This is a genomic window from Hyphomonas sp. L-53-1-40, from assembly GCF_000682775.1.
Taxonomy (GTDB): Bacteria; Pseudomonadota; Alphaproteobacteria; order Caulobacterales; family Hyphomonadaceae; genus Hyphomonas.
Genome location: NZ_AWFI01000021.1, coordinates 1 through 105363 on the forward strand (window position 1 = coordinate 1; position 105363 = coordinate 105363).

A 105363-nucleotide genomic window follows, 5' to 3' on the forward strand; every position below is an offset into this window, starting at 1 on the left:
CTCCCGCCCAGCCCATCCTGACCCTGCAACCCACAACCAGAACGGTACCTGATCCGGCTCTTGTGAGAGCAGAGGCTTAGTATGGGGCAGGGAGTTCTTAGACGGATAGGGAGCGCAAATTCCCAGCTCCGAAGATACCTGCGAAGGCAGGTATCCATCTCCTGCTGCTCCCTCATGCACATGGGGAGGCGTTCCGAGATGGACCCCTGCCTGGGGAAATCGTGTCAATGACACGATTTCTTGTCCTCGGCAGCTGCGCAGGGGTCATCTCAGGGAGGAGAGGGGCGTGTCTCAGACCGGCCTTGCATAATAGGCGACGGCATAATCCGGCGTGTAGCGTTTCTCGCCGACGCGGACGAAGCCGAGCCGAGTGTGGAATCTGTGCGAGCCCGGATTGTCCGGGTCTGTGTTCACTTCCGCGCCGAGCCATTGACGGCCGCTGGCGATATCGAAGGCGGCTTCATACAGGCGCTGGCCAAGGCCCTGTCCGCGCGCGACCCCTGATATCGCGATGCGGTCGACATAGAGCAGGTCGCATGCTTGCTCCGCCTGCCACGCCTCGAACCAGCGGAGATTGGCGCTCTCATAGGCCAGCGTGCCAGGCTCGATCAGCGTGATGAAGCCCAGCGGCGCGCCGCCCTCATCTGTCGCGACAAGACAGGTGGACAGATCAATCCAGCGCTTCAGGCCCTCAGCCGAGTTCTCATGCCCCACACCGGGCGTCGAGGCTTGGTTGATGGCGTAGAGGGCAGGGAGGTCAGTGGGGGTGTAGGGACGGATGGGCATGGTGGGGATGTGGGGCATTGGCCGAGGATTGGCAACAGGCTGTGCCGCAAACACGGAACTCATGCTGAGCGGGGCCTGCCCCGGTGAAGGCCGGGGTCGAAGGATGGCGTGGCTAGGAACCGCAACCTCCGCAAGCCCACGCCCAATCCTTCGACTTCGCTCAGGATGAGCGCTAAGGTGAAGCGATGCAGTTCTGGGTCTATCTTCTGCAATGTGCTGATGGGAAATACTATGTCGGCTCCCATCGCGGCGACGATGTTGAGGCGCGCGTGTGGGAACACAATGAAGGTGTTAATCCCAAAGCATTCACGTTCTCGCGTCGTCCGGTGAAACTGCTCTGGTGCGGGGCGTTTGCCGATCCCGCAGAGATGGTGAGTTTCGAACGGCAGATGAAAGGCTGGACGCGCGCCAAGAAGGAGGCCTTTGTGCGCGGGGATTGGGAGAAGCTGAAGGAATTGTCGAAATCGCGGACCGCTCCGCCTGTTCGGGAAAGGGGCCGGTTCTACAAACTGACGCATCCGGGCGGGCCGAAGAACGAAGGCTCATCCTGAGCTAATCGCTGAACTCAATCCGCCCCCTGACCAGACTCATCCTGAGCGAAGTCGAAGGATGATTTGGCTTGGGTTGCGACTTCATCAAGCCCGCGCTCGTGCTTCGACTTCGCTCAGCATGAGCGCTTTAACGGTGACGGTTAGTTTACGCGGTTCGGGGACGGATGAGCATGGGTCTGGTGCGGGGAATAGGCCGAGGATAGGTAACAGGTTGCGCTGCAAACACCGGATTAATCCTGCGCAAAGTCGAAGGATGACCTGCAGAGTTCTTGAAATGTCTGGATCTCAACGTAAAGTAGGCATGTTGTGCAGGCTGGATATAATAAATGATACGATCAACACTGACTCTGATGTTATGCGCTGCATCAATGTTGGCAGCCCTCCCTGAGAAGGCTGTGGCCGAGAATTGGATACCACTCGGTTCGGATTCTAATGGGTCCAAATATTCGATAGATGTAGATTCGATTTCTAGTAAAAGTGACAGGATTGAATTTTGGAGCATGGTTGATGCTTCATCGGACGCAACAGTAAAATATCGCGAACGTAAAACATTACTTAGAATAGACTGTAAGGCTAAACGCCTCGGAACGATTTATAGCGTGACGTACTATCCGAACGGTACGAACGATTCGTATGGCCCTTTCGACTACGCTTCTCTTAGCCCAATCGTTCCTGGAACAATTGGGCAATGGATGCACGAGTTTATTTGCAGCTAGCTCAGCTGCGCGCCACAATAAATGGCCTAATCAATTCTTCCCGAACTTCCGGTCCCGCCCGGCCAGAAGTCTCAGCCGCAGCGCGTTCAGCTTGATGAAGCCTTCGGCGTCTTTCTGGTCGTAGGCGCCGTGGTCGTCTTCGAAGGTGACGATGTCTTCCCGGTACAGAGAATAGGGGCTGGAGCGGCCGGTGAGGTAGGCCTGGCCCTTGTAGAGTTTTAGCGTGACTTCGCCGGTCACCCAGCGCTGGGAATGGTCGATGGCGGCTTGCAGCATTTCGCGCTCCGGGCTCCACCAGAAGCCATTATAGATCAGCTCCGCATAGCGCGGCATCAGCTCGTCTTTCAGATGGGCGGCGCCCTTGTCGAGCGTGGCCTGTTCGATGCCGCGATGCGCGGTCAGCAGGATGGTGCCGCCGGGCGTCTCATAGATGCCGCGGGACTTCATGCCGACGAAACGGTTTTCGAGCAGGTCGAGCCGGCCAATGCCGTGCTTCTTGCCATAGGCGTTCAGCGCGGTGAGCAGCGTGGCGGGCGACATTTCCTCGCCATTGATGGCGATGGCGTCGCCGCGCTCAAAGCCGATCGTGATGGTCTCTGGCTCGTCCGGGGCGTCTTCCGGGCTGATCGTCCGCATATGGACGAATTCCGGAGCGGGCTCGGCCGGGTCTTCGAGGACTTTGCCTTCAGAGGAGGAGTGCAGCAGGTTCGCATCGACGGAGAAGGGGGCCTCGCCGCGCTTGTCCTTGGTGATCTCGATGCCGTGCTGTTCGGCAAAGGCGAGCAGGTCTGTGCGGGACTTGAAATCCCAGTCGCGCCACGGGGCGATGACCTTGATGTCCGGGTTCAGGCCGTAATAGCCAAGCTCGAAGCGGACCTGGTCATTGCCCTTGCCGGTCGCGCCATGACAGACGGCGTCGGCGCCGACCATGTCGGCAATCTCGATCTGGCGCTTGGAGATCAGCGGTCGGGCAATCGAGGTGCCGAGCAAATAGACGCCTTCATAGACGGCATTGGCGCGGAACATGGGGAAGACGAAGTCGCGGACGAATTCCTCGCGCACGTCTTCAATGAAGATGTTCTCCGGCTTCACCCCGGCGGCGAGCGCCTTGGCACGGGCCGGCTCCAGCTCCTCGCCCTGTCCGAGGTCTGCGGTGAATGTGACGACTTCGGCGCCGAATTCCGTCTGCAGCCATTTCAGGATGATGGACGTGTCGAGGCCGCCGGAATAGGCGAGCACGACTTTTTTCGGAGCGGAAACGGACATGAATTTGTACCTTTTTCGGGGACCTGCTGATTGCGGGGATGCAATAGGAGGGAAAGCCCGTGCTGACAAGCGTTGCGCGGGGACCGGGCGTTCACGAGAGTCTCACAAGACTCTTTGGCGGAAGGGATAGTTTGATCCCGGTTAACGCGATATAGTCGGGCCGTTAAGGTTAAGGTAGGCAGCGGGGGGTTAGATAGGGTCATGCTTGAGACGCACATGACAGATCGGCGCGAGCCCGTTTCCGTACTTCCCGAAGCCCTTCGCCGTGCCGTCCTGGACTGCACGGATACGCGCGCCGATGCGCCGCGCCAGAGTGTGGCGGAGGCCTCGTTCCGCGACCGGCTGGAAGCGCGCCGCGCGGTGCGGACCCAGTCCACGCTGGCCATCACATCCGGCATTCATTATCCGACACTGGACGCAGGCCGTACTCGCCCCGCGCCGATGCGGGCGGCCAAGCCGAAGCGGCCTGTGAATGCGGTCACCGAACCGCAGGTGCGTGTCACGCCGATATTGATGCGGGCCGTGTCGTCCATGGGCGGCGCATTGCCTGCGATCACGCTGTCGAATGGTCTGACCCTTGGCGGCGGAGACGGCGATGATGCGTCCGGCATGGGCGCGCGCATGGCCAAGCTGTCGCAGATCATGTTTGCGGGTCTTGCCGTGCTCGGCTTTGCGGGCCTGTCTTTCATGGCGGCTGACAATGCGCTGAATGGCGCTGACGGGGCCGATGGCGACGAGGATGCTGCCGCCGCCGCTGAAACACATGCCGCCCTGAAAGCGGCAACAAGCCAGCGGATCACGTCCAGCCAGGCGTCTGCACTCGCAATGGCGAGCGCCTCCGCGCCCGCCGATGGCACGGCCCAGCCCTGGTTCGACTACAAAGCCATCGCCTCTGACATTGCCGCACGCAATGAAGTGCATAGTGAAGCCCAGCGCGTTGCCGCCGTGGCCGCCTCTGCTGAAGCAGAACGCCGCGCGGCTGCGGCCATTGCCGAGGCAGAAGCGCAGCAACTTGCCGAACAGCAGCGCCTTGCGCGTCTTGCCGAAGCGACACGGCTTGCAGATGCCACTGCCGAGAAGCGCCGCCTTGCCGAGGAAGAAGCCGCACGGGTGGCGCGCATGGAAGCGATCCGTCAAGCCAAACTGGACGCAGAGCAAGCTGCAGCTGCGCGCGCCGAGGCGACGCGCCTTGCCGAACTGGAAGCGCGCCGCATCGCGCATGCGGAGACCGAAGCCTTGAGGCTCGCCAATATCGAAGCTGACCGTCTTGCCGAGGCGCGCCGGGTGGCCGCTGCGGAAGTGCAGGCGCTGCGCGCCCCGGTCCAGTATGTGTCGATGGCGAATGCGGTCAGCTTGCCGGTGGCGCCAACGCCGCAGGTCAAGCCGCTGGTCCGCACACCCAAGGCCCAGCCCGTAACGACCTGGGCAGCGTATAACGGCCCGATGCCAACCACGGCTTCACTGAAGCCGTCAAAGCCACTTGTCCTGGTTGCGCAGACACCCGTCGAACGTGCTGCGCCGCCCGCCCTCAAGCCCAATGGCGCGCATGTTCGCGCGTTTGACCGCCCGCAGCCGGTTCAACAAGCCTCTCAAAAAGTCGAAGCCTTCATGGCCGAACGGGTGCAGCGCACCGCTGATGCGCCCGTATCCGCCGCGGCCCTCGAAACCTTGCAGGCTGAATTCCTGTCTATCGTGAACTCGGCGCAGGATGGCGCGGTTTCCATGATTGCATTGCCACAAGGCGGCCAGATCGAGATCACGGTCGAGCAGACGACCATGCGCGAAGCGAGCCGGCCTGTCCTGAAGACAGTGAATTATTCGGTCAGCGAATACAATGCTGTGCAGCGTTCGGTGACGGCGCAGGTGGATCGCAGTGTTGCCCTGACGTGCCGGGATATTTCCTATGTCATTCCGGGCAAGGAGCGCGGGCGGTTCGCGGCATGTGAGTCGGGCAAGGGCGAGTGGCTGATCTCGCGGGCGAGTGAAGAGTCCAAATCAAGCATCTAGGCGTTTGGCCATGTCCTTGTGATGGCGCTTGGCGCGCTTGATCAGGTGTTTCTCGACCACGCGGAAATTCTTGCGGTGTGACCGGAAGAAGAAGTCGAATACGTCGCCCGCCAGTGGGACAGAGCCGAGGACCACGTCGACGACCAGATTCCAGATAATGTGTATGTGCGCCGTGATGGGCAGTTTCAGCCGGGCCGCGGTGCCAAGGGCATAAAGGCCAGCGGCGCCAGTGACGGCATCGCCTGCGACGGGGATAATGCCGAGCAGGGAATCGAGACCAAACGGCACGCCGGCAATCCTGAAGCGCGTATCCATTAAGTCCGAGAACCGGTCGAAGCCGGCGATCTCGTCGGCGACAGTGCGCCCATTGGGCAGGTGCAGCGATTCTGCTTCTTCCTGGCTGATCCGTGATGGCATGTCATTTGTCCCCTTATTCCAGTGTCACAGTGACCCAATATTGCGCCGCGCGTCAAAGCCTGTTGAATGGCGCGTATGGATGATACGCATGTCTACAAATTGCTGACCGACGACCAATGGCGTGCTGCCGAGGCCTCCGGGGTGACCAATGTGCCGCTGGACCGTGACGATGGTTATGTGCATCTGTCCACGGCGGCGCAGGTCGGCGAAACGGCGGACAAGTATTTCAAGGGTCTCAAGGACGTGCGGCTGGTCCGCTTTCCCGTGGACCGTTTGCCGCCACTCAAATGGGAAACGAGCCGGGGTGGGCAATTGTTCCCGCACCTCTATGGGCGGTTGCAGATTGCCAAGGCCGATGCGGTTTGGCGGCTTGCGCGTGCAGAGAATGGCGCCCCGCTCATGCCAGAGGATTTGAATGATGAGCCTGACTGATCTTGGCGTTGCCGTAATCAAGCTGTTGCCGCCGGAAGCGGCGCACACAACAACGATCCGTCTTCTGAAGGAGCGCCTGGGCGTGCCGGTCAATCCGCCGGCAACCCATCCGACGCTCGCAGTTAAGCTGCCGAAATCAGGACTCGTCCTGTCCGGGCCGGTGGGTCTTGCCGCGGGATTCGACAAGAATTGCGACGTGCCAACCGCCATGTCGAAATTTGGCTTCGGCTTTGTAGAGTGCGGGACCGTCACGCCGAAGCCCCAAGCGGGAAATCCGAAGCCGCGCCTGTTTCGCCTCAGCGCTGACAAGGCCGTCATCAACCGGATGGGGTTCAACAATGAAGGTCTCGACAATTTCGTCGCGAACCTCAAAGTATATTCCGGTGCCGTGCCACTCGGCGCGAATGTCGGGGCGAACAAGGTGAGTGATGACCGCATCGCGGATTATGTGCACGGCATCGAGTCCGTTGCGCCCCATGCGGACTATATCACGGTCAATATTTCCTCGCCCAACACACCGGGCCTGCGCGGCTTGCAGGACAAGGCATCGCTCGAAGCTTTGCTGATGGCGTGCGGCGCGGCTGAGCGCGCCGGCAAGCCGGTCTTCCTGAAAGTGGCGCCGGATCTCGACCCGGAAGCCATTACAGATATCTGCGGCGTTGTGCGCGGACCGGGCGCATGGCTGTCCGGCCTGATCATTTCCAACACGACGATTGCGCGACCGGACAGCCTGAAGAGTGCTGACAAGGGTGAGGCGGGGGGGCTATCTGGCGCGCCCCTCATGAATCCCTCCACGGACGTGCTGGCAAGTTTCGCGCGTGAACTGAAGGGTGAGTTTGATCTGATCGGGGCAGGCGGCATTGCCAGCGGGGCCGATGCCTATCGCAAGATTCGGGCAGGGGCCCATGCGGTCCAGCTTTATTCTGCGATGATTTATGAAGGGCCCGGTCTGGCCGAACAGATCAATCGCGAACTTGTCCGCCTGTTGCAGGCGGACGGTTTCACGACGTTGGCTGATGCGGTCGGGAAAGATCTCTGAACAGGCGCGGCACATAGGCGCCGAGGGCGGCCGCACGAAACACATACATTGTCAGAAAAGCTGCCCAGACACCGGTATTGCCCCAGGCCGGACGCAGCAGCATGTCGGCGCCGAGATAGAGCACAGCTGAGATGACTCCCGCATTCCGCAGGGCGCGGCCTTGGGTCGTGCCAAGGAAGAGCCCGTCCAGCTGCCACGCAGCGATGCCGAGCAGGGGGACAGCGGCGCACCACGGAAGATAGGCCAGCGTTGCGGCGCGCGCCTCCGGATCACGAATGAAGGTTTCGATCACCCAGCCGCCGCCGAAAAGATAAAGCAGCGAGATCGCTGCGCCGGAGACAAGGGCGAACTCTGTTGTCAGGCGCATGGCCCGGGCAAGCCGTTTGCCGTCGCGCGCCCCATAGGCTTCACCAGCTTCTTTCTCCGCCACGAAGGCAAATCCGTCCAATACAAAGGCGGCGACGGTAATGAACTGGAGCAGGACTTCATTGCCGGCCGTCACCGCAGTGGAGATCAGCGTGCCGGAGCGGACAAACCAGGCAAAGCAGAAGACCAGCGCCAATGTGCGGATCATGATATCGCGATTGGCCGCAAACAGCGCGGTGAGCTTGTCCCGGTCCAGCAGGCGGGCATGGCCGCGGAAGGCAGGCGCGACAAGGATAAGGCCGAAGATCAGCGCGACCCATTCCGCGATGGCTGTGCCCGCACCAATCCCTGTCGGGCCCCAGTCGAGGCCCGCGACGAACCATGCATCGAGCCCGGCATTGGTGCCGTTCATCACGATCTGGAAGGCGAGCATCTGGCCGGTCTTGCCCGTACCAAGCATCCAGCCAGTGACGGCGAGGCCCATCAGATAAGCGGGCGCGCCCCAGATGCGTGCATTGAAATAGCCCTTGGCAAGGGACTCGACGGTCTGAGTCCCTTCGAAGGCCGCGAACGTGCCTATCTTCAGAAGAGGAGAGAGCAGGAAAAGCGCCACTCCGATCGCGCCACCCAGCATGAGTGCGCGCAGGAGGATGGCGCGGGATTCTGCCGTGTCGTGTTGACCATTGGCCTGCGCGGTCAGGCCTGTGGTCGACATACGCAGGAAGCCGAAGCCCCAATAGATGAAACTGTAGGCCACAGCCGCGATGGCGACAGCCGCAAGATCTGCCTTGTCCCCGAACCGGCCCATGATGGCCGTATCAACAACGCCCGTCGTGGCGGTCGCGGCTTGCGCCAGAATGATCGGCACGGCGAGGGAAATGACTTTTCCGCGGGTCAGCATGCCCGCCCGCTTAGCGTGATTGCCGGGTCGGGGCGAGGCCTATTCCGGGTGCAGCGCTGTATAGAGTTCACGCGTCTCAGGCAGCGCTATCAGGAGATAGAGCGGGAACGCGGCAGTGATTAGGATCAATACAACAGGCACGAAGCGTGCGGCTTCGGGCAGGCGCAGCTCGTCCTGAATGGCCGACACGCATGTCAGCATCAGGCTTGCGAGGGCCAGCCCGGCAAGCGTGTCGCTCGGCCAGTGCGCACCAAGATAGATTCGAGAGACGGCGATCATGATGGCGAGCACACCAAAGGCCAAAGCGAGGAGCCGGCCGGGAAGCTTGCGGAATACAGCAAGTGCGAGCAGGGCCAATGCGCCATAGATAAGTGCTGAATTGGTGGCATGCCCGCTCGGGAAGCTGAAGGATTCAACGCCGCCATAGAGATCGACTGTGGGTCGGGGACGGGCGATCGTCATCTTCAGAAATTTCACGATGAGCGGCATCAGTGTGAAGGCCGTGCCAAAGAGCAGGGCCTCACGCCACGCCTTTGCAGCCAGCAGGGCCACGACAGTCGTGAAAGCCACGAAGACAAGAAAGCGGGTGTTCCCGAGCGCCGTGACGGCGAGCATCAGCAGGTTCAGTGTTTCGGTGCGAAGGGCGGGCACTGCGTCCGTGATGGCACGATCAAACGCATCAAGCGGCCAGAGGCCGGCCTCGCCCAAAGCGAGACCGGCGAATACAAGCAGGCTGAGACTGGCGCACAGCCATTGCGTTCGGGATAATTGCATGAGGTCTGAATGCCTCACACATCATTCGGTTCCAAGCCCTAGCGGCGGTTCATCACCATCTGGAATATATCGTCCACGGCATTGCCGTCGCCATCTGCATCGAGAAGGCCGCCGAGCATACCCATCGCGCCGGTCTGGGCCTGAGCCGTGGATTGTCCTCCCAGAAGGCCGCCCAGCAATCCGCCGATACCGCCTTGCGCAGGTTGAGGCTGCTGGCCGTTCAACATGCCGGCAAATGCGCCCGCCATGTCAGGCTTCTTGGTCTGCTTGGAAAGCGAGGCCATTGCCATGGACGCAACCATGGGCAGGACGGATTTCAGGACCTGTTCGCTGAGGCCGGTTTTCTGGGCAGCCTGCGCGGCGACCGCTCGGCTGGTGTCCTTAGACCCGAGCAAATGGCCGAGAATAGCATTGCCATCGGCGATGGCGTTCGGTTGAGCCAGAGATTCCGGCTGGTCGAGATATTGCTCATGCTGGCCATTCTGCAGCGCGCCGAGCAGGGATTGGAGCCCGCCGGGCTGTTGGACATTACGCTGAAGACCACCTGCGATGGCTGGTAACAGGGCCCTGATGGCCGCTTGCGCCATGTCCGGCTGCAGGCCAGTCTGCTGCCCTACCTGTTGTACGGCAGCGCCATTATTCGTTTGTGTCAGCATGTCAAAAAGGTTGATCCCAGCCATTCCCGTCTCCGTTCAGATTAACTTGGATCATGCGTAACAATCGATTGTTGAACGCAAGATGACTGGACCGGTGGGAATGTCAGCTGGGTTGAAAAGCGCAGTCTATACCGGGTCGCGGGCGCGGAAGATTTCTTCGTCCAGTTCGCCCTCCCATTTCGCCACCGCCGTCGCAACGGTGAGATCGCCCGTCACATTGGTGACGGTGCGCATCATGTCGAGGATGCGGTCGAACGGGAACAGGACGGCGATGACGACCACAATCTGTTCCGGCGTGGCCCCGATCACGCTGAGCGTAGTGGCGGCAAGGAACAGGCTGACTGAGGGAATGCCGGCTGTGCCGATCGAGACGAGCGTCGCCATCAGGATGATGGTGAGATACATGCCCGCCGTCATTGGGGTGCCCATGGCCTGGGCCGCGAACAGGGCAATCACGCCCTGATAGAGTGCGGTGCCGTCCATGTTGATCGTCGCGCCGAGCGGCAGGACGGAAGAGGCGACCGGCTTGCCAATGCCCAGGTTTTCCCGCGCACAGGAAATCGTCATGGGCAGTGTGGCATTCGAGGAAGATGTCGAGAAGGCGACGGCCTGCGCGTCGACCGCGCCGCGGAAGAAGGGGATCAGGGGCAGGCGCAAGCCGCCCCGAATGATCAGGCCGTAGGTGATGGCGATATGCAGGATGCAGGCGAGATAATGGGTGAGCGTCAGCTTGCCGAGGAAGACGAGGATATCGAGCCCGCGTTCTCCTAGTACCCAGGCCATCAATGCGAAGACGCCAATCGGTGCCGTCTCCATGACGATCAGGGTCAGCTTCATGACCGCCTCGGCAGCGCTGTTGATGACATTTGCGAGCGGCTTGCCGGCCTCGCCGGTCATCAGGATACCAATGCCGAGCATAATCGCGAAGAAGATGATCTGGAGCACGTCGCCATTGGCCAGCGATTCAACCGGATTGGTCGGGATAATGGACAGTAGTGTGTTCATGAGCTGCTCACCGACACTGCCCGGCTGCGGGTTCGCATCGAGCCGGGCTTTTGCCTCGGCGATGTCCGCGGCTGAGGCAATCGACAGATCGAAACCGGCACCGGGCTGGATCAGCGTGCCCATGAGCAGGCCGAAGCTGACGGCGATGACCGTGGTGCCCATATACATGAGCAGGGCGCGGCCGCCGAGGCTGCCGAGCTTTTTGGGATCGCCCATGGCCAGCACGCCGGACAGCAGCGTGGTGAAGATCAGCGGCACAACCAGCATTTTGATGAGGTTGATGAAGGCATCGCCGATGGGCTTGGCCCAGGCGGAGACATTGGCACTGGCCGCTTCCGGGCCGAGGCCATAGCGAAGGCCAAGGCCGACGATTGCGCCCAGAACCAGTCCTGCGATCACCCGTTTCCAGAGATCAATGCCAAACCACCATTTCATAAGCTGCTCCTGCCCCGTCTGTAGCGCCCGACGGTAGGGCGCGCTGCAGGGGAAGGCAATCGCACGGTGCGCATTCCTGCAGCTTGCCAGCCGGATGATGAAAAGCCTATCAGGCAGGATGCAGCCTTCCCTGCTCTCCTTGCCGATTGATGATGTGCTGGCCGAAATATGCGCGGGCCTGCGCGACCATGCGCGGCTTGTGCTCGCGGCGCCGCCCGGCGCAGGCAAGACGACGCGCGTACCCTTGGCGCTGGCGGGCCTGCTCGGCGAAGCTCCCATCATTGACCGCAAGATCATTATGCTGGAGCCACGGCGCATTGCGGCGCGCATGGCGGCGCAGCAAATGGCGAATTCTCTTGGAGAGAAGCTCGGCCAGTCGGTCGGCCTGACGACAAGGGTGGACCGGAAAGTGTCTGCGGCGACGCGGGTGGAGGTGATTACGGATGGCCTGTTCACGCGGCGCATCCTTTCCGACCCGGAATTGGCAGGCGTCGGCGCGGTGATCTTTGACGAATTCCACGAGCGTAGGCTGAATTCGGATTTGGGACTGACGCTGGCGATGGAAGCCCAGGGCGCTTTGCGCGACGATCTGAGAATCCTGATCATGTCGGCCACGCTCGATACGGAAAAGGTATCCAGCGTGCTCGGGGCTCCAGTCGTGGAGAGTCAGGGGCGGCAATATCCCGTGGAGTCGAAATATCTCGGCCGGTCGCAGGATCGGATCGAAGAACGTATGGCAGCTGCTGTGCGCAAGGCGCTGCGCGAAGAGGAGGGCTCGATCCTCGCCTTCCTGCCCGGCGCGCGGGAAATCCAGCGAACGGCCGAACAGCTAGAGACCGTGCCTGACAATGTGCGCGTGGCCCCTCTGTTCGGCGCATTGAGCCCGGCAGAGCAGGATGCGGCCGTGTCATCGGCGCCGGAAGGAATGCGCAAGATTGTGCTGGCGACGGATATTGCGGAGAGCGCGCTGACGATTGAGGGCGTGCGGATCGTGATCGATTCCGGCCTTTCGCGGGTGGCGGAAGATGCGGTTGGCGGTCTCGGGACGCGCCTGTCGACGGTAAAGGCCTCGCGCGCCTCCGTTGACCAGCGGCGCGGCCGGGCGGGCCGCCTGTCACCGGGCGTCTGTTATCGGTTATGGGATGAGGCGGCGACACGGGGCCTGATGGCCGCGCCGGTGCCGGAAATTCTGAAAAGTGATCTCTCCGGGCTCGTTCTTACGCTCGCAGAATGGGGCGAGCGCGATGCCGCGCGCCTGACCTGGATGGATGCACCGCCGGCTGGACGATTGAGGGCTGCGCAGGATCTGCTCTCGACGCTGGGCGCCATTGATGAAACGGGCGCGTTGACGGCGCTTGGCTCTGAAATGGCCCGTCTGCCCTTACCGCCCCGGCTGGGCGCCCTGGTGGCGAGCGCGCCGAACGCCGAAGCGCGCGCGCTGGCCGCGGAGATTGCAGCCCTTGCCGGGGAACGGGGCATGGGCGGGAACTCGCCGGATCTGCGCGACCGGCTGGCCGGGTTCCGCCGCGATGGCTCGCCACGCGCCCGCAGCCTGAAGGCGCAGGCGAAAAGCTGGGGGAAGGGGGCTGCGCCGGGCGGGGATATGGCGAAACTGCTGGCGCGCGCCTGGCCGGACCAGATTGCCCGCAAGCGCCCCGGCAGTGCGGGCAGCTACCTCATGGCGTCTGGACGCGCAGCCATGCTGCCGGAGACCGACGCGCTGGCGAAGCAGGACTGGCTGGTGATTGCAGACCTTGGCGGCGCGGCCAAAGAGGCGCGGATTTCGCTGGCCGTGCCGATTTCCGAGGCGGAAGCGCTGGAAATTGGCGGCATCGTCTCCGAAGACCGGGCCAGTTTCGACTCGAAGACCGGAAAATTTGCCGCGCGGCGGGTGAAGGCGCTCGGCGCGATCGTCCTGTCGGAAAGTCCGCTGCCAAAGCCGAGCCCGACTGTCGCCGCGCGCGCGATGCTGGAAGCGATCGCGGAAGAGGGCTTCGAAGCCATCGGCGCAGGCGATGTGGTGCACGAGACTCTGGCCCGGATTGCGATGCTTGAAATGGCCGGGTGCCTGGATGAAACGGGTTGGAATATAGAAAAACTGGTTGAAACGGCGAAAGACTGGTTGTTCCCCCTGTTGAAACGAAAAGGTGCGCACGTGCCTGCGCGGCCTGCGGTGCGGGAGGCCCTGATCGCCACGCTCGACTGGCAGGTGCAGGAGGCGCTGCGCAAGGAGGCACCGCTCAGCCTGTCGTTGCCCTCCGGCCAAACGGCGCGGGTCGATTATCTCGATGATCGCGCGCCGCTCATATCTGCGCGGGCGCAGGCTTTTTATGGGTTGGGTGACCACCCGAAACTGGCTTCGGGGCGGGTGCCGGTAACCGTGGAAATGCTATCGCCGGGCATGAAGCCTGTCGCCACGACACAGGATCTCGGCCGGTTCTGGGGGGCGGGCTATCTGGACATGGCCAAGGACATGCGTGGACGCTATCCGAAGCATGACTGGCCGGCCGATCCCGCCTCCGCAAAGGCCCATGAAGGGCGCACAAAGAAAAGATTGTAAGGAACCGGGCGGGGGAGGTGGCGTTTCTGTTTGCATAGTCACTTATGGAGACGACGATGAAAATCGCCAGCCTGACAATGATTTCTGCCGCAATGGCAGCCCTGGCGGCCCAAGCAGAATTGCCCGCTCCGCCGCAGGAGCCGGTCACGTATGAAACGGCCCCCGCTGCCTGCGCTGTCGAGGAATTCACGATCTATTTCGAGCGGGGTGTTACCCAGCTTGGCGATCAGGCTGAAGCGGTTCTGGATGCTGTGGCTGCGGATTCAGCTCAGTGTGAATACTTCCGGATTGAAGTCGCCGGCCATGCAGATGCGACCGGTCCGGAAGACGTCAATCAGCGTGTTTCCGAGGACCGTGCCAAAGCTGTCATGGCTGCTCTGGAAGCCCGCCGGATTTCTGCTGAGCAGATTGGTGTCATGCCGAAAGGCGAGGCCAGCGCCTATGCGGCCAATGGCCTGGTCGAGCCGTTGAACCGGAAAGCGACGGTGCGCCTCGTTCCGGTCTCGGCAAGCTCGCGGGATTCCTAGAAGTTCCTAATGAGGGCGGCTCTCGGATGAGTCGCCCCATTCCATGCCCATATTCTTCTTCATCCAGTCTGCAAATGTTGCAGGCTTTTCGAGTGTCTTGGGGTCGAGTGTTCCGTAAGCGACGAGCGGACCATCGCGACCCTCAAGCCGGACGCCTTTGACGCGCTGTGTGCCTTCGGTCCAGTCGGCATGAGTGGAGGGATCGAGCAACAGCATGACCTGCTGGCCGCCTTTGCCCTCTTCATCCCGGCCAAAGACCAGGCCGTATACTTTCTCCCGACCGAACAGCCCATGGCTGGATGCCTGGCGTTTGCCGTCCAGCAGGACTTCATCCCAGAGCAGGTTCCGTCGCCATTGAAGGACGTGCATCTGCTCATCTTTCACGATCTTGATATCAACATGGTGCAGGGACAGGCGAACGATCTCGGCGTGCATGGCTAATCTCCAAATTATCGAAAAACGATAATGTCAATTGTGCGCAGCGTCAAGGCGTCTCGAATGGGCAGGGGGATTGGTAGGTTACTGCCGCGTCGGTGCCCGGATGGCGGAAGATCAACTCGGTCGCGTGCAAGTGCAGCCGGGAGGTCATGTACAAGGCATCATCATGGGCATAGAGGTCATCACCCAGGATTGGATGCCCCAGCGCGGCAAGATGGACGCGGAGCTGGTGAGTTCGACCGGTGAGGGGTGTCAGCTGAACCCGTGCAGCTTGTGCGTGGCGCGTCAGGACCTGAAATCTGGTCTGGCTCGGCTTTCCTGTTTCATGGTCCACTTTCTGGCGAGGCCGGTTGGGCCAGTCATTCATAAGCGGCAAGTCAATCAGGCCGGCATCCTCGACGGGCGGCTGCCAAACATCGGCGAGGTAGGTCTTGTGCACACGACCTTGTTCAAATTCAGCGGACAATGCGCGCTGCACATGCTTGGATCTGGCAAACAGCAACAAGCCACTCGTCGACATGTCCAGGCGGTGGACGGTCAGCGCGTCGGGATAGGTTTGCTGGATACGTGTGCGCGCGCAGTCGGCCTTGTCCGGACCACGCCCTGGAACAGAGAGCAGTTCGGCCGGTTTGTCCGCGACGATCAGCCAGTCATCGACATGAAGGATCGTCGGCATTTCGGCCGGGGGTGTGTAGGGGGATGTCAAACCAATCCTGCTCCGTTGGAACCAGACCCCCACACATACGTTTGCAGGGGGACGCCTTCGCTCTGGGGGCTGACTGATAAAGGAGTTATGGAAATGAAAAAGCCACTTATTGCAATTCTGTTCGGTCTTGGCGCATTCGGTCTCGCAGCCTGCGACACCAATGAAGGCCCTGCTGAAGAACTCGGTGAAGAAATTGACGACGCTGCAGACGAACTCGAAGACGAAACCAACTAATCCGGTTTCTCTCGATAAAGAAAAGCCAGCCTTTCGGGGCTGGCTTTTTTTTGGCTGTTTCGGGTGGGCGTTTCTAGCTGGAGCGCGCCGATGCGGCTGTTAACTCGGCTTTCTGGCGATTGATGTTCTTGGCTTCCGCAAAACTCTTCGCATCCAGATCCATCACGTCGACGATTTCGCGCGTGGTCGGGTTGAAGAGCGCGATACGGTGGCCGAACCGTACGGTCTGGAGGTTCGGCTTTTTCAGGGAACTCTCGAGAATAATTGGAAACTCAGCACTCGTCGCAGGGACTTTTACAGGCAGTATCATACCGGGCACGATGGAATCTTCCAGCGGCGACGCGCTGAGACAGATGCCACGTTTCTCAATGCCAATCTCGCAGTCGCGCCCCTGAAGGGAGAAGTCGCGATCATAGATGGCAAAGTCGGCTTTCTGAAAATGATCCACCGGCGTCACGTCAGGCCGGGGCAGGCTCGGCTGCAGTACTACAGCCATAAAGTAGAAACAATGGTTTCGGGGGTCATGGTGTCCATCCAGCTATCTGGTGGACCAATGCATTCAACCCGGCTTGGTTCCCGCAAATGTGTCGGGACGTGTCATTCCTGCGGCGGAAGTGTGAGGCGGAAGACTGAGCCTGTGGGGCCGGTTTCAGCCAAGATCAACTCGCCGCCCATGGCTCGGGCCAGCTCTCTCGCGATGACAAGCCCAAGTCCGCTGCCCGTTTGCCGGGTCGTGCCGGCAAAGGGGGTGAACAGGTTCGCCGCGGCCTTCTCCGGCATGCCGGGACCCGTGTCGGAAAAGACTATTTCATTCGTCTCTAGGCTGACGAAGATGCGGGAAGGGTTAGACCCGGCCGCTGACATGGCTTCGGCGGCATTGCGGATCAGGTTCGCGGCAATGCGGTGCAGGTGGTCAGGATCGGCCATCACATGTTCCAGCATATGAACATTGTTGACGAACTCGACCGATGGCCAGGCGGCGAGCGCTTCGTCAGCGGCCTCATCAAGCGCCTGTTGCAGTTCAACCCGTTCCAGTTCGGCCGGTTGGGGCGTTGCCTTGCCATAGTCCAGTGTTTCGGTTGCCAGCGTGATTGCACGGGTGAGCGCGCGCTCAAGGCGGGGCGCAGCCTTCTGTACACGTACGTCTTCTGATCGGGCCAGGGAGTCAGAGACCAGCTGAGCAGACGCAAGTGAGTTGCGGAGATCATGGTTGATCTTGGCGACTGCGGTACCAAGTTCGGCCAAGTGAGAGCGTTGCCGGAAGCTTTCAGCCACGGCGCTCTCCATGTCGGCCAGCGCATTCTGGGCCCTGCCGATTTCGTCGCGCCGTTTGGTGTGAGGCAAGCGACGGGTCCATGAGCCGGGATCCATCCTGAATTGTTCGACGCTCAGCGTAACCCGCTGCATGGGACGCACGACCAGGAGGTGGAGCAAGACATAGATGATCGTGGCGGCGGCAAGTGCGATCAGCAGGGAAAGAGCGGCAATGCGGCGTGCATAGGCCAACAGCGCGGATTTCATCGGCGCGTGCGGCATCAGAACTTCGATGACCCGGTCTTCGTTCACGCCCTGCGCGGTGACGACCAGCACACGGTCATCCGGTGCGAAGAACGCGCCAAACGTATTGGCGACACGGTTCGTGGATGTTGCCTCTCGCAGGTCGAGCATATGCATGTCGCCATCCAGAGGCATTTGGGCAGGCAATAGCTGGAAACGCATGTCGTCTTCCATTTCGGTGACGGCCCAGACTTCGGCATATTTGAGGAGCTCTGCCGACAATTCTTCGGAAACTGATCGGTCCGGCGCGGCTTCGAGCGCGAGGGATGCGATCCGGGCGGCTTCAACGCGTTCGGTCAGCCAGCTCGTGCGGAACCCAGATGCGCTTGGCACAAAGATGAAGGCTTCGACCACCAGAATGGCGAGTATGGTCAGGCCAAACAATCGAAATGAGAGGCTGTCGAACCAGCGCGCCCCGGCGCGGGTTTTCGTCAGAGCCGGCAGGGGCAGGTCGGCGGTGTCGTTCACACCGCCTGAACTAGCCTAGGGGATACGTTGGAGCAAGCCGACGAGTCGCTTTGCGCTCTTTCCGAACACAACATCGGCATAGTGCGCATTGGCGGCGCGTTTCACCCCTTCTGCCCGAGTGGGGTAAGGAGAGATGAAATTGGTCAGTTCCTTCACGCCAAGTCCATTGGACATGGCCACAGAAGCCAATTGCAGCAGGTCTCCGGCATCCTTGCCGACGATTGACGCGCCGAGCAGTTTGCCCTTGCGCACAATCAGCTTCACTTCGCCTTCGGTGTCAGCTTCCGCAATGGCGCGGTCGCTCTCCTCGAATTTGAAGCTTGGCGTCGTGATGTCGTCTCCATGCCTTTCGCGCGCTTCGGATTCTGTCAGACCCAGTTGTGCGACCTCGGGCGAAGTATAGGTGACGGCGGGCACTGGCAGGCTGTCTGCTTTTGTCCGCTGCTTGAAGAAGGCGCGGCGAGCAAAAACCGAAGCGTGCCAGCCAGCAATATGCGTGAATTGTTCGCGGCCGGCGGCATCGCCCAGCGCCCATACCCGGCTGTTTGAGGCTGATCGCAAATTGTCGCCGACAATAACGCCCTTTCGGTCGTAATCGACGTCGCCCTTTTCGAGATCCATGCCGTCGAACACAGTCTGGCGACCGACGGCGACGAGGAGGTGCGACCCTTCTACAGTCCAGGCCTCGCCGTTCTTTGGCTCTGTGTGGACGCGGATTGTCTGTCCGTCCTGTTCAACTCTCGTGGCCTTGTAGCCTTCCAGAAGGGTGACGCCTTCGGCGCGTAGCGCTTCGATAGCGATCTCGGCGTGGGCGCGGTCGGACCGACCGAGTGCCTTGCCCATCTCTATCACCGTGACCTTGGCACCAAGCCGGACAAAGGCCTGCGCCATTTCCATCCCGATTGGACCGCCGCCGAGGATGACAAGGTGTTCGGGAAAGTCCGGCAGGTCGAAAATGGTTTCATTGGTCAGGTAGGGTGTGTTGGCGAGTCCTTCGATTGGCGGAATGAAGGCACGAGACCCGGTGGCGATGATGATGCGCCGGGCCTTTACCCGAGTGGTCGGGGAGATGATGGTGTCTGGGCTGGCGAATTTTGCATGTTCGCGGATTACCGTGCAGCCAAGGCCTTCAAACCGCTCCTGACTATCGACCGGCGCAATGGTTGCGATGGACGTGCGCACGTGCAGCTTCACCTTCTCCCAATCGATTCTTGGCGGTGTGGTCTCGATACCGAACTTGCCAGCCTCGCGCACATGCGCGGCGGCTTTGGCTGCGCTGAGCAGGGCTTTCGAGGGGACACAGCCAGAATTCAGGCAATCACCCCCCATCTCACCTTTTTCATACAGAACAACCGACAGCCCGAACTGGGCTGCACCAGCCGCGGCCGACAGGCCAGCTGACCCAGCGCCGATGACGACGAGATCGGCTTTCATCTCGCGCATCGGGGCAGCGCCCGGCGAATGCGGCGCAGGGGAGGTTGCGATCTTGTTTGGATCCGCCGATCCGGGGAGCGGTGCACGGGCATTTTGGTCGGCATTGTCGGGCATCAGGCAGCCTCTTCAATCTGGTTGGCCTTCTTGGGAAAGAACTTCTTCCACGCGACAGGCAATAGGGACACAACGCCGAGGGCGATCGCAGCGGGAAGCAGGTTCTGGAATACGGAGGCAAGATCCGGGTCTTCGCCTTTGGCGAAGGTCGCGCCGAGCCCTGCGCCGACCCATGTATAGGCGATCACACCCGGTATGATGCCGAGCGCCGTCGTGATGGCATAATCACGATACTTGGCGCCGAGGATGGCAGGCAGGATATTGGCGACAGGGAACGGCATGGCCGGAATGAAGCGCATGGCAAACATATAGGCCATGGGGCTGTTCTGGAATTCGGTCCGGACCTTGTCGGCATAGCCGCTCGCAATCTTGCGCATGAAGCCGCCCAGCGAAGTCTTTGCTGCCAGGAAGAGCAGGCTGGCGCCGAGGGTCGCGCCGACCACGGTGGCAAGCGTGCCGCCGGCAAGGCCGAACAGGAAGCCGCCACTGATCGTGATCCAAAGTGCGCCGGGCAGCATGAAGACCGTGCTGGCTGCGTAGACACCCACATAGGCGGCAACGGCCAGGATCAGGTTGTCTTCAACGAACGCGCGTAGCGAGGCCTGCTGCTGGCGCAGTGTCTCAAGCGAAAGATAGTCGAACAGCCCAAAGAACCACGCGGCGATCAGACCACCCGCAATCAGATAGAGGGGCCACAGGCGCAACCAGAGCGGGCGCGAAGCGTGTTGGGTTTCTTCGGTCATTTGGCAGGATCCGTCCGGGTATCATTGAGCGACCAGTCATAGGTGTAGCCGCGGATTTTGGGCGTAGCGCGGATATTCTCGGCGAGCGCAGGTTCGGCATATTGAAGCAGGTGTTTGATAACGCCATCTTTCGATCCGCCGAAATCAGGCTCAAACCATTTGTAGATAGAAGACACGGTGAGACCACGGGTTCCGACCGTCACGCCACGGGGATGATTGATGTAAGCACGTGCAGCGGCGTCGAGGTCTGCATCGAGTGTATTTGCCGTCCAGGCGTGAGTGAGCAGGTTCGGGCAGCCATAAGAGGCGCAATTGATGGCGTAGTGAACGCGCGGGTCCCCGAAGCGGGCGCGCAAGATATCGTGCTCGATGGCGTCTAGCGAGACTTCCCGGCCGCCCGCCATTACGGTCACTTCCTTCCATGGCCCCCCGAACAGGAAACCGTCGCGGATCGAATCCAGCGGGTACTTCTCCGCGATGTAGCGAACCGTCACAGCATTGTAGAGATTGGCCCATGCAGCGAAAGTGACATCGTCCGTGCCTGTCAGGTCACGCGCCTCAAAGCTGGCAATATAAGTGTCGAGCGTCGCGCGGTCGGCGGGACTGGCAGAAAGCGCGGCATAGTCCACGCGGTTCGCGCCGTCCGTGCTTTCATGGACATAGGTTTCAAGAAGCTGGGTCCACGCATTATTTCCCTGCGCCGCACCGGGCAGGGCGAGGCAGCTGGCCAGAACCAGGCTGACTAGCGGGCGAACAGGAAAAGAGAGATCAGGCATAAGCATCGGGTCTGAAGTATGGGGCGAAAGATGCCCCCGCATAGCCTGATGCCTGGAAAAGATCGCGTCACGACTGCGTGCGCCGGGCTAACGCCCTCGTGAGGGAGATGTCAGCGACTGCCTGCGCTGGCGTGCGCGTCCAGCTCCATCCAGTCCCGGAAGGGTAGGTTGTAGACCATATCCATGACCTCGAACCCTATCCCATTGGGGCGGCGAGAGCTCGAGTTCCAGAGGATAACGACTCCGGTGTCGCGGTCCGGATCGAACAGGATGTAAGATCGGTAGCCTTCTACCGCGCCGCGATGGCCAACCACCCGGTCGCCCGCCTCTCCGTATTTGTAGACGCGCCAGCCAAGCGCGTAGCGGGCATCCCGGACTGTGCCCCGATAGCGTCGGGACATGCCCGATTGTTCGCGCCGCGTGTAAATGCGCGGGGTCTGGAGCAGTTCGAGGGCGGAATCACTGAGGATATCCGGCAGCAATCCCATATGCGCCCGGGCATAGAGCGCAAGATCGCGGATTGAACCGTTCACGCCGCCGGCCGCAGGGACGTTGTAATAATCGTCATTCACGATCTTCTTGCGCGGTGGGCCGGCCGCGCGGCTGTTCTTTGAATGCGGACGGGCCCAGGACCGGGAGTTTTCAAGCCCGGCGCGACCGATGCTGGCCGTTACCATGCCGATGGGTTTGAATATTGAGGTCTCTACGGCATCAGCATAGCGCGACTGGGTCACGTCCTCGATCACTTCGGCAATGCTGTCATAGGCAACATTCTGATAGGTGTGACAGTCGCCAATCGGACAGATGGGCTTCAGCGATTTCAGGCTGTTGCGAATCTCGGCTGGGTCCCAACCATCTTCCAGCCGCGTATCATAAGCATTTGGCAGGATACCCAGTCGGTGCGAAAGGACATCTTCGAGCGTCGCCCTGGTTTCACCGCCATTGGGAAGGCGCAGTGTGGTTGCGTATTTCGACACCGGGTCGGTGATGTTGAGGCGTGCTTCGGTCGCAAGGATCGCGATTTCGGTCGCGGCCACGCCTTTGGACAAGGATGCCCAACGAAACACCGTCTCGTCTGTAACGGGCTCTCCGCCCGACTGGGTGATGCCATACCCTTTGGCAAAGGCGACCTCGCCCCGGTCGATCACGGCAACGGAGAGGCCGACAATGTCTTCATCTGCGGCGAGCCGCGTCAGCCGGGCATCCAGACGGTCATAGTCTATGAACTGTGCGTGCGCTGTCATGGGAAGCGCGATCATGGCCAACAGGCACGGGATGGCAAAGCGTGGAAACCGCATTGGACCTCTTCGAACTCTTTTGCCCAGCCTCAGCGTGCAGAGTTCACAAGACTCTCTGGCCATGTAAAGAGTCTTGGGCGCGGAGAGACAGATTTATTCGGTTCTGGCTGTCGGTTCGGCTTGACTTCGAACCTCTGCTGCCTGTATTGGCCCCTCTTTCCGAGATTCTTAGCTTTCAGAGCAGACCCATGAAACGCACTTTCCAGCCAAGCAACCTTCGCCGCAGCCGCACCCATGGTTTCCGCGAGCGCATGTCGACTAAAAACGGCCGCAAGGTGCTGGCACGTCGCCGCGCCAAGGGCCGCAAGTCACTGTCCGCTTAAGGCGGCAGGCCACGGACCGTCTCACGCAGGCGGCAACAGGCCATGACCAGCAAAACAGATAAAACCGAATTTGAGGTCGCCCGTCTTCGCGTGCGACCTCAATTTCTTTATGTGCGTCACGGAAAAACCGAGCGGCGCAAAGCGCTTTTGGTGCAGGCGCGACGCCGTAAGGGGGCCAGTCCGGGCGCGCATGCCGGCGCTGGATTTACCGCCACCAAGAAGATCGGGAATGCGGTCATTCGCAACCGGGCGAAACGGCGCATGCGCGAAGCGGCGCGTGTTCTCTTGCCGCAGCATGGAAAACCGGGGTGGGATTATGTCTTCATTGCACGTATGGACACCGCTGACATTGCGTGGCCGCGTTTGCTTGACGATATGGAAAGCGCGCTGTTAAGCCTCGCCGCTGATTAACCCCTGCCGCCGATTCCGGCGTGCTCAAAAGATTTGCCGGGATCCCGCCAGATGGAAAAACCTGACCAGCGCAATTTTCTGATCGCCATGGTCGCGATGATCGCGTTCGTTTTTGCCTACCAGGCCTTCATCATGAAGCCCGCCCAGGAAGAATTCGAAGCCAATCAGGCCGTGCGCGAGGCCGAGCAGCAAACCGGCCCGACAGTGGCCTCTGATGCGCCGGCGATTGCTGAAATCAAGCCGGTCGAGGAAGCGCTGCAGGATGATGCCCGCGTGCCGTTTGATGCCGCCTCTGTGGATGGGTCGATCCGCCTTGCCGGCTCACGCATCGACGATCTTAGCCTGAAAAAGCACTACCTCACTGTCTACAAGGAACAGGAAGTTCGCCTGTTTCGTCCGGAAAACACCGAGTTTGGATATTTCGCCACCTGGTATTGGGCGGATGGATCGAAATTGGTCGCGGGACGCAATTCGCCCTGGAGCCAAGTCGGGGAAGGGCAGCTGACGCCCGGCAATCCGTTGATGCTGCGGCTCGAGACAGAAGGCCTTGTCATCGACCGTGTGATCTCTGTTGATGAGGACTATCTCTTCACCTTCACGGATACGGTCACCAATAATTCCGGCGAAGCGCGCCAGCTTCGCGCGATTGGCTCGATCGAGCGGCATGGGGATTACAAGGAATTCCTTGAGACAACCGATCCGGGCTCCTCGGCCAAGAACGGCCTTGCACATATGGGTCTGATGGGCGTCGTGAACGGCGAACTGCGCCTGAAGAAATACAAGCCCTTGTTCCAGTTGAAGGACATCAAGGGCGAGACCAGTGAAGGCACGTTCCCATCTGACCAGGGCGGTTGGTGGGGCCTGTCGGACATGTATTGGCTGGGCGCGCTCGTGCCCCAACAGGACCAGTTCTTTGCGGGCCTTGTTGACAAGCGCAAGCTGTCACGTGGCCAGCCGCTGGAAGTGCGCACGGAATCCGCGCCACTGACGATTGCGCCCGGCGAAAGCCAGACCATGGCCAACAGCCTTTATGCCGGTGCGAAACGGTTTGAAGTGCTGCAACAGTATCAGAACGAACTGGGTATTCCCCGCATGGTGGATGCCATCGACTGGGGCTGGGCTTTCTTCCTGACCAAACCCTTCTTCTATGCGCTGGAATGGCTGTCCGGCATTGTGGGCTCGTTTGGCTGGGCGATTCTGGCCTTCACGGTTCTGATCAAGCTCCCGCTCGTGCCGCTCTACAATCAGAGCTACAAATCCATGGCGAAGATGAAGAAGCTGCAGGAACCGATGCAGGAGATCCGCGAGCGCTTCAAAGCCGATCCGCAGCGCCAGCAGCAGGAAGTCATGAAGCTGTACAAACAGGAAGGCGCGAACCCAGTCGGCGGCTGTTTGCCGATCCTGTTCACGATCCCGATCTTCTATGCGCTCTACAAGACGCTCTATGTCACGATTGAGATGCGCCATGCCTCGTTCGGCTTCCTGAAGGATTTGTCGGCACCCGATCCAACGGCCATCGGCAACCTGTTTGGTCTTATCCCGTGGTGGTCAGCCGCAGACATCAAGGCGATTCCGATCATCGGCATCATCATCGGTATTGGTATCCTGCCAATTCTCTATGGCGTTACCATGGCGGCCATCCAGACGCTCAGCCCGCCACCCCCAGACCCGACACAGCGCCGGATCATTCAGGCCATGCCACTGGTCTTCATGTTCGTGTTCGGCGGATTTGCAGCAGGTCTTGTGATGTACTGGGTATGGTCAAACCTGCTCTCCTTCGCGCAGCAATATTTCATCATGCGGCGGAACGGTGTCGACACCGAGATTGGCAAATTTGTCAGCCGACTTGTGCGCGGCAAGAAGAAAGCGGCGGACTAGTCTGATGGAAACCGGAGACGCCTTCAGTGAAGACGCGCTCGAAGCGGGCCGCGTCCTGTTCGCCGGGTCGGTCGTGTTTGTCAAAGGCGTGGTGGACCTGAAAGGCCTGCCCACAGCGGATCGTCCGGAGGTCTGCTTTGCGGGCCGGTCCAATGTCGGCAAGTCATCCCTCATCAATGCGCTGACCAATCGCGCGAAACTGGCGCGGTCTTCGGCTGAGCCGGGCCGCACGCGCGAGATCAATTATTTTGACCTCGGCGAAGGCCGCATGTTCCTCGTCGATCTGCCGGGCTTTGGCTATGCCAAGGTCAGCCGGACACAGGCCGAGGGCTGGATGCGGCTGACACGCTCCTATCTTCGGGGCCGTCCATCATTGCGCCGGGTGTTCCTGTTGGTCGATTCTCGCCGGGGCCTGATGGACACTGACGAGGAGGTAATGACCATGCTCGACAAGTCGGCGGTCACCTATCAGATCGTCCTGACCAAGGTCGACAAGATGCAGAAGTCCGAAGTCGAAAAGCTCGTTGAAGAGATCGCCGGCAAGCTGAAGAAACGCGGCGCGGCGCATCCAATTGTTCGCCAGACTTCGTCTGAGAAGGGGTGGGGCATCCCCGAACTTCGCGCCGAAATCGCCGGACTGGAATAGTGCCACGAATTGAGATTACATGTGCGCCGGAGAATAATCTGGAGCCGTGCATTCATGCCAATCGAGATCAAAGTTGATGACGTGACCAGCCCTGCAATGCTGGCCCTTCTCCAGACGCACGCGAATTTGATGTTGGCATTATCCCCTCCGGGCAGTTGCCACTTCCTGCCTGCGGAAGGATTGCGGGCACCGGACGTGACAGTCTGGTCAATGTGGGACGAGGAAGTTCTCGTTGGGTGCGGGGCACTGAAGGAGTTGCCAGGCGGTGTGGGCGAAGTGAAATCCATGCATACGCGTTCGGACCTGCGCGGGCAGGGGCATGGCCGCCGCATGCTGGAACACATCATGGCCGAAGCAGAGCAGCGCAACTATTCGGCGCTGTATCTGGAAACCGGGTCCATGGTCGGATTCCTGCCAGCACGGCGCATCTATGAGGCGTATGGCTTTGTCTATTGTTCGCCATTTGGTGACTACACGTTGGATCCGAACAGCGTGTACATGCATCGGGCCCTATAGAATTCGAGTTTGTCACGGCGGCGATCCGCGCTAAAGGGGCCCGCATGACAGACCAGATCTCCGCTGCGCAATTCACCGCCCAGACGCTCTCAGAAGCGCTGCCCTATATCCAGCGCTATGCTGGCAAGACAATTGTCGTGAAATATGGTGGCCACGCCATGGTGGACGAGCGCCTGTCGGCAATCTTTGCGCGCGACGTGGTTTTGCTGAAAACACTGGGAATTCATCCCGTCATCGTGCATGGCGGCGGGCCTCAGATTGGCAAATTGCTGGACCGGCTGGGCATCGTGTCCGAATTCAAGGGCGGCCTGCGGGTAACCGACGAAGCGACGATGGAAGTGGTCGAGATGGTCCTGTCGGGGCCTATCAACAAATCCATTGTGCGGGCGATCAATCAGGCGGGCGGCAAGGCCGTTGGCCTGTCCGGGTCGGACGGCAATCTGATCCAGGCCGAGAAAGCCAAGAAAACCGAACGCGATCCGGACAGCCATATCGAACAGGTTCTGGACCTAGGATTTGTGGGTGAGCCGACTGCAGTGGATACAAGCGTGATTGATGCGCTCCTGAAATCCGACTCCCAGTTGATCCCGGTGGTTGCTCCGGTCGGAGTTGGCAAGGATGGCCATCGTTACAATGTGAATGCAGACACATCTGCCGGCGCGCTGGCCTCGGCACTGGGCGCCAGCCGCCTGTTCCTGCTGACAGATGTCGCTGGCGTGCTCGACAAGCAGAAGAATCTGATGCGCGAGCTTGCCGTGGATGCCATTCCTGACCTGATCTCGGACGGCACAGCTGCAGGTGGCATGATACCGAAGCTTGAAACTGCCGCCCAATCCGTAAAACATGGGGTCGGGGCGGCAGTGATCCTCGATGGGCGTGCCCCGCACGCCCTGCTCATGGAGCTATTTACCGAACATGGCGCAGGTACGCTCATTTCTTAAAGGTCTTGCTTTTGTTGCAGCAGCGGCGGGTTTGCCCGCACTCGCGCAGGCACAGGGGACAGGCGATGGCTGGAAGCTGTGTAATGAGACCAGCTTTATCATCGAAACGGCGGTCGGCCGCCCTGTAGGCGGCTCCGTCAATGTGGATGGCTGGACCAAATTGCAGCCAGGCTCCTGTCAGGTCGCCGTGCGTGCGCCGCTCGATCCGAAAATCCACTATGTCTATGGGCGCACATCGACTGCCCATCGGGGTGGCCTGAGAGAGTGGGGCGGCGAGCGCGAACTGTGCGTGGACCCGACCGGTGGTTTCTCGTTGGAAAGCCCGCCCAATTGCAATGCAATGGGTCTGGAAGCGCGAGGTTTCCGGGCGGTCGACATTTCCAGCCGCTCCCGCTGGACGACAACTTTCACCGAAATCGAAAATTATGACCGCGCGACCGCGCAGGCAGCCGGGATTCAGCGCCTACTGGAAGAGGCGGGCGTATTGTCAGGCGCGATTGATGGCCGGATCGGATACAAGACCCGCACCGCGATCGGAAAATTTCTGGAAGAGAACAATCTGCCTGACTCGACGTCGGATTCAGACCTCATCGACTTCCTGGAGCAGGTGGCGAAGGAGAATGGCCGCAATGTCGGGTTTACCCTGTGCAACCGCACCGACAAACGGATCTGGAGCGCCATCGGACGCCGCGGCACCGAGGGCTGGGAGAGCCGAGGCTGGTGGATGCTGGAGGCGGGAGGTTGCGCGCGGGTAATCGACAAGGCCCTGCGCGGCACCGAGCACTATGTCTTTGGTGAGATGGAAGATGGTACCCGCATCCGAACGCTGGCAAAGGCCTCGGACCCGTTCTGTGTGGGCCGGGCAAAGTTTGCGATCGTTGGCCGGGACGACTGCGAGGCGTCCGCCTACCGCACCGCGCTGTTCGCCGCCGCGCCGGAGCCAGTTGACCAGCGTCTCGTGTTTGAGTTCTTCGAGCGGGACTTCGCCAAGGCCGGTAGTCAATGACCTCTCCCAAGGCGGGTGTGCACCTGGCACCGTTCGGCAATTTCGGCCATGTTACGGATTGGGTGTTCGACCTCGACAATACGCTCTATCCAGCGGAGTGCGACCTGTTCGCCGAGATCGACACGCGCATGACGGATTTCGTCTCGCGCCTGTTGGAATTGCCGCCGCTGGAGGCGCGCAAGGTGCAGAAGCATTATTATACGACCTATGGTACGACGCTGTCCGGCCTGATGAAGGTGCACAAGATCGATCCTGCCGATTTTCTGCATCATGTGCATGACATAGACTTGTCGCCACTGCCGGACTTGCCGGTATTGCGCCAGGCAATCAGCGCGCTGCCGGGCCGGAAATTCGTTTACACGAATGGCTCGCGTCGCCATGCCGAGCGGGTTGTTGGCAAGATGGGCCTGGAAGACCTGTTCCATGGGAGCTTCGGTATCGAGGATGCTGAATACACTCCCAAGCCGAACCAGAGCTCCTATGACCGGTTCTGTGCCCTTCATGATGTGGCCCCGCGCAAGGCAATCTTTTTCGAGGATCTCGCGCGCAATCTCCTTCCCGCCAAGGATATGGGCTTCACGACGGTTCTGGTACACTCCGAAAAGGATTGGAGCCACGAGCCGATTGAGGCGCGACCCGCCAATCTGGACGATCTGTTGGGGGATGACGGGCCCGACCACATAGACTATGTGACGGGCGACCTTGCTGCCTTCCTTGAGGCGGCGATTGAAACACTAGAATAAGACCTGCCCCCGGAGAGACAGATGACACAAGCCCTGGCCAATGCGATTGAACAGGCGTGGGAAAGCCGCGACACCCTGAACACAGAGACACGGGGTGAGGTGCGCGAAGCCGTCGAGGCGGCCATTGACCTGCTCGACTCCGGTGAGGCCCGCGTGGCCAGCCCGAATGGCGACGGCAACTGGACTGTCCATCAATGGCTGAAGAAGGCTGTCCTGCTGTCCTTCCGCTTGAATGCCAATGGCATGATTTCTGGCGTGCCCGGCGGTGGCAATTGGTGGGACAAGGTCCCATCGAAGTTCCAGGGCTGGGGCTCATCCGAATTCGAGGCGGCCGGATTCCGTGCAGTTCCGCCCGCCGCTGTACGGCGTGGCGCCTATATCGCGAAGAATGCAGTCCTGATGCCGTCCTATGTGAACATCGGCGCCTATGTTGGCGAAGGCACAATGATCGACACGTGGGCGTCCGTCGGCTCGTGCGCGCAGGTCGGCAAAAATTGCCATATCTCGGCCGGCACCGGCATTGGCGGCGTCCTTGAACCGCTGCAGGCGAACCCGACCATCATTGAAGACAATTGTTTCATTGGCGCGCGGTCCGAAGTGGTCGAAGGGGTGGTCGTCGGAGAAGGGTCCGTCATCGCCATGGGTGTCTTCATCACCCAGTCCACCAAGATCGTGGATCGCCACAGCGGCGAGATCACCTATGGCAGGGTGCCGCCTTATTCCGTCGTCGTGCCGGGCACGCTGCCCGACAAGAATGGCGGCCCGCATCGTCAAGACCGTCGATGCGCAGACCCGCTCAAAGACCGGTGTCAACGAGCTGCTGCGGGACTGATCCAATGCAAAGGGCCTGTCCCGTGCTGCCGTGGCGGCACGGTTTGACAGGACGTTCAATGCGCTCCCATCCTGCCTGAAATCAGGAAAAGGGGAGGGCTGAATGGCCAAGTCACTGAAACAGCACAAGCCGGTCGGTGAGGACTATCTGGCGACTGTTAGTCCGAAGCTGCGGGTCACGCATGCATTCCCGTTTCCGGCGTCCGCCGTCTGGGCCGCCTTGCTGGACGCAGAGGCATGGACGGAATGGCTGCCGATCACGAAGGTGGTTTGGACGAGCCCGGAACCTTTTGGGGCCGGGACAACTCGCACCGTCGAAATCGGCGACCAGATAGTCGAGGAAACCTTCTTCGCTTGGGAAGAGGGCAAGCGAATGGCTTTCCGGTTTGAAAGGTCGACGCTGCCGGTCTCGGCCGCGGTTGAGGACTATGTCGTGGTTGAAACGCCGGAAGGCTGCGAGCTGCGCTGGGCGGGCAAGGCCAGCGCGCCGCTAATCCTGGGTGGCATTGTCTCCAAACAGCTCGCGAAGGGGCTGCGAGACGGTATGCCGAAGCTCGAAGCCCTGATCCGGGACAATCCGGCGCGGTTCGGCCTCTAGCCTGTTTCCTTCTTGAGAATCAGCCAGCGATAGATGCCGATGAAGTTGATCACGGTGAGGACAATATTCTGATAGAGCAATGGCGGCTCGTTCTCAGCCATGCCAATAGCAACCCATGCCGTCGACGAAATAGAGAAGATCACAAAAGCCGTGCCAGTTATCTTCCGACCAAGGTCGGCCGATATCATCACGGCGGCGCAGATGCCTGTGCCCATGGCAATCCATTCGAGTGCTTCCAGCATGCTCATGTCTCCGGTCGGTTCAATCCGTCTGGAGAATGAATGGTGAAAACCGCTTGAGGTTCCTTGACCGGGCTCTATTGGTCGAAAACGACCACTTGTCGGGCAACGGTGCCTTTATTGTCTTTCAGGTTCTGCAGCGCACCCGTGATACCGTCGAGTCCGATCCGATCGGAGACAAGATCATCCAGGTGCAACTTGCCTTGCCGGTAGAGTTCGATCAGGCGCGGGAAGTCCACCCTGAACCGGTTCGACCCCATGATAGCACCTTGGAGGCGTTTCTCTGTGGCCAGCAATTCAATGCCGGGGATCTCGATATTCACGCCGGGTGAAATCATGCCGATCACGGTTGCCACGCCGCGTGGCCGCAGCATGTGGTAGGCCTGTTCAGCCGTCTGTTTCAGGCCGACGCATTCGAAGGAGTAGTGGACGCCGCCCTTGGTGAGCTCCTTGACGGCCTCGATCGCATTGACCTTGCCCGGATTAACTGTGTCGGTCGCGCCGAAACGAACAGCCATCTGGAGTTTCTCGTCTGACAAGTCGACCGCGATGATGCGGCTTGCGCCCGCAATCGCGGCACCATTGATCGCGGCCAGTCCGACGCCGCCACAGCCGAGGACGGCAACAGTCGAGCCTGGCTCAACCTTTGCCGAATGGAAGACCGAACCAACACCGGTGATGACGCCGCACCCGATCAGGCAGGCCTTGTCCATTGGCATATCCTTGTCGACTGCGCACAGCGCGTTCTCATGGACGAGAATCTGTTCGGCGAATGAGGAAAGGTTCAGGAACTGGCCCACTTTCTCGCCTTTGATGGCCAGGCGAGGCGCTTCGGTGGGCTGGCGCTGGAACTGGTCCTTGTTCACTGTGTGGCAGACGGACATGTGGCCCGTGAGGCAGTACTCACAGGTGCCGCAGAAGGGCGACAGGATCGAGATCACATGATCACCCGGCTTGACCGCCGAGACCATGGAGCCGACCTCTTCGACAATGCCAGCGCTTTCATGCCCAAGGATGACCGGCAGTTCGGCGGGGAAGTTCCCGTCCCAGAAATGCACGTCCGAATGGCAGACGCCGACCGCCTTCAGCCGGACCAGCACTTCGCGCGGTCCGGGCTTGGAAATCGTGACATCTTCGATGGATAGCGGCGCATTGGGCGCGCGCATGACAGCAGCCTTCATGGGTCTTCCTCCTGTGGCCGGTCTCCGCGCTCTTGGTGGCGCAGATGACCGAGTATGGGAGGAAGTGTCCCTCAGAATGCGCCGCCTGAACAGGCCCTACGCTGGGGCAGGGGGCTATTCGGCGGGCGCAGCCACAAGACCGGAAGCGCGACCCATGACGTGGAAGATCTCATTCTGCTCCATCACGCCGGAGACGAGTTCCGATCCGGGTCCGGTCGCGAAGATGGCCACATCATCGCCCCCATGCGTTTCCGACGGCATGAAGACAAGCGAGGGTTGCTGGAAGTTCTTTTCGGTCGTGTCGATTTCGGAAAGGTCTTCGCGGGTGCAATCGGGTTCGCCGTCGACCAAATGACACGCGGTCATGCCGCTGGCATATGAAAGCGTCGTATAGGGTTTGCCGTCCTGTGCCTTCATCGGGGCGTTATCCAGCCCGCTGACGACCTTGCCGAGGATCGGGTTTCCGCGCTTGGGATAGCCGGAAATCGTCATCGTGTGTGAATGGTCCGCGGTCACGATGATCAGCGTCTCGTCCGCATCGGTCATTTCCAGCGCTGCGGCGAGGGCCTGGTCCAATTCATCGGTTTCCGACAGGGCCCGGGCGGCACTGACGCCATGATGGCCATGGTCAATTCGGCCGCCTTCGACCAGTAGTACAAAACCGTCCTCATCCTGGGACAGGCGCGTGATAGCCGCCCTGGTCAGATCGACCAGGGACGGCTCGCCAGCTGGGTCTTCGTCCCGGTCTAGCGCGAATTTCATGTGCGAGCCTTCAAACAGGCCGAGTACTTTTGCATTCGAGGCGAAGTCGATGGCCTCGAAACCAGCCTTGTCGGTGACATAGACATGGTCGGCGGACTTTGCGGTCCATTCGGCGGTCAGGTCGCGACCATCCGTGCGGCTTCCGGTGCGATTGGCGTCCTCGGCATCTGACTGTTCGGTCGTTGTGAAGGGCGCGCGGCCTCCGGCCATTGCCACTTCAAATCCGTCGCCTTCCGACCACTCGATGAATTGGCGGGCAATATCCTTGCAGTCGCCTGCGTCTCCGCCTTTCAGATCGCTGTCAGCTTCCCAGTCGCGGCTGGGGGTCTTGGCGAAGGTGGACGCCGGGGTTGCATGGGTCAGGCGGGCGGTGGAAACGAGACCCGTGGCAAGGCCTGACCGCTCGGCCAGTTCGAAAATTGACTCTGTCGTGCGCCCTTCGACGCTGGCGCAATTGCCGAAGCCGGCTTCCTTGAGGATGCCGAGCGTCCTTGAATTGACCTTGGCACCGGTCACCATCGCAGTTGCGGTCGAGGCGGAGTCGGAAACCTGGTAGTCGTGACTGTAAGTCTTGGACAGGGCCATGTTCGGCAGCGTGTCCATGGCCAGCGTGTAGGACTCACCGTCGAGTCCACGCTGTTGGCCAGCATAGATGCGGGCGGCGGTGATGGTCGGAATGCTCATGCCATCGCCAACGAAGAGGATGATGTTCTTCGTCGATTTTACGCCGCGCTCCTGAATGCGTGTTTCTACGGCTTCAGCGGCAGATTGATAATAGGAATCACTTGCCTGGATGGGTGTCGTGCCTTCGCGTAGCGGCGCCGATGAAGCTTCGCTTTGTGCCACGGCGGTATCAGACGGCGCTGAACAGCCAGCAACAGCAAGGGCGGTGAGTGAAGCAAGGGATAGAGCGGTACGGCGCATGAATAGTCTCCGGAATATCAGGGTCTGGGGCGGGCATAGACTGAGTTCGTGACACTATTGCTGCACTCAGTCGATTGGATCCACCTTGTGGCCGCGCTGGGCCAGCCAGACCGCGACAAGAATGAGCATACCACCGCCTGCCTGCAGGGTTGTTAGGGGTTCCTGAAAGAGATGCCACGAAATGGCAGCAGCCATGACAGGCTGGATCAGGATGATGACGCCAGCGATGGAGGTTGGCGTGCTGCCAAGCCCGGTGATGATCAGACCCTGACCCACGACGTGGATCACGATCCCGAGGAACAGGGGCACGGCGAAACCCGACAATTTCTCCGGCAGGAAGTTTTCACCAAAAGCCATGACCATGATGGCTCCGACAATCACTTCCACAAGTGTCAGCCAGAACAGGGTCTCCAGACCATTCAGTGTTCGTCGGGCGAGCTTCGAGCAAAGGAAATATCCCGAGACGCTGATCGCCGCGATAATCGCAATCCGATCCCCGACAAAACTGGCCCCCCCTTCGGCCGTACCGCCGAGTGACAGGGCCGATGCGCCGCCAATCGCCAGGATTACGGCGAAGAACCACATCGGCGCGGGGCGCTCCTTCAGAAACAGCCACGCCAGAAAGCCAACGCAGACGTTTCCGAGATTCACGATGAAGGTGGCATTGGACACGCTGGTCAGGGTGAGGGACCAGTGCCAGAAGCCAATGTCCACAGCAAAACAGATCCCGGCCAGAATGACATATATGTTCGGCTTGCGCGGGGCACGCCGCTCGACCAGCAGGACGAGCGCGGTCAGCACGGGTAGGGCAAATGTGTAGCGCCAGAACGCAATGGCCTGCGGGCCGAGGTCGTCGAGACCCAAGCGCAAGCCAATCGGCGCAAATCCGATGGCAACCGCGCCGCCAACCAGCATAAGCACGCCGAGCCATTCCCGGCGTGCCGGCGCTGTCATTTCTGTTGATGTCATTAAAAGAGGCCCGTCATGGCGCGAATGTCTTCAGGCGTCTTGCCGTCTTCACGCCATGCGCGCAATCCCCGGTCCCCTGCGCGCTTGGACAATTTCTTGCCATCTGCCCCCAAAACGAGCGGATGAAACGTATAAAGAGGCTGTGGCCAGTCCATCAGCGCCTGCAGCAGCACATGTACCGATGTCATCTCCCGGATGTCCTCGCCGCGTATGACATGCGTGATCCCCTGCAAGGCATCGTCGTGGCAGCAGGCGAGGTGATAGCTTGTTGGCGTATCCTTGCGCGCCAGCACCACGTCGCCAAAGGGTGCGGGGTCAGCTTTCACCCTGTGCTGGCCGCACTTTGAGAAGACTGTATAGCTCAACGCATCATATTCAGGACCGAGTTGGGCGCGGGCAGCCGAGAGGGATAGCCGCCACGCATAGGCGTGTCCCCGGTCCAGCAGTTCCCGCTCCTTGTCCGCAGGGAGCGACTTGCCAGTGAAGCCGGCCGTATCGGGACTGGCCCCGGCAGGCAGCGCGGCGGCGATCTCTCGACGGGTCTTGAAGCATCGATAAACCAGCCCGCGCGCCTTCAGGGAGTTGAGCGCGGACTCATATTCAGCGAAGTGGTCGGACTGGCGTCGCACGGGGCCATCCCAGTCCAGTCCGAGCCATTCAAGATCGGCGAGAATGGAGGTTTCGTACTCTGGACGGCATCGAGTCTGGTCAATGTCTTCAATCCGCAACAGCACCTTTCCATTATGGGCGCGGGCAGTGTCCCAGACATGGAAAGCTGAGAGCGCGTGCCCGAGATGCAAATGCCCGGTGGGGGACGGTGCGAACCGCGTGACAAATTCCCCGGCACCCATGCGACCCCCTGAATCAGCTTGTCTCTCAGGCAATCTAACCATCCCCCGCACAGGCTGAACAGCGTTTAGCTGTTGCAAGCACAGGGCAGGAACCGTATCGCACAGACATACAGGAGGTCATCTCGAATGCCTGTGGATACTTGGTTCACAACAGCCGAGCGCTGGTTCGAAACGAATGTGGTGGATGCGACAGAGCTCGCCACGTTTGGATTCGTGATGCTGTGTGTCCTGCTCGTTGCACTGGTCGTCCTGATGTTCAGCCTGCTGGGTTCGCTGTTGAAGACTTTGCGCAATGCGTCCGGGGCCCGGGCTGCGCGCAATGACAAGTCGCCCGGATACCGCGTGCTTGTCGCCCGCCCGGCTGGCAAAGGCGCGGGTCGCGCATGGAAATGGCTGCTCTCGGCGCTCAATTCCCACCTCTCCGAATTTAATTTCGGTGCGCCCCTGAAAGTGTTCCGCACGGGCACTATTCACGGCGGCATCGAAACGCGCACGGTCCAGCGTGCCCGTCGGCGACTGGAAGTGGCAGATGCGGACATGCTGGTCTGGGCAGACAGGACCGGTCGGCGCGAAGATGGCTTTGTCATTCACGGCCTAAGCCGCGGTGGTGGCCTGACAGCCACGGAAGCGAAGCTGTTCACGCTGCCAATGCCCGGAAAGATGATCGACCTTGAGGGGCAGATGCCACGCGTGGCCGCTTACTTCCTTGCGCGGGAATTGCAGCCTGCGCTGGCCAATCCGCAATCCTTCCGGCCCGAAAAGATAAAGATCCTGTCTAATGCGCTGGCTGAAATCCTTGAGGACTCGCCTACGCTTCCGGTCGCTCTGCGCAGCCGTATCGAAGCCGATTTTTGCGCGTCTCTGGTGCACGTTGCCGAACAGTCTGGAGATATGGATGCGCTCGACCACGTGATCACGCTTCGGAGAATCCATCTCCAGGATATCAAGAGTGATGGCGACACATCGCAGGCCGTTCAGGCGCACATGGATCTCGGCCGGGCCCTGCTGGCGCGCGCGACAAACCAGTTCGATCGCAAGACCGTCGAGGAGGCGATCAGTCATCTCACCAAAGTGATTGAGGCCTTGCAGGCGGACCCGACCATAAAGCGCGCCCAAGCCGCTTCTGACGCCATGTACAAGGCGCAGAACCTGCTTGAGACACGCAAGAGGTTTGCCGTGAATTTCGGCGGCTAGCGCTAAGTTTCGCGGTCAGGTCGACGCACCCAAGCCGATTGGGCAGGACACGCCCGTGCCTCCAATCCCGCAATACCCGTTCGGGTTTTTCGCAAGGTATTGCTGATGGTATTCCTCGGCGAGATAAACCTTGTCCAATGGCGCAAGCTCCGTTGTGATCTGGCTGGCATGGCCGCTCTGGGCAAGCGACTTCTCATATACTGCGATCATCTCACGCGCCGTTTCGGCTTGTGCCTCGGATGTCGTATAAATTGCCGAGCGGTATTGCGTGCCGATGTCATTTCCCTGACGCATGCCCTGGGTCGGGTCATGACTTTCGAGGAACAGTTTCACGAGTGCGGCGAAGGTCACTTCGGCAGGGTTGAAAACCACTTCAACGATTTCCGTGTGCCCGGTCCCGCCTGAGCAGACTTCTTCATAGGTCGGGTTCGGGGTCGATCCGCCAGCATAACCAACACGGGTCAGCCACACGCCAGCCTGTTGCCAGAATATGCGCTCAGCGCCCCAGAAGCAGCCGAGGGCGAACACGGCCGTTTCATATCCCGCCGGAACAGGGGCCTGCAGGTCGCGGTCGAATACATAATGCGTGGTGGCGGTCGGGATCGGATTGGGGCGGCCGGGCAGGGCGCTCTCGGCATCCGGGATGGTCAGTTTTTTCTTCGAGAACAACATGAGGGGTCTCCCTTTATGTGTCTCATATGGGTTTGTCTGCCGGGAACGGCAATCACAGTCTTGCGATCTTGCAGGCCTTCGGTTATTGGCTCCCCTCTGCTGAGTACGGTGAGGTGGCCGAGTGGTCGAAGGCGCACGCCTGGAAAGTGTGTAGGCTAGCAATAGTCTCCAGGGTTCGAATCCCTGTCTCACCGCCAGCAAACTTCTGCATCACAAGACTTTTTTCACGGCAAGGCGTTGCCGTGAAGCTGTGAATGGTGCTGCAGCCCGCGCACGTGGCGCGAGCCGCAAAACAGGATATATTTCTTGGATTAGTTCGGCTTTGCGGGCGCAGGATCTTTCCGGGTGTCCGGTTGAGTGTGAGGTGCGTCGCCCTGTTTTTTCGATTGCGGTTGTTGTTTTTGAGTTGGCGGCGCAGCAGCGTTCTTTGACGCAACAGGCTGGGCCTTCGGCGTGGCTGGCGCGGCGACCTTGGCCGCGTGTTTCGGGCTTGGGGAAGTTGGCTTGGAGTCCTGAAGCAATGGCGTATAGATCCATTGTTCAGGCTTGTTCGGTGCAGAAATGCGTGCCCAGTCGCCCTGTACCAGATAAATGCTCACTTCGGCGCCAAGGTTCAGGACCGTCAGGACTGAGTTGTGCGTGCCCGGCCCACCGCGCACATTCACAGCGCTAGCCTTTACATAGCGGATGCCATGATGGTCGGCAGCGCTTTGCGGATTTTCGCGCGGGGCCTGGGCAGAAGCGATCGGCCCGAATGCGGCTGCGCTGGATACGAGGCCGATAGCGAGGAGGGTTTTCAACTTTCTATTCAGCATGGGATGAGTCCTGATCCTGAGAATGCGTGGTTCACCATGACTAGGCGATCCCTATGCCGAGGGTTTGTCAGCTCCCCGGGAAATGGTGTCGGTGTGCAACATCGGTGTCCGCGAATTGGCGCCTCTGTGGCGACACCAAGGCGCGTGTTGACGATCTGGCAATGTCTGACTGGAAACTCTGCAAATGCTTTATGGATTTTGAGCGAATGTTAACTAATTGTCGCAATTCTTGACGCTGAACCTCTAACCGTCCCTGCCAAGGATTAACGCCATGCTGATACGCGCAGCTGCCACTCTTGCCGGAACCCTCCTCATCGGACTTCCGGCGCTCGCCCAGGAACTCATCGTCGAGCAACAGGTCGAACGTGTGATCGTCATCGAAGACGAAGAAGGCGGATTGGAAATGGAGCTGCTGCCTGCTGAGGAAGTGAAGCCGGGCGAGCAGTTGTTTTATTCCGTGACATATTCAAATCCAGGCGAAGCCCCGGCAAGGGACGCTGTTCTGACCTTGCCTGTGCCCGCAGATGTGAGCCTGCTCGAAGATTCAGCCATGGCCGAATATGATCAGGCCTCTGTTGATTTCTCCATGGACGGCGGGGCGACATACGTGCCGCGTGAAAAACTGATCGCGGAATCCAGTCTCGATGAGATCCAGCCGGTGAGTGTGTCCATGCCGGAAGAGATCACGCATATGCGCTGGACCTTCAATCGAGAGATTGGTCCGAAAGATTCAGGCAAGATTTTCTTTGCGGCGGTCCTCAAGGAAAATACGCGTCCCGTCAGCCCTTGAATTGACGGACACAAGGCCGTTAGCGTAACGCGTGCGGCATGACACTCTTAAAAATCTGCGGCCTGACCGATCCCGACCTCGTGCGCTATACCGCGCAAGCGGGGGCAGACTGGATTGGGTTCGTGTTTGCCGAGGCCAGCCCGCGGCACGTAACGGAAGCAGCGGCGGCCAACCTTTTGATGCAGGTAGGGTCCGCCACGCCGGTGGCCTTGCTGGTTGACCCGGACGACGCGCAGATCGACCGGATCGTGGCGCTGGGGTTTCCGATATTGCAATTGCACGGTTCGGAATCCCCTGAGCGCGTCGCCGAAATCAAGGCACGGACGCGTCTGGAGATCTGGAAAGCCGTGGGAATTGCCGATTCAGACGATCTGAAGCGGGCTGAGGCCTACACGGCAGCCGATCGGCTTCTGGTGGACGCGAAACCGCCTAAGGGCGCTGACCGGACAGGCGGGCACGGATTGGCATTTGACTGGAATTTACTGAAAGGCTGGCAGAGACCGGCACCCTGGATTCTTGCTGGGGGTCTGACACCGGACAATGTCTCCGATGCCGTGCGTCTGACCGGTGCGTCAGCAGTGGATGTCTCTTCAGGCGTAGAGCGTGTTCGCGGCCTGAAGGACCGGGCACTGGTAAAGACATTTATCGACGCCTCAAAAAATTCATAACAAACTGATTGTTCCGTTTTTGTTCTGTGCTAATATGGCTCCTATTGGCAATGGGAGGACGTGTCATGTTTCCAGAAGAACTGACGAGTGTCGCTGGCAAGTTGGCGGAATGCTGCAATTCTGGCCGCGAGGCCGAAGCGCTGGACACACTGTACGCACAAGATTGTGTGTCGGTCGAAGCGCTTGCAATGGGCGATGCGGGCCGCGAAGCTCAGGGGCTCGACGCCATCAAGGGCAAGCACGACTGGTGGTATGGCGCGCACGATGTGCACAAGGTTAGTGCCGAGGGGCCGTTCCTGTTTGGGGATGACCAATTTTCTCTCGTCTTCGACATGGATGTCACCAACAAGGAGTCCGGCGAGCGGATGCAAGCCAGGGAAGTTGGCGTGTACACGGTCAAGGACGGGAAGATCGTTCGAGAGGAATTTTTCTATTCCCCCATGGGCTGACGCGTCACGGGGCCGGGCGCATCGTCGCGCTTTCCTTGGCACGTCCTTCGGTCTAGATACGGGCCGGTAGTGCAAGGAAAGCAGAACGATGGATTTGCGGAACACATGGGACCAATGGCCAGATGCGAATGGCCGCTTTGGCGACTTTGGTGGGCGCTATGTCGCCGAGACATTGATGCCATTGATCCTCGAACTTGAGGCCGAATACCGCAAGGCCAAGGAAGATCCAGCTTTCAAGGCGGAAATGGACGATTTGTGGGCCCATTATGTCGGGCGTCCATCGCCGCTTTATTTTGCGGAACGGCTGACCGAGCATTTCGATGGCGCGAAAATCTATTTCAAGCGCGATGAGCTAAACCATACCGGCGCGCACAAGATCAATAATTGCCTCGGCCAGGTCCTGCTCGCCAGGCGTATGGGCAAGACCCGTATCATTGCTGAAACGGGCGCCGGCCAGCATGGCGTTGCCACCGCGACAATCTGCGCGCGCTTCGGACTGGATTGCGTTGTCTTCATGGGCGAGACGGATGTCGAGCGCCAGAAGCCGAACGTTTTCCGCATGAAACTGCTCGGCGCAGAGATCGTGCCGGTCTCTTCCGGCACAGGAACCCTGAAAGACGCAATGAATGAAGCGCTGCGTGACTGGGTCACCAATGTTGACGATACGTTTTATTGCATTGGTACGGCAGCCGGGCCTCATCCGTATCCAGAGCTTGTTCGAGATTTCCAGAGCATTATCGGCAAAGAGGCACGCGCCCAGATTCTTGAGCGGGAAGGGCGTCTGCCCGACGCGGTCATGGCTTGTATCGGCGGTGGTTCGAACGCGATTGGCCTGTTTCACCCTTTCCTTGAAGATGAGGGCGTTCGCCTGATCGGTGTCGAGGCTGCGGGGCACGGTATCGAGACGGGCGAGCACGCTGCCGCGCTGAATGGCGGCAAGCCAGGCATCTTGCATGGGAACAAGACCTATCTCCTTCAAACCGATGACGGCCAGATCATCGATGCGCATTCGATCTCGGCGGGACTGGACTATCCGGGCATCGGGCCAGAACACGCTTTCCTGAGAGATTCCGGTCGCGCTGAATACTTGTCGTGCACGGACAAGGAGGCGCTTGCAGCTTTCCAACTCTGCACGCGGCTTGAAGGCATTATTCCGGCGCTCGAGCCCTCCCACGCCATTGCGCGCGTAGGGGAGGTCGCTCAGGCACTCGGCAAGGATGGGCTGATGATCCTGAACATGTGTGGTCGCGGCGACAAGGACGTTTTCTCGGTCGCCAAGGCCCTCGGCGTCGATATGTAGGGAAGAGGCCGATGATCTCGCATGTGACCTTGGGCACGAATGATCTGGAAAATGCAGCTGCCTTTTACGAGCCGATCATGCAGGCGCTTGGGAATCCGCGTGTACCATTCGAGCGGTCTGATCCGTTTATCATGTGGCGGCGTCCGGGCGATGACCGCCCGCTGGTCGCTTTGGTACGGCCGTTCAATGACCAGCGACACGAGCCGGGCAATGGCCAGATGCTCGCCCTGCTCGCACCCGACCGGCCCAGCGTAGATGAGGCGCACGCAATTGCCATCTCTCGCGGCGCTCAGGATGAGGGTACCCCGTGCCTGCGCCCGCAATATCACGCGAATTATTACGGGGCATATTTCCGAGATCTCGATGGAAACAAGATTTGCATCGTTTGCCACGATCCCGATGGACGAGGCGGCTAGAAAATGTTCCCCTGCGTCTTCACTTTTCTTTTGTCGAGAGAGCAAATTGACTGATCTCCTTCTCATTCGCATTACCTGTCCGTCTCGCCGTGTGGCCGAGGAAATTGGCGACGCGGCCATCGAGCACCGTCTCGCTGCCTGCGCCAATCTCGAAGGGCCGGTCTCGTCCACCTATCGCTGGAAGAGTGTGGTGGAGCAGGCCTTCGAATTCGTATTATGGCTGAAAGCGCCAAAAGCGAATTGGGATCGGATCGAAGCCCTCGTCCTGACGCACCATCCCTATGACGTACCCGCTATGGTCGCATTGCCTTGCATTCAGGCGAATGCGCCTTATGAGGCATGGGTTCACGAGAATACGGACACCTGATGCCAACTTCCCGCATTACAGACACCTTCGCCCGCGCAAGCGGCGAATCCCGCGCCGTTCTGGTTTCCTACCTTATGGCCGGCGACCCCGACCTTGAGACGAGCTATGCCGCCATGTGCGCGCTGCGCGACAATGGCGCCGATATCATTGAGCTTGGCGCGCCCTTTACCGACCCGATGGCCGATGGGGCATCCATTCAGAAGGCGGGCTTGCGCGCGCTCGCCAATAAAACAACGCTCGCTGACACGCTGGCGCTGGCGGCACGGTTTCGCGCCGAGGACCAGACAACGCCTGTCATTATCATGGGATATGCCAATCCTGTGTTCTGCATGAGATATGCTGAGTTCGCCAAGGCGGCTCATGCAGCCGGTGTCGACGGAACGATCCTGGTAGATTTGCCGCCGGAAGAAGATGGCGAACTGCGCGAGGCCTATGCGCAATACGATCTTTCCGTCATTCGGCTTGCGACCCCCACCACTCATGAAAACCGGATGAAAAAGGTTGCCGAAGGCGCCAGCGGATTCCTCTATTTTGTCGCTGTGACAGGCGTTACAGGCGCTGGCAGCGCGGATCCGCAGGCGATTGCCGGGAACATTGAAATGGCCAAACGTGTTTCAGGATTGCCGGTCTGTGTGGGTTTTGGCGTCAAAACTGGCGCTCAAGCTGCAGAAATGGCTAAAATTGCCGATGGGGTTGTCGTAGGCTCCGCTTTCGTGGAGCATGCAGAAAAGGCCCACGAATCGGGGGATTTTGCCAGTGCACCGCGGGGAATGGGCGCGTTGGCGAAGGAGTTGAGCTCGGCGATCAGAACGATCACCAAGCCTTAAGTGTTGATTGCCGCCGAGGAGGTTCTGGCATGAACTGGATTACCAAGGTCACCCCGCCGGGCCTGAAGACCATGCTCGCGAAGAAGGACACGCCCGACGATTTGTGGGTGAAATGTCCTCTGTCCGGCGAACTGGTCTACAAGACCGATCTGGAAGAAAACTGGCATGTCACACCAGCTGGCGCGCATCTGCGGATCAGCCCGCGCACCCGCCTGCGCCTCCTGTTCGATGATGAGCGCTGGGAGCCTTTAGCCCTGCCATCGGTTCCGCATGACCCCCTGAAATTCAAGGATGACAAGCCTTATCCGTCGCGCCTGAAGGCTGCGAAGGCCAAGATTGCGGCCCGCGACAAGAAAGAGTCCGAAAATGGCGGCGCGCCGATCATCCAGGAAGACTGTATGGTGGCGGCCTATGGAAAGATCGGCGGTGTCCCCACAGTTGTGCTGGTTCAGGATTTCGCCTTCATGGGTGGGTCGCTGGGCATGGCGGCAGGAGAAGGCTTTGTAGCGGCTGCGCAAATGGCGCTGGCCCGCAAGGCGGGCTTTGTTGTCTGCACAGCATCCGGTGGTGCCCGCATGCAGGAAGGCACGCTGAGCCTGATGCAGATGCCGCGCACGACGCTCGCGATCAATGAACTGGCTGAAGCCAAACTACCTTATATCGTGCTACTGACTGATCCGACGTCGGGCGGTGTGTCGGCGTCTTATGCGATGCTTGGCGACATCCATATTGCCGAACCTGGCGCAATGATCGCTTTTTCCGGCCCGCGTGTGATTGAACAGACTATTCGCGAAAGCCTGCCGAAAGGGTTCCAGCGATCCGAATTCCTGCGCGAAAAGGGCCAGGTGGACATTGTCTGTGACCGGCGCAAACTGAAGGACACGATCTCCAATGTCCTGTCGATGCTAATGCCAAATGTGCGGCGCGCTGAAGATCGCCTGCCGGTTTCTCTGACACCACCCAAAACGCATGCCGCCAAGACCCCAAACAAGAGTAAGGGCAGCTCTGCTTGATCGGTGACAGTTCGGCCCTGGCCGAGGCGCTGGGGCGGTTCGAAGGGCTATATCCAGACACGATTGAACTATCGCTCGGGCGCGTCTTGAATGCGCTTGAGATGCTTGGACGGCCGCAAGACGGGCTTCCGCCCGTGATTCATGTGGCCGGAACCAACGGCAAAGGGTCCACCTGCGCCTTCATGCGGGCCATGATGGAAGCAGCGGGCCTTAGCGTTCATGTCTTTACCAGTCCGCACCTCGTGCGTTTCAACGAGCGTATCCGGCTCGCCGGTGAGATCGTGGATGATGCGCGCCTGATCGACTGGCTGGAGCGAACCCATGACGCGATCAAGGGGCAGGAGATCACACAATTCGAGGCGACCACGGCCACGGCCCTGCTCGCCTTCTCGGAAGTGCCCGCCGATGTACTGATCCTCGAAGTCGGACTTGGTGGCAGCTATGATGCGACCAATGTGATCGAGCAGCCCGCGCTGAGCGTCATTACGCCGATCGATTTTGATCACAAGGCCTTTCTCGGCTCGGATATTCGCAAGATTGCGGGTGAGAAAGCGGGGATCATCAAGTCCGGCCGCCCGGCGCTGACCGCGATCCAGCGCAAGATCTGTGACGATGTCATCGCAAAACGGGCCGAAGATGTTGGCGCGCCGCTCTATCGCCTGAAAGCGCACTTCATTGATGCAATGCCGGAAGACCTTGGCCTGTTGGGCGAACACCAGCGGGCCAATGCGGCTCTGGCCGCCATGGCCGTGCAGCTGTTCGGGAATTCCACAATCATCGACCAGAATGCGATCTTCGAAGGCGCCCGCAACGTGGTGTGGCCTGCGCGTATGCAGCGCCTGAAAGACGGGCCGCTTACGGCGCTCGCTCCCGATCAGGAAATCTGGCTGGATGGCGGACACAATCCGCATGCGGCCCGCGCCATTGCGAGACAGCTGAACAACATGCCCGGGCGTACCGCACTGGTCGCAGCCATGCTCGCCTCCAAGGATGCGACCGGCTATTTCATGCCGTTCCGGCAGGTGCGACCTGAGGTCTTCACCTTGCCGAACGCGCCGGGTCATCAGGGCGCCGAACCTCAAGCCTTGGCGGAAGCGGCCACCAATGCGGGGCTGAAAGCCGCCGCGTGCGACAGCCTCGAAGCTGCGCTCAAGGCTGCGGCGGCAACCGGCGTTGAGCGTATCCTGATTTGCGGATCTCTGTATCTGGCAGGGGAGGTGCTCGCGCGGAATGGCGAGCCGCCAGTGTAGCGCTATTCAGCGGCGAGTTTCATCCCGTCGCCTTCATCATTCAGCGTTTCAGCGACCTTGTGCGCCAGTCGGCGCGCCACTTCGGTCTTGCCCATGCGTGGCCAGCGTTCGGATCCGTCCCGGGTGATCAAGGCAATCTCGTTTTCCGAGCCGCCCATCACATCCCCGGAGACATCATTGGCGACGATCCAGTCACAATTCTTGCGGGCGAGCTTCGCTTCAGCGTGCTCCTCGACATCATGGGTCTCTGCGGCGAAGCCGATCACCAGGGCGGGTCGGTGCTTGCGCTTGTTGGCCAGCGTCTTGAGGATGTCCGGGTTTTCGGTCAGTTCCATGGAGGGATGTTCGCTGCCCGCGCCCTTGATCTTCAGCTTCTTGGTTGCGGCCCGTGCCGGGCGCCAGTCAGCAACTGCGGCCACAGAAACGAACACGTCAGCAGGCAGAGCGTCCTCGCAGGCCTTCAACATCTGGCGGGCTGTCTCGACCGGTACGAAATTCACTCCCCGTGGTGCGGGCAGGGCGACCGGACCGGAGACTAAAGTGACCTGCGCACCAAGACACGCGAGCGCTTCGGCAATCGCATAGCCTTGCTTGCCGGAAGAGTGGTTGGACAAGAACCGAACAGGATCCAGCGGTTCGCGTGTCGGGCCTGCTGTGACAAGCGCGTGGGTTCCCGCGAGTGCGCCGGTGGCGTCTCCTGCCAGCATGCGTTCGATTTCTTCGGCGATGACCGGAAGTTCCGGAAGGCGGCCAGGACCGAATTCACCGCAGGCCATCGCGCCTTCGTCCGGCTCCATCACCGTCACGCCATCCGCGCGGAGCGTTTCGACATTCCGCATGGTTGCCGGATGCTGCCACATGCGCACATTCATGGCGGGTACCATCAGGACAGGCTTGTTGGTCGCGAGCAGCGTTGTGGAGGCGAGGTCATTGGCAAGACCGCCCGCAGCCTTGGCCATCAGATCTGCTGTGGCCGGGCACACGACCACGAGATCAGCCGAGCGGGACAGCTCAATATGGCCCATTTCCGCTTCGTCACTGAGGTTGAACAGCTCGGTATAGACCTTGTCGCCGGACAGTGCGGAGACCGAGAGAGGGGTGACGAATTCCTGGCCGCCTTTCGTCACGATGCAACGGCAGGCAATGTCGCGGCGCCGCAACTCCCGGATCAGTTCCAGGCTTTTATAGGCGGCAATGCCACCGGAAATGATCAAAAGGATGCGTTTCTGCGTCATGGGGAAGCTCTATTCGTTAAGCCTGTCTTATCGCAAATTTCTTGCCGTTACCCCATGAAATCCCTGTGAACTTGGCGGCTCGGTTAAGGTTTTGGCGGGTTTCAGCAGGGAAATGACCGAAACGCGCTATTTCGCTGCCCAGATGCCCAGCGCAACCAGGGCCGCGATGAAGCCAAACCAGCCCCACCAGGGCGCAAACCGGCGTGGAAGCGGCGGGGGCGAAACCGGTTCGAGTAGTGAGGCCTCAAATTTGTCCATGACTTCTGGCAGACGCTTCAACCGGTTGGTGATCTCTTTCACATTGCCGGCGACAAGCTTTGCGGCGCCCTCTGGGCCGAAGCTGCGCCGGATCCACGTGCCGACCACGGGTTCGGACGCAAACCATATATTGTGCGACGGGTCGATCGCGCGGGCGACGCCTTCCACTTGGACCATGGTCTTCTGGAGCAGGACAAGTTCCGGACGCAGGGACATTCCGAATGTGTGCGTATAGTCGAACAATTGAAGCAGGACGCGACCCATCGAGACTTCTTCGGCCGGTTTGCCATGTACGGGTTCGCCGATGGAACGGAGAGCTTGTGCGAACTCCCCGATGGACTGGTTGGCCGGTACATAACCGGCCTCGAAATGGACTTCGGCAACACGGCGGTAATCGCGCTTCAGGAAGCCCCAAAGGATTTCGGCGAGGAAGCGGCGCTCGACCAGGCCGATCCGGCCAATGATTCCGAAATCCACCAGGGCCACCTTGCCTTCCGGCGTGATGATGAGATTGCCTTCATGCATGTCCGCATGGAACACGCCGTATTCGATCGCATGGGTCAGGAAGCCCTGCGTGATGTCGTTCGCCAATTTCTTGCGGTCGATGCCGGGACGGTCCAGCGCTTTTGGATCGGTGAGAGAAACTCCGTCGATCCAGTCGATGGTAAGAACCCGGCGACCGGTGCGGTCCCAATCGACGGAGGGAATGACGAAATGGCCGGATTTCTGGCTGATTTCGTGCATTTCGTCTGCGCCGCCTGCTTCGAGGCGCAGGTCGGTTTCCCGCATCATGGCATTCGCAATGGTTTCAGTGAAAGCCACAGGTTTCAGACGCTGGCTCTCGGCTGAGATGCCTTCGATGGTGCGCGCAGCGCGTTTCATGGCAGAAAGCTCCACCATCAATTTGTGCTCAATGCCCGGCCGCAGGATTTTCACGGCGCGTTCGCCTTCTGGCAGGGACATCTTGTGGACCTGCGCGATGGACGCGGCCGCAACCGGGTCTGACAATTCGGCAAACAGGCGTGCGGCGTCAGCCTCACCAAACTCTTCCGCGAGGGCGGCGCGCGCCGCTTTCATCGAAAAGGGCGGCAGCTTGTCCTTCAGACGGCCCAGATCCTGGGTGACTTCAGCGCCGAACACATCCGGGCGCGTGGCCAGGAACTGCCCCAGCTTGATATAAGCCGGTCCCAGCTTTTCCAATGCGCGGGCAAGCCGCTGGCCAGGCCGTCCGCGCGCCCCACCACCAAGGACGCGTAGCACCCGCCCGGCGATGCGGGCAGGCAGAGGCAGGCGTGTCTGGTAAGCGCCCGGCAGGATCACATCATGACGTGCCAACGCAATGCCAGCGCGCATCAAGCGGCGATAATCTCCAATCAGTCCCATGCCATGCTCCGCGTGCCAACGGGAACCGGCGGGGTCCGAGGGCGTTTGATGTGGGAAGATATAATTGTTGAGGAGGCTGTCATGGCCACTAAAAAAGCATCAAAAAACAAAGGAACTCTATACTTTGTGACGAGTGGACTGCTTGTGGCTGCAATGATTGCGGCAGCGATCTACTATGCGGAGCCAAGTCAAACACCTGACCAGCTGTTGCTGGACCCGGCATTGAGATCTGGTTTGGCAGCGGATTCAAGCCCGGGCTAACTTGCATCAGACCGCCCAACCGAAGTGCAGGGCGGCGATGCCCCCTGAATAATTTGTGACGCTGACACGAGAAAAGCCTGAAGCTTCAATTTCTTTGCGAAAGGCGTCCTGTGTCGGGAATTTCCTTATTGATTCAACAAGATACTGATAACTGTCGGCATCTCCCGCGACCAGGCTGCCGAGGCGCGGGATCACATTGAAACTGTATGTGTCGTATGCGGCCTGCAGGGCAGGGACCGTCATATGGCTGAACTCCAGAACGGCCAATCTGCCGCCCGGTTTCAACACGCGGCGGAACTCCCGTAATCCTTCCAGACGATCCGCAAAATTGCGAATTCCGAACGACACGGTGACGGCGTCAAATGCTCGGTCGGGATAGGGCAAATTCTGGCCGTCGGCACAAACCCAGTCTAGCCGACCTTCCCATTTCGCATTGTCCGCGCGGGCTTTGCCTGCGTCCAGCATGGCATCATTGATGTCGGACACGATTGCGGTGGCGGGCGTGTCGATACCCCTGCGCTTGCCCGCCTTGTCAGCCAAGGTGAGGAAGGCGCGTGCCAATTCGCCGGTGCCGCCAGCAACATCCAGATGGCGCTCGCCGGGCTGCGGGTTCACCTGATTCATCGCATCATGCTTCCAGAGGCGGTGGACGCCTGCGGACATGAGATCGTTCATCAGGTCGTAGCGGGACGCGACAGAGCGGAAGACGCCTTTCACGCGGGCGACCTTCTCCGTCTCGGTGACCTCTTCGAAGCCGAACGACACCTTGCGTTCCGTATCTCTATCTGCAGACATGCGCGCCACCATAGTTGCCTCGATCACCCTAGGCTATATGCCATAGCCATGCCTGAATTACCCGAAGTCGAGACAGTTCGCCGCGGACTTGCGCCGGTCATGGAGGGCCAGCGCATTGAGCGTTTGGTTCACAACCGGGCTGATCTACGGTTTCCCTTTCCTGACAAGTTCGCCGAGCGCCTTACCGGAGCGCGGATCACCCATCTTGGACGGAAAGCCAAATTCCTGACGCTTGCCTTGTCGACCGATGAAGTCCTGGTGATGCATCTTGGCATGACCGGCCGCTTTACCGTTGCCGGCGAGAAGCTCGGTGAATTTCATCATGAGACGGGGACTAACCCGCGCCACGATCATGTCGTCTTCAATCTCGGGAATGGAGCGTCGGTCACGTATAATGACCCGCGTCGATTTGGTTTCATGGAACTCTGGCCCGCGCAGCAGTTTCAGGCGTATCCAAGGTTAATGGCGATGGGGCCTGAACCGCTGTCCAATGGGTTTTCCGAAGCGTATCTGAATACAGTTCTGCGGGGGCGCAAGACGCCGATCAAATCGGCGCTGCTCGACCAGTCGGTGATTGCCGGGCTCGGTAATATCTATGTGTGCGAAGCGTTGTGGCGTGCGGGTGTATCCCCGCGCCGGCGTGCAGCAACCGTGCCCGGGCAGCGAGCCGCACGCCTCGTACCGGCAATCAATGACGTTATAGCCGAAGCTATAGCAGCAGGCGGTTCATCCATCTCAGACTTTGCTAGCGCGAGTGGCGAGCTTGGCTATTTCCAGCACACTTTCGCCGTCTATGACCGGGAAGGCGGACCTTGTCAGAACTGCACCAAGTCGATCCAGCGCATCGTCCAATCAGGCCGGTCGAGTTTCTTCTGTAGTGCTTGCCAGCGCTAGCGGTGAGATGGCCCCAGTGCGGTTAGAACCTGAATAGCTGCTTCCAGATCATCTGCCCGTTCAAGGGAGTCGACGAGTTTTTTCGCCTCCCGCTTCAGCAAACCTATTCTGGCGCGCTCCAGGTCTCGAACCTGGGGTGCTGCAGGAAATGGCTCGTAGAAATAATTGATCGGCTTGCTGAGGGCGATGGCTACGTCCCTCAACCTGCCAGCCGACAGGCGACTGCGGCCGGCCTCATACTTCTGAACCTGCTGAAAAGTCAGGCCAAGCTTTTCGGACAACGCCTCTTGCGTCATTCCCACTTCACGACGCGCCTGTCGGACTTGCCGACCGATAAAGCGGTCTGCATCTGTGGGTTTTCTTACGTCCTGGGGAGATGGGGCATGCGGCATCCTGGGTCCCTGAGGCCGGGTGTCTGACGCAATGCGCCGCGCACCCATTGAAATCAGGGGCTGACAATATTCAATCCTGAGTGGTTTTCAAGCCCAAAGAATGCCCGCACGCAACTTGCGATTGTGTGTCGAGTTTTGCTTTATCTGTCGAGGCGGCCAGAGCCAACATCCTCATGCAGGATGATCAATTGGTCCGACGACTATTTCGGATCAAGCCGAATGACGTCGTCTTCTGACGATGCCGGCTCTGCAGTATCGTCAGGAAGGGACAGGCCAAGCGACGGAGCATCCTCGAACTGGCCTCCGCCAAAACCGCCGGACCCGATCAGCAGACCATCATCTTCGTCCGACTGTCCAATCCGCAAATTCAGCGTACCGCTGCCAGTGTCCTGAGCCGCGGATGAACTTGGCAGGTTCAAATTGAGGGAGCCTGTATATTCGTCCTCGACCTGAGCGGTCTCGGTAGCGACGACAGCTGCGTCTTCACTGCTGGAATTTTCAGAACAGGCCGTCCCTGCCAGACAGAAAGACACGATGGCGATAGACGTTGTCAGTTTCATGATCATGTCCCCATTCTTGCCGGGAGCTTCAGCGGCTCGCAAGCTTGTCTTGCACAACGTCCCAGAAATCGGCTGCGATATCAATGCCGCTGAGTTTCTTGATGGCCTGAACACCGGTAGGAGAGGTGACATTCACCTCGGTAAGACGCCCGCCAATCACGTCGATGCCGGTCAGAACGAGTCCGCGACGTTTCAATTCCGGCCCGATGGCTTCGCAAATCCGCATATCCGCGTCGCTCATATCTGTCTCCTCGGCCGTACCGCCGACAACGAGGTTCGATCGGACCTGACCTTCCTTGGGGCGTCGGTTGAGCGCGCCGGCGGCTTTGCCATCGATCAAGATGATGCGCTTGTCGCCTTCACTGACGGCCGGCAGAAATGCCTGAACCATGACCGGTTCACGCGAGCGACTGAAGAAGAGCTCAGTCAACGAGTCGAAATTGGAATCGTCCTGCTTGAGGCGAAACACGCCTGCGCCGCCATGCCCATAGAGCGGCTTGATGATGATGTCCTTGTGCTCTGCGCGAAAGGCTTCGATGACCGACAAGTCGCGCGACACAAGGGTTGGCGGCATCAGGTCTGGATACATTAGTGGGAAAATCTTTTCCGGACTGGATCGAACGCCAGCCGGGTCGTTCACGACGAGGGTTTCATCTGCGATTTCCTCAAGCAGGTGGCAGGCCGTGATATAGCTCATGTCAAAGGGTGGGTCCTGACGCATCAGGATGACATCAACGTCTTTTGCAAGATCCAGCCGGACGGGCGCTTCAAATACGCCAGGCGCGTCTTTCACACGCTGGACGCGCGCGGGTCGAACCATGGCCGTTACGCGGCCTTGCTCGATGCTCATGTCATCGGGACCGTAAACGAAAAGCTCCATGCCGCGCGCTTGTGCGACTTCGGCCAGGGCAAAAGTGGTGTCTCCGTCGATATTGACGGATTCGAGCGGATCCATCTGGATCGCAACGCGAAGGCTCATGAGGCGGCTCCCTTCATGGGCCGCCGCCCGCGCGACCTGACCCGGCTAGTAATTGGCGCCGATCAGTTCCCCGTCGGCCTGATAGTCATATGAGGCATCGGGTGCTGTTTGATAAGGGGGCGTGCCCTGCGTCGTCGGCGCGGCTTGTTGGGTGCGGGTATTGTCACGAATGCGGACATAGGAAACCACCTGTTTCACGCCGCCCACCACACTGGCCTCCTCGGCTGCGCGCTTCAACTCCTCGGCCGACCGCGCGATGCCCATAAGGTAGACAACGCCATTGTAGGTTTCGATGTTGAAGTTGAGGCTCTTGACCGTGCTGGACCCAACCAGGCGTGCGCGGACCCGACCCGTGATGACTTCATCCGAGACATTTGCGAGGAAACCGCCCGGAGGCTGGATACGAATTTCGTTGGCGACATCGCGCGTGAGGTGAGAGGTCCAGGCGATACCTTCGGCTTTCACACGCTCTTCGGGAGTGTTTACGCGGCCGGAGAGCAGAACGAGTCCCCCGGTGACCTCCACATCGACCTCCCCAAACTTGTTTGCGCTTTCAGACAGTAGCTTACTCTTGATCTCATTCGAGGCGGTGGCATCGTCCACAGCTTCCCCGAGCGATTTCTCTTGGGCGGCAGCAACGCCAACGGCCCCGGCGGTGCCAAGTGCTGCGACAGCGCAGCCCCCGAGCGGCAAAGCAAACAAAACGGCGGCAGCAGCAAATTGCATGCGCATGAAACTCTACTCCATCAGCAACAAGAATGACGTCGGAATATGCCCTGAACATGCGGCGAAAATCTGGCAAACTGCGCATAAGGTGCAATTTGGTGCGAATTCAGACTCGATATGACGGCGACAGACCTTTAATGGCTGGTTGTTCGGCCCCGTAGATGCTATTATGTGAAGAGGACGTAACAAGAAGGAACCGGACCCCTGACCCCCAGCGCCCCGCGGCTCCAGCCCGCCCAGCAGGCCACGCTCGAAGAAATCCGTAATGTGGCCGAAGCCCTCGCCAAGGCCCTTGAGGATGACAAGGCTGAAGACATTCTCTTCATTGACCTTGATGGAAGATCTTCGCTCGCAGATTTCATGATCATCGCATCCGGTCGTTCAGGCCGGCATGTTGCGGCTCTCGCAGACCATCTTGCACAAGACGTAAAGAAACTGACCGGTCGCCCGGCCAGTGTCGAAGGTATGCCGAATGCAGATTGGGTGCTGATCGATACCGGGGATGTCATCGTCCACCTGTTCCGCCCGGAAGTCCGGGAATTCTATAATCTCGAAAAGATCTGGGCATCTGACAATGCCCATCGTGCGCCAGCCAATTAGCGGGCGACCATGCGGATCATTTTTCTGGTCGTCGGGCGGCTAAAGGCCGGGCCGGAACGCGAACTTGTCGACGAATACATCAAACGTGCAGGGCCGATCGCACGATCCCTCGGCTTTCGCGGCATTGAAGAGATCGAAGTGCCCAGCGGCGGCGGACTGGACGCTGAAGCGGACCGGATTCTCGCCAAACTACCGTCGGGTGCCAAATGTATCCGACTGGACGAGTTCGGACGGGCACAAAGATCTCGCGAAATTTCTGAAAATCTCGCCAAATGGCGCGATCGGGGCGTGCCTGACCTGGTTTTCCTGATTGGGGGAGCCGAGGGCTATGGCGACGCGGTGAAGTCAGCTGTTCCGGATACTCTGGCTTTTGGACCACAGACCTGGCCACATCGTTTCGTCAGGGTGATGGTGACAGAGCAGGTGTACCGCGCTGTATCGATCCTCGCCGGGACGCCCTATCACAAGGACTAAGGCTCAACCTGCGTAGAGTGACGGCTGTGGCATCAGGACCATCGCAAATGTTACGGCCGCGATTATCCCCAAAACGGCAACAGACAATAGTCGTGTGATGGATATGGGATGGCTCACGGGATCGTCCTTTCTGGTCTCTTGGGCTCCAGATGGTGCCCCGATACATTGATGAACACTCTTGTAACGGAATAGGTTCCATGCGCGGCACGCATGAGGCGATTTCGGGGCAGAGCCTTACACTTTGTTGATCCTTGCAATTTCCCGGCCTAGAGCAGTAGTCGACCGAACTAGCGCGGTGGGAGGCGGTTATCATGTCGGGATTGAGAGACTTCTTGAAAGTCTATTGGCCTCTGGTCGTCGTCGCGTTTGCGGGGGTGCTCCTGGCTCTGGTGCTGATGGACCCAGCGCCACCGAAAACGATCCGGTTTGCTGCTGGCAGCCCGGGCGGCGCCTATCATGCCTTCGCAGAACGCTATCAGCGTCTTCTCGCGGAAGAGGGGGTGGAGGTCGTGCTGGTGGAAACACAGGGCTCAATCGACAATCTCCGCCTGCTGGATGATTCCGAGGTGGATGTCGGCCTTGTGCAGGGCGGACTTTCGACTGTGTCCGATGAGGAAGAGTTACGCTCAATTGGAGGCCTGTTTCCGGAGCCTTTCTGGGTGTTTGTCCGGAATGATGTTCCCGCTGACACGTTGGGCGATCTTCACAGTGTTCGAATGGCTGTTGGCGGTGACGGGTCGGGCACGCGCATGCTCGCCTTGGAGCTTGAGGCCGATTATGGCGGCGAATGGGATGAAATGTCTCGGTTGCCGCTTTCGGGTAATGCAGCAGCGGACGCCCTCCTGGCCGGAAATGTGGACGCGGTCGCTTTCTCTGCCTCGGTGGAGGCATCCTATGTCGACCGATTGCTGAACAGCCCGGATGTTGTCCGCCTGCTTCCGTTTGACCGCGCTCCGGCACTGGCGCGCCGGCATGAGGCGCTGTCAGATATTGTCCTTCTCAGAGGCGTTGTGGATATCGGCAAGAATCTGCCGGCAACAGACATCCCCCTGGTTGCACCTGTCGCACAACTGGTCGTCCGCAAAGATTTGCACCCGGCTATCGAAGCGCTTCTCATAGATGCTGCAACGGCGATTCATTCCCAAGGTACGCTGCTGGCCCCGGCGGGGGAGTATCCTGATCCGGATCTGATCGATCTGCCCATCAGCGAACAGGCACGTCGATACTACAAGGACGGCCCGTCATTCCTGCGCCGTTACTTTTCGTTCGACGTCGCGAATTTTCTGGACAGGGCCTGGGTGCTTGCAATCCCGTTGCTGACCTTGCTCTTCCCGTTGGTCCGGGTCGCACCTCCCATCTATCGCTGGCGTGTGCGCCGGAAAATCTATGTCTGGTATGAAGACTTGCGTGCGCTCGAAGAGCGTGGACGTTCGACCGACAACAAGACGGAACGTGACAAGGTGCAGGAGGAACTCGAAACCCTACAGGCAGAAATCGGTGCCGTTGAAGTGCCGCTTTCCTATACGGACGATCTTTACCGGCTTCGCAGTCATGTCGAGTTCGTCAAGCAACTGGTGCGTGAGCGAAATCCGGTGAAGGTTGCCGGCTGACATGACTTCATTGCGAAAGATAGCCATTGCCGGTGCCGGCATTGGGGGACTGGCCGCGGCAGCTCTGCTTGCCCGAGCGGGCCACGACGTCACCGTCTATGACCAGTTCGATGCGCCAGGGCCTGTTGGGTCAGGCCTGATCCTGCAAGAAACGGGTCTGGCGATTTTGGGCGAGCTGGGCATGCGTGAGCGGGCCGAAACACTGGGCGCGCCCATCCAGCGGCTGTACGGTCAGGCGGTCGATTCCGGACGCACCGTTCTGGATGTCCGATATGATGCCATTCGGCCCAGCCTTCGGGGTATATCCATCCAACGTCCCGTCCTGTTTGACCTAGTGTATCAAGCAGCCAGAGAAGCGGGTGTGGATATTGTCCCGTCCACTCGGATCATCTCGGCTCAGGCCGTCGGAGGGTACCTGACCACAGGGGATGGAACGACGTTGGGACCGTTTGATCTTGTGGTTGATGCACTTGGTGTGCGTTCCCCGCTCTCATCTCGTCCGCGCAGTCAGCTCGAATATGGCGCGCTCTGGGCAACCCTTACGTGGCAGGAGGGATATGGGTTTGAGCGGAACACCTTGGCACAACGCTACCGGCAGGCCCGTCAGATGGCGGGGGTTATGCCATCAGGCCGCTCAGAAGAAGAGGGCGTGGACACGCTCACCTATTTCTGGTCCATCCGAACGGATCAGTATCAGGCTTGGAAGCAGGCTCCCCTGTCAGATTGGAAAGCAGAGGCGGTCGCGCTCTGGCCGGAAACGGCTTCCTTGGTGGACCAGTTGCAGAGCCATGCTCAGCTGACCTATGCGGAATATGACCATCGCACGCACGCGCCTGCCGTAAACCAGCGGCTGGTGCATATCGGCGACAGTTGGCATGCGGCCAGCCCCCAACTGGGCCAAGGGGCCAACATGGCCTTGCTTGATGCCTATGCGCTGTCGCGGGCATTGTGCGTCCATGACGATCTGGACAGGCAATTGCGCCACTACACCTCAATGCGTTCAGGGCACGTCAGAATGTTTCAGACAATGAGCTGGCTTTTCACGCCGGTCTACCAGTCCGATTCCACGATGCTTGCATGGTTGCGCGATTGGCTGGCGGCCCCGATCAGCAAGATACCGCCCGCACCGAAAGTGCTTGCCGCCATGGTGTCGGGCGGAATGGGCAAGCCGCTCAACAGGCTTGGGCTCAAGGCTGGCGATGTATCAGTCACTGCCGAGTGATTTGAGGCGGTACAGCACGTCAAGCGCCTCACGCGGAGTCAGGGAATCCGGGTCAATCTGTTGCAGTAACAGGTCGGATTCTGACGGCGCAATTACCTGATCCGCGGTGTCCTCGTCTGTGATTGGCGCAAGAGATGCCGCAGCAAAGAGGGGCAGGTTTTCGGGCGCGTCAGGTTGAGCCTCAAGCTGCTTCAGGATTTGCGCCGCCCGTTTGACCGCCTTCTTTGGAAGGCCTGCAAGCTTGGCCACTTGTACGCCGTAAGACTTGTCAGCCGGCCCGGCCTGAACTTCATGCAGGAAGACAAGGTCATCCTTCCACTCCTTGGCGCGGAGCGAAGCATTGGCGGCGCCGGGTAAGTCCTCAACCAGTTTGGTCAGCTCATGATAGTGAGTGGCAAACAAGGCCCGGGCCTTGTTGACCGAATGAAGGTGTTCAACCGCCGCCCAAGCGATGGCAAGACCGTCCCATGTTGATGTGCCCCGGCCGACTTCGTCCATGATGACGAAACTGCGCTCCGTAGCCTGATTGAGAATGGCGGCGGTCTCAACCATTTCCACCATGAAAGTGGATCGTCCGCGCGCCAGATCGTCTGACGCGCCGACGCGCGAAAAGATCCGATCGACCAAGCCCAATGTCAGGGATCGTGCAGGCACGAAGAGCCCTGCTTGCGCCAAAATAACGGCCAGGGCGCCTTGTCTTAGATAGGTGGACTTCCCGGCCATGTTCGGACCAGTCACCAGCAGGAGGCGCGTTCCGAAATCGCCCTCGGCACTTAGTCCCAGGTCGTTGGCAGTAAATCCCTTGCCATCTTTCTTGAGGGCGGCTTCGACCACAGGGTGGCGCAGCCCCGTGGCGTGAAACGTGGTATCGTCTGTCAGTACGGGTCTGATCGCGTCGACTTCGAACGCCCATTCTGCTGAGGCTGCCCCGACATCGAGGTCCGCAATGGCGCCGGCAGTGCGGGAAAGAGGCGTGTTCAGCGCATCAATTCGCTCGCAAAATCCTTCGAAGACGGACATTTCACGCGCTTTTGCTTCGTCCTCTGCGCGGGAAATCCTGCCCGCGAGCTCAGAAAGTTCCTGCGTAGAGAAGCGCACATTGCTGGCCAGAGTCTGGCGATGGATGAAGGTTTCGGACAGAGGCGGTTTCATCAACGGGTCGCCATAGCGGGCCGGGACATCGACGAAATAACCAAGCACATTGTTGAACTTGATCTTCAACGCAGCAATGCCGGTTTCGTCAGCGTAGCGAGCCTGCAGCGCTGCGATGATCTGGCGGCTATCATCGCGCAGGCCACGGGCTTCATCGAGCGCCTTGTCCCAGCCGGGTGCAACGAACCCGCCATCGCGGGCGAGCGTGGGAGGGTTTTCCGAAAGGGCTGTCTCCAAATCCCGCGCGAGTGTGGCGAGGTCTTCGTCCTTGCCCAGGTCGAGTGCGGCAACAGCCTCATCGATTTTGTGCGGCAGGCCCGCAGAGCTGGCTGTCAGTTGGCTTGCCGCTTCATGTGCGGCAGTCAGTGCGCGCCCGATCGCGGCCAGGTCGCGCGGCCCACCCCGACCGAGGCGCAATCGTGTCCGCGCACGTTCCAGATCCGGCGCAGCCTTCAAGCTGGCGCGCACAGACTCCACTGCGTCGCGATCATCCGCAAACCAGGCCACGGCGTCATACCGCGCTTCAATCTCCACCCGGTCGACACAGGGACGCGAAAGACGCGAGGCCAGAAGCCGCGCGCCCGGTGCGGTGACGGTCCGGTCGATTGTGCCCAGCAGGGATCCGTCGCGGTCGCCGCGCATGGATCGGTCGATCTCCAGGCTCGTGCGGGTTGCTGGATCAATCGCTAGATGGCCCTCTGCGCGTGCTCGAATGGGTGGGTCCAATCGGATGTCGCTGCCTGCTTGGGTGAGCTTCACGTAATCCAGCAATAGGCCGATTGCTGCGAGTTCTGCACGGCCGAAGTCGCCGAGCGCTTCAAGCGCAGCGATTCCGAATGTTTCTTTGAGAAGGGCTTCGCCTGATTTGTGCGTCGCGCTGCGGGCGGGCCGGAAGGTCACTGGTGCGGTGGAGAGCGCAGTCGCATTTGCGATGGCAGGTTTGTCGATATCGCCCTCGGACACCAACAGTTCAGACAATGGATAAGCCATCAGGCTGTCAGCAAGCGTGTTCGCTGCGAGCGCGGAGACATCAAATCGTCCGGTGGAGACGTCGCAGACGGCGATGGCCGCTTCGGTTCCGCCGCCTCCTATGGCTATCGCGGCCAGTGCCTGATCCTGATTTGCGGGCAGCAGGGCGTCTTCGGTCAGCGTTCCGGGCGTAACAATGCGGACAATGTCCCGGTTTACTATGGATTTCGATCCGCGTTTCTTGGCCTCTGCGGGGCTCTCTGTCTGCTCGCAAACGGCAATCCGGCATCCGGCCTTGATCAGGCGCGCCAGATAACCCTCGGCGGCATGATAGGGCACGCCTGCCATGGGGATGGGTTTGCCTTCGTACTCGCCTCGTGACGTCAGCGTTATGCCGAGCACTTTCGAGGCCTGAACCGCGTCGTCGAAGAACAGCTCGTAAAAGTCGCCCATCCGGAAGAAGAGCATGGCATCTTCGTGCTGTGCCTTGATGGACAGGTATTGCGCCATGAACGGGCTGGGCGCAGGGGTGGGCTTCGAGGGAGCAGAAGTGTCGGCCATGGGCCGGGACGCTATCGTCAGTGCCGGAGATTCGCAAAGCCTCACACCAGCTTGCGCGCGACAAAGTGATCATATCGCACTGAATGGCCCGTTTTACGGTTGGCATGGCTTTCGCACCGGCCTAGTTTGCCGCCTCAATTGAAACTTTTTGCAAAAACGGATTTGCCGCGCGATGACAACTAAACGGCCGAGCTTCACAGACCAGGAAGCCCTCGATTTTCACTCGCAGCCACACGCCGGCAAAATCTCCATGGCGCCGACCAAGCCTATGGGTACGCAGCGTGACCTGTCATTGGCCTATAGTCCGGGCGTTGCGGTACCCGTGCTTGCCATCGCGGAAGACGAGGACCGGGCTTACGATTATACCGCCAAGGGCAATCTGGTCGCGGTCATTTCCAACGGTACTGCCATCCTCGGCCTCGGCAATCTTGGGCCAATGGCGTCCAAGCCGGTGATGGAAGGCAAGTCCGTCCTGTTCAAGCGGTTTGCCGATATCGACAGTTTCGACGTCGAGGTCAGCACGACAGATGTCGAAGAATTCATCATGACGGTCCGGAACATCGGTTCCACGTGGGGCGGCATCAATTTGGAAGACATCTCTTCTCCGGATTGTTTCATCATCGAGAGCCGTCTGCGCGAAGACCTCGATATTCCGGTGTTTCATGACGACCAGCACGGCACGGCGATCATCGCGGCGGCTGGTCTTATCAATGCCTGCCACATTACTGGTCGGGAACTGAAAGATCTGAAAGTCGCCGTTTCCGGGGCAGGGGCCGCCGGTCTCTCTTGTGCAGGACTGATTCGTCATCTCGGCGTGAAGCCTGAGAATATCCTGATGTGTGACTCCAGCGGTGTGGTTTATGAGGGCCGCACCGAGAAGATGGACCAGTTCAAGTCCGCCTTTGCCGTCAAAACCACCAAGCGTACGCTTGCAGAAGCAATTGAAGGCGCTGACGTGCTGTTGGGCCTGTCCGCGAAAGGCGCTGTTTCGAAAGAGATGGTCAAGTCGATGGCCAAGGATCCGATCATCTTCGCTATGGCCAATCCCGATCCTGAAATCACGCCGGAAGACATCAAGTCGGTTCGTGATGACGCGATCATTGCCACCGGCCGGTCGGATTATCCCAATCAGGTCAATAATGTTCTAGGTTTCCCGTACATCTTCCGCGGCGCGCTGGACGTGCGTGCGCGGGGCATCAATGAAGAGATGAAGGTTGCAGCTGCTCGGGCAATCGCTGAGCTGGCGCGCGAAGACGTGCCGGATGAAGTGGCGGCTGCATATCATGGCGCACGCCCAAGCTTCGGGCGTGAATACATTATTCCAACCCCGTTTGATCCGCGCCTGATCAGCTTCATTCCACCTTTCGTGGCGCAGGCGGCCATGGATACCGGCGTGGCTCGCAAACCGATTGATGACATGGAAGCCTACCGGCATTCGCTGGCCCGCCGCGCGGATCCGTCTGCCTCCTTTATTCAGGGGGTTCAGGCCCGCTGTAAGGAGTTGCAGCGCCGCATCGTGTTTGCTGAGGGCGAAGAGCCCGCCGTTGTTCGCGCCGCGTTCAGCTTCAAGAACCAGGGGCTTGGTCATCCGATCCTGATTGGTCGCGAGGCTCAGGTCGAGCGCGCCATGGAACAAATGGGCATCCAGCCCGGTACGCTTGAGATTCTCAATGCGCGTCTATCTGACAACAATCCGGTCTACACGGACATGCTGTATGCTCGCCTTCAGCGCGACGGTTATTTGAAACGAGATGCCCAGCGTCTCGTGAACCAGGACCGCAATGTCTTCGGCTGTTGCATGCTGAAGAATGGCGATGCTGATGGCATGGTCACGGGTGTGACCCGTAACTATGACGTTGCCTTGAACGACTCGCTACTCGTGCTCGATCCGATACCGGGGCAGGCCATAATTGGCATGTCGATGGTGATTAACCGGGGGCGGACGGTCTTCATCGCAGACACTAGCGTCACCGAGCTGCCGCAGGGCGAGGACCTTGCCAATATCGCCATAGAGGCCGCCCGAGGCGTCCGCTCACTTGGCTTCTCGCCGCGCGTGGCATTCCTGTCCTATTCGACCTTCGGCAACCCGATGGGCGAGCGCGGCGAAAAGGTGCGCGATGCCGTCGCCATCCTGGATGGCATGAAGGATATCGACTTCGAATATGAAGGTGACATGAGCGCGGATGTTGCGTTGAACACCAGCCACAAGCTGCTCTACCCATTCTCGCGCCTGACTGGACCGGCAAATGTGTTGGTCATGCCAGCCATTCACGCCGCATCTATCTCGACCAAGCTTCTGGAATCGATGAGCCGCGCCACGGTGATTGGGCCAATGCTGCTGGGTCTAGAAAAGCCGGTACAGATTGCCTCGCTCGGCGCAACGGTCGGTGACATTGTGAACCTCGCAACGATTGCGGCCTTTGATGTGGATCACGTGCACGGCGGCTAACGTCATCGTCACGAAATTCCCCAGCGTCAGGACTCGCAGGCGGCGAGTGGCTCACCTATAGTCATATCAAGCATATGGACCACAGGGAGGCCCGAACGGCATGAAGGAATACAAGCAGTTCTATATCGACGGTGCATGGGTTGATCCCGTTGAGCCGCGCACGTTGGAAATCGAGAACCCGGCCACTGAAGAAAACTTCGCGGTCATTTCGATTGGTTCCAAGGCCGATGTCGATAAGGCCGTTGCCGCAGCTCGGAAGGCCTTCCCGGCATTTTCGCAGACCAGCGTGGAATACCGCGCCGAGCTGCTCGAAAAGATCGCTGCAGGCATTCAGGCGCGTATGCCGGAAATGGCAGAAGCGATCTCTAACGAGATGGGCGCGCCGATGTGGCTTGCCAATGCGGCGCAAGTGCCTGCCGGTATGGGGCATTTTGCGACCACCGCAGCCATTCTGCGTGACTATCAGTTCGAGGAGCTGAAGGGTACGACGCTGCTTCGCAAGGAGCCAATCGGCGTTTGCGGATTCATCACGCCTTGGAACTGGCCGCTGAACCAGATCGCCTGCAAGGTTGCTCCGGCAATTGCTGCAGGGTGCACCATGGTGCTCAAGCCGTCCGAAATCGCGCCGCTCGACGCGATGATCCTGACGGAGATCATGCACGAGGCCGGTGTGCCGAAGGGCGTATTCAACCTCGTCAATGGAGATGGTCCGGGTGTCGGTTCGGCGCTGTCCTCACACCCTGACGTCGACATGATGAGCTTCACCGGCTCCACACGCGCAGGTGTGCTTGTGGCTCAGGCGGCTGCGCCGACCGTAAAGCGCGTCGCACAGGAACTCGGCGGCAAGAGCCCGAATATTATCCTGCCATCCGCAGACCTCGAGAAGGCTGTCGGTGGCGGCGTTATGCAGATGATGACGAATACGGGTCAGTCCTGTAACGCGCCATCGCGCATGTTTGTCCAGAAGGACCAGCAGGACCAGGCGATTGCCATCGCGAAGGCAGCGGCTGAATCGGTGAAAGTGATGATGCCAGGTGAAGCCTCACCGGGCGCTATCGGTCCGATTTCAAATGGCAACCAGTACCAGAAGGTTCAGGATCTGATCGAGACTGGCATCAAGGAAGGCGCGACTTTGGTTGCAGGTGGTCCGGGGCGTCCGGAAGGCTTCAACAAGGGCTATTTCGCGCGTCCAACCGTGTTTGCGAATGTCACCAATGACATGACCATTGCGCGTGAGGAAATCTTCGGGCCAGTGCTCGTCATGATCCCATATGAGGATGTGGATGATGCTGTCGAAATGGCCAATGACACAGTCTATGGCCTGGCAGGCTATGTGCAGGGCGCTGAAGATGAAGCCCGCAAAGTGGCCAACCGCATCCGTGCCGGTCAGATTCAGGTCAATGGTGCGCGGCCAGACTTCACTGCACCATTCGGTGGCTACGGCCAATCCGGCAACGGCCGGGAATGGGGCGAGCATGGCTTTGAGGAGTTTCTCGAAGTCAAGGCAGTCATGGGCTACAAGGCCGCCTAGTCTGTTTCACGGCTGAAAATATTATGGGGCGGCCTTCGGGTCGCCCTTTTTGTTTGCCTGATTGACATCGATCAGGCGGCTCTCTGAATTGTGAAGCCAATTCAACTAGTGTTCAGCTAACTTCCCCCATACATTACAGGAAACATCGCTTTGGAGGGTGATATTCCATGCCCAAATTCAAGCTTACAGGTGCAATCGCTGCCTTGGCCGTGCTCGGCGCCTGCGCGACCGCAACGCCATATCAGGCCGCTCTGGATGGCGATCGCGGCTATTCGGAAATGAAGATCGAGGACAATCGGTTCCAGGTCGAGTTTTCCGGAAACTCCCTGACAGATCGAAAGACCGTAGAGACCTATTTGCTCTACCGGGCTGCGGAGCTGACCCGACTGAACGGGTATGACCACTTCCGGGTCGTACGCCGCGACACAGATTCTGAAAGCCGGCTTGTGCCGGTTGGCGGAGGCTCGCCTTATTACGACCATTTCCACCTGAATTACAGATACTTCGGCCCTTATGCGGCCTATTATCATGACCCATTCCGTCGGTCTCGCTATTCTGCGTTTGGACCTTATGACGCTTATTGGGGCGGCCCACGGGAATACCGTGAGCGGACGAGCTATGTCGCGTCTGCAGAAATCCTGATGGGTAAGGGCGAAAAGCCCGCCGATGCCGCCTATTTTGATGCAGAGCAAGTTGTCTTCAACCTCAGCCCAAACATCATGAGACCGGAGCTGAAATAGTCCTCGACCCGCGAATTCGCATTGCAGCCCCGCCATTTGGCGGGGCTTTTTTCTGGTCTGGACACTGGCCATTCCTTTGAAGGAGGCCCAGATAGGGCCCTTGAGAATCTCAAGAAAGCCTGTCGAACCCATGCCGGACTCCGAAATGCCCGCTCCTGAGCCGCGCACCTTGCAAGGTGCCCATGGTCGACCTGTGCCGGGGCGCACGGAGATGGTCGTCATGGTTGCGGCGCTGATGGCGCTTAACGCGCTCGCTATCGACATCATGCTGCCTGCACTGGGTGAGATCGCGGATTCGATCGGTCTGACAGGCGCCTCCCCGGAGGACGCCAATCGTCAGCAGATGATCGTGTTTTCCTATGTATTGGGCTTCGGCGCACCCCAACTCGTTTGGGGGCCGATTTCCGACCGGTTCGGTCGGCGCGTCCCCCTGTTCGTCGGATTGGTTGGTTATTCGCTAACCGCGCTACTCTGTATCGCGCTAAAGGATTTTCATGCGCTGCTAGCTGCGCGCTTCCTGCAGGGCGTGTTCGCGTCAGGTGCCCGGCTTGTGGCTGTTTCGGTTGTCCGTGATCTCTATGCAGGCCGGCGTATGGCGGGTTTCATGTCATTGGTCATGACAATTTTCATGGTTGTACCCATGATCGCGCCTGCCCTAGGGCAGCTGATCCTATTCGTTGCCCCCTGGCAGTGGATATTCGGCGTCCTTGCCTTGTTCGGTGGACTTTTGCTCGCATGGACATGGTTGCGCTTGCCAGAAACCCTGGCGCCCGAGGCGCGCAATCCTCTAAATGTTTCGTCTGCCGCCAGCAGCTATATGGCAGTCATACGTAGTCGTATCACGTTCGGCTACATGTGCGCCTCCGGTGTCATATTCGGCGCATTGTTCTCCTTTATCGGATCTTCAGAGCAGATATTTCGGGATGTCTTCGGCCAGGAAGAGACATTCGCGTTCTGGTTTGCAGGCGTGGCGGGTGCGCTCGCATGCGCAAACCTGTTCAACTCCCGCATGGTTGAGAGAATCGGCATGCGGCGGATCAGTCATGCCGCAATGGTGTTCTTCATCATCATGTCGACTTCGCTGGCGCTGGTGACGCATTTCTTCGGCGAGAGCCTGTTATGGTTCTTCCCGATGTTCGCGATGACGTTTGCCTGTTTTGGCCTGATGGGTGCAAACTTCTCGGCACTCGCGATGGAGCCGTTGGGCAAGATTGCGGGCACGGCTTCTGCAGCCTACGGCTTCGCGACGACAACAGTTTCAAGCATTCTCGGAATTCTGATCGGCAGCTACTATAACGGCACGACGGTGCCGCTTGTTCTCGGGTTTGCGTGTCTAGGTGTGGGCTCGCTCGTGATCGTGTTGATCACCGAGAAAGGCAAATTGTTCAGCTCTCGCTGAGCTTGGCTTGCCGGCGCTTTCGGGCGGCCGGTTCGCGAATGCGAGACAGCGGCCGAACCTGGCTTTCCAGATGTTCGATAATCAGGCCAGCGATGTCTTTGCCGCTGGCCGATTCGATGCCCTCGAGACCCGGCGATGAGTTCACCTCCAGTACTTTGGGGCCTTTTTCTGTTTGCAGCAGGTCGACCCCTGCGACGCGCAAGCCGAGCACTTTAGCCGCCTCACGGGCCGTGTCGCGTTCGGTGCGGGACAGCCTGATGGTTGAGGCTGTTCCGCCGCGATGGAGGTTTGAGCGGAACTCGCCCTTCTGGGCCTGGCGCTTCATTGCGCCGACCACTTTGTTGCCGACGACGAACGCCCGAACATCGGTGCCTGCAGCTTCTTCGACGAATTCCTGTACCAGAAAGTTTGCTTCCAGACCCCGGAAGGCATCAATCAGGCTTTCCGCAGCCTTGCGGGTCTCGGCGAGCACGACGCCCTTGCCTTGCGTGGATGAGAGCAATTTCACCACCACAGGCGCGCCTCCCGCCAGCGAGATCAGATCCTTGGTGTCTTTCGGACTGTGCGCAAAGGCCGTGACCGGCATGTCGATCTTGGCGCGGGCAAGCAGTTGGTGCGCCATCAGCTTGTCGCGCGAATGGCCGATCGCACTGGCACTGTTCAAGCAGAATGCGCCGGTATTGGTGAACTGTCGCAGCACGGCCAAGCCGTAATCTGTAATCCCTGCCCCGATGCGCGGAATCACCGCGTCATAGCGGGGCAGTGCCTTGCCATCATAGTGGACTTGCGGATGCGTTGTGCCAATTTGCATGTAACAGCGTGCGGTATCGATGGCCTCGATCACGTGGCCTCGCTCCTGTGCCGCTTCGATGAGGCGCAGACTTGAATAATTCCGCGGCTCGCGCGTGAGCAACGCAATGCGCAATGGACGTTTGACGGGCTTCTTTTTTGGCAGGCCCGCATAGGCTGCAAAGTCGAGTTTCGGCTGAAGGAAAGACGCGTTTGCGTTGACGATCATGTCCGGCTGAATCGCGCCGCGGCCGAACAGCATGCGGTAGGTCATGCTCTCGCGATTGGTCAGCGTCAGCTGGATCGGCCAGCGGCGTCCGCCCATCTCGACATCGGTCTGGATCACATAACGCAGCTCGGTGTCCCCATTGGAGCTGGTCACGTCGCGGCGGTCTACAACCGGCGCGGAACATGTGATTTCCAAGCCCGGATCACTCGGGTCCGGTTGGATCAGGAATCTCACCTGTGGTGCATCGGCAGGCCCGAATGGCTCAATGACGCTGGCGTGCAGCGCAGACGTGCGCGCGCCGGTATCCACCTTCGCCTTGATCGCGGGCAAGCCGAGATCGGGCAGAGTCAGCCACTCTTCCCAGCCTAGTTGGAACGGGTCTGATTGCGACATTATGAAAGCCTTCCTGCCAGTTCGCGCCCGATAAAGGTGAACCGACAGGTATTCAATCTCTTATCCGCAGAACGCAGCGGATCAGCCCTCGACCAGCCAGGCTTTCTCTACGATTCCGACCACATCGCCCATGATTTCGGTGATCTTGAAATCCTTGGGCGTATAGACGCGGGCAATGCCCATCTGGCGCAGGGCACGGGCATCTTCCGGCGGAATGATGCCGCCGATGACGACCGGCACGTCTCCGAGGCCGACCGCGCGCAGCTCGGCAATTGTTTCGCGTACCAGATCAAGGTGGCTGCCAGAGAGAATGGACAGCCCAACGACATGTGCATTCGCTTCTTTGGCCTGCGCAGCAATCTCCGACGGCGTGAACCGGATGCCCTCATAGACGACATTCATGCCGACTTCCCGGCCCCGTGCCGCAATCTGTTCGGCGCCGTTGGAATGGCCGTCGAGGCCCGGCTTGCCGAGCACATAGGTCAGCTGGCGCCCGAGCGCTTCGGAAACACGCTCGACGTCCTTGCGGACATCGGCCGCATCTTCCTCGCCATCGGTCTTGATAACCATGGCGACGCCCGTGGGTGCTCGGAATTCGCCAAACACGTCCCGCATTGCCGTGCCCCATTCACCTGTCGTGACGCCGGCCTTCGCGCAGGCAATCGAGGGCTCCATGATATTGGTCCCGTCCTGTGCGGCTTGCTTCAGCGCTGCGAGCGCATTTTCAACGGCGCTTGCATCTCGCTTGCTGCGCCATTCTTTCAGGTCGCGAACCTGGGCGGATTCCTCTGCCGGGTCGACCGTTTGGATCGATCCGTCGCCGCCTGCGAGTGGGCTCTCCGCCGTCTCGACATAGCGGTTGACGCCAACCACGGTCAGATCACCGCTCTCAATCGCCTTGATGCGATCAATATGTGCGCCGACGAGGCTCTCCTTCATATGGTTGATGGACTGGATTGCGCCGCCCCGCGCATCTAGGTCAGCCAGCGTATCCCGGGCCAGCGCCTTCAGCTCTTCTGTTTTGGATTCGATGACATGGCTGCCGTCGAAGATGTCTTCGTATTCCAGGAGGTCTGTTTCATAGGCGAGGATCTGCTGCAGACGCAGCGACCATTGCTGGTCCCACGGGCGTGGCAGGCCCAGCGCCTCATTCCAGGCCGGCAGCTGCAGGGCCCGACAGCGAGCCTTCTTCGACAGGGTGACGGCCATTGCCTCGATCAGGATGCGATAGACATTGTTTTCAGGCTGCGGCTCGGTCAGGCCAAGCGAGTTCACCTGCACGCCATAGCGGAATAGCAGCGCCTTCGGACTGGTCACGCCATAGCGTTCGCGGCCAATCTCTTCCCAGAGTTCCACAAAGGCACGCATCTTACAAAGTTCCGTAACGAAACGAACTCCTGCGTTCACAAAGAATGAAATCCGACCGAAGACCGTTTCAAAGTCTGATTCCGGAACTTGTCCGCCCGCTTTTACAGTATCCAGTACCGAAATTGCGGTTGCCAGGGCATAAGCCAGCTCCTGTTCCGGCGTCGCGCCCGCTTCCTGCAAATGGTAGGAGCAGACATTCATCGGATTCCATTTCGGCACCTCGGTGTAGCACCAGCTGACCATATCCGAGATCAGACGCAGGCTCGGTTCCGGCGGGAATACATAGGTGCCGCGCGAGAGATATTCCTTCACGATGTCATTCTGAGTGGTGCCGCGCAGTTTCTTGCGATCATCGGCTCGCTCATCCGCCAGCGCCACATACAACGCCAGCATCCAGGCCGCCGGCGCATTGATCGTCATCGACGTGTTCATCTCTTCCAGCGGCAACTGGTCGAACAGGAGGCGCATATCGCCGAGATGCTTGACCGGCACGCCCACTTTGCCAACTTCGCCCTTGGAGAGGATGTGGTCTGCGTCATACGCGGTCTGGGTTGGCAGGTCGAAGGCAATCGACAAGCCTGTCTGACCCTTGGCGAGGTTGCCGCGATAGAGTTCGTTGGATTTTGTCGCCGTTGAATGTCCGGCATAGGTCCGGAAAATCCACGGGCGGTCCGGTGCGTGCTGGTATGCTTTGTCCATGTCTGCCACGGAATTCTCCCCTTGTTATGTTGCGGCGCAGCATGCCGTGTGCGACGTCGCAAAGCAAGCGTCACTGCTTGCGTCAGGATGTCTGAACAACCAGATGTAGGCGAGAGGAGATTGCCGTGAACCCACCGACCAATGTGATCCAGACTGCCCTGCTTTTGCGGATTGTCGCTATCCTGGCCTTTCCGGTCGGTGTGGTGATTGCAGCGCTGATGGAGCGTAGTGTGCTCATGGTCGCCTTGCTCGCAGCGGGCATGTTGGCGGTCAGCTGGGTCGAGCGGTTTCGACTGCACCGGTTGTCCGGGAATGAGGGGTACCCCGCCATCACGGGATTGTTGCCCGGCTTTGCTGTGCGAGCAGGCTTTCTGGCCGGACTGTTCATTGTCAGTCTTGGCGTGCTCGCTCTGTTCCGTGAGACCATTTTGGCGCGGGGGCTCGGTCTGACTGATCTTGGTCTTTTTTCTGCCGTGGCTGGCGTTGCTCTGCTGGCCAATGCCATCAGCGCGCGCATGGCGACCCGGGAAGTGTCGAGTGTCATGGCCCAGATGAACGCCAATATCACGCCGCCGGGCGGGGCGTCTCAGGCTGGCGAAGGGCCGGGTGAAATCATCGAAGGCGAAGTGATCGACCGCGACTGAAACTGGCAGGGTCTTGTTACCGCAAACATTCATGAGCACCATGCGATTCCAGGCGGTTTCGTGAGGGCTGCAAATCGGCTATACGGCGCGGGCTCTAAAGGAATTTCCCCTCAATGTCTGACATGATTGGCCTGATGGCCGCAGCTCTGACGACCCTGTCTTTCCTGCCTCAGGCCCTGATGGTCATTCGCACCGGAAGGACTGATGGGATATCGCTGATCATGTATGCGATGTTCACTACCGGCGTCGCAGGTTGGCTGGTCTATGGCATTCTGCTGGGATCGCTCCCCATGATCGTGGCCAATAGCGTCACGCTGCTGTTGGCCAGTATGATCCTGGCCCTCAAAGTGCGTCACTCGCTTCAGGCCAAAGCCCAAGCCGCGACCTTTTCCACATCAGCGCCAATCGCCTCATAATAGAGGCGCTGTACTTGCCGCGTAACAGGGCCCGGCTTGCCGGTGCCGACCGGTCGATCCTCCAGCTGTATGACAGGCGCAATCATAGCCCCCGCTGAGGTCGTGAAAATCTCCTTGGCAGCGTATGCCTCATCCGGTGTGAAGGCGCGCTCCTCGATATCCAGTCCCTGATTGCGAAGCCGGGCAATGACATGGGCGCGCGTAATTCCGGGCAGTATATCGCTGGACAGATTGCGCGTGATGATCCGGCCCTCCTCGGTCACGATCCAAGTATTGGCGGAGGCCGCTTCGGTGACGTGGCCGTCCTCGACCATGAACGCGGTTTCGGCGCCGGCTTCGCGCGCAGCGCGGTAGGCGAGGGCCTGCGACAGGAGTTGAGTTGTCTTGATATCGCGCCGACGCCAGCGAATGTCGTTCAGGAAGATGGCGCGAATGCCCTGCTCGGCTTTCTCACTGATCAGGGGGCGATGATCCGCATACAGGAAAATTGTGGGTGTGAAGGTCTCCGGCCCAGCAAAATCCCGGGAGTCGTAGGCGCCTGCTGAAACTTCGAGATAGATCAGTCCCTCTGAAAGGCCGTTGCGGGCGATCAACTGGCTGTGAATGTCCTCCCACGCGGCCGCGTCATGTGGGATAGGGATCGAAATTGCTTCCAGCGTGTTGCCGAGGCGCGACACATGACCTTCGAAATCGATCAGTTTTCCGCCGTAAACAGCGGTCACTTCATAGGCTGCGTGGGAAAACAGGAATCCCCGGTCCAGCGGGGAGATTAGGGCGTCTTTCCGCTGGGTGAAGACTCCGTTCAGATAAACCGTGTCGCCAATAGACATGATTGCAACGCCCCTTTTTCGAAATTTGTGCAGCGCAACAAAATTCTTGCAAGCTCATCACTCAGCGGCCAAGGTGGCGGGAACCGGATGGTTTGTGAAGCCACGAATAATTGTGCGCCAAGCCTTTTCGGAAACGCAATCAAGGAGGAGGGCCCCCCTGCCATGGCAAGGGAAACCAAAGATATTTACGAACTCGGCGAGATCCCGCCGGAGTTCCACGTTCCGAAAATGATGCACGCTTGGGCGATCCGCCGCGACCGTCACGGGCGTCCGTCAACGGCGATGCAGTTGGAACAGGTTCCGGTTCCGGAAATCGATTCCGACGAAGTGCTGGTCCTCGTGATGGCAGCTGGCGTGAACTACAATGGCATCTGGGCCGCACTTGGCGAGCCGATGTCCGTATTCGACGTTCACAAGCAGGATTTCCACGTTGCAGGGTCCGACGCGTCCGGGATCGTATGGGCTGTCGGTCGCAAAGTGACACGCGTGAAGCCGGGTGACGAAGTGGTCATCCACTGCAACCAAGATGATGGCGACGACGAGGAATGTAATGGCGGCGACCCGATGTTCTCGCCCAGTCAGCGTATCTGGGGCTACGAAACTCCAGACGGCTCCTTCGCCCAATTCTGCCGCGTGCAGGCGCGCCAATGCATGCCGCGCCCCAAGCATCTGACCTGGGAAGAGAGCGCCTGCTACACACTGACGCTTGCCACAGCCTACCGCATGCTGTTCGGCCACCGCCCGCACATCGTGAAGCCGGCAGACAATGTCCTTGTCTGGGGCGCCTCGGGCGGCCTTGGCAGCTTCGGTGTCCAGCTTTGTGCTGTCACGGGGGCGAACGCGATTGGGGTCGTCGGAAGCGATGACAAGAAAGAGCATGTGCTCAGTCTTGGCGCCAAGGGCGTGCTCAACCGCAAGGACTTCAATTGCTGGGGGCAGCTGCCAACGGTGAATGGTCCGGAATTCAATGACTATATGAAAGAGAGCCGAAAGTTCGGCAAGGCGATCTGGGAACTCACTGACAAGAAGGATGTCGACATCGTGTTCGAACATCCGGGTGAGTCGACTTTCCCTGTGTCTGTGTTCGTTGTGAAGCGTGGCGGCATGGTCGTCATCTGCGCCGGTACGACCGGCTTCAACCTGACCATGGATGCGCGCTTCCTCTGGATGCGGCAGAAGCGGGTACAGGGCAGCCATTTCGCAAACCTGAAACAGGCAAGCGCCGCGAACCAATTGGTGATTAACCGGCGCATTGATCCGGGCATGTCTGAAGTCTTCCCGTGGGAAGACATTCCGGCCGCGCACGACAAGATGCTGGACAACAAGCATCTGCCTGGAAACATGGCTGTTCTGGTGACCTCACCAAAGCCGGGTCTCCGAACGGTTGAAGATGTTCTGGCGGTAAACGGCCAAGCCTAGTAACAGGCCGTATGGCCAGACCGGATGCTGATTCGTTTGCCCGTGAATGGGTAGCAGCCTGGAATGATCACGACCTCGACGCTGTGCTGTCGCACTATGCCGACGGGGTCGTGTTCCATTCGCCGCGCATTGCGCTGGTGATGGGGACGGATGAGGATTTCCTGACTGGAAAAGCGGGGCTGCGCAAATACTGGCAGGCCGCAATGGCCAGCGCGAGTGATCTGTATTTTGAACTGGAAGACGTGTTGACCGGATCAGACGCGATCACGTTGCTTTACACCAACCATCGCGGCCAGAACGCGGCTGAAACTTTTATTTTCGATGAGGATGGCGAAATCTGTATCGCTGTCGCGACCTACGGCTAAAGCTCGTCCATGCCGCCCGGATTGCGCCGACGGCGGACCAACCACATGACGCCCCGCAAATCGGACAGGGCATCGGCCAGTCGACCAAAGTTCGTATAGTTCGATGTTCCGCTACGACGTTCGCGATGATTCACGTCGCGATATTCCACATCGAAGCCTTCGGCCTGCATCAGGGCAGGGACGTAGCGATGGATATGATCGAAATAGGGCAACCTCAGGAAGGCTTCCCGATAGATCGCCTTCACGCCACAGCCAGCATCGTCGCAATCATCCCGCAGCAGGCGTTTGCGGATCTTGTTGGCAAAACTGCTGCCAAACCGCTTCCAGGCAGTGTCTTTACGCTTGGTGCGGCGGCCCATAACCATTTTCAGCGATTCCGGCGCATCTGCCCGCGTCAGCTGGCGGTACAGGTCTGGCAGATCGGCTGGATCGTTCTGTCCATCGCCATCCAGCGTGCCAATCACCGGCGCGCGCGCCGCCATTATTCCGGAACGGATGGCCCGGCTCTGCCCGGCATTGTTGCGGTGCCCGATCACGCGCAACATCGGAAAGCGCTCCTTCAGTTCGATCAGGCGTGCCCGCGTGTCATCGGTCGACGCGTCATCGACGAACACCATTTCGAATGCGCGCCCATCGAGCGCGCGGTGAATCTCGGTGATCAGGGATTCGACATTGCCGGATTCATTGTGAACCGGAACAACGATGGAGAATTCAAGCGACTGGGCCACGGCTGGCACCTTTCAGGCAGGGGCTCGCGAGCGCGCGAGGCAGGTTTCGCACGCTCATACAAAGCGATTTGACGCAAGGCGAGCCCTGCGGCGCATTTGTCACGCTAGGAATCTCAGCGCAAAACCCTGAAGACGCGCGGACATGAACAAGGTAAATGGCAATCATGACTTTGCTTGATCGACTTTCCACCGGCTGGAAACCCTGGTTCGTCCTGTTCATCCTCACATTCGGCGCTGCTGCGCCCGGCGTGTTCAATTTGCCTGCCCTCGACAGGGATGAGAGCCGGTTTGCGCAGGCCTCGAAGGAAATGCTGGAGGAGCAGGATTATATCCGCATCCAGTATCAGGATGAGCTCCGCAACAAGAAGCCGGCAGGCATTCACTGGCTGCAGGCCGCCTCGACGGCAGTGTTTACGGGGCCCGAGGCAAAGCAGATCTGGACCTATCGCGTGCCGAGCTGGTTGGGGGCCGCCTTCGGAACGCTTGCCTGTTTCTGGGCCGGACTGGTCCTGGTTGGGCGAAGGGCCAGCTTTGTCGGCTCAGCCCTGTTCGGCGCGACGCTCCTTCTGACATCGGAAGCGCACATCTCGAAAACAGACGGAATGCTCGTTTTCCTGACAACGCTCAGCATAGGTGCGCTTGCGCGCCTTTATATGCGCCGTGACCAGTCGAAAAAGATGGCGCTGCTCTTCTGGTTTTGCATGGGCACCAGCTTCCTGATCAAGGGGCCAGTGACGCCGATGGTGGCCGCCTATGCCGGGATCGGGGCATGGGTTTGGGCCAAGGCGACAGATGGTAAGGGAGGCGACTGGTGGCGCGTTTTGCTCTGGTGGCCGGGGCCAGCGATTTTCGTGGCAATGGTGCTGCCCTGGTTTCTCTGGATTCAGGCTGCGACTGATGGGCAATACATCAAGGGCGCGGTCGGCAAGGATCTGAAAGACAAGTTCACCGGCGCCTCTGAGGGGCATGGTGGTTGGCCATTCTACCATCTTACCCATATTCCGGCCTGGTTCTTCCCGGCGACCCTGTTCATCATTCCCGGCTTTGTGGCGGCGTGGAAGACGTTGAAGCCCATCAAGCCGCAAGGCGCGGCATGGCTGAAGCACGTTTTGTTGGTGGGCGCGGCATTGTTCGCGGTCTTGTTGATCTTGAGTTATCTGCTGCCCTTCCTGCCGCGCCCGGCAGGAACGGGACTGGCAGCACAAGCGCTGAACACAATTGCCACCCTCAAGCCGCTGCCAGCATGGCCAGCAGTCTTGCTCGCCTATTTCTGGTGGGTGTCGGGGCGCGACACATGGATGGCGAAGCATCCGGTCGGAGAAGCGATCATACCTGACGAGACGCGCGCGGTCCGCATGCTCGTGGCCTGGGCGGTCCTGACCTATGCTTTCTTCGAGCTGATGCCGACCCTGCTCAGTCACTACATCCTTCCGGCCTATCCTGCCTTCGGACTGCTCGCAGGCTATGCAGCGGCTAAAATGATGGAAGGGGAATTGTGGCCCGTCACGCGATGGGCGTCCCTGATCCTGTTCGCGTTGGGGGCGATCCTTTTGCTTGCCGCGTCATTTCCGGGTGTGACGACCTATTTCATGGCGGAGACGGCTGGCGATTTCTCGACGGCGTTTCCTGAAGACGTGCTCGCCTCATGGGCGGACTATCGGGCGTTCCCACTTTGGTTCTGGTGGATCGGCTTTGGCCTTTGTGGAGTTGCCATCATCGAGTTCAGTCGGCGCCATGAGTGCAATGCTGCCATGTTCGCCATCTATGCGGCCGTTGCCATCGGCTGGCATATCCGCATCTTCATGCTGCCGAGCCAGGTCTGGGTGCAGCCGACCGAAACGGCGCGGCTGGCGCTGGAGGATGTCTGCGGTGTGCCGGGCGAGGTGTGTGACTGGCAGCCGCCGGAACGCATCCTGGCGCTTGGCTATGCCGAGCCCTCCTATGTGCTGACTCTCGGCACGCAGAATCTCCACCCGCCGGAAACCCCGCTCGACCTGCCTAAAGACCCGTCCGCTTATCCGGTCGTCTATCTCGTCAATTTCGAGGATCGCAAGGCCGAGCCGCCGATCGAAGACGAGATCCGCCATTTGCGCGTTCAGGCCGACCAGATGCGCCTCTGTGTCACCGAGACCGAGCCTTACTATGCGTTGAATTATTCGAACGGGGACCCGGTCAATTTCCGGGCCCTCCGCTTCGATTATGGCGACTGCCCAGGTTGATTTCTAGAACTCGTAGCCGATCCGCACGCCATAGGTGCGCGGGTCGGAACGGAATGTGTCATACCCGATAAAGCCATAGCCTGAGACGGCATAGTCTTCATCGGTCAAGTTCCGTCCCCATACGGTCAAGCTGACACCGGTATCCGTAAACACGAAGTTCGCCTCTGCCTGCAGGGTCGTGAAGCCGTCCTGCATGCGGCTGTCCAGGCCCTCTGGGTCGAGATAGTAATCACCGCGATACTTGGCGTGTGCGGCGAGGCTGGCCTCGATCGTTTCCGTAACCGCGAACTCGTAGCGTCCGCCGAGGGTGGCGGAGACATCTGGTGCGAAGGGGAGGAGGTTGCCGTCAAATGTGTCGGCATTTCCGCCAATGTCGGACGACTGATCAATCTCGGTTTCCAGAAGCGTCAAGCCACCATCCAGCGAAAATTGCTCCGTAGCCTGCCATGCCAAATCGACTTCCACCCCGTAGGATGTCGCTTCATCAAGATTGGACAGCGAGTTGGACGTAATGCTTGAACCGTCGGGCAAGGCGAAGTTCACGAAGATGCGCGCCTGCGGGTCTTGATAATCCTGAAGAAATGCAGCGATGCTGTAAGTGAACGTATCGTCTGGTCGGCTCTTGTAGCCGACCTCATAGGCTGTGACGGTCTCTATATCGAACAAGCCCGCATCAGCGAAATGAGTGGCGTTATTCTGGACTTCGCCATTGAAGCCGCCCGATTTGTAGCTGTTGGAAACCGAGACATAAGCGTTGCCTTGGCCGAGTTCGTAGGCGAGGGCCGCGTTGCCCGAAAGCCGCGTCTCTTCGATCTCGTTCGCGCCTGCCGCCAGGCCGAGACCCCCGACATTGTTGAAGCCAATCGTGCCATCCTCAAAGATGTGACGGCCGCTTCCCTGACCCTCAATCCGCTCATGCGTTACCCGCGCGCCGAGTGTAGCGGTCAACCGATCAGAGAGGTCGAATTCATTATAGGTGAAGGCGGCCAGCGCCGAGCGGTCCTGCCTGATATCTGTGATCAGAGTCATCGCCCGTGCATCTGAGGCCGGGGTTGGCCCTGCCCGGCTGGCGGCGCCGACATAAGGACAGGTGCCGAGCAGCGTGTCGGCATCCAGGTCGCCGCACCAGATCGTATAGGTCTGGCTGAAATCTTCCAGCGATCCCGAAACACCGATCATGGTGCTGGCGCCGTCCCAGTCTGTCTGCAGGCGGAATTCCTGCGAGTACTGCCGGAAGTCGCGGATATAGGCGAGGTTGGCGTTGAAGTTCGGATTGTCGAACAGGGCGACGGCCCCGTCAAAGTCAAACCCGTAATCCTGATTGTACCCTTCGAAGGCCGTAAGAGATGTCAGCGTCCACCGCCCGACAGCGCGCTCATATTCGGCCGAGACGCCATAGAATTCATTGTCGGAATCCTGAACGCCGTCACGGCCCACCGCGATCTCATGGTCGTTAAGGTCAAGTGTATCATTGCGCGGTGCGGCATTGACGCCATTGTCTTCTTCATAGTGCGTGCGCACGAGCAGGGACCCACCAAACGCCTTGTCCCAATTGAGACCGAGGCGCAAACCGAATTCATCCCGCACACCGCCCGCATCTTCCGGGCCGGCAATATTGTCGAGTGCGGCGTCGCGCGACAGGTACCGCCCGGCGAGGCGATAGCTGAAGCCATTATCGTAGTGCTCCCCATAGGCGCCGTCCAGGTCAGCGCGATTCAGGTTGCCATAGCCCGCCCGTACATACCGGCGCTGGTCCTCGCCTGGTTTCGCGGAGATGAAATTGATCGCGCCCCCGGACGCGTTGCGGCCATACAGCGTGCCTTGCGGGCCTTTCAGAACTTCCACACGGGCAAGATCATACAGCATCAGGCCCGTTTGGACGTTGGTCGCCAGATAGACGCCATCGGAATAGACCGCAGCGGCGGTGGGCGTCAGGGCCTGATGGTCAACCGCGCCGATGCCGCGAATCTGGAAGGCGACCTGCGTACCGTTTGCGACAGCGGCCTCAACCCCGGTCAGCAGGTCAGTCATGTCCTCGGCACTGACGTAAGCATCCGCCAGCGACAGATCCCTGGTATCAATCACGCTGACGGACATCGGAATGTCTGTCAGAGGCGTGGCGCTCGGGGTGGCGGTGGTGACGATCGTGTCCAGCCGGTTCACCGGGTCATCGGACTGGGCCGTGGCTGGGAGGGCAAAAGCGAGGAGGGCGAGCGGGGCGACTGAGCACTGAAATTTTTTCATGAGCGGCGATTACCAGCCGTTCAGAATGCGACGCAACTGCATTTAGCTGATGTCGAGGCTGCGTCAGCCAAAGCGACGTATTCTGGCAACACTGTTACAGGATACAGGTTTAGCGCGGGGCGCGTTTTGCAAGAATGCGTTGCAGCGTCCGACGGTGCATATTCAGGCGGCGTGCGGTTTCTGAGACATTGTGATTGCACAGCTCATAGACGCGCTGAATATGCTCCCAGCGAACCCGGTCAGCCGACATCGGATTTTCCGGCGGAGCTGGCTTCTCGTCAGGTGAAGCAGCGAGCGCGCGAATGATGTCTTCTACATCGGCAGGCTTCGACAAATAGTCCACAGCGCCAGCTTTGACAGCGGCGACGGCTGTCGCAATGGCGCCATACCCGGTCAGGATAACAGCGCGGGCGTCAGGACGGTGTTTGTGCAGTACTTCCACCACATCCAGCCCGCTGCCATCTTCCAGGCGCAGGTCCAGAACGGCAAAGGCCGGTGGGTTTAGGCGGGCAATATCCTTGCCTTCGGAAACGGTCGAAACGGCAGAGACCACGAAACCGCGCTGGGCGAGCGCGCGGGCCATGCGTTGCACAAACGGACCATCATCGTCCATTACGAGACATGAGCGATCCTCAACATCCTTGAGGCTCTCGTGCAAATTCACAGTGATGGGCCGTTCCATTGGCTTTTCCTTGATGTAACAACCGTCATATAGGTCTGAACCGGTCATTAATCCAAGTCAGGCGCCTGCAAAATGCCAAGGGGCCATAGAGTCTGGACGACCGCGCCCTTTTTCGGCGGGGTCCTGTTTCGGGTCGCGATGCGGCCGCCGGTACGCTCAATAAGCGTTTTTGCGATGAAGAATCCAAGCCCCATGTCACCCCCGCCCAGATGCGCCTCGCCGCGTTGCGAGACATAGGGCTCGCCCAGTTTCGGCAGCACTTCGGCGGCAAAGCCGGGGCCGTCATCGCTGATTGTGACCATGATCTGGTCTGCAGTCCAAGTCGCCACGACGTTCACGCGCGTATCGGCGAAACTCACCGCATTTTCGATGAAGGCACCCAGCGCGTGCAAAACTTCCGGGCTGCGTTTCAGGGTCGGCGCACGCGGTGTGCCATCTTCAGCAGGTTCCGCCCGGACGGTCAGATCCACGCCCAACCCCTTGAATGGCGCAGCGGCCTCGGCCACCAGCGCATCCAGCGGGATTCGCGCATGCACGATGTCGGTTGCTTCGCGCGCTTCACGGATCGTAGCGAGGATCGCGCGGCACCGGTCGGCCTGTTCGGCAATCAAGATAATGTCCTCGGCGCGCGGATCCTCGGGGTCGAGATCCGCCTGCAATTCCTTCGCGACGAGATGGATCGTGGCAAGCGGGGTTCCCAACTCATGTGTGGTCATTGCAGACATTGCACCGAGCGCGGACAGGCGTTGCTCCCGCGCCATGACGACCCCCGCTGCATCGAGCGCGCGCACGAGCCGGGCCTCATCCTGACTGACCCGCGCCGCCGACAAGGCAAAGAAGACCACACCGACAGCAAGGGCTGCGAACTGGCCAAGCTGGAACAGAGGCGGCAGCGCAATCGAAGAGTTCGCCACACCCCAGGGCAGGGGCATGTGAATAAGCGGCATCAGGGCCGCCAATACCAAGGCAAGCAAAGCGATAAGGGAGGCCCTGAACGAGCTGAGACTGAGCGCAGCAACAGTCACGGGGGCAACCAGAAGCAACAGGAACGGGTTTGACAGTCCACCCGTCGCTGCGATCAGCGCAGCCAATTGTACCGTATCGAATGCCAATTGCAGGGTCGCCTCCCACCCGCGCGTCAGGCGCTGGCTCTGGAAGGCAAAAGACAGGAACACGTTCAGCCAGGCCGATGCCGCAATGATCGACAGGCAAAGCGCCAGCGGCATGTCGAAGCCGAGCCCGAAGGCCACGAACAATACCGCTGCCGTTTGCCCGGCCACGGCCAGCCAGCGCAGCGTGATGAAAGTGCGCAGGCGCGTGCGCCCGAGGGCGGATTGCGCCGAGCCCAACCCTTCTGGGGGAAGGGTGAAGATCGCATCGTCGAGATCTATGTGTCCGTCGCGGGCCAAATCATCCATTAGCGCCTTATGCGGCAGCGTGACGCTTGCGCCAAGCGCCGCTTGCGGCGCATATCCCCCCTATGATGCTTAGATCGATTGCAACGTCATCCGCCCTGCTCGCCACCGCCGTATTGGCCGCCTGCTCTCCCGCCAGCGCGCCGGAGAAAGACTCCGCCGGAGCGGTAAAGTCCGGAGGTGCGCAGGCCAGTTGCCTCAGCCGTGCCTATCCGGAGATTGGCGGGCCGATCTCACTCGTCTCCGATTCCGGGGCGCGCGTGACGGAAGCCGATTTCAAAGGTCGTCCGACGCTGATCTATTTCGGGTTCACCTATTGCCCGGACGTCTGCCCGATGACGCTCGTCAATGTGGAGCGCGCCTATGAGCAGCTGCCCGAAAGTGTTGAGCCGCCGCAGACATTGCTCATTTCGGTGGATCCGGAACGGGACACGCCCGAAGTTCTGGCTAGCTATGTGAAGGCGCCACGCTTTCCGAAAAACCTCATCGGCCTGACGGGCACGCCAGAGGAAATTCGCGCGGCCGCGGATGAGTTCCTGTCGGACTTTTCTCGCGTAGAGCAATCTGAAAGCCAGTCCGAATACACAATGGACCATACGTCGCTGCTCTATCTGATGGATGAGAACTGGCAGTTGAAGACCTTCTTCACGCATGAAGACACGGCTGAAACCATCTCGGCCTGTCTCGGAGAGATCCTGCAGGATTAGGATGAACGGCCCGACTTTCCAGCCGGGCCCTGAACCTCTTAGATGAACAGGTTTGCCGCGAAGAAGGCGAAGAACCCGCCGACAAGAAACGCGACAACGCTGACCCACCACACGACCCAACTGAGCTGGCGCGCGCGCGTACACGCCCGTGCCTTCACCGGGTCAATTGGACAGGGCAGCGACCTTGCATGCCATTGCCAGGCCCCCGCCAGCGCGATCATCAACGCTGCGATGCCGAACACGAGACCCTTGTTCTTGCCGAGCCAGGTGATCTGCGGCACGGCCTCGATCAGGCCTGCCATCACCGCGCCTGCGCCGATGCTGACCAGCAGGGCGGGGAGGGCGCAGCAGATCAGTGTCCCGGTTGAAGTGAACAGCGACAGGAAGGCAGGCAGGGTGCTGGGGGATTTTACCTCCTCGATCATGCGTCACCACCCCGGTCGATCCTGACGAGCGAATAGCCGGATTTGCGGATCAGCTTTTCGATCGTTTGATCATCCATCGTCGCGCCAGCTTTCAGGCCAAGGACGATCTCACCATTGTCGAGGTCGACATTGACGCTTTCGACGGCGTCCTGCTTTTTGAACACTTTGCGGACGGCCTGTGCGCAAAAATCGCAGACCAGGCCGTTCACCTTGGCGGTAACGATCTGGGCAGAAGCAGGCATATCCGTATCGGTGTCGGTATCGACCGGAACGTTGGCATGGGCTGAATGGTCCATCTTGGAATGATCCATCGTTTCATCCGCCAGTGCCGGAACGGCGAGTAGGCAAAAACCGATGAACGCGAAAGCGGGTTTGATCAGTTTCATGAGTAATATCCTTTGAAAGTCAGAACCGGATGATCCAGTTCGCGAGCAGCTCTTCGGTTTCCAGCGTGTAGCCAAGCTCGACCATCTGGACGCCCTTGAAGAACCGGACGAGGGGGGTTGCGGTAACGGGCTCATTGCTTTCGGGGTGGTTATCCACCTGCAGCATCAACCATGTGTGAAGGTCGCCATAGTCGCCGATATACGGGGCAACGCCGACGCGGCCGCTATGGCGCACGCTCTTGTTGCCGGCATAGTCGGTGGCTTTTGCCTCATAGGAGGTGAACCAGCGGCGGGTCTCCCAGTCCGCGGCGAAAGCGGCAAAACCGGACAGTTCAGGAGACTCACTCCCGAACGGATCGGCCTGACCCACACCCAATTTGAAATAGGTGTTCGCCTGGCTTGAAGGGCCGTTCCAGCGTTTCAGCAGCCGGTTGTATTGCAAGCCGGTGAACTGGACATCTTCGGCCCAATTGCGTTCCGCATAGAACCCGATCGAGTCCGATGCGGTGGGTGAATAGTGTGCATGCAGCGAGGAGAAATCCCCGTTATTCGTCTGCATGATCGTCCAGCCGCCTGGATAGGAGACGGGACGGGCCTCGGCCATGGGAGCGAATGCCGCCCATGTGAGACAGGCCGCGAAAGGCGCGGCGCGCGAAAGGAAGGACAAGGCCTTCTCCTTTTTTCCGGATTGATCCTGAGATTATGAGAGGATCATCAGGTCCGGGGAGGAGGCGGCTCCGGAACGGATGCGACCGAGATCGGCGATGCATCAAGCGGGATATTGAACAGTGGCGGATAAGGACTGCGCGCGTCGTCAGGTGCAGCCGCTGTCGGCAGGGCAGCGACGATCGCCGGACAGCAACAAGCCGTATCGTGCGATGGCCCGTTCTGATCTTCTGGCTGGGAGTGGTCCATGGACCCCATCCCCATGTCGCAATCCCCATTCATGGCGGGCATCAGATGCGTCATCTGGCGCGCATCCGATGCAGGACAGCTGTCCTGCGCGGCGCTTGCCGTACCGGATGCGATCAGCAACAGGCTGAGGCAAAGAAGGGCGATCCTCTGAAACATCGTCGTTTTCTATCTCGCACGATTGCCGCGCCGTCAAATGACCTTTCAGTGAGCTATTGTGCGACCCAACCGCCGTCCATGGAGAGGTCGGCGCCATTGATCTGGTCAGCATCCGTCGAGCAGAGGAAGGCAACAAAGCCACCAATCTGCTCGGCAGTCACGAATTCCTTGGTCGGTTGGGCGGCGAGCAGCACGTTTTTCACAACCTCATCACGCGTCATGCCGCGCGCCTTTGCCGTATCGTCGATCTGGCCGTCGACCAGCGGCGTGTGGACATAGCCGGGACAGACCAGATTGCACCGTACGCCGTGTTCCGCACCCTCTAGCGCTGTCACCTTGGTCAGACCGGAAAGCCCATGCTTGGCCGCGACATAGGCTGACTTGAACGGCGAGGCGACCTTGGCGTGGGCGCTGCCGGTATTGATGATACGGCCCCAGCCTTTTTCCTTCATGGGTCCAATCGCCATCCGGGTCGTGTGAAAGGCAGCTGACAAGTTCAGCGCCATGATCAGATCCCATTTGGCCACTGGGAATTCTTCGAGGGGTGACACAAATTGCGTGCCGGCATTGTTGACCAGAATATCGGTACCGCCGAACTCGGCTGTCACATAGGCCATCATCTCTTCAATCGCGTCTGGATTGGTCAGGTCAGCGCCTGAATAGCCGATCTGTACGCCGTGTTCCTTTTCCATTTCAGCCTGCAGGGCCTTGATTTCATCGGCGTCGCCGAATCCGTTCAGCACGACATTGCAGCCCTCCTGCGCGAGACGGTCTGCGATGGCTTTCCCGATCCCGCTGGTGGAGCCGGTAACGAGGGCAGTTTTCCCCTTGATCATGAATATGTCTCCTTGAGGCTGTGGCGTGCTATGGGTAGGAATAGATTTGGCCCTGATAGAGCCGATTGATATTAGAGGAAATAGTGAGCGTTTATGGGCGGTGAAACTCTTGCCTTTGTCGAGGCATTCCCACGCTTTCTGTTGTGGACAGCAGCGGCTGGCGCGATGCTTGCCATCGCCAGCACCATATACGTGCTGCTAACCCCGTGGAAGGAGCTGGCGCTCGTAAAGGAAGGCAATTCGGCCGCAGGATTTGCATTGGCCGGGGCCATTGTTGGTCTTGCGATCCCCATTGCCTCCTGTCTGGCTTCCAGTGTCACCCTGATAGACTTGGCCATCTGGGGGGTCGTCTCACTCCTGATCCAGCTCCTCGTCTACCGTCTCGTCGATGTCTTGCTCACCGATATTCCCAAACGGATCGAAAAGGAGGAGGCTGGCGCAGCCGTCGTCCTAGTATCGGCAAAGCTGGCATCAGCCCTGATTATTGCAGCGGGTCTCTGGGACCCGGTCCTGCAGAGGTTCTAACGGAGGTACTCAGGCAGTGATGCGTTCGTTTGACTGGGTGATCTATGCATTGGTTCTGGGCGTCGTCGTCTGGACCATGTTTTCGCAGGATCCAAAAGCTGACGCACCTGAGCCGCCGCCAACCGTCCTGGAATCCGAAGGTCCGACCCTGCCGCCGCCGTCGCCATTGGACGAACAGGTGCTTGTCCAGGTCAGCGAGCCCAAGGACGGGATCGGCACTGCTTTCGCCGTGAACAAGAATGGTCAGTGGATCACGGCCAGGCATGTCGTGGATGGTTGCAACTCTGTCGGCCTGCTGGTGGCGCCAGGGCAATATGTGCCGGTCGACAGCATCGTCGTTGATCCGGATCATGACCTTGCCCTTCTTTCAACAGGTCGCAGCCCCAACTCGGTAAAACTTGATCTCGTATCTCCGCTTCGCATCGGCACGCATGGTTATCATGTTGGCTACCCTCAGGGACGTCCGGGAGAGGTGGCCACGAAACTCATGTCCCGCTCGAAACTCATCACGCGCGGGCGCCGGGAAGGCGCTGAACCTATTCTCGCCTGGGCCGAGATCGGCCGGACCCGTGGATTGAACGGTTCGTTGGGGGGAATTTCTGGCGGACCGGTCTTTGATGCGGGGGGAACTGTGCGCGGCGTGATCGTGGCCGAGAGCCCGCGGCGCGGGCGTATCTATACGGCTGCGCCGACATCTATAGATGCCTTCCTGACCAGCCTGAGCGTGGAGCGCGAGGATGGCCCGACGGAGATTTTTGCCGAGGAGACTTACGGCCCGATGTCAGACAATGCCCGCCGCCGTCTTCAGGTCGTGAAAGTGGCCTGCCGGGTCACCCCATGACCAGCTTTGCCTCTCGCCTCATCGTTGGTGCGCGCCAGTTGGGCCCACTCTGCGTGGGTATCGACCCGCATCCTGGCCGTATCCCGGACCTGTTCGGCGGGGACACGCCCGAGGGGGTGGCCGCTTGGGGCGAAGCAGTCGTGGCGGCGGGTCAAGCCGCAAGTCGGCCTGTTTGAGCGGCACGGGCCTGACGGAATGCGCGCATTGCAACGCGTCTGCGAAGCTTCAAGAGAGGCGGGGCTTCTTGTTCTCGCGGATGCCAAGCGCGGCGACATTGGGACAACAGCCAGGGGCTATGCAGCCGCATACTTGTCAGAAGCGGCGCCGTTCCCCTCCGATGCCGTGACGGTGAACCCTTATATGGGCCTCGATACGTTGGATCCCTTCCTCGAAGAGGCCGAGGCAAACGGCAAGGGGGTCGTCGTGCTCGCGCGCACGTCCAATCCCGGCTCAGCCGATTTTCAGGCGAGAGACCTTGAGGGCGCCCCACTCTATGCGCGCGTCGTTGAGGCGCTCGCCCCGGCGATCCAGCGCCTGAAGGGGGCGGCGGGCGAATGGTCCAGCCTGATGCTGGTGGCGGGCGCGACGGGCCCGGAGCGCCGGACGCGCTGTTTCTGGTGCCGGGCTATGGCGCGCAGGGCGGCGGGGCCGAAGATGCGCTTGCGGGATTCAAGGCGGTTTCAAATCGCCTCGAAGGCGGCGTCGTGAATGCATCGCGTTCCGTCACATTCCCGGCTGGATCAGACACCGTAGAAAGCCAAGCCGACTGGCACGCGCTCATTGTGGCCGCCATTGAAGCTGCTCAGACCGATCTCTCCATGCATGCCGGACGCGTGCCTGTAGCGTCGGGCTGACCTTAAGACAGGCCTCGACAATCGGCCTGCCTCATCTACTCTTTCCTGTGAGCGCGGCGTAAGACCGTTTTGAGGAAACAGACAGGGGAGTGAAACGGCCATGGCGAACTGGCAGTCCACCTTGATTGCGGGAGCATCCTTCGCAATCCTTGCCGCCTGCGGGCAGGCAAAAACAGCAGACACTGAGACACTTTCGGAACCGGAAGCCTTTGCGGCGGTCGACACGAACCGGATAAGTACCGCGAGCGCAGCTGACGAATGGCTGACATATGGTGGGACTTATGACGAGCAGCGCCATTCGAGCCTGATAGATGTGAACAAGGAAACCGTCGCAGACCTGGGCGTCGCGTGGACTTATGACCTTGCCACCAATCGCGGCGTGGAATCGACGCCGATTGTCGTGGACGGCGTGATGTACGTCACCTCTGCCTGGTCGCTGGTCTATGCGCTTGATGCCAAGACGGGTGAGGAATTGTGGGTTTACGATCCGGATGTGGACCGCGCCGTCGGCGTGAAAGCCTGCTGCGATGTCGTAAACCGTGGCGTGGCTGTTTATGACGGCAAGGTCTTCGTGGGCGTGATTGATGGGCGGCTCGAAGCGCTTGATGCCGAAACGGGCGAAGTTGTCTGGAGCAAGGTCACTGTTGATCAGTCCAAGCCCTATACGATCACCGGTGCGCCGCGTGTCGTGAATGGCAAAGTGTTGATTGGCAATGGCGGCGCCGAGCTCGGTGTGCGCGGTTATCTTTCGGCTTATGATGCCAATACCGGAGACAAGGTCTGGCGGTTCTACACTGTTCCGAACCCGGAGAAACAGCCAGACGGCGAAATCTCGGACGCAGCCTTTGAAGACATCGGCAATGTCACCTGGGGCGATGAAGGCGCCTGGGTCACCGATGGTGGCGGCGGAACTGTCTGGGACTCCATCGTCTATGATGAGGTCAACGACCAGATCATCTTCGGGGTCGGCAATGGTTCGCCGTGGAACCGGGAATTCCGCGATCCGTCTGGTGGCGACAATCTCTTCCTGTCCTCCATCGTTGCGGTGGATGCCGAAACCGGTGCGTACAAGTGGCATTTCCAGACCACACCCGGCGACAATTGGGACTATACAGCCACGCAGACCATCATTCTGGCAGACTTGCCTGTTGGCGAAGACGGCGAGGCGCGCCGTGTCGCGATGCAGGCTCCGAAGAATGGCTTCTTCTACGTACTGGACGCGGAATCCGGCGAGTTCATCTCCGGCGATGCGTTCGTGCCGATGAACTGGGCAGAGGGCCTCGACGAAAACGGTCGTCCGATTGAAATCGCCGATGCACGGTATGGCGCGGTCCCTTACGAGCAGCTGCCAGGCCCCCTCGGTGCACACAACTGGCATCCGATGGCCTTCAATCCGGATTTGAACCTCGCCTATATTCCGGCGCAGGAAATTCCGCAGGCCTATGCTCGCGATCCGCGCTTCGAGACCCAGCCTGTCGGCTGGAATACGGGCGCAGACTTCTCTGCTGGCGTCCCGCCGATCGCGCCGCCGGAAGTTGCCAAATTCCTGCGCTCAACCCTCAAGGGACGCTTGATCGCATGGGATCCGATTGCCCGCGAAGCGCGCTGGTCGGTGGAACATGGCAATGCCTGGAATGGCGGCGTGCTGTCCACGGCAGGCGGTCTAGTTTTCCAGGGCAAGCTGAATGGCGATTTCGTCGCCTATGATGCCGAAACGGGCGACAAGCTCTGGAATCATGAACTCAAATCCGGCGGCGCGTCCGGCCCTAGCACCTACATGATCGACGGAGAGCAATACGTCACGATTACGACTGGTTGGGGCAGTGCCTTTGGTCTCTCTGCAGGCTTCGCCTATGACGAGACCGTGCCCTCTACAGTCGGCAAGGTCGTCACCTTCAAGCTGGGCGGCACGGGCGAAATCGCCGACCCGGATTTCCCGATGATCGACAAGACCCCGAAAGCCGACTCGTTCGGGGACGAAACCATGATCGCCGAGGGATCGGTTCACTATGCCCGTAACTGTACCGTCTGCCACGGTCCGCTGGCCGTCAGCTCGGGCGTTCTGCCGGACCTGCGCTGGTCGGCGATCAGTGGCAACGAAATGGCGTGGAAAGGTGTGGTGATCGACGGAAACCTCGCCGCCAATGGCATGGTCTCGTTCGCAGATCATCTGACGCCGGATCAGGTGGAATCGATCCGCGCCTATGTGCTGGCGCAGGCCCATGCCGCTGTCCCGGCTGGCTCCGGGGGCGAATGATCGAATTGTGAGTAGCGCGGCCTGCCGGGCCGCGCTACATACGCCGGATGCATATAGTCATCCTCATTCTGGGTATCCTGACAACGATCGGCATCTGGTCGTGGCGTATCCAGATGGCCCGCCGCGGCGCGCAAGTGGCGATGGATGCCGCACGCACGCTCACAAATGCGCCCCGCCGCTTTGCCTTCAAATACAAGGCAGGCCGCAATGGTATCAGCCTGATCGAAGACCCACGCGAAGCTGCTGCCGTCATGATGATGGAGGTCGCCCGTGGCCGGGAAGGGCCTCTGACCGAACGACAGGCGCGCATCATAGATGATGAGATGATGCAGAATTTCAGCTTCACCCGAGCCGAGGCTGATGAATTGTCCGCCCATGCGGCTTGGGTCACCAATTCCACGCCGGACCCCCAGAGCGCCATGCGGAAGTTGAGCCAATTGGTCGTCAGTTCACCGCAGCTCGGCCCAAAGGAGATTGTCGATCTCGACGCGATACTGGTGGCGGTGTCCGAGGCTGAAGGTGTGCCGACGCGCGAACAACTGGCTCTCCTGCAAGTGTTCAGGGACAAGGCAGGCCTGAAGACCTGAGTCTCCAACCGCTCAAGAACTGTTGCGCCTTTCGCCCTGGCACAATAGGGATTTTGGCCATGTCAGAGTCACTTCCCAGCGAATACCGCGCCAAGGTTCTCAATGAGTCCTGGACGAATTTTTCCGTCCTGCGTCATGGTCGGTTTGATGGCCTGCTCGTTACCTCCAAGAATTCCGGTACGCACTGGCTGAAATACATGCTGGCAGTGGCGCTGGCGGAAACCCATGGCATTCCTCATCCGCAATACTTTTCGGAGAACGCGGTGCGCCCCTATATCGGCTGGCCGAAGGACGATGTGACCTTTCCGGAACTGCCGCGTCTGGCGTTCAGTCACACGATCCCCCACCATCTGGCCGAATGGGGCTGGGCCCGCAGCCTCGCCAGCCTGCCGCCTTATGTGCTGGCTGTGCGACACCCGATGGCGATCCTGGCCAGTCACCACGCCAAATGGGAATACGACATCAAGGTTGACTGGTTGACCTATCTGAAGGGCGATCCGGGCGGATCGAAGTATCGCTGCGATCTCTACTGGCTCGCGCGCTTCTGGAACCGGTGGGGTCATATTCGTGCGCGTCATGGCGACTCGATCCAGCTGATCCAGTATGAGCGGACCCAGAAAGACCCCCGCGCTGCGTTGGAAGCGGTCTCGAAGCATTGGTCGCTCGGACTCAGTGCCGAGGCTATCAATGTAGCGCTCGCCGCTGGCACGAAGGACGCCATGGCGCAGAAGATCGATCCGGATGCGGAGCCTAATGTGCTGCAGAACCGCAAGACACCGCTTACGGAACTCTTCACCGGTGAAGCACTGGATATCTACACAGATCACATCCGGACACTGTTCCGGTATGATCTGGACTATGACCTGCTCAGCCTTCCGGCTTGAGATAGCCGCTTGAGCGCCCATCAGCGGTATATTTGATCCACCACGGTTCCGCTTCCGCCTGTTTCTCCAACTCAAGGAATACCGGGTCTTCGAGGATGGCCGCGGAATATTCGGCCGCCGCGCCAGTCAAGGGTAGGCCATAGGTGCGGAACCGCGTCACAACCGGCGTGTAGAACGCATCCGCTGCGCTCCATTTGCCGAACAGGTATGGGCCGCCATCGCCATACTCAGTGCGCATCTGGTCCCACATGGTCTGGATGCGCAAAATGTCAGCCTCAAGACCTTCGGTCATTTCCGGCGTGGCTTCCCGGCCGCGAATATCCATCGGACAAGCCTTGCGCAGGGCGGGGAAACCCGCATGCATTTCGGAGGTCACCGCGCGGGCAATCGCCCGCTTGGCGGCGTCTTCTGGCCAGACCTCTCCGTGTGGCGCCCAATCGGCGATCCATTCCGTGATCGCAAGGCTTTCCCAGACCGTTACATCATCCCAGATCAACAGCGGCACTTTTGCTGTCGGGCTGATCTCTTTCAGTTTTGCCGATGTGTCGGGAAAATCGAGTGGTACGATCACTTCTTCCACCGGCAGGCCCACGCGCCGCGCGGCAAGCAACGGCCTGATCGACCAGCTGGAATAGTTCAGATTTCCAAGGACTAGCTGTCTCATGCGCGCTTTCCTTGCCCGATCACCCATTTCGTTTCGCGCACGTCAACGCGGTCGAACACTCCGGCCTTGTTATAGGGGTCTTGCTCGGCCAGTGCCTTGGCCGCTGCCAGATCGTCAGCCTCGACCAGGAAGACAGACCCGATCATCGCGCCATCCTCGGACAGCAGCGGCCCCGCCATTCGCAGCCGGTCCCCCAATCCGGCAGCCCATTCCAAATGGGCCGACCGGGTGGCGGCGCGCAGCTCGGCCCCATTGGTTTCATTGTCGAGATTGTGAAAACAGAAAAGGCGCATGAGGAACGACTCCGGATGAGGGCAAGATCTCCTGTTCGTATTGCACACTGCCTGCAACCTGCCCAGAGTCCGAAATAGCGGAACAAATGGGCTGAATGAATCATTGATCCTTCAGTAACAGGGAGTATGGTGGCGCCATGAACGATACAACAGACACCCGCCAACAGATATTGGAAGCCGCGATGGAACGCATCGTTCACTACGGCTATTCCAAGACGACGATGTCGGAGATCGCCAAGGACTGCAACATGTCCGCGGGCAACATCTACCGCTTCTTCGCGTCCAAGCTCGATATTGCCGAAGCCATCGGTCGTAAGTTCAATTCAGAACTCTACCAGACCTATGCCAGCATCTGTCGGAAACCGAACACCGCAGCAGATCGTCTGCGCCAGTTTTTCGAGTTCAGCATGGTGCGTACCTATGAGGCACTGGAAGAGAAGGACAAGCTGGTCGAGCTGGCCGAGACGCTGGCAGATGAGCGCCCTCTGTTCATGAATGAGCAGCTGGCCCAAGAGCGGGTCTACCTGGTCCAGATCCTTGAGAATGGCATTGAGGCCGGTGAGTTTCGTTCGCTCGACCGAAAGGAAGAGACGGCGGAAATGATTCAGGCCTCGATGATGAAATTCCGGTTTCCTCAGATGTTCTCGCACCTGACATTGCCGAAACTGAAGCGTGAACTGGCCGGTGTGATGGACCTGGTTCTGGCGGGATTGTCAGTCGGCGCGGTCGTTCCGGAGCGTCAGATAGATAAATTCTGAATAATTTCGTTTTTGTTCATTGGTAAATGTTCAGATGGTTGCTATATAGCAGTCATCGGCAGCGATGGTCGCTGTCGGTAAACGCTGAAAGACCAAATCAATGACATTGTCCAAGACCGAAGCTCGCCAGTCCCTGGCCGCCTTGCTTGCGGCGCTCCCTATGGCCATCGCCATCCTTGCGGCGACCTATTCGCTTGCTGAATTCGCGGTTTAGAATGCGGCCTGATCAGGCCTTGGCGCCCCGGCGGCCCGTTCCGTAGACGGGCGCTGATTTTGCCGCTGCTTCATCGAGCGGCCAGCGGGGTCTCGCCCCGGTGCCAAGGTCCCCGGCCTCGCCTTTGACAAGGCCCGCGCCAGGGCGATCATGGCGGCATTATCCGTACAATGTCTCAGCGGTGGCGCAATCAGGCGTGCCCCTGCGGCCTTGGCCACATCATCCAGCGCGGCGCGGATAGCCTTGTTGGCCGCGACACCGCCCGCCACGACGAACCGTTTTGTGCCATCCTCACCCGGATCAAACGCCTCCAGCGCCAGCGCGGCCTTTGTGGCAAGAATGTCGGTGACCGCTATCTGGAAACTCGCGCAGAGATCCCGCATCCGATCATCGTTCATTGTGTCCTCTGCCGCTGCGCGCGCAACAGCCGTCTTCAGCCCTGCAAAGCTCATATCGAGGCCCGGCCTGTTCAGCAGCGGGCGGGGCAGGGCAAAAGCCGCTGGATTGCCACCCTCTGCGAGGCGCTCGACCGCAGGTCCGCCGGGAAAGCCGAGGCCCAGCGTCTTGGCCGTTTTGTCGAAGGCTTCGCCCACCGCATCGTCAATCGTCGAGCCGAGCCGGCGATAGTCTCCGAGGCCGCGCACTTCCAGGAACTGGCAATGCCCCCCCGAAACAAGCAGCAACAAATAGGGGAACGGGCAATCATTGCCGAGCCGCGGGCTGAGGGCGTGCCCTTCCAGATGGTTGACCGCGATGAAGGGCTTTCCGGCCGCCTGCGCGATGGCCTTGCCGGTCATCATGCCAACCAGCACCCCGCCGATCAAGCCGGGACCGGACGTGGCGGCGATCCCGTCTAGCTCTGAATAGGAAATGCCCGCGTCATGCATCGCGGCTTTGACGGTCAGATCAGCCAGTTCCGCATGCGCGCGTGCGGCGATTTCCGGCACCACGCCCAGATAGGGCGCGTGTTCTTTCAATTGCGTCCGGATCACGTCCGAGACCAGTTCTGCCCGTCCGTCAGTCAGGCGCAGCACAGCCGCGGCCGTCTCGTCACAGCTTGTCTCGATGCCCAGAACTGTCAGCGTCTTGCTCATCCGCTGCATGTAAGACCCCAGAACGGATTTGGAAAGCGCAGCCCGCAGGCCCTATAGTCGAAGGAAAAGACCGGGAGGCAGAAGTTTGGCGAAACCGTTTCGATGGAACATCGCGCAGCGCGAGCAATTGGGCGGCCTGATTACAGGCGCGACCGAGACGCGCTCATTGAACGACATGTTCCTTGAATCCCTTCGATCCACGGCTGCCCGCATTCTGGCGCATGCGAACCGGTCAGACCTCGCCTTTATCGGGAGGACGCCAGAAAACCTGTATGATTATCTGTCTGGCTGTTTCGAAGGGCTGCGCGACACGCCGCGGCTTCACCTCATCCAGTACTCGCTGCGCAATGCCAGCGCGGTCGATCAATTGCCGGAGCCGGCATTGCAGGGTCTGTTCGAGTATCTCACCGCCGAAGGTTTCGGCCCCAAGGCGATCGCCACCGGTTCGCGCCCCATTGCCCTGGTCGACTTTGTTGCCTCCGGTCGAACGATGGAGGGCCTGATCCGCCTCATGAAACTGCAAGCCGAGCGGGAAGGACAAGACTGGACCGCCGTTCAGCGCCGCCTACGCATCATCGGGCTGCGCGTGCGCACAAAGAATTCACCCAACACCTGGCGCTGGCAACAGCATCAGGATTGGCTGCACTTCATTCCGGATGCGATCATTCGAAATGTCTCTGCGCCTGCCGCCTTCCTTTATTATCTCGGCAATGATCAGCCCAAAGTGACAGCCAGCTTTCATCCGGGCCGCTGGGCGGAAGAGGAGGACGCGGCGCGCCGACCGAACAGTGACCAGCAGGCTGCGCTGGGCTTTGCGGCGCAGCTCTATGATCTTGGTCGCACGCGGGAGGAACGCCAAAATCTTGCAAAGCGGATTGCGCGACACCGCAAGATGAGCCAGCGCGCCACGCGTCGCCTCGTCCTGCGATTGCGCGGGGGCTGAGCCGACAATAGGATAAGGAATGGCTGTATCTGACGCCATCATACTTTCGCTCGAACGCTTCGGAGAGATTTGCGCTGATCCTGCGCCGCTGATCTATCGGCGCCTCTTCGCGCAGCATCCCGAGTTTGAAGACCTGTTCGCGATGGACACGGATGGTGGCGTGCGCGGTTCCATGCTGACAACCTGCTTTGACTGCATCATCGGTCTTACCGAGGGCAGTCGATTGCCGCGCTTTGAACTGCAGTCTGCCCGCCTGTCGCACCAGGGGTACGGCGTGCCGGAATCCCAACTGGATGACATGTTCACGGCCATCCGTGACACCTGTCGGGAGGCGCTGGCAGGGGAGTGGACGCCCGCCATGGAAACCGCATGGGCTGAGATGCTGGCCGAGATTGCGCGAATGGGGTTCACACCAGCCTGACACTGGCCAGGGCTAACGCCCCTTGAATTCCGCCGGGCGCTTCTCAAGAAACGCCATCATGCCTTCACGCGCGTCTTCCGTTTTCAGCAGCGGCAGCAATTGCAGGAAAACGTGGTGGACATGTTCGGTGAATGGCTCCGACAGGCCCATCCGCATCAGGCGTTTTGAGGCCTGTACGGCCAGTGGCGCGTTCGCGGCGATGTCGGCGGCCAAGGCGCGTGCTTCGTCCATCAGCGTGTCATGCGGCACCACTTTTGCGCACAATTGCTCGGCGAGGCATTCCTCTGCGGTCAGGGTGCGGCCGGTGAAGATCAGTTCGCAGGCCTTCTCCCAGCCGAGCATGCGCGGCAGGAACCAGGTGCCGCCGGATTCCGGCAGGATGCCGCGCTTGGTGAAGGCTGCCGCCATCTTGGCCTTGTCCGACATGATGCGGATGTCACAGCCGAGCGCCGTATCCATGCCATAGCCTGCCGCGCCGCCATTGATGGCGCAGATGGTTGGCGTGTCCATATTGAACAGTACGGTCGGCGGCGTGTTGCGCAGATCCAGCGTAGCACTGGCCACAGCGCCGGATCCGATGCCTTCGCCCTTGGTGGCACTTTCCAGGTTCAAACCCGCGCAGAAGGCCCGGCCCGCCCCGGTCAGGATGACGCAGCGCACATCCGTATCGGCATCTGCCTTCAGCAAGGCCTTGCACAACTCATCCAGCATCGGGCCGGAAATCGTGTTCAACCGCTCCGGCGCGTTCAGGGTGATGGTCGCGACATGGTCTGCGACCTCATAGAGAATTTCAGCAGTCTTGCTTTCTGTGTCCGGCATGGCGCGCTCCCTCTTCTTTTGAGGCGAGCGTAGCGTGGAGGGGCGGGTCGGCCTAGGCTGCCCTCGCGGCAGTTTTCCAGCAGGCTGCCGTGAAGACAATTTCGTCGCCATCAGCAAACTCCATGAAGGTGGCGCGCACCACGTCTATGACTTTCTTCCGGGTCGCCTCATCCACGCCTTGGGCGATGGCATAGCCGACGGGGCCCATCAGCGAGACATACAGGTCCATGGCCGAGAGGGGAAAGCGGCATTCCACGTCCAGTTTCTCACTCACCACGTCCTGCCATCCGGACTCGGACAGGATCCGCTCCACGCGCGCGGCGTCTGCGAAGCCAAACTGGCCACGGGCATTCGGCTCCCGCTCGGGCAGGCCGGGCAGCAGGGGGCGGGCGCCAGCCTCAGCCGCCGTCATGAACGGGTTCTCCGCCGGGTCACGCCAGCTGAACATGAGCAGCTGTGTGCCCGGCTGCGCGGCGCGGTTCAGATTGCGGAAGGCGGCAACCGGATCTTCGAAGAACATCACCCCGAACCGGGACGTGATCATGTCGAATCGTCCGGCCTCGAAAGGATAGGTTTGCGCATCGGCGACCAGGAACTCCGCGTGTGATCCGGACTCGGCGGCGCGCTTGCGAGCATGGGAAATCATGGTCTCCGAAATATCAAGGCCGAGGCAGTCAGCTTCCGGCCCCAGCGCCTTCGCCATGGCGAGCGTTGTCGCACCGGTGCCACAGCCGATATCAAGGACAGAATTTGCGTTGGCCGTCGTCACCGTCTCGACGAGGATGTCCGCGAAGGGTTGGAAGGCCGTATCCAGCAGCGTCTGCGCGCGCACCCAGGCCTTTCCGCCCGCGCCATTCCACATCTCTTCCTGATCCTTGTTTGCCATGCTCATCGTACCGCGCTCCTTGTCATTGCGATCTTGTGGAGGCATCCTGCCACTTCAAGTCGACTTGAGGTCAAGAGCCTATCATGGAAATTTCCGACGTTGCCAAACAATCCGGGATCCCGGCCTCCACCCTGCGCTATTATGAAGAACGCGGCCTGATCCGTTCGATGGGGCGACGCGGCCTCCGGCGCCTGTTTGATGAAGACGTTCTGGAACGGCTCGGCCTGATCTCGCTCGGCCGCGCGGCAGGTTTCACGCTGGACGAGATCGCCGCCATGATGTCGGAAGAGGGGCCCCGCATCGAGCGTGCGGCGCTCATGTCAAAGGCGGACGAACTGGACGAGAAGATCCGTCAGATGACGATCATGCGCGATGGCCTGCGCCACGCCGCCAACTGCCGCGCGCCAAGCCATATGGAATGCCCCAGCTTCCGCCGCATCCTCCGCGCCGCCATGACGGGGAGAATCTCAGCGAAGGGCAATCCGGTTGGGCTGGCAAACCGAAAAGGCTAATCCCCATCCATGCGTAGGGCTGCCACAAACGCTTCCTGCGGAATCTCGACCTTGCCGAACTGGCGCATGCGCTTTTTACCGGCGGCCTGCTTGTCGAGCAGTTTGCGTTTCCGGCTGGCATCGCCGCCATAGCATTTCGCTGTGACGTCTTTCCTCATGGCACTGAGGGTTTCGCGCGCGATCACCTTGCCGCCAATGGCTGCCTGGATCGGAATCTTGAACATCTGGCGGGGGATAAGGTCTTTCAGACGCTCGCACATCTGGCGGCCCCGGCTTTCGGCGCGGTCGCGGTGCACCAGCATGGCGAGCGCATCGACCGGCTCGTCATTGACCAGGATCTGCAGTTTGACGAGATTTTCGGCACGGTGGCCGACAATCTCATAGTCAAAGCTCGCATAGCCGCGGCTGATCGATTTCAGGCGGTCATAGAAATCGAACACGACCTCGTTGAGCGGCAGTTCGTATTTCACCATCGCCCGTCCGCCAACATAGGACAGTTCGGTCTGGATACCGCGCCGATCCTGGCATAGCTTCAGGATGCCGCCAAGATATTCGTCCGGCGTATAGATCGTCGCATTGATCCACGGCTCGCGGATTTCGGCAACGCGCACGACATCGGGCATGTCTGCCGGATTGTGGAGTTCGATTTCCGATCCGTCCGTCATCGTCATTTCATAGACAACGCTCGGCGCGGTCGCGATCAGGTCGAGGTCGAACTCGCGGCTGAGGCGTTCCTGAATGATTTCGAGATGCAGCAGGCCGAGAAAGCCGCAGCGGAAGCCCATGCCGAGCGCGGCGGAGGTTTCCATCTCCCACGTAAAGCTTGCATCATTCAGGCGCAGCTTGCCCATCGCCGCGCGCAAATCGTCAAAGTCGCCCGCATCCATCGGAAACAGGCCGCAGAACACGACCGGCTGGACTTCCTTATAGCCGGGCAGGGCCTTGTCACAGGGTCGCTTGTCTTCCGTGATCGTATCACCCACGGCCGTTTCGCCGACTTCCTTGATCGAAGCCACGAAGTAGCCGACTTCGCCCGGCCCAAGCGCCTCAACGTCGGTGAGTTTTGGATTGAACGTGCCGACCTTGTCAATTTCATAGACGCCGCCGGTGCGCATCATCTTGATCTTCTGCTTCTTCTTCAGCACGCCATCATGAATGCGCACGATGACGACCACGCCGAGATAAGGGTCGTAATAGGCGTCCACCAGCGCAGCCTTCAGCGGCGCGTCGACTTCGCCCGTCTTTGGAGCAGGCAGGCGCTGGACAATGGCTTCCAGCGTTTCTGAAATGCCGAGACCGGTCTTGGCCGAGGTCTCGATGGCGTCAGAGGCATCAAGTCCGATCACGTCCTCGATCTGGGCCTTCACGCGCTCGACGTCAGCAGCTGGCAGGTCGACCTTGTTCAGAACCGGCACGATCTCATGGTTTTGGTCAATGGCCTGATAGACGTTTGCCAGCGTCTGCGCCTCAACGCCCTGCGAGGCATCAACGACCAGTAGCGAGCCTTCACACGCGGCCAGGCAGCGGCTGACTTCATAGGCAAAGTCGACATGGCCCGGCGTGTCCATCAGGTTCAGAACATAGGTCTCGCCGTCCTGCGCCTCATAGGTCAGGCGCACGGTCTGGGCCTTGATGGTGATGCCGCGCTCTTTCTCGATATCCATCGAGTCGAGCACCTGCTCCTTCATTTCGCGTTCGGTCAGGCCGCCGCAATGCTGGATCAGGCGATCCGCCAGCGTCGACTTGCCATGGTCGATATGGGCGATGATGGAAAAATTGCGGATTTTGTCACGTGAGATCATGGCCGGGATATAACCGCGCTTTGGCCTCGCGGGAAGCACTCTATCACTGCTAAAAGCTGGAATAAGCTACTGCTTGTGGCTTAAAACCGTTGCTTGTTTAAAAGCATAAGAATGCGTCGCTCGCGTTGCCAAAATTTCTTGTCTTTTGTTTTATGGCAGTAAGCTCGCTCAAACTGATATGCTAACCAAATAAAGTTTTCGAAGTTTGTTTTTCCATCATCTGGTACGTTGCACTCCTTACCACGATGATGTGCGCCTTTTGCGTTGACCTCATCTTCGATGACTTTTCCCCATTTCGTCATTGTTCCGCGGACAATATCTACCACGGCATCATAGGTATAGCGGAAGTCCAAACGGCCTGATCGAACGCCGATTGCGAGCCGCTCCATGATGTTGAGATACTCCCAAATAATTTCGATACTGCGTCTGTCGAACTTGATGCGATCTGTGATGTCCCTCACAGGCAGCTGCGAGTTTTCTGTCGCAACCATCTTGAGAAAATTCATTTCCAGTAATGAGGGATGGATGGGTTTTTCAAAACCTCTATTTTCAGTCCAATAGCTATTGACTAACGTAGCTTGGCGGCGAATGAGCAAGACATGGGGGTCAAGCAGCATATCTCTCAAAGCACCCTCAGTTTCTGCAATCCGGTGCGCGGTTTGGTTCTGAAAGTTTGTGACGAGCCACCCTAGAGCCGCAACGCTTGCGGATGCCACCAAGCCTATAGAGGACCAAAATCTCCAACTTTCCTCTCTGGGGCCCAGCGAAAGATGCATTTTGAGAACGATAGCAAGAGATATTATGCAAGAAGCTACCAGCACGATGAGTCTTAGAAATCTCATCGAATGTCGTAGCGGCGGCTCCAGCAAACCGTAACGTGCGTACACCTTTGACCTAGAGTAAAATAAATCCTCAACTATCCAAAGCATTGCGCCAGTAGCCAGTAGCCCGTTGATGTGACCTAAGGGCGTTATAGTGGTTTGGAAAAACGATGAGAGATTGGGCTTAAATACCAAATACCACACGCCGCAGACTAGCAATGCTTGCATGACCGATCGAGCGGCAAAAAATCCGACATCGCGAACCCAGCCCCCCATAGGCTGTCTCTACAGGTCTTTTTCAGAAATCATGTGGCGCTCCATTGTCGAACTTATTAAACTACTTAGGCGAGGAGAGAAAGATATAACTGAAGAGTTTCTAATCAATACGCAAAACTTAACCGCGCTTTGGCCTCGCGGGAAGCGTTCTCGTTCAGGCGGGGGCCGGTTCTGGCGCCCTGAGGTGCAGAATGTCGCGGATTTCCATTAAAATCAGGAAACTCCGGAACAAGTCGACGTGCCTTCCATTGATTCTGCGTCACACAAACACGCACTCAGGAAGGATTTTCCCATGAGCATCCAGACGCTCGAAGACCTCTATATTGACCAGCTGCAAGACCTCTACAGCGCCAATCGCCAATCCCTCAAGGTGACTGAGAAGCTCGCTGGAAAGGCCCATAATCCGAAGCTGCAGGATGCGCTCAAGCGCGGCGTCAGCGGCATTGAGGACGGGATCAACGCCGTCGAAGGCCTGATCCGCAAGCACAAGGCCGACCCGCGCGGCGAATTCTGTCAGGGCATGGAAGGCCTCGTCAAAGAAGCGAAAGCCCACGCCATTGATGCCGAGATCGAGGACAAGGATGTCCGCGATGCCTCTATCATCTCGCAATACCAGCGCATGACCCACTACGCCCTTGCCGGCTACGGCACCGTGCTGGCCTTTGCCCGTCGCCTTGGCCTCAAGGACGACGCCGAACAGCTCCAGACCTGTCTCGACAACACCTATTCGGGTGATCGCGAGATGTCACAGCTGGCCGAAGGCGAAGTGAACCGCGAAGCGGCCTGATTCCACCCCCCAAGGCGGGCTGGCTGACTTGTAACTCCGGCTGGCCTCCACGGGGTGGGAGCCCGGTCTGGCGCTGCCAGGCCGGGTTTGCCGTGCGCGCTATCCCGCCGCGCCGGGTACGGTGATATGCGCCGGGGCGCCGGGGCCAAAATCCATGCCAAGGAAGATCCAGCCCATCATCAGCACAACGCCCGTGATCAGCATCCAGACCGAATAGGGAATCATCATTGCGGTCAGGCTGCCAAGGCCGAAATCACTTTGCCAGCGACGCGCGAAGACCAGGATCAGCGGGAAGTAGACCATCAGCGGTGTGATGATGTTCGTCGCGCCATCGCCTACGCGATAGGCCGCTGTGGCGCCTTCCGGGCTGATACCCAACAGCATCAGCATCGGCACCAGCACAGGCGCCAACAATGCCCATTTCGCGCTGGCCGAGCCGACGAAAAGATTCAGCAGCGCCGAGAACAAGACGATCAGGCCCAGCACGATCGGCAGCGGCAATCCGCTATTCTGGATTGCGTCCGCGCCATGCACCGCCGAGATCAGTCCGAGATTGGACCAGCCGAACATCGCCACGAAATGCGCCGCCGCGAAGGCGAGGACGAGGTAATAGCCCAGATCCTTCATCGCCTCGGTCATCATGTTCACGAGATCGCGGTGATTGTTGATCGTATTGGCCGCCGCGCCATAGGCCCAGCCTGCCGCCAGGAACAGGATGAGGAAACCCGCGACCAGCGACCGGAAGAACGGCCCGGCCTTCTGGTACCACGGGTCGCCATCTGTGCCCGGTCCATCTGCCAGCAGCGGCGTACCCGGCCCGAACGTCATGAATGCCCACAGTGCGCAGACACCCAGCACAGCCAGTCCCGCCATGCGCAGGCCCTTTTGCTGCTCGGCGGTGAGCGGCTTGTCCTCATCGCCTGCCTGCACAGCGGCCTCAGGGGAGGGGACCCATTTGCCAAGGCGCGGTTCGATGACCTTGTCAGTCACAAACCAGATGACCGGCAGGTAGATCAGCAGCAGCGCGATGATGAAATACGCATTGCCGGCAATGTTCATCGTCCAGCCCGCATCGATATTGCTCGCGCCATAAGCGGCCTCGGTGATGCCGAACAACAGCGCGTCCAGCTGGCCGGGGGAGATGTTGGCGGAAAACCCGCCCGAGACGCCCGCAAAGGCCGCGGCGATCCCGGCCAGCGGGTGGCGCCCGGCCGAGGCAAACAGGATGCCTGCCAGCGGGATCATCACCACATAGCCCGCATCGGCGGCATGGTTCGACAGCATCGCCACCAGCGCGACCAGCGGCGTCAGCAAGAATTTCGGCGCATTGCGCACCGCCGCCCGGATCGCGCTCGAAAACAGCCCTGAGCGCTCTGCCACGCCCGCGCCCAGCATCACGACCAGCACATAGCCGAGCGGATGGAAGTGCGTGAACGTCTTCGGCATGTCCACCCAGAGGCGCTGTATGTTCTCGGCCGAGAACAGGCTCGCCGACTCAATGACCAGCGGCGTGCCGCCGTCTGTTACCTGCGTCGGGTGCGGCGCGCTGAAACTGGTCCAGGCCGCGATCTGTGAAATCGCCATCAGGGCGATGATCAGATAGAAAAACAGGAAGACCGGATCGGGCAGGCGGTTGCCCGTCTTCTCCACCCATCCCAGGAATCCCTTATTGGTCGCTGCCTCGGCCATGCCCATTTCCCCTGTCAAAACCAGATCAAGCGGGACACCTTATTGCCAATTGCCGCGCTGGCAATATTCCGCCCCATATCCGCCGCAGCCCGCGCACTGGTGACCCCCCGCCAAATGCGCTAATCAGGGGCCATCGTTACAAGACCGGTCCCGCCCATGCCCGATACACAACACGCCGCGCCCAAACAGGGCATTACCGACGAAGGCTACCTCACCGACAGCTGGTATCTGGCCGCGCCGTCCACCGAACTGGTCCCGGGCAAGCAGCACCGCATCATGGTGCTGGGCGAACCCGTCGTCGTCGGCCGCACACCCAAGGGCGAACCCTTTGCCCTGCGCGACATCTGTCCCCACCGCCTCGTGCCGCTCTCGGCCGGCCAGCAGCTGGAGACGGATGGCGAGTGGACGTTGCAATGCCCGTATCATGGCTGGCGCTTTGGCACCGATGGTGGCTGCAAGCTGATGCCGTCCCTCACCGACGACAGCCCCTACGACCCGTCCAGGGTGAAAGTGCGCCGCTATCCGGTGCATGAGGCCAATGGCGCGGTCTATCTTTATGTCGCCCACAATCCCCGTGAGCTTGCGCCCCCTGCCGTGCCGCCGCCGGAATTCGGCCCACTGCCGGACAAGCCCGGCTTTGTCATCCATGACGTGTTCAACACCCATATGGATGATGCCGTGGTCGGCCTTATGGACCCGGCCCATGTGCCCTTCGTGCACAATCAATGGTGGTGGCGTCCGCCCTCGGTGGGCCTGAAGCTGAAGGAAAAGCCCTTCATCCCGACCGAGCGCGGCTGGGCGATTGACCGTCACGCGCCGAGTTCGAACTCGAAACTCTATCGCTGGGTGTTCGGGGATGATGTGGAAACCGAGATCCGGTTCCAGTTGCCCGGCTATCGCTGGGAAATTATCTCCAATGACAAGGCCCGTCTGCTGACGCTCACCTGCCTGACGCCTGAGGCTCCGAAACGTACACGGATCACCCAGTTCACCTGGTGGACCGGCGCGCCGCTGCTCCACCTCGCCGTGCCGATTGCCAAGCCGATGGCCCGCAAGTTCCTCCGCCAGGATGGCGACATGGTGGATCTGCAAAATCAGGGCATGGCCCACCAGAAGGCCATGATGTGGATCGACGACATCGACGTGCAGGCCAAATGGTACCAGCGCCTCAAACGTGAGTGGACGGAGTGCCGGACCGAGGGGCGGGACTTCACGAACCCGATCGAGCCGCGGATGCTGAAGTGGATGAGTTAGGGGCCGTTCCTCTCCTCCTGACGTCACCCCCGACGCGTAGCGTCTGGGGGCCCATCTCCGAACGGTTCCACGAGTGCGTCATGTGCGGTTCGGGCGAGGGATTGGACCCGAACAATACCCGTCCTCTCCCGCGGCATCTTCCGGAGATGGGCCCCCGGATGGCCTGCGGCCATCGGGGGTGACGCTTGAGGAGGGAGTCTCCCCTCTCCTCCCGATGACCCCTGCGCAGGCAGGGGGGTATAGTGATGTCCGGTTTAAATAATCGGCTGGTTCAACGAGTCCAATTGCGGTCATTGGATACTGACTAGGTGACCGGCAGGAACTCGCCAAGAGTCGCCGTTCGGTGCTAACTTGTGAGTGTCCATATTGGAGCGATTTGAAGCTACTCTTGAATTGGCACTTGCACTGCTTTTTGTGGGGATTGGTAGGCGTTGCGAAATGCGATTGGTGTTTGGCCGGTTTCCAGCTTGAAAGCCTTGTAGAATGACGAGCGCGAATTGAAGCCAGCACGCAGAGAAATTGCCAGGACGGTTTCTTGACCTTCAATGATGAGCGGTTTCGCGTATTCGACCCGCATCTGGTTCACATAATCGAAAAAGCTCATCCCGATCGTCTCATTCAGCGTCTGCGAAATGTAGCTCGGAGAAATCGCGACGTGGCGGGCCAGCTTGTGCAACGAGAGCGCGGGGTCGAGGAAAAGTTGTTCGTTTTTCATCGCGGAATCAATTTTTGCGGCAATCCGGAGGGACTGCTCTTCGCCAAGGGCGGAGCGCTGGTATTTCTGGCCGGGGGTGTTGTCCGGGGCCTCTTCCGGGACCTCATTTGAATCATCGCCGAGATACCGCCCTTCGAAGCCTGGCTTCTGCCGCAACCCCCAGACCGCCAAGGTCCAGGTGAGCAGCAGGGCCATAACGGCCCCCGCGCGACGGTCGATCATGACCCGGCCGAAGAGATTTTCGGCAATGATTGCTGCAAACGCCAACAACCACACGCCGCCAAGCACAAGAACGAGCCAACTGAGCCAGTACAGTTCACGGCTCTCATTGCTGGCGAACAAGTTGCGGAGTTCATGACGGTAGGTGCGCAGGCGCCGGATCGCCCGAATACCATACCAGCCTGCTTGTACTGGCCAGAACAGGATGAGAGCGAAGGCGGAGAGAACGATTGTTGCCACAAGTCGACCCGGTGGCAGTTCGCCGGTGAGCAGCATCTGCTCACGGATATCGAGAGGTAGCGCGATCAGTATTCCGGCGACGATCAGACCCAGCGCAGTTGGAAGGAAATGCCAGAGATGGCGCCGCTGCCATTGCCACGGCACGGAAGCTGTCAGCCCCTCAATATACAACCACAGCATCGGACCGAGCAACAAATAGGCCGGGAGGGTCAGGGCGATTGCCTGCGTCCTCAAGGCAGGCGCAAACACCGCGACCGCTGGATCCAAGATCACGACCCCCAGCGCGACGAAGAAAGCACTGAGCGGCATGTAAACCTGACTCTGCCCGGCACGTGCGAGCAGGATCGTCGCGCACAGACCGATCTGTCCGAGCGCGGCAATCATCAGGGCGAAGACATCGAGATTGGGCAATTGTTCTTCTCCGGTTGAGCAATCCCTAGCGAAGTCGGGCCGGCATTCAAATGCTGAAGGTGGCTCTGAGTGTCCGCGCCTGTGGGGACGGACGACAGGCAGCAGGCAAATCCTACAATTGGAGATCATACGGATTACAAAAGAAAGAGACTGAATATGTCCCCCGAACTCCAGAAAGCTGGCGGCTTTTCTGCCATCGCTATGGCCGCCTGTTACCTCATCGGCTTTGCGATGTTTATCTTCGTGCTGGACTCATCGGGCTATTCCGGACCTTCCGGCAGCGTGGCCTTCGCCGCAGATCATGCATTTCAGCTGTTTCTGACCACGCTTGTCAGCTACGTTCTGGCCGGCCTGTTTCTTGTCGTGCTCGTGCTCGCGCTCAATGATCGCCTGAAAGCGCATGCGCCAGGCGTGATGCAAATCGCGACGGCGGTCGGCATCATCTGGGCCGCCATCGTTCTGGTCAGCGGCATGCTCTCCATCCTTGGCGCGGACAGTGTCACGCGCCTTGCTGAAACTGATCCCGAACGCGCCGCGACGGTCTGGCTTGCTGTTGGCATTGTGCAGAATGTTTTGGGCGGGGGAACCGAGTTCGTCGGCGGCGTCTGGATCACGCTGGTCAGCCTAGCCGGACTGCGGCGTCGCGGTTTGCCAAGAGCGTTGAACCTGTTCGGCGTTTTCATCGGGCTTGCCGGAATCGTGACGATCTACCCCGATTTCGAACCCCTCAACGCCGTTTTCGGACTCAGCCAGATCGTCTGGTTTGTTTGGGTGGGTGTCGTGATGCTGGCCCGCAAGTCACGCGAGCTGATGCCCTCAGCGGCCTGAGTCCCCGACATTATCTGGATGAAACAACATGTCTGATCTTCCACTCATTGGGTTGCTGCATCTGTTGATGGGCACTCTGGCCGTCATCTCGGGCGCAGGGGCGTTGGCGGCCGCAAAGGGGCTGCGCCTGCACCGGATAGCCGGAAACCTGTTCTTCGGCGCGATGCTCCTACTGATCGCAAGTGGCCTCTATTTCAGCGTCACGCGATCCATTCTCTTCACTTTTTTCCTGAGCGTGATGGCCTTCCACCTGCTCTCCAGCGGCTGGGTGACAGTCATGCGCCGCGAAGGCAAAACAGGGCGATTTGAGCTTGCCAATTGTCTTTTCATTCTGCTTGCGGGCGCAGCCGCACTCGGATTGGGCCTCACCGAAACAATCCGCGGGGCTCCGTTGCAGGACGATGTTCCCTCCGCCGCTTTCTTCATCCTGGCCGCTCTCGCGGTGCTGTTTGGGGCGCAGGATGTTGCTGTGATCCGGCGCGGCGGCTGCACTGGCAAGCATCGGATTGCGCGCCACCTCTGGCGGATGTGTCTGTCTCTGTTCATCGCAGTGACGATTTTCTTTCTCGGTAACAATGACGTACTGCCGGAAGTCCTGCGGACACCATTCTTCCTCACCGCCCCGATTGTCGCCGTTCCGGCACTGATGGTGTTTTGGCTGGTGCGCGTGACTTTTACCAATTGGTACAGCAAAACATCGCTCCGCGATGCCGTAGGGCGGGTTAGCGAAGCGTAACCCGCCACCCGGTCTTGCGGCATGGCGGGTCGTGACCCGCCCTACGAGCGGATCCAATCCATCTGATAACGTCCGGCCGCATACTGCGGGCCTGTCGTCGCGGGAGCCGGATCAGGTACCGTTCTGGTTGTGGGGGGCAGGGTCAGGATGGTGCGGGTTGGGGCGACGGTCCGATGCGCGCCTAGGCAGGTC

General features: G+C 59.8%; 109 protein-coding genes, 1 tRNA gene and 2 pseudogenes. 61 read left to right on the forward strand and 51 right to left on the reverse strand.

The genetic code is table 11. The features are described 5' to 3' along the window. Positions 1–291 precede the first annotated feature (291 nt). Positions 292–849 (reverse strand): GNAT family N-acetyltransferase, encoded by a 558-nt coding sequence (locus tag L53_RS15495; protein WP_051608041.1) that lies wholly within the window; start codon positions 847–849, stop codon positions 292–294. 122 nt (positions 850–971) lie between these two features. Here L53_RS15495 and L53_RS15500 point away from each other — a divergent pair, with 122 nt between their 5' ends. Together L53_RS15500 and L53_RS17805 are read left to right on the forward strand one after the other, a co-directional pair. After that, positions 972–1337 carry a GIY-YIG nuclease family protein gene (locus L53_RS15500; protein ID WP_084333535.1) on the forward strand — a complete coding sequence of 122 codons (366 nt, stop codon included), beginning with the start codon at positions 972–974 and terminating at the stop codon, positions 1335–1337. A 368-nt stretch (positions 1338–1705) separates the two neighbouring features. Next, positions 1706–2053, forward strand: a complete 348-nt coding sequence (locus L53_RS17805) for a surface-adhesin E family protein (protein WP_369794187.1) — start codon at positions 1706–1708, stop codon at positions 2051–2053. Between the two features lie 30 nt (positions 2054–2083). Here the strand turns inward: L53_RS17805 and L53_RS15505 are convergent, their stop codons facing one another. Beyond that, positions 2084–3319, reverse strand: coding sequence for an argininosuccinate synthase (locus L53_RS15505; RefSeq protein WP_034817494.1), 1236 nt, complete (start codon positions 3317–3319; stop codon positions 2084–2086). A gap of 216 nt (positions 3320–3535) precedes the next feature. Here L53_RS15505 and L53_RS16650 point away from each other — a divergent pair, with 216 nt between their 5' ends. Beyond that, the gene (locus tag L53_RS16650) at positions 3536–5326 is read left to right on the forward strand and encodes a hypothetical protein (protein WP_156947953.1); all 1791 of its coding nucleotides are present in this window, start codon (positions 3536–3538) and stop codon (positions 5324–5326) included. Here L53_RS16650 and L53_RS15515 read toward each other — a convergent pair. Beyond that, positions 5315–5743 (reverse strand): DUF4112 domain-containing protein, encoded by a 429-nt coding sequence (locus tag L53_RS15515; protein WP_084333537.1) that lies wholly within the window; start codon positions 5741–5743, stop codon positions 5315–5317. The two genes, L53_RS16650 and L53_RS15515, sit on opposite strands and share 12 nt — an antisense overlap. Before the next feature lie 66 nt (positions 5744–5809). Between L53_RS15515 and L53_RS15520 the strand changes: the two genes are divergently transcribed. Further along, positions 5810–6175 carry a DUF952 domain-containing protein gene (locus L53_RS15520; protein WP_233347876.1) on the forward strand — a complete coding sequence of 122 codons (366 nt, stop codon included), beginning with the start codon at positions 5810–5812 and terminating at the stop codon, positions 6173–6175. Next, on the forward strand, positions 6162–7214 hold the full coding sequence (locus L53_RS15525) for a quinone-dependent dihydroorotate dehydrogenase (protein WP_034817496.1): 1053 nt from the start codon (positions 6162–6164) through the stop codon (positions 7212–7214). Before L53_RS15520 ends, L53_RS15525 begins: the two co-directional genes overlap by 14 nt. On the opposite strand, the gene L53_RS15530 is transcribed toward L53_RS15525, so the two are convergent. The 4 genes from L53_RS15530 to L53_RS15545 all read right to left on the reverse strand — a co-directional run bounded on the left by L53_RS15530 (position 7177) and on the right by L53_RS15545 (position 11351). Further along, the gene (locus L53_RS15530; RefSeq protein ID WP_034817499.1) at positions 7177–8481 is read right to left on the reverse strand and encodes an MATE family efflux transporter; all 1305 of its coding nucleotides are present in this window, start codon (positions 8479–8481) and stop codon (positions 7177–7179) included. The genes L53_RS15525 and L53_RS15530 overlap by 38 nt on opposite strands. A 39-nt stretch (positions 8482–8520) precedes the next feature. Continuing rightward, the gene (locus L53_RS16655) at positions 8521–9255 is read right to left on the reverse strand and encodes a phosphatase PAP2 family protein (protein WP_051608043.1); all 735 of its coding nucleotides are present in this window, start codon (positions 9253–9255) and stop codon (positions 8521–8523) included. A gap of 38 nt (positions 9256–9293) precedes the next feature. Further along, positions 9294–9935: a DUF937 domain-containing protein gene (locus L53_RS15540; protein ID WP_034817502.1), complete on the reverse strand. Its 642-nt coding sequence runs from the start codon at positions 9933–9935 to the stop codon at positions 9294–9296. 102 nt (positions 9936–10037) lie between these two features. After that, a complete protein-coding gene (locus tag L53_RS15545) occupies positions 10038–11351 on the reverse strand; it encodes a dicarboxylate/amino acid:cation symporter (protein WP_034817505.1) in 1314 nt (437 codons plus the stop codon). 118 nt (positions 11352–11469) lie between these two features. Here L53_RS15545 and hrpB point away from each other — a divergent pair, with 118 nt between their 5' ends. Together hrpB and L53_RS15555 are read left to right on the forward strand one after the other, a co-directional pair. Next, on the forward strand, positions 11470–13911 hold the full coding sequence (gene hrpB, locus L53_RS15550; protein ID WP_034817508.1) for an ATP-dependent helicase HrpB: 2442 nt from the start codon (positions 11470–11472) through the stop codon (positions 13909–13911). A 56-nt stretch (positions 13912–13967) separates the two neighbouring features. Then, entirely contained in the window at positions 13968–14438 is a 471-nt protein-coding gene (locus L53_RS15555) for an OmpA family protein (RefSeq protein ID WP_198019833.1), read from the forward strand. Between the two features lie 6 nt (positions 14439–14444). Here the strand turns inward: L53_RS15555 and L53_RS15560 are convergent, their stop codons facing one another. Both L53_RS15560 and L53_RS15565 read right to left on the reverse strand, forming a co-directional pair. Beyond that, positions 14445–14873, reverse strand: coding sequence for a hypothetical protein (locus L53_RS15560; protein WP_034817515.1), 429 nt, complete (start codon positions 14871–14873; stop codon positions 14445–14447). A gap of 49 nt (positions 14874–14922) precedes the next feature. After that, a complete protein-coding gene (locus tag L53_RS15565) occupies positions 14923–15582 on the reverse strand; it encodes a pseudouridine synthase (protein WP_034817518.1) in 660 nt (219 codons plus the stop codon). Between the two features lie 93 nt (positions 15583–15675). Here L53_RS15565 and L53_RS17190 point away from each other — a divergent pair, with 93 nt between their 5' ends. Then, complete coding sequence (locus tag L53_RS17190; protein WP_198019834.1) at positions 15676–15816, forward strand: hypothetical protein; 141 nt, start codon at positions 15676–15678, stop codon at positions 15814–15816. A gap of 73 nt (positions 15817–15889) precedes the next feature. On the opposite strand, the gene L53_RS15570 is transcribed toward L53_RS17190, so the two are convergent. The 6 genes from L53_RS15570 to L53_RS15595 all read right to left on the reverse strand — a co-directional run bounded on the left by L53_RS15570 (position 15890) and on the right by L53_RS15595 (position 22206). Further along, positions 15890–16312, reverse strand: a complete 423-nt coding sequence (locus L53_RS15570; protein ID WP_034817521.1) for a hypothetical protein — start codon at positions 16310–16312, stop codon at positions 15890–15892. A 101-nt stretch (positions 16313–16413) separates the two neighbouring features. After that, the gene (locus L53_RS15575; RefSeq protein WP_233347877.1) at positions 16414–17841 is read right to left on the reverse strand and encodes a HAMP domain-containing sensor histidine kinase; all 1428 of its coding nucleotides are present in this window, start codon (positions 17839–17841) and stop codon (positions 16414–16416) included. A gap of 15 nt (positions 17842–17856) precedes the next feature. After that, positions 17857–19389 carry an NAD(P)/FAD-dependent oxidoreductase gene (locus tag L53_RS15580; RefSeq protein ID WP_084333539.1) on the reverse strand — a complete coding sequence of 511 codons (1533 nt, stop codon included), beginning with the start codon at positions 19387–19389 and terminating at the stop codon, positions 17857–17859. Then, positions 19389–20132 carry a TVP38/TMEM64 family protein gene (locus L53_RS15585; RefSeq protein ID WP_034817525.1) on the reverse strand — a complete coding sequence of 248 codons (744 nt, stop codon included), beginning with the start codon at positions 20130–20132 and terminating at the stop codon, positions 19389–19391. Before L53_RS15585 ends, L53_RS15580 begins: the two co-directional genes overlap by 1 nt. Further along, positions 20129–20908, reverse strand: coding sequence for a DUF547 domain-containing protein (locus tag L53_RS15590; protein WP_034817529.1), 780 nt, complete (start codon positions 20906–20908; stop codon positions 20129–20131). The genes L53_RS15585 and L53_RS15590 overlap by 4 nt, the downstream gene beginning before the upstream one ends. 110 nt (positions 20909–21018) lie before the next feature. After that, complete coding sequence (locus tag L53_RS15595) at positions 21019–22206, reverse strand: serine hydrolase (protein ID WP_051608045.1); 1188 nt, start codon at positions 22204–22206, stop codon at positions 21019–21021. A 188-nt stretch (positions 22207–22394) separates the two neighbouring features. Between L53_RS15595 and rpmH the strand changes: the two genes are divergently transcribed. The 10 genes and pseudogenes from rpmH (at position 22395) to L53_RS15645 (ending at position 30099) form a co-directional block, all read left to right on the forward strand. Further along, a complete protein-coding gene (gene rpmH / locus L53_RS15600) occupies positions 22395–22529 on the forward strand; it encodes a 50S ribosomal protein L34 (RefSeq protein WP_034817532.1) in 135 nt (44 codons plus the stop codon). A gap of 42 nt (positions 22530–22571) precedes the next feature. Further along, a complete protein-coding gene (rnpA, locus tag L53_RS15605; protein WP_034817535.1) occupies positions 22572–22940 on the forward strand; it encodes a ribonuclease P protein component in 369 nt (122 codons plus the stop codon). Between the two features lie 51 nt (positions 22941–22991). After that, positions 22992–24818 (forward strand): membrane protein insertase YidC, encoded by a 1827-nt coding sequence (gene yidC, locus L53_RS15610; protein WP_034817538.1) that lies wholly within the window; start codon positions 22992–22994, stop codon positions 24816–24818. Positions 24819–24822: 4 nt separating this feature from the next. Next, on the forward strand, positions 24823–25464 hold the full coding sequence (yihA, locus tag L53_RS15615) for a ribosome biogenesis GTP-binding protein YihA/YsxC (protein WP_034817541.1): 642 nt from the start codon (positions 24823–24825) through the stop codon (positions 25462–25464). A gap of 54 nt (positions 25465–25518) precedes the next feature. Then, a complete protein-coding gene (locus L53_RS15620) occupies positions 25519–25980 on the forward strand; it encodes a GNAT family N-acetyltransferase (RefSeq protein WP_198019835.1) in 462 nt (153 codons plus the stop codon). A gap of 44 nt (positions 25981–26024) precedes the next feature. Further along, complete coding sequence (gene argB / locus L53_RS15625; RefSeq protein ID WP_034817543.1) at positions 26025–26921, forward strand: acetylglutamate kinase; 897 nt, start codon at positions 26025–26027, stop codon at positions 26919–26921. A 31-nt stretch (positions 26922–26952) separates the two neighbouring features. Continuing rightward, positions 26953–27927: a DUF1036 domain-containing protein gene (locus tag L53_RS15630; protein ID WP_233347878.1), complete on the forward strand. Its 975-nt coding sequence runs from the start codon at positions 26953–26955 to the stop codon at positions 27925–27927. After that, positions 27924–28670, forward strand: coding sequence for a pyrimidine 5'-nucleotidase (locus L53_RS15635; RefSeq protein ID WP_034817548.1), 747 nt, complete (start codon positions 27924–27926; stop codon positions 28668–28670). Before L53_RS15630 ends, L53_RS15635 begins: the two co-directional genes overlap by 4 nt. Before the next feature lie 21 nt (positions 28671–28691). Further along, positions 28692–29502 (forward strand): annotated as a pseudogene (gene dapD, locus L53_RS15640) (2,3,4,5-tetrahydropyridine-2,6-dicarboxylate N-succinyltransferase). Positions 29503–29604: 102 nt separating this feature from the next. After that, the gene (locus tag L53_RS15645; protein ID WP_034817551.1) at positions 29605–30099 is read left to right on the forward strand and encodes an SRPBCC family protein; all 495 of its coding nucleotides are present in this window, start codon (positions 29605–29607) and stop codon (positions 30097–30099) included. Here the strand turns inward: L53_RS15645 and L53_RS15650 are convergent. From L53_RS15650 to gluQRS, 5 genes are all read right to left on the reverse strand, one after another. After that, positions 30096–30341 carry a hypothetical protein gene (locus tag L53_RS15650; RefSeq protein ID WP_034817741.1) on the reverse strand — a complete coding sequence of 82 codons (246 nt, stop codon included), beginning with the start codon at positions 30339–30341 and terminating at the stop codon, positions 30096–30098. The genes L53_RS15645 and L53_RS15650 overlap by 4 nt on opposite strands. A gap of 74 nt (positions 30342–30415) precedes the next feature. After that, entirely contained in the window at positions 30416–31519 is a 1104-nt protein-coding gene (locus L53_RS15655; protein WP_034817554.1) for a Zn-dependent alcohol dehydrogenase, read from the reverse strand. A 114-nt stretch (positions 31520–31633) separates the two neighbouring features. Further along, positions 31634–33205, reverse strand: a complete 1572-nt coding sequence (locus L53_RS15660; RefSeq protein ID WP_034817557.1) for an alkaline phosphatase — start codon at positions 33203–33205, stop codon at positions 31634–31636. 66 nt (positions 33206–33271) lie between these two features. Next, positions 33272–34159, reverse strand: coding sequence for a DMT family transporter (locus tag L53_RS15665; RefSeq protein WP_034817743.1), 888 nt, complete (start codon positions 34157–34159; stop codon positions 33272–33274). A gap of 14 nt (positions 34160–34173) precedes the next feature. Continuing rightward, positions 34174–35025 (reverse strand): tRNA glutamyl-Q(34) synthetase GluQRS, encoded by an 852-nt coding sequence (gene gluQRS, locus L53_RS15670; RefSeq protein ID WP_034817559.1) that lies wholly within the window; start codon positions 35023–35025, stop codon positions 34174–34176. 126 nt (positions 35026–35151) lie between these two features. On the opposite strand from gluQRS, the gene L53_RS15675 reads away from it, so the two are divergent. Continuing rightward, positions 35152–36219: a hypothetical protein gene (locus L53_RS15675; protein ID WP_034817562.1), complete on the forward strand. Its 1068-nt coding sequence runs from the start codon at positions 35152–35154 to the stop codon at positions 36217–36219. 15 nt (positions 36220–36234) lie between these two features. Here L53_RS15675 and msrA read toward each other — a convergent pair whose 3' ends face one another. Continuing rightward, on the reverse strand, positions 36235–36891 hold the full coding sequence (gene msrA / locus L53_RS15680; protein ID WP_034817564.1) for a peptide-methionine (S)-S-oxide reductase MsrA: 657 nt from the start codon (positions 36889–36891) through the stop codon (positions 36235–36237). Positions 36892–36998: 107 nt separating this feature from the next. Here msrA and L53_RS15685 point away from each other — a divergent pair. Further along, positions 36999–37088, forward strand: a tRNA-Ser gene (locus tag L53_RS15685). A 114-nt stretch (positions 37089–37202) separates the two neighbouring features. Here L53_RS15685 and L53_RS15690 read toward each other — a convergent pair. Further along, positions 37203–37706, reverse strand: a complete 504-nt coding sequence (locus tag L53_RS15690) for an SH3 domain-containing protein (RefSeq protein WP_034817566.1) — start codon at positions 37704–37706, stop codon at positions 37203–37205. 271 nt (positions 37707–37977) lie between these two features. Between L53_RS15690 and L53_RS15695 the strand changes: the two genes are divergently transcribed. From L53_RS15695 to L53_RS15735, 9 genes are all read left to right on the forward strand, one after another. Next, on the forward strand, positions 37978–38496 hold the full coding sequence (locus L53_RS15695; protein WP_034817570.1) for a DUF11 domain-containing protein: 519 nt from the start codon (positions 37978–37980) through the stop codon (positions 38494–38496). Between the two features lie 38 nt (positions 38497–38534). Beyond that, a complete protein-coding gene (locus tag L53_RS15700; RefSeq protein ID WP_034817574.1) occupies positions 38535–39164 on the forward strand; it encodes a phosphoribosylanthranilate isomerase in 630 nt (209 codons plus the stop codon). 65 nt (positions 39165–39229) lie between these two features. After that, positions 39230–39613 carry a nuclear transport factor 2 family protein gene (locus L53_RS15705; protein ID WP_034817576.1) on the forward strand — a complete coding sequence of 128 codons (384 nt, stop codon included), beginning with the start codon at positions 39230–39232 and terminating at the stop codon, positions 39611–39613. An 88-nt stretch (positions 39614–39701) separates the two neighbouring features. Further along, positions 39702–40913 carry a tryptophan synthase subunit beta gene (gene trpB, locus L53_RS15710; protein ID WP_034817578.1) on the forward strand — a complete coding sequence of 404 codons (1212 nt, stop codon included), beginning with the start codon at positions 39702–39704 and terminating at the stop codon, positions 40911–40913. A gap of 11 nt (positions 40914–40924) precedes the next feature. Next, a complete protein-coding gene (locus L53_RS15715; RefSeq protein WP_034817580.1) occupies positions 40925–41329 on the forward strand; it encodes a VOC family protein in 405 nt (134 codons plus the stop codon). A gap of 91 nt (positions 41330–41420) precedes the next feature. Further along, positions 41421–41696: a divalent-cation tolerance protein CutA gene (gene cutA, locus L53_RS15720; RefSeq protein WP_369794184.1), complete on the forward strand. Its 276-nt coding sequence runs from the start codon at positions 41421–41423 to the stop codon at positions 41694–41696. Then, positions 41696–42523, forward strand: coding sequence for a tryptophan synthase subunit alpha (gene trpA, locus L53_RS15725; RefSeq protein WP_034817591.1), 828 nt, complete (start codon positions 41696–41698; stop codon positions 42521–42523). The genes cutA and trpA overlap by 1 nt, the downstream gene beginning before the upstream one ends. Positions 42524–42552: 29 nt before the next feature. Continuing rightward, positions 42553–43536: an acetyl-CoA carboxylase carboxyltransferase subunit beta gene (locus L53_RS15730; RefSeq protein WP_034817593.1), complete on the forward strand. Its 984-nt coding sequence runs from the start codon at positions 42553–42555 to the stop codon at positions 43534–43536. Continuing rightward, entirely contained in the window at positions 43533–44786 is a 1254-nt protein-coding gene (locus L53_RS15735; RefSeq protein ID WP_034817595.1) for a folylpolyglutamate synthase/dihydrofolate synthase family protein, read from the forward strand. The genes L53_RS15730 and L53_RS15735 overlap by 4 nt, the downstream gene beginning before the upstream one ends. A gap of 2 nt (positions 44787–44788) precedes the next feature. On the opposite strand, the gene coaBC is transcribed toward L53_RS15735, so the two are convergent. Beyond that, positions 44789–46021: a bifunctional phosphopantothenoylcysteine decarboxylase/phosphopantothenate--cysteine ligase CoaBC gene (gene coaBC, locus L53_RS15740; protein ID WP_034817597.1), complete on the reverse strand. Its 1233-nt coding sequence runs from the start codon at positions 46019–46021 to the stop codon at positions 44789–44791. Between the two features lie 126 nt (positions 46022–46147). Beyond that, on the reverse strand, positions 46148–47662 hold the full coding sequence (gene ubiB, locus L53_RS15745) for a 2-polyprenylphenol 6-hydroxylase (RefSeq protein WP_034817599.1): 1515 nt from the start codon (positions 47660–47662) through the stop codon (positions 46148–46150). 81 nt (positions 47663–47743) lie between these two features. On the opposite strand from ubiB, the gene L53_RS15750 reads away from it, so the two are divergent. Next, entirely contained in the window at positions 47744–47923 is a 180-nt protein-coding gene (locus L53_RS15750; protein WP_156947954.1) for a hypothetical protein, read from the forward strand. A gap of 6 nt (positions 47924–47929) precedes the next feature. Here the strand turns inward: L53_RS15750 and L53_RS15755 are convergent, their stop codons facing one another. Further along, a complete protein-coding gene (locus L53_RS15755) occupies positions 47930–48718 on the reverse strand; it encodes a class I SAM-dependent methyltransferase (RefSeq protein WP_034817745.1) in 789 nt (262 codons plus the stop codon). A 48-nt stretch (positions 48719–48766) separates the two neighbouring features. On the opposite strand from L53_RS15755, the gene mutM reads away from it, so the two are divergent. Continuing rightward, positions 48767–49612, forward strand: coding sequence for a bifunctional DNA-formamidopyrimidine glycosylase/DNA-(apurinic or apyrimidinic site) lyase (gene mutM, locus L53_RS15760; protein ID WP_034817603.1), 846 nt, complete (start codon positions 48767–48769; stop codon positions 49610–49612). On the opposite strand, the gene L53_RS16660 is transcribed toward mutM, so the two are convergent. From L53_RS16660 to L53_RS15780, 4 genes are all read right to left on the reverse strand, one after another. Continuing rightward, a complete protein-coding gene (locus tag L53_RS16660) occupies positions 49609–49908 on the reverse strand; it encodes a helix-turn-helix transcriptional regulator (RefSeq protein WP_198019836.1) in 300 nt (99 codons plus the stop codon). The two genes, mutM and L53_RS16660, sit on opposite strands and share 4 nt — an antisense overlap. Before the next feature lie 296 nt (positions 49909–50204). After that, entirely contained in the window at positions 50205–50564 is a 360-nt protein-coding gene (locus L53_RS15770) for a hypothetical protein (RefSeq protein WP_156486770.1), read from the reverse strand. A 28-nt stretch (positions 50565–50592) separates the two neighbouring features. Beyond that, entirely contained in the window at positions 50593–51543 is a 951-nt protein-coding gene (gene gshB / locus L53_RS15775; protein ID WP_034817606.1) for a glutathione synthase, read from the reverse strand. A 45-nt stretch (positions 51544–51588) separates the two neighbouring features. After that, positions 51589–52275 carry a BON domain-containing protein gene (locus L53_RS15780; protein WP_051608048.1) on the reverse strand — a complete coding sequence of 229 codons (687 nt, stop codon included), beginning with the start codon at positions 52273–52275 and terminating at the stop codon, positions 51589–51591. Between the two features lie 261 nt (positions 52276–52536). Here L53_RS15780 and rsfS point away from each other — a divergent pair, with 261 nt between their 5' ends. The 4 genes from rsfS (at position 52537) to L53_RS15800 (ending at position 56175) form a co-directional block, all read left to right on the forward strand. Further along, positions 52537–52869, forward strand: coding sequence for a ribosome silencing factor (gene rsfS / locus L53_RS15785; RefSeq protein WP_231884219.1), 333 nt, complete (start codon positions 52537–52539; stop codon positions 52867–52869). Between the two features lie 9 nt (positions 52870–52878). Continuing rightward, a complete protein-coding gene (locus L53_RS15790; RefSeq protein ID WP_034817611.1) occupies positions 52879–53343 on the forward strand; it encodes a 23S rRNA (pseudouridine(1915)-N(3))-methyltransferase RlmH in 465 nt (154 codons plus the stop codon). 311 nt (positions 53344–53654) lie between these two features. Then, a complete protein-coding gene (locus tag L53_RS15795; protein WP_034817612.1) occupies positions 53655–54953 on the forward strand; it encodes a TAXI family TRAP transporter solute-binding subunit in 1299 nt (432 codons plus the stop codon). Between the two features lies 1 nt (position 54954). Further along, positions 54955–56175, forward strand: coding sequence for an NAD(P)/FAD-dependent oxidoreductase (locus L53_RS15800; protein ID WP_034817614.1), 1221 nt, complete (start codon positions 54955–54957; stop codon positions 56173–56175). Here the strand turns inward: L53_RS15800 and mutS are convergent. Further along, entirely contained in the window at positions 56158–58857 is a 2700-nt protein-coding gene (mutS, locus tag L53_RS15805) for a DNA mismatch repair protein MutS (protein WP_034817616.1), read from the reverse strand. The two genes, L53_RS15800 and mutS, sit on opposite strands and share 18 nt — an antisense overlap. Positions 58858–59029: 172 nt before the next feature. Between mutS and L53_RS17660 the strand changes: the two genes are divergently transcribed. The 4 genes from L53_RS17660 (at position 59030) to L53_RS15825 (ending at position 64976) form a co-directional block, all read left to right on the forward strand. Further along, positions 59030–61306: an NADP-dependent malic enzyme gene (locus tag L53_RS17660; protein ID WP_034817619.1), complete on the forward strand. Its 2277-nt coding sequence runs from the start codon at positions 59030–59032 to the stop codon at positions 61304–61306. Positions 61307–61406: 100 nt separating this feature from the next. After that, positions 61407–62837, forward strand: a complete 1431-nt coding sequence (locus L53_RS15815) for an aldehyde dehydrogenase family protein (RefSeq protein WP_034817621.1) — start codon at positions 61407–61409, stop codon at positions 62835–62837. Between the two features lie 167 nt (positions 62838–63004). Beyond that, the gene (locus L53_RS15820) at positions 63005–63577 is read left to right on the forward strand and encodes a hypothetical protein (RefSeq protein ID WP_034817622.1); all 573 of its coding nucleotides are present in this window, start codon (positions 63005–63007) and stop codon (positions 63575–63577) included. A gap of 100 nt (positions 63578–63677) precedes the next feature. Beyond that, a complete protein-coding gene (locus tag L53_RS15825; RefSeq protein WP_233347879.1) occupies positions 63678–64976 on the forward strand; it encodes a multidrug effflux MFS transporter in 1299 nt (432 codons plus the stop codon). Here L53_RS15825 and rimK read toward each other — a convergent pair. Further along, positions 64963–66387, reverse strand: a complete 1425-nt coding sequence (gene rimK, locus L53_RS15830) for a 30S ribosomal protein S6--L-glutamate ligase (protein WP_034817624.1) — start codon at positions 66385–66387, stop codon at positions 64963–64965. The two genes, L53_RS15825 and rimK, sit on opposite strands and share 14 nt — an antisense overlap. A gap of 81 nt (positions 66388–66468) precedes the next feature. After that, positions 66469–68454: a protein meaA gene (locus tag L53_RS15835; RefSeq protein ID WP_034817626.1), complete on the reverse strand. Its 1986-nt coding sequence runs from the start codon at positions 68452–68454 to the stop codon at positions 66469–66471. Positions 68455–68579: 125 nt separating this feature from the next. Between L53_RS15835 and L53_RS15840 the strand changes: the two genes are divergently transcribed. Together L53_RS15840 and L53_RS15845 are read left to right on the forward strand one after the other, a co-directional pair. Continuing rightward, positions 68580–69098 (forward strand): hypothetical protein, encoded by a 519-nt coding sequence (locus L53_RS15840; RefSeq protein WP_034817629.1) that lies wholly within the window; start codon positions 68580–68582, stop codon positions 69096–69098. A 113-nt stretch (positions 69099–69211) separates the two neighbouring features. Continuing rightward, the gene (locus tag L53_RS15845; RefSeq protein WP_034817631.1) at positions 69212–69514 is read left to right on the forward strand and encodes a SemiSWEET transporter; all 303 of its coding nucleotides are present in this window, start codon (positions 69212–69214) and stop codon (positions 69512–69514) included. Here the strand turns inward: L53_RS15845 and L53_RS15850 are convergent. Continuing rightward, a complete protein-coding gene (locus tag L53_RS15850; RefSeq protein ID WP_034817633.1) occupies positions 69460–70344 on the reverse strand; it encodes an aminotransferase class IV in 885 nt (294 codons plus the stop codon). The genes L53_RS15845 and L53_RS15850 overlap by 55 nt on opposite strands. Positions 70345–70506: 162 nt before the next feature. Between L53_RS15850 and ccrA the strand changes: the two genes are divergently transcribed. Next, a complete protein-coding gene (ccrA, locus tag L53_RS15855; RefSeq protein WP_034817636.1) occupies positions 70507–71763 on the forward strand; it encodes a crotonyl-CoA carboxylase/reductase in 1257 nt (418 codons plus the stop codon). Positions 71764–71774: 11 nt separating this feature from the next. After that, positions 71775–72128 (forward strand): nuclear transport factor 2 family protein, encoded by a 354-nt coding sequence (locus tag L53_RS15860; RefSeq protein WP_034817639.1) that lies wholly within the window; start codon positions 71775–71777, stop codon positions 72126–72128. Here the strand turns inward: L53_RS15860 and L53_RS15865 are convergent. Next, the gene (locus L53_RS15865; protein ID WP_084333547.1) at positions 72125–72856 is read right to left on the reverse strand and encodes a glycosyltransferase family 2 protein; all 732 of its coding nucleotides are present in this window, start codon (positions 72854–72856) and stop codon (positions 72125–72127) included. The genes L53_RS15860 and L53_RS15865 overlap by 4 nt on opposite strands. 155 nt (positions 72857–73011) lie before the next feature. Here L53_RS15865 and L53_RS17195 point away from each other — a divergent pair, with 155 nt between their 5' ends. Continuing rightward, positions 73012–75075 carry a glycosyltransferase family 39 protein gene (locus L53_RS17195; protein WP_198019837.1) on the forward strand — a complete coding sequence of 688 codons (2064 nt, stop codon included), beginning with the start codon at positions 73012–73014 and terminating at the stop codon, positions 75073–75075. Between the two features lie 3 nt (positions 75076–75078). Here the strand turns inward: L53_RS17195 and L53_RS15880 are convergent, their stop codons facing one another. The 3 genes from L53_RS15880 to L53_RS15890 form a co-directional block, all read right to left on the reverse strand. Further along, positions 75079–77319, reverse strand: a complete 2241-nt coding sequence (locus tag L53_RS15880) for a TonB-dependent receptor (protein ID WP_034817648.1) — start codon at positions 77317–77319, stop codon at positions 75079–75081. Between the two features lie 109 nt (positions 77320–77428). Beyond that, positions 77429–78001 carry an ActR/PrrA/RegA family redox response regulator transcription factor gene (locus L53_RS15885; protein WP_051608054.1) on the reverse strand — a complete coding sequence of 191 codons (573 nt, stop codon included), beginning with the start codon at positions 77999–78001 and terminating at the stop codon, positions 77429–77431. 47 nt (positions 78002–78048) lie between these two features. Then, on the reverse strand, positions 78049–79419 hold the full coding sequence (locus L53_RS15890; RefSeq protein WP_034817651.1) for an ActS/PrrB/RegB family redox-sensitive histidine kinase: 1371 nt from the start codon (positions 79417–79419) through the stop codon (positions 78049–78051). Positions 79420–79481: 62 nt separating this feature from the next. On the opposite strand from L53_RS15890, the gene L53_RS15895 reads away from it, so the two are divergent. Next, positions 79482–80123 carry an SCO family protein gene (locus L53_RS15895; RefSeq protein ID WP_034817654.1) on the forward strand — a complete coding sequence of 214 codons (642 nt, stop codon included), beginning with the start codon at positions 79482–79484 and terminating at the stop codon, positions 80121–80123. A gap of 38 nt (positions 80124–80161) precedes the next feature. Here L53_RS15895 and L53_RS15900 read toward each other — a convergent pair whose 3' ends face one another. From L53_RS15900 to L53_RS15920, 5 genes are read right to left on the reverse strand one after another with little or no spacing between them, the layout of a single operon-like run. After that, positions 80162–80548, reverse strand: a complete 387-nt coding sequence (locus tag L53_RS15900; RefSeq protein WP_034817657.1) for a hypothetical protein — start codon at positions 80546–80548, stop codon at positions 80162–80164. After that, positions 80545–80934 carry a heavy-metal-associated domain-containing protein gene (locus tag L53_RS15905; protein WP_034817659.1) on the reverse strand — a complete coding sequence of 130 codons (390 nt, stop codon included), beginning with the start codon at positions 80932–80934 and terminating at the stop codon, positions 80545–80547. The genes L53_RS15900 and L53_RS15905 overlap by 4 nt, the downstream gene beginning before the upstream one ends. A 19-nt stretch (positions 80935–80953) precedes the next feature. Beyond that, positions 80954–81601 carry a hypothetical protein gene (locus tag L53_RS17080; RefSeq protein WP_051608049.1) on the reverse strand — a complete coding sequence of 216 codons (648 nt, stop codon included), beginning with the start codon at positions 81599–81601 and terminating at the stop codon, positions 80954–80956. A gap of 47 nt (positions 81602–81648) precedes the next feature. Then, positions 81649–82005 carry a hypothetical protein gene (locus L53_RS15915; RefSeq protein WP_034817662.1) on the reverse strand — a complete coding sequence of 119 codons (357 nt, stop codon included), beginning with the start codon at positions 82003–82005 and terminating at the stop codon, positions 81649–81651. Positions 82006–82058: 53 nt separating this feature from the next. Next, positions 82059–82841: a 3-hydroxybutyrate dehydrogenase gene (locus L53_RS15920; RefSeq protein ID WP_034817663.1), complete on the reverse strand. Its 783-nt coding sequence runs from the start codon at positions 82839–82841 to the stop codon at positions 82059–82061. Positions 82842–82934: 93 nt separating this feature from the next. Here L53_RS15920 and L53_RS15925 point away from each other — a divergent pair, with 93 nt between their 5' ends. The 8 genes from L53_RS15925 (at position 82935) to L53_RS15950 (ending at position 88789) form a co-directional block, all read left to right on the forward strand. Further along, a complete protein-coding gene (locus L53_RS15925; RefSeq protein WP_034817665.1) occupies positions 82935–83366 on the forward strand; it encodes a DUF350 domain-containing protein in 432 nt (143 codons plus the stop codon). A gap of 19 nt (positions 83367–83385) precedes the next feature. Further along, the gene (locus tag L53_RS15930; protein ID WP_034817667.1) at positions 83386–84207 is read left to right on the forward strand and encodes a serine protease; all 822 of its coding nucleotides are present in this window, start codon (positions 83386–83388) and stop codon (positions 84205–84207) included. Further along, positions 84204–84383 carry a hypothetical protein gene (locus L53_RS17450; RefSeq protein ID WP_233347880.1) on the forward strand — a complete coding sequence of 60 codons (180 nt, stop codon included), beginning with the start codon at positions 84204–84206 and terminating at the stop codon, positions 84381–84383. The genes L53_RS15930 and L53_RS17450 overlap by 4 nt, the downstream gene beginning before the upstream one ends. A 19-nt stretch (positions 84384–84402) precedes the next feature. After that, positions 84403–84915, forward strand: a complete 513-nt coding sequence (pyrF, locus tag L53_RS17455) for an orotidine-5'-phosphate decarboxylase (RefSeq protein WP_233347881.1) — start codon at positions 84403–84405, stop codon at positions 84913–84915. Beyond that, positions 84912–85061 (forward strand): hypothetical protein, encoded by a 150-nt coding sequence (locus L53_RS17460; protein ID WP_233347882.1) that lies wholly within the window; start codon positions 84912–84914, stop codon positions 85059–85061. The genes pyrF and L53_RS17460 overlap by 4 nt, the downstream gene beginning before the upstream one ends. 100 nt (positions 85062–85161) lie before the next feature. After that, positions 85162–87318 (forward strand): PQQ-dependent dehydrogenase, methanol/ethanol family, encoded by a 2157-nt coding sequence (locus L53_RS15940; RefSeq protein ID WP_034817670.1) that lies wholly within the window; start codon positions 85162–85164, stop codon positions 87316–87318. Between the two features lie 47 nt (positions 87319–87365). Further along, positions 87366–87905 carry a hypothetical protein gene (locus L53_RS15945; protein ID WP_034817674.1) on the forward strand — a complete coding sequence of 180 codons (540 nt, stop codon included), beginning with the start codon at positions 87366–87368 and terminating at the stop codon, positions 87903–87905. Between the two features lie 59 nt (positions 87906–87964). Then, positions 87965–88789 carry a hypothetical protein gene (locus L53_RS15950; RefSeq protein ID WP_034817676.1) on the forward strand — a complete coding sequence of 275 codons (825 nt, stop codon included), beginning with the start codon at positions 87965–87967 and terminating at the stop codon, positions 88787–88789. Here the strand turns inward: L53_RS15950 and L53_RS15955 are convergent. Further along, positions 88773–89453, reverse strand: a complete 681-nt coding sequence (locus tag L53_RS15955; protein WP_051608050.1) for a glutathione S-transferase family protein — start codon at positions 89451–89453, stop codon at positions 88773–88775. The genes L53_RS15950 and L53_RS15955 overlap by 17 nt on opposite strands. Continuing rightward, positions 89450–89746: a YciI family protein gene (locus L53_RS15960; protein ID WP_034817680.1), complete on the reverse strand. Its 297-nt coding sequence runs from the start codon at positions 89744–89746 to the stop codon at positions 89450–89452. Before L53_RS15960 ends, L53_RS15955 begins: the two co-directional genes overlap by 4 nt. A gap of 137 nt (positions 89747–89883) precedes the next feature. Between L53_RS15960 and L53_RS15965 the strand changes: the two genes are divergently transcribed. After that, positions 89884–90504: a TetR/AcrR family transcriptional regulator gene (locus L53_RS15965; protein WP_034817683.1), complete on the forward strand. Its 621-nt coding sequence runs from the start codon at positions 89884–89886 to the stop codon at positions 90502–90504. A 226-nt stretch (positions 90505–90730) separates the two neighbouring features. On the opposite strand, the pseudogene tsaD reads toward L53_RS15965, so the two are convergent. Next, positions 90731–91812, reverse strand: a pseudogene (gene tsaD / locus L53_RS15970) (tRNA (adenosine(37)-N6)-threonylcarbamoyltransferase complex transferase subunit TsaD). Positions 91813–91897: 85 nt separating this feature from the next. On the opposite strand from tsaD, the gene L53_RS15975 reads away from it, so the two are divergent. Beyond that, on the forward strand, positions 91898–92755 hold the full coding sequence (locus tag L53_RS15975; protein WP_034817686.1) for a hypothetical protein: 858 nt from the start codon (positions 91898–91900) through the stop codon (positions 92753–92755). 19 nt (positions 92756–92774) lie between these two features. Beyond that, positions 92775–93176 (forward strand): globin, encoded by a 402-nt coding sequence (locus tag L53_RS15980; protein WP_034817688.1) that lies wholly within the window; start codon positions 92775–92777, stop codon positions 93174–93176. Positions 93177–93188: 12 nt separating this feature from the next. Here the strand turns inward: L53_RS15980 and L53_RS15985 are convergent, their stop codons facing one another. Continuing rightward, positions 93189–93995: an enoyl-CoA hydratase/isomerase family protein gene (locus L53_RS15985; RefSeq protein WP_034817691.1), complete on the reverse strand. Its 807-nt coding sequence runs from the start codon at positions 93993–93995 to the stop codon at positions 93189–93191. 52 nt (positions 93996–94047) lie between these two features. Then, positions 94048–94926 (reverse strand): class I SAM-dependent methyltransferase, encoded by an 879-nt coding sequence (locus tag L53_RS15990; RefSeq protein ID WP_198019838.1) that lies wholly within the window; start codon positions 94924–94926, stop codon positions 94048–94050. Positions 94927–94964: 38 nt separating this feature from the next. Here L53_RS15990 and L53_RS15995 point away from each other — a divergent pair, with 38 nt between their 5' ends. Beyond that, a complete protein-coding gene (locus tag L53_RS15995; protein WP_034817693.1) occupies positions 94965–95393 on the forward strand; it encodes a helix-turn-helix domain-containing protein in 429 nt (142 codons plus the stop codon). Here L53_RS15995 and lepA read toward each other — a convergent pair. Beyond that, entirely contained in the window at positions 95390–97195 is a 1806-nt protein-coding gene (lepA, locus tag L53_RS16000; protein WP_034817695.1) for a translation elongation factor 4, read from the reverse strand. The two genes, L53_RS15995 and lepA, sit on opposite strands and share 4 nt — an antisense overlap. An 80-nt stretch (positions 97196–97275) precedes the next feature. After that, positions 97276–98292, reverse strand: coding sequence for a hypothetical protein (locus tag L53_RS16005; RefSeq protein ID WP_034817698.1), 1017 nt, complete (start codon positions 98290–98292; stop codon positions 97276–97278). Positions 98293–98584: 292 nt separating this feature from the next. Here L53_RS16005 and L53_RS16010 point away from each other — a divergent pair, with 292 nt between their 5' ends. Next, positions 98585–99079: a ferritin-like domain-containing protein gene (locus tag L53_RS16010; protein ID WP_034817701.1), complete on the forward strand. Its 495-nt coding sequence runs from the start codon at positions 98585–98587 to the stop codon at positions 99077–99079. 99 nt (positions 99080–99178) lie between these two features. On the opposite strand, the gene L53_RS16015 is transcribed toward L53_RS16010, so the two are convergent. Further along, positions 99179–100774 (reverse strand): AbgT family transporter, encoded by a 1596-nt coding sequence (locus L53_RS16015; RefSeq protein WP_034817704.1) that lies wholly within the window; start codon positions 100772–100774, stop codon positions 99179–99181. A 150-nt stretch (positions 100775–100924) separates the two neighbouring features. Between L53_RS16015 and L53_RS16020 the strand changes: the two genes are divergently transcribed. Continuing rightward, complete coding sequence (locus tag L53_RS16020; protein ID WP_034817705.1) at positions 100925–102022, forward strand: aromatic ring-hydroxylating dioxygenase subunit alpha; 1098 nt, start codon at positions 100925–100927, stop codon at positions 102020–102022. 382 nt (positions 102023–102404) lie between these two features. Here L53_RS16020 and L53_RS16025 read toward each other — a convergent pair whose 3' ends face one another. Then, positions 102405–103607 carry an AraC family transcriptional regulator gene (locus L53_RS16025; RefSeq protein WP_034817707.1) on the reverse strand — a complete coding sequence of 401 codons (1203 nt, stop codon included), beginning with the start codon at positions 103605–103607 and terminating at the stop codon, positions 102405–102407. A gap of 156 nt (positions 103608–103763) precedes the next feature. On the opposite strand from L53_RS16025, the gene L53_RS16030 reads away from it, so the two are divergent. Together L53_RS16030 and L53_RS16035 are read left to right on the forward strand one after the other, a co-directional pair. Then, complete coding sequence (locus L53_RS16030) at positions 103764–104435, forward strand: DUF4386 family protein (protein WP_034817710.1); 672 nt, start codon at positions 103764–103766, stop codon at positions 104433–104435. Between the two features lie 28 nt (positions 104436–104463). Continuing rightward, positions 104464–105171: a hypothetical protein gene (locus tag L53_RS16035; protein ID WP_034817712.1), complete on the forward strand. Its 708-nt coding sequence runs from the start codon at positions 104464–104466 to the stop codon at positions 105169–105171. Positions 105172–105363 lie beyond the last annotated feature (192 nt).

Bases quoted from the DNA above. Each gene is read 5' to 3' on its own strand.
- L53_RS15495 (WP_051608041.1), bottom strand. From the start codon at position 849: ATGAGTTCCGTGTTTGCGGCACAGCCTGTTGCCAATCCTCGGCCAATG.
- L53_RS15500 (WP_084333535.1), top strand. From the start codon at position 972: ATGCAGTTCTGGGTCTATCTTCTGCAATGTGCTGATGGGAAATACTAT.
- L53_RS17805 (WP_369794187.1), top strand. From the start codon at position 1,706: ATGTTGGCAGCCCTCCCTGAGAAGGCTGTGGCCGAGAATTGGATACCA.
- L53_RS15505 (WP_034817494.1), bottom strand. From the start codon at position 3,319: ATGTCCGTTTCCGCTCCGAAAAAAGTCGTGCTCGCCTATTCCGGCGGC.
- L53_RS16650 (WP_156947953.1), top strand. From the start codon at position 3,536: ATGACAGATCGGCGCGAGCCCGTTTCCGTACTTCCCGAAGCCCTTCGC.
- L53_RS15515 (WP_084333537.1), bottom strand. From the start codon at position 5,743: ATGCCATCACGGATCAGCCAGGAAGAAGCAGAATCGCTGCACCTGCCC.
- L53_RS15520 (WP_233347876.1), top strand. From the start codon at position 5,810: ATGGCGCGTATGGATGATACGCATGTCTACAAATTGCTGACCGACGAC.
- L53_RS15525 (WP_034817496.1), top strand. From the start codon at position 6,162: ATGAGCCTGACTGATCTTGGCGTTGCCGTAATCAAGCTGTTGCCGCCG.
- L53_RS15530 (WP_034817499.1), bottom strand. From the start codon at position 8,481: ATGCTGACCCGCGGAAAAGTCATTTCCCTCGCCGTGCCGATCATTCTG.
- L53_RS16655 (WP_051608043.1), bottom strand. From the start codon at position 9,255: ATGCAATTATCCCGAACGCAATGGCTGTGCGCCAGTCTCAGCCTGCTT.
- L53_RS15540 (WP_034817502.1), bottom strand. From the start codon at position 9,935: ATGGCTGGGATCAACCTTTTTGACATGCTGACACAAACGAATAATGGC.
- L53_RS15545 (WP_034817505.1), bottom strand. From the start codon at position 11,351: ATGAAATGGTGGTTTGGCATTGATCTCTGGAAACGGGTGATCGCAGGA.
- hrpB (WP_034817508.1), top strand. From the start codon at position 11,470: ATGCAGCCTTCCCTGCTCTCCTTGCCGATTGATGATGTGCTGGCCGAA.
- L53_RS15555 (WP_198019833.1), top strand. From the start codon at position 13,968: ATGAAAATCGCCAGCCTGACAATGATTTCTGCCGCAATGGCAGCCCTG.
- L53_RS15560 (WP_034817515.1), bottom strand. From the start codon at position 14,873: ATGCACGCCGAGATCGTTCGCCTGTCCCTGCACCATGTTGATATCAAG.
- L53_RS17190 (WP_198019834.1), top strand. From the start codon at position 15,676: ATGAAAAAGCCACTTATTGCAATTCTGTTCGGTCTTGGCGCATTCGGT.
- L53_RS15570 (WP_034817521.1), bottom strand. From the start codon at position 16,312: ATGGCTGTAGTACTGCAGCCGAGCCTGCCCCGGCCTGACGTGACGCCG.
- L53_RS15580 (WP_084333539.1), bottom strand. From the start codon at position 19,389: ATGCCCGACAATGCCGACCAAAATGCCCGTGCACCGCTCCCCGGATCG.
- L53_RS15585 (WP_034817525.1), bottom strand. From the start codon at position 20,132: ATGACCGAAGAAACCCAACACGCTTCGCGCCCGCTCTGGTTGCGCCTG.
- L53_RS15590 (WP_034817529.1), bottom strand. From the start codon at position 20,908: ATGCCTGATCTCTCTTTTCCTGTTCGCCCGCTAGTCAGCCTGGTTCTG.
- L53_RS15595 (WP_051608045.1), bottom strand. From the start codon at position 22,206: ATGCGGTTTCCACGCTTTGCCATCCCGTGCCTGTTGGCCATGATCGCG.
- rpmH (WP_034817532.1), top strand. From the start codon at position 22,395: ATGAAACGCACTTTCCAGCCAAGCAACCTTCGCCGCAGCCGCACCCAT.
- rnpA (WP_034817535.1), top strand. From the start codon at position 22,572: ATGACCAGCAAAACAGATAAAACCGAATTTGAGGTCGCCCGTCTTCGC.
- yidC (WP_034817538.1), top strand. From the start codon at position 22,992: ATGGAAAAACCTGACCAGCGCAATTTTCTGATCGCCATGGTCGCGATG.
- yihA (WP_034817541.1), top strand. From the start codon at position 24,823: ATGGAAACCGGAGACGCCTTCAGTGAAGACGCGCTCGAAGCGGGCCGC.
- L53_RS15620 (WP_198019835.1), top strand. From the start codon at position 25,519: ATGCCAATCGAGATCAAAGTTGATGACGTGACCAGCCCTGCAATGCTG.
- argB (WP_034817543.1), top strand. From the start codon at position 26,025: ATGACAGACCAGATCTCCGCTGCGCAATTCACCGCCCAGACGCTCTCA.
- L53_RS15635 (WP_034817548.1), top strand. From the start codon at position 27,924: ATGACCTCTCCCAAGGCGGGTGTGCACCTGGCACCGTTCGGCAATTTC.
- L53_RS15645 (WP_034817551.1), top strand. From the start codon at position 29,605: ATGGCCAAGTCACTGAAACAGCACAAGCCGGTCGGTGAGGACTATCTG.
- L53_RS15650 (WP_034817741.1), bottom strand. From the start codon at position 30,341: ATGCTGGAAGCACTCGAATGGATTGCCATGGGCACAGGCATCTGCGCC.
- L53_RS15655 (WP_034817554.1), bottom strand. From the start codon at position 31,519: ATGAAGGCTGCTGTCATGCGCGCGCCCAATGCGCCGCTATCCATCGAA.
- L53_RS15660 (WP_034817557.1), bottom strand. From the start codon at position 33,205: ATGCGCCGTACCGCTCTATCCCTTGCTTCACTCACCGCCCTTGCTGTT.
- L53_RS15665 (WP_034817743.1), bottom strand. From the start codon at position 34,159: ATGACAGCGCCGGCACGCCGGGAATGGCTCGGCGTGCTTATGCTGGTT.
- gluQRS (WP_034817559.1), bottom strand. From the start codon at position 35,025: ATGGGTGCCGGGGAATTTGTCACGCGGTTCGCACCGTCCCCCACCGGG.
- L53_RS15675 (WP_034817562.1), top strand. From the start codon at position 35,152: ATGCCTGTGGATACTTGGTTCACAACAGCCGAGCGCTGGTTCGAAACG.
- msrA (WP_034817564.1), bottom strand. From the start codon at position 36,891: ATGTTGTTCTCGAAGAAAAAACTGACCATCCCGGATGCCGAGAGCGCC.
- L53_RS15690 (WP_034817566.1), bottom strand. From the start codon at position 37,706: ATGCTGAATAGAAAGTTGAAAACCCTCCTCGCTATCGGCCTCGTATCC.
- L53_RS15695 (WP_034817570.1), top strand. From the start codon at position 37,978: ATGCTGATACGCGCAGCTGCCACTCTTGCCGGAACCCTCCTCATCGGA.
- L53_RS15700 (WP_034817574.1), top strand. From the start codon at position 38,535: ATGACACTCTTAAAAATCTGCGGCCTGACCGATCCCGACCTCGTGCGC.
- L53_RS15705 (WP_034817576.1), top strand. From the start codon at position 39,230: ATGTTTCCAGAAGAACTGACGAGTGTCGCTGGCAAGTTGGCGGAATGC.
- trpB (WP_034817578.1), top strand. From the start codon at position 39,702: ATGGATTTGCGGAACACATGGGACCAATGGCCAGATGCGAATGGCCGC.
- L53_RS15715 (WP_034817580.1), top strand. From the start codon at position 40,925: ATGATCTCGCATGTGACCTTGGGCACGAATGATCTGGAAAATGCAGCT.
- trpA (WP_034817591.1), top strand. From the start codon at position 41,696: ATGCCAACTTCCCGCATTACAGACACCTTCGCCCGCGCAAGCGGCGAA.
- L53_RS15730 (WP_034817593.1), top strand. From the start codon at position 42,553: ATGAACTGGATTACCAAGGTCACCCCGCCGGGCCTGAAGACCATGCTC.
- coaBC (WP_034817597.1), bottom strand. From the start codon at position 46,021: ATGACGCAGAAACGCATCCTTTTGATCATTTCCGGTGGCATTGCCGCC.
- ubiB (WP_034817599.1), bottom strand. From the start codon at position 47,662: ATGGGACTGATTGGAGATTATCGCCGCTTGATGCGCGCTGGCATTGCG.
- L53_RS15750 (WP_156947954.1), top strand. From the start codon at position 47,744: ATGGCCACTAAAAAAGCATCAAAAAACAAAGGAACTCTATACTTTGTG.
- L53_RS15755 (WP_034817745.1), bottom strand. From the start codon at position 48,718: ATGTCTGCAGATAGAGATACGGAACGCAAGGTGTCGTTCGGCTTCGAA.
- mutM (WP_034817603.1), top strand. From the start codon at position 48,767: ATGCCTGAATTACCCGAAGTCGAGACAGTTCGCCGCGGACTTGCGCCG.
- L53_RS16660 (WP_198019836.1), bottom strand. From the start codon at position 49,908: ATGACGCAAGAGGCGTTGTCCGAAAAGCTTGGCCTGACTTTTCAGCAG.
- L53_RS15770 (WP_156486770.1), bottom strand. From the start codon at position 50,564: ATGAAACTGACAACGTCTATCGCCATCGTGTCTTTCTGTCTGGCAGGG.
- gshB (WP_034817606.1), bottom strand. From the start codon at position 51,543: ATGAGCCTTCGCGTTGCGATCCAGATGGATCCGCTCGAATCCGTCAAT.
- L53_RS15780 (WP_051608048.1), bottom strand. From the start codon at position 52,275: ATGCGCATGCAATTTGCTGCTGCCGCCGTTTTGTTTGCTTTGCCGCTC.
- L53_RS15790 (WP_034817611.1), top strand. From the start codon at position 52,879: ATGCGGATCATTTTTCTGGTCGTCGGGCGGCTAAAGGCCGGGCCGGAA.
- L53_RS15795 (WP_034817612.1), top strand. From the start codon at position 53,655: ATGTCGGGATTGAGAGACTTCTTGAAAGTCTATTGGCCTCTGGTCGTC.
- L53_RS15800 (WP_034817614.1), top strand. From the start codon at position 54,955: ATGACTTCATTGCGAAAGATAGCCATTGCCGGTGCCGGCATTGGGGGA.
- mutS (WP_034817616.1), bottom strand. From the start codon at position 58,857: ATGGCCGACACTTCTGCTCCCTCGAAGCCCACCCCTGCGCCCAGCCCG.
- L53_RS17660 (WP_034817619.1), top strand. From the start codon at position 59,030: ATGACAACTAAACGGCCGAGCTTCACAGACCAGGAAGCCCTCGATTTT.
- L53_RS15815 (WP_034817621.1), top strand. From the start codon at position 61,407: ATGAAGGAATACAAGCAGTTCTATATCGACGGTGCATGGGTTGATCCC.
- L53_RS15820 (WP_034817622.1), top strand. From the start codon at position 63,005: ATGCCCAAATTCAAGCTTACAGGTGCAATCGCTGCCTTGGCCGTGCTC.
- rimK (WP_034817624.1), bottom strand. From the start codon at position 66,387: ATGTCGCAATCAGACCCGTTCCAACTAGGCTGGGAAGAGTGGCTGACT.
- L53_RS15835 (WP_034817626.1), bottom strand. From the start codon at position 68,454: ATGGACAAAGCATACCAGCACGCACCGGACCGCCCGTGGATTTTCCGG.
- L53_RS15845 (WP_034817631.1), top strand. From the start codon at position 69,212: ATGTCTGACATGATTGGCCTGATGGCCGCAGCTCTGACGACCCTGTCT.
- L53_RS15850 (WP_034817633.1), bottom strand. From the start codon at position 70,344: ATGTCTATTGGCGACACGGTTTATCTGAACGGAGTCTTCACCCAGCGG.
- ccrA (WP_034817636.1), top strand. From the start codon at position 70,507: ATGGCAAGGGAAACCAAAGATATTTACGAACTCGGCGAGATCCCGCCG.
- L53_RS15860 (WP_034817639.1), top strand. From the start codon at position 71,775: ATGGCCAGACCGGATGCTGATTCGTTTGCCCGTGAATGGGTAGCAGCC.
- L53_RS17195 (WP_198019837.1), top strand. From the start codon at position 73,012: ATGGCAATCATGACTTTGCTTGATCGACTTTCCACCGGCTGGAAACCC.
- L53_RS15880 (WP_034817648.1), bottom strand. From the start codon at position 77,319: ATGAAAAAATTTCAGTGCTCAGTCGCCCCGCTCGCCCTCCTCGCTTTT.
- L53_RS15885 (WP_051608054.1), bottom strand. From the start codon at position 78,001: ATGGAACGGCCCATCACTGTGAATTTGCACGAGAGCCTCAAGGATGTT.
- L53_RS15890 (WP_034817651.1), bottom strand. From the start codon at position 79,419: ATGGATGATTTGGCCCGCGACGGACACATAGATCTCGACGATGCGATC.
- L53_RS15895 (WP_034817654.1), top strand. From the start codon at position 79,482: ATGATGCTTAGATCGATTGCAACGTCATCCGCCCTGCTCGCCACCGCC.
- L53_RS15900 (WP_034817657.1), bottom strand. From the start codon at position 80,548: ATGATCGAGGAGGTAAAATCCCCCAGCACCCTGCCTGCCTTCCTGTCG.
- L53_RS15905 (WP_034817659.1), bottom strand. From the start codon at position 80,934: ATGAAACTGATCAAACCCGCTTTCGCGTTCATCGGTTTTTGCCTACTC.
- L53_RS15915 (WP_034817662.1), bottom strand. From the start codon at position 82,005: ATGTTTCAGAGGATCGCCCTTCTTTGCCTCAGCCTGTTGCTGATCGCA.
- L53_RS15920 (WP_034817663.1), bottom strand. From the start codon at position 82,841: ATGATCAAGGGGAAAACTGCCCTCGTTACCGGCTCCACCAGCGGGATC.
- L53_RS15925 (WP_034817665.1), top strand. From the start codon at position 82,935: ATGGGCGGTGAAACTCTTGCCTTTGTCGAGGCATTCCCACGCTTTCTG.
- L53_RS15930 (WP_034817667.1), top strand. From the start codon at position 83,386: ATGCGTTCGTTTGACTGGGTGATCTATGCATTGGTTCTGGGCGTCGTC.
- L53_RS17450 (WP_233347880.1), top strand. From the start codon at position 84,204: ATGACCAGCTTTGCCTCTCGCCTCATCGTTGGTGCGCGCCAGTTGGGC.
- pyrF (WP_233347881.1), top strand. From the start codon at position 84,403: ATGCGCGCATTGCAACGCGTCTGCGAAGCTTCAAGAGAGGCGGGGCTT.
- L53_RS15940 (WP_034817670.1), top strand. From the start codon at position 85,162: ATGGCGAACTGGCAGTCCACCTTGATTGCGGGAGCATCCTTCGCAATC.
- L53_RS15945 (WP_034817674.1), top strand. From the start codon at position 87,366: ATGCATATAGTCATCCTCATTCTGGGTATCCTGACAACGATCGGCATC.
- L53_RS15950 (WP_034817676.1), top strand. From the start codon at position 87,965: ATGTCAGAGTCACTTCCCAGCGAATACCGCGCCAAGGTTCTCAATGAG.
- L53_RS15955 (WP_051608050.1), bottom strand. From the start codon at position 89,453: ATGAGACAGCTAGTCCTTGGAAATCTGAACTATTCCAGCTGGTCGATC.
- L53_RS15960 (WP_034817680.1), bottom strand. From the start codon at position 89,746: ATGCGCCTTTTCTGTTTTCACAATCTCGACAATGAAACCAATGGGGCC.
- L53_RS15965 (WP_034817683.1), top strand. From the start codon at position 89,884: ATGAACGATACAACAGACACCCGCCAACAGATATTGGAAGCCGCGATG.
- L53_RS15980 (WP_034817688.1), top strand. From the start codon at position 92,775: ATGGCTGTATCTGACGCCATCATACTTTCGCTCGAACGCTTCGGAGAG.
- L53_RS15985 (WP_034817691.1), bottom strand. From the start codon at position 93,995: ATGCCGGACACAGAAAGCAAGACTGCTGAAATTCTCTATGAGGTCGCA.
- L53_RS15990 (WP_198019838.1), bottom strand. From the start codon at position 94,926: ATGCCTCCACAAGATCGCAATGACAAGGAGCGCGGTACGATGAGCATG.
- L53_RS15995 (WP_034817693.1), top strand. From the start codon at position 94,965: ATGGAAATTTCCGACGTTGCCAAACAATCCGGGATCCCGGCCTCCACC.
- lepA (WP_034817695.1), bottom strand. From the start codon at position 97,195: ATGATCTCACGTGACAAAATCCGCAATTTTTCCATCATCGCCCATATC.
- L53_RS16005 (WP_034817698.1), bottom strand. From the start codon at position 98,292: ATGGGGGGCTGGGTTCGCGATGTCGGATTTTTTGCCGCTCGATCGGTC.
- L53_RS16010 (WP_034817701.1), top strand. From the start codon at position 98,585: ATGAGCATCCAGACGCTCGAAGACCTCTATATTGACCAGCTGCAAGAC.
- L53_RS16015 (WP_034817704.1), bottom strand. From the start codon at position 100,774: ATGGGCATGGCCGAGGCAGCGACCAATAAGGGATTCCTGGGATGGGTG.
- L53_RS16020 (WP_034817705.1), top strand. From the start codon at position 100,925: ATGCCCGATACACAACACGCCGCGCCCAAACAGGGCATTACCGACGAA.
- L53_RS16030 (WP_034817710.1), top strand. From the start codon at position 103,764: ATGTCCCCCGAACTCCAGAAAGCTGGCGGCTTTTCTGCCATCGCTATG.
- L53_RS16035 (WP_034817712.1), top strand. From the start codon at position 104,464: ATGTCTGATCTTCCACTCATTGGGTTGCTGCATCTGTTGATGGGCACT.